The sequence below is a fragment of the Chryseobacterium pyrolae genome, from assembly GCF_025153485.1.
GTDB lineage: Bacteria > Bacteroidota > Bacteroidia > Flavobacteriales > Weeksellaceae > Chryseobacterium > Chryseobacterium antibioticum.
Genome location: NZ_JANZQH010000004.1, coordinates 1 through 115,343, shown reverse-complemented (window position 1 = coordinate 115,343; position 115,343 = coordinate 1). Strand labels below are relative to the sequence as shown.

Annotated in this window: 99 protein-coding genes and 1 riboswitch (1 of these 100 running past the window's edge); of the genes, 65 read left to right on the top strand and 34 right to left on the bottom strand. The window is 36.6% G+C overall.

Going from position 1 to position 115,343, the window contains the following annotated elements; all coding sequences use genetic code 11:
- From NZD88_RS10175 to NZD88_RS10150, 6 genes are all read right to left on the bottom strand, one after another.
- Positions 1-115, bottom strand: the 5' portion of a protein-coding gene (locus NZD88_RS10175) for a RagB/SusD family nutrient uptake outer membrane protein (protein ID WP_259829057.1). The gene continues 1,379 nt to the left of window position 1, outside the view; only the first 115 of its 1,494 coding nucleotides appear in the window; it begins with the start codon at positions 113-115; its stop codon lies off the left edge, out of view.
- A 19-nt stretch (positions 116-134) separates the two neighbouring features.
- The gene (locus NZD88_RS10170; RefSeq protein ID WP_259829056.1) at positions 135-3,068 is read right to left on the bottom strand and encodes a SusC/RagA family TonB-linked outer membrane protein; all 2,934 of its coding nucleotides are present in this window, start codon (positions 3,066-3,068) and stop codon (positions 135-137) included.
- An 83-nt stretch (positions 3,069-3,151) separates the two neighbouring features.
- Positions 3,152-3,249: riboswitch (SAM riboswitch) on the bottom strand.
- Positions 3,250-3,836: 587 nt separating this feature from the next.
- The gene (locus NZD88_RS10165) at positions 3,837-4,061 is read right to left on the bottom strand and encodes a hypothetical protein (protein ID WP_259829055.1); all 225 of its coding nucleotides are present in this window, start codon (positions 4,059-4,061) and stop codon (positions 3,837-3,839) included.
- Positions 4,058-4,492, bottom strand: a complete 435-nt coding sequence (locus tag NZD88_RS10160; protein WP_259829054.1) for a transposase — start codon at positions 4,490-4,492, stop codon at positions 4,058-4,060. Before NZD88_RS10160 ends, NZD88_RS10165 begins: the two co-directional genes overlap by 4 nt.
- Before the next feature lie 112 nt (positions 4,493-4,604).
- Positions 4,605-5,852 carry a hypothetical protein gene (locus NZD88_RS10155; protein WP_259829053.1) on the bottom strand — a complete coding sequence of 416 codons (1,248 nt, stop codon included), beginning with the start codon at positions 5,850-5,852 and terminating at the stop codon, positions 4,605-4,607.
- Between the two features lie 118 nt (positions 5,853-5,970).
- Positions 5,971-6,555 (bottom strand): hypothetical protein, encoded by a 585-nt coding sequence (locus tag NZD88_RS10150; RefSeq protein WP_259829052.1) that lies wholly within the window; start codon positions 6,553-6,555, stop codon positions 5,971-5,973.
- 417 nt (positions 6,556-6,972) lie between these two features.
- Here NZD88_RS10150 and NZD88_RS10145 point away from each other — a divergent pair, with 417 nt between their 5' ends.
- Positions 6,973-7,383 (top strand): type II 3-dehydroquinate dehydratase, encoded by a 411-nt coding sequence (locus tag NZD88_RS10145; protein ID WP_259829051.1) that lies wholly within the window; start codon positions 6,973-6,975, stop codon positions 7,381-7,383.
- 105 nt (positions 7,384-7,488) lie between these two features.
- On the opposite strand, the gene pckA is transcribed toward NZD88_RS10145, so the two are convergent.
- From pckA to rimP, 12 genes are all read right to left on the bottom strand, one after another.
- Entirely contained in the window at positions 7,489-9,105 is a 1,617-nt protein-coding gene (pckA, locus tag NZD88_RS10140; RefSeq protein WP_259829050.1) for a phosphoenolpyruvate carboxykinase (ATP), read from the bottom strand.
- 127 nt (positions 9,106-9,232) lie between these two features.
- On the bottom strand, positions 9,233-10,138 hold the full coding sequence (locus NZD88_RS10135; RefSeq protein WP_259829049.1) for a GYDIA family GHMP kinase: 906 nt from the start codon (positions 10,136-10,138) through the stop codon (positions 9,233-9,235).
- Positions 10,139-10,148: 10 nt separating this feature from the next.
- A complete protein-coding gene (gene fabD / locus NZD88_RS10130) occupies positions 10,149-11,024 on the bottom strand; it encodes an ACP S-malonyltransferase (RefSeq protein WP_259829048.1) in 876 nt (291 codons plus the stop codon).
- Between the two features lie 70 nt (positions 11,025-11,094).
- The gene (locus NZD88_RS10125; RefSeq protein WP_259829047.1) at positions 11,095-13,035 is read right to left on the bottom strand and encodes a LysM peptidoglycan-binding domain-containing protein; all 1,941 of its coding nucleotides are present in this window, start codon (positions 13,033-13,035) and stop codon (positions 11,095-11,097) included.
- A 38-nt stretch (positions 13,036-13,073) separates the two neighbouring features.
- Positions 13,074-14,660, bottom strand: a complete 1,587-nt coding sequence (gene bshC, locus NZD88_RS10120; RefSeq protein WP_259829046.1) for a bacillithiol biosynthesis cysteine-adding enzyme BshC — start codon at positions 14,658-14,660, stop codon at positions 13,074-13,076.
- Positions 14,661-14,672: 12 nt separating this feature from the next.
- Positions 14,673-16,610, bottom strand: coding sequence for a putative porin (locus tag NZD88_RS10115; protein ID WP_259829045.1), 1,938 nt, complete (start codon positions 16,608-16,610; stop codon positions 14,673-14,675).
- 128 nt (positions 16,611-16,738) lie between these two features.
- Positions 16,739-17,413 (bottom strand): hypothetical protein, encoded by a 675-nt coding sequence (locus NZD88_RS10110; protein WP_259829044.1) that lies wholly within the window; start codon positions 17,411-17,413, stop codon positions 16,739-16,741.
- Between the two features lie 84 nt (positions 17,414-17,497).
- On the bottom strand, positions 17,498-18,898 hold the full coding sequence (locus tag NZD88_RS10105) for a RagB/SusD family nutrient uptake outer membrane protein (protein ID WP_169233960.1): 1,401 nt from the start codon (positions 18,896-18,898) through the stop codon (positions 17,498-17,500).
- A gap of 12 nt (positions 18,899-18,910) precedes the next feature.
- Complete coding sequence (locus NZD88_RS10100) at positions 18,911-21,793, bottom strand: SusC/RagA family TonB-linked outer membrane protein (protein ID WP_169233959.1); 2,883 nt, start codon at positions 21,791-21,793, stop codon at positions 18,911-18,913.
- A 676-nt stretch (positions 21,794-22,469) separates the two neighbouring features.
- Positions 22,470-25,436: a translation initiation factor IF-2 gene (gene infB, locus NZD88_RS10095; protein WP_259829042.1), complete on the bottom strand. Its 2,967-nt coding sequence runs from the start codon at positions 25,434-25,436 to the stop codon at positions 22,470-22,472.
- 80 nt (positions 25,437-25,516) lie between these two features.
- Positions 25,517-26,752, bottom strand: coding sequence for a transcription termination factor NusA (gene nusA / locus NZD88_RS10090; protein ID WP_169233953.1), 1,236 nt, complete (start codon positions 26,750-26,752; stop codon positions 25,517-25,519).
- 15 nt (positions 26,753-26,767) lie between these two features.
- Positions 26,768-27,235: a ribosome assembly cofactor RimP gene (gene rimP, locus NZD88_RS10085; protein WP_259829041.1), complete on the bottom strand. Its 468-nt coding sequence runs from the start codon at positions 27,233-27,235 to the stop codon at positions 26,768-26,770.
- Between the two features lie 217 nt (positions 27,236-27,452).
- Here rimP and NZD88_RS10080 point away from each other — a divergent pair, with 217 nt between their 5' ends.
- From NZD88_RS10080 to NZD88_RS09940, 29 genes are all read left to right on the top strand, one after another.
- Positions 27,453-28,769, top strand: a complete 1,317-nt coding sequence (locus tag NZD88_RS10080) for a UDP-glucose dehydrogenase family protein (RefSeq protein WP_259829040.1) — start codon at positions 27,453-27,455, stop codon at positions 28,767-28,769.
- Positions 28,770-29,849: a dTDP-glucose 4,6-dehydratase gene (gene rfbB, locus NZD88_RS10075; RefSeq protein ID WP_259829039.1), complete on the top strand. Its 1,080-nt coding sequence runs from the start codon at positions 28,770-28,772 to the stop codon at positions 29,847-29,849.
- 7 nt (positions 29,850-29,856) lie between these two features.
- On the top strand, positions 29,857-30,309 hold the full coding sequence (locus tag NZD88_RS10070; protein ID WP_259829038.1) for a hypothetical protein: 453 nt from the start codon (positions 29,857-29,859) through the stop codon (positions 30,307-30,309).
- 3 nt (positions 30,310-30,312) lie between these two features.
- The gene (gene rfbA, locus NZD88_RS10065) at positions 30,313-31,176 is read left to right on the top strand and encodes a glucose-1-phosphate thymidylyltransferase RfbA (RefSeq protein ID WP_169233948.1); all 864 of its coding nucleotides are present in this window, start codon (positions 30,313-30,315) and stop codon (positions 31,174-31,176) included.
- Between the two features lie 198 nt (positions 31,177-31,374).
- Positions 31,375-31,791: a sugar 3,4-ketoisomerase gene (locus NZD88_RS10060; RefSeq protein WP_259829037.1), complete on the top strand. Its 417-nt coding sequence runs from the start codon at positions 31,375-31,377 to the stop codon at positions 31,789-31,791.
- Positions 31,792-31,797: 6 nt separating this feature from the next.
- Positions 31,798-32,325, top strand: a complete 528-nt coding sequence (locus NZD88_RS10055; protein WP_259829036.1) for a GNAT family N-acetyltransferase — start codon at positions 31,798-31,800, stop codon at positions 32,323-32,325.
- Between the two features lie 4 nt (positions 32,326-32,329).
- The gene (locus NZD88_RS10050) at positions 32,330-32,560 is read left to right on the top strand and encodes an acyl carrier protein (protein ID WP_259829035.1); all 231 of its coding nucleotides are present in this window, start codon (positions 32,330-32,332) and stop codon (positions 32,558-32,560) included.
- Between the two features lie 128 nt (positions 32,561-32,688).
- A complete protein-coding gene (locus tag NZD88_RS10045) occupies positions 32,689-32,919 on the top strand; it encodes an acyl carrier protein (protein ID WP_259829034.1) in 231 nt (76 codons plus the stop codon).
- A gap of 10 nt (positions 32,920-32,929) precedes the next feature.
- Positions 32,930-33,898 (top strand): ketoacyl-ACP synthase III, encoded by a 969-nt coding sequence (locus tag NZD88_RS10040; RefSeq protein WP_259829033.1) that lies wholly within the window; start codon positions 32,930-32,932, stop codon positions 33,896-33,898.
- Between the two features lie 22 nt (positions 33,899-33,920).
- Positions 33,921-35,021, top strand: a complete 1,101-nt coding sequence (locus tag NZD88_RS10035; protein ID WP_259829032.1) for a DegT/DnrJ/EryC1/StrS family aminotransferase — start codon at positions 33,921-33,923, stop codon at positions 35,019-35,021.
- 264 nt (positions 35,022-35,285) lie between these two features.
- A complete protein-coding gene (locus NZD88_RS10030; protein ID WP_259829031.1) occupies positions 35,286-36,134 on the top strand; it encodes an ABC transporter permease in 849 nt (282 codons plus the stop codon).
- Positions 36,135-36,157: 23 nt separating this feature from the next.
- The gene (locus NZD88_RS10025; protein WP_259829030.1) at positions 36,158-37,432 is read left to right on the top strand and encodes an ABC transporter ATP-binding protein; all 1,275 of its coding nucleotides are present in this window, start codon (positions 36,158-36,160) and stop codon (positions 37,430-37,432) included.
- An 18-nt stretch (positions 37,433-37,450) separates the two neighbouring features.
- Positions 37,451-38,467, top strand: a complete 1,017-nt coding sequence (locus tag NZD88_RS10020; protein ID WP_259829029.1) for an acyltransferase family protein — start codon at positions 37,451-37,453, stop codon at positions 38,465-38,467.
- Positions 38,467-40,134 (top strand): glycosyltransferase family 2 protein, encoded by a 1,668-nt coding sequence (locus NZD88_RS10015; RefSeq protein ID WP_259829028.1) that lies wholly within the window; start codon positions 38,467-38,469, stop codon positions 40,132-40,134. Before NZD88_RS10020 ends, NZD88_RS10015 begins: the two co-directional genes overlap by 1 nt.
- A 12-nt stretch (positions 40,135-40,146) precedes the next feature.
- Complete coding sequence (locus tag NZD88_RS10010) at positions 40,147-41,082, top strand: glycosyltransferase (RefSeq protein ID WP_259829027.1); 936 nt, start codon at positions 40,147-40,149, stop codon at positions 41,080-41,082.
- 7 nt (positions 41,083-41,089) lie between these two features.
- The gene (locus NZD88_RS10005) at positions 41,090-42,022 is read left to right on the top strand and encodes a glycosyltransferase family 2 protein (RefSeq protein WP_259829026.1); all 933 of its coding nucleotides are present in this window, start codon (positions 41,090-41,092) and stop codon (positions 42,020-42,022) included.
- A gap of 18 nt (positions 42,023-42,040) precedes the next feature.
- A complete protein-coding gene (locus NZD88_RS10000; protein WP_259829024.1) occupies positions 42,041-42,709 on the top strand; it encodes an NAD-dependent epimerase/dehydratase family protein in 669 nt (222 codons plus the stop codon).
- Complete coding sequence (locus NZD88_RS09995) at positions 42,710-43,630, top strand: glycosyltransferase family 2 protein (RefSeq protein ID WP_259829023.1); 921 nt, start codon at positions 42,710-42,712, stop codon at positions 43,628-43,630. It begins immediately after the preceding gene.
- An 86-nt stretch (positions 43,631-43,716) separates the two neighbouring features.
- Positions 43,717-44,634, top strand: coding sequence for a glycosyltransferase family 2 protein (locus NZD88_RS09990; RefSeq protein WP_259829022.1), 918 nt, complete (start codon positions 43,717-43,719; stop codon positions 44,632-44,634).
- A complete protein-coding gene (locus NZD88_RS09985) occupies positions 44,624-45,313 on the top strand; it encodes a GNAT family N-acetyltransferase (RefSeq protein ID WP_259829021.1) in 690 nt (229 codons plus the stop codon). The genes NZD88_RS09990 and NZD88_RS09985 overlap by 11 nt, the downstream gene beginning before the upstream one ends.
- Entirely contained in the window at positions 45,300-46,424 is a 1,125-nt protein-coding gene (rffA, locus tag NZD88_RS09980) for a dTDP-4-amino-4,6-dideoxygalactose transaminase (RefSeq protein ID WP_259829020.1), read from the top strand. The genes NZD88_RS09985 and rffA overlap by 14 nt, the downstream gene beginning before the upstream one ends.
- A 33-nt stretch (positions 46,425-46,457) precedes the next feature.
- Positions 46,458-47,243: a class I SAM-dependent methyltransferase gene (locus NZD88_RS09975; RefSeq protein WP_169233930.1), complete on the top strand. Its 786-nt coding sequence runs from the start codon at positions 46,458-46,460 to the stop codon at positions 47,241-47,243.
- A gap of 3 nt (positions 47,244-47,246) precedes the next feature.
- Positions 47,247-48,824: a hypothetical protein gene (locus tag NZD88_RS09970; protein WP_259829019.1), complete on the top strand. Its 1,578-nt coding sequence runs from the start codon at positions 47,247-47,249 to the stop codon at positions 48,822-48,824.
- 6 nt (positions 48,825-48,830) lie between these two features.
- Positions 48,831-50,627, top strand: a complete 1,797-nt coding sequence (gene asnB / locus NZD88_RS09965; RefSeq protein ID WP_259829018.1) for an asparagine synthase (glutamine-hydrolyzing) — start codon at positions 48,831-48,833, stop codon at positions 50,625-50,627.
- Entirely contained in the window at positions 50,627-51,565 is a 939-nt protein-coding gene (locus NZD88_RS09960; protein ID WP_259829017.1) for a glycosyltransferase family 2 protein, read from the top strand. The genes asnB and NZD88_RS09960 overlap by 1 nt, the downstream gene beginning before the upstream one ends.
- On the top strand, positions 51,562-52,560 hold the full coding sequence (locus NZD88_RS09955; RefSeq protein WP_259829016.1) for an acyltransferase family protein: 999 nt from the start codon (positions 51,562-51,564) through the stop codon (positions 52,558-52,560). The genes NZD88_RS09960 and NZD88_RS09955 overlap by 4 nt, the downstream gene beginning before the upstream one ends.
- A 63-nt stretch (positions 52,561-52,623) precedes the next feature.
- On the top strand, positions 52,624-53,568 hold the full coding sequence (locus NZD88_RS09950) for a glycosyltransferase family 2 protein (protein ID WP_259829015.1): 945 nt from the start codon (positions 52,624-52,626) through the stop codon (positions 53,566-53,568).
- A gap of 87 nt (positions 53,569-53,655) precedes the next feature.
- Positions 53,656-54,597 carry a glycosyltransferase family 2 protein gene (locus NZD88_RS09945; RefSeq protein ID WP_259829014.1) on the top strand — a complete coding sequence of 314 codons (942 nt, stop codon included), beginning with the start codon at positions 53,656-53,658 and terminating at the stop codon, positions 54,595-54,597.
- A complete protein-coding gene (locus NZD88_RS09940; RefSeq protein WP_259829013.1) occupies positions 54,594-55,922 on the top strand; it encodes a hypothetical protein in 1,329 nt (442 codons plus the stop codon). Before NZD88_RS09945 ends, NZD88_RS09940 begins: the two co-directional genes overlap by 4 nt.
- Before the next feature lie 46 nt (positions 55,923-55,968).
- Here NZD88_RS09940 and NZD88_RS09935 read toward each other — a convergent pair whose 3' ends face one another.
- Entirely contained in the window at positions 55,969-56,997 is a 1,029-nt protein-coding gene (locus NZD88_RS09935; protein WP_259829012.1) for an acyltransferase family protein, read from the bottom strand.
- A 47-nt stretch (positions 56,998-57,044) separates the two neighbouring features.
- The gene (locus tag NZD88_RS09930; RefSeq protein ID WP_259829011.1) at positions 57,045-57,815 is read right to left on the bottom strand and encodes a class I SAM-dependent methyltransferase; all 771 of its coding nucleotides are present in this window, start codon (positions 57,813-57,815) and stop codon (positions 57,045-57,047) included.
- 106 nt (positions 57,816-57,921) lie between these two features.
- Here NZD88_RS09930 and NZD88_RS09925 point away from each other — a divergent pair, with 106 nt between their 5' ends.
- The 3 genes from NZD88_RS09925 (at position 57,922) to NZD88_RS09915 (ending at position 60,530) form a co-directional block, all read left to right on the top strand.
- The gene (locus NZD88_RS09925) at positions 57,922-58,464 is read left to right on the top strand and encodes an acyltransferase (protein WP_259829010.1); all 543 of its coding nucleotides are present in this window, start codon (positions 57,922-57,924) and stop codon (positions 58,462-58,464) included.
- Positions 58,465-58,467: 3 nt separating this feature from the next.
- Positions 58,468-59,310, top strand: coding sequence for a glycosyltransferase family 2 protein (locus NZD88_RS09920; RefSeq protein WP_259829009.1), 843 nt, complete (start codon positions 58,468-58,470; stop codon positions 59,308-59,310).
- Positions 59,311-59,384: 74 nt separating this feature from the next.
- The gene (locus NZD88_RS09915) at positions 59,385-60,530 is read left to right on the top strand and encodes a glycosyltransferase (RefSeq protein ID WP_259829008.1); all 1,146 of its coding nucleotides are present in this window, start codon (positions 59,385-59,387) and stop codon (positions 60,528-60,530) included.
- A gap of 132 nt (positions 60,531-60,662) precedes the next feature.
- On the opposite strand, the gene NZD88_RS09910 is transcribed toward NZD88_RS09915, so the two are convergent.
- From NZD88_RS09910 to NZD88_RS09895, 4 genes are read right to left on the bottom strand one after another with little or no spacing between them, the layout of a single operon-like run.
- Positions 60,663-61,244, bottom strand: a complete 582-nt coding sequence (locus NZD88_RS09910) for an acyltransferase (protein WP_259829007.1) — start codon at positions 61,242-61,244, stop codon at positions 60,663-60,665.
- A 15-nt stretch (positions 61,245-61,259) separates the two neighbouring features.
- On the bottom strand, positions 61,260-62,591 hold the full coding sequence (locus tag NZD88_RS09905) for an ANL family adenylate-forming protein (protein WP_259829006.1): 1,332 nt from the start codon (positions 62,589-62,591) through the stop codon (positions 61,260-61,262).
- Complete coding sequence (locus tag NZD88_RS09900) at positions 62,588-63,283, bottom strand: SDR family NAD(P)-dependent oxidoreductase (RefSeq protein WP_259829005.1); 696 nt, start codon at positions 63,281-63,283, stop codon at positions 62,588-62,590. The genes NZD88_RS09905 and NZD88_RS09900 overlap by 4 nt, the downstream gene beginning before the upstream one ends.
- Positions 63,273-63,566 (bottom strand): hypothetical protein, encoded by a 294-nt coding sequence (locus NZD88_RS09895; protein WP_259829004.1) that lies wholly within the window; start codon positions 63,564-63,566, stop codon positions 63,273-63,275. The genes NZD88_RS09900 and NZD88_RS09895 overlap by 11 nt, the downstream gene beginning before the upstream one ends.
- A gap of 144 nt (positions 63,567-63,710) precedes the next feature.
- Here NZD88_RS09895 and NZD88_RS09890 point away from each other — a divergent pair, with 144 nt between their 5' ends.
- From NZD88_RS09890 to NZD88_RS09855, 8 genes are all read left to right on the top strand, one after another.
- The gene (locus NZD88_RS09890) at positions 63,711-64,853 is read left to right on the top strand and encodes a glycosyltransferase (protein ID WP_259829003.1); all 1,143 of its coding nucleotides are present in this window, start codon (positions 63,711-63,713) and stop codon (positions 64,851-64,853) included.
- Between the two features lie 88 nt (positions 64,854-64,941).
- Positions 64,942-66,093 carry a glycosyltransferase gene (locus NZD88_RS09885; RefSeq protein ID WP_259829002.1) on the top strand — a complete coding sequence of 384 codons (1,152 nt, stop codon included), beginning with the start codon at positions 64,942-64,944 and terminating at the stop codon, positions 66,091-66,093.
- Positions 66,094-66,104: 11 nt separating this feature from the next.
- Positions 66,105-66,656 carry a serine O-acetyltransferase gene (locus NZD88_RS09880; protein WP_259829001.1) on the top strand — a complete coding sequence of 184 codons (552 nt, stop codon included), beginning with the start codon at positions 66,105-66,107 and terminating at the stop codon, positions 66,654-66,656.
- Positions 66,657-67,098: 442 nt separating this feature from the next.
- On the top strand, positions 67,099-72,051 hold the full coding sequence (locus NZD88_RS09875; protein ID WP_259829000.1) for a T9SS type A sorting domain-containing protein: 4,953 nt from the start codon (positions 67,099-67,101) through the stop codon (positions 72,049-72,051).
- A 348-nt stretch (positions 72,052-72,399) separates the two neighbouring features.
- Positions 72,400-73,068, top strand: a complete 669-nt coding sequence (locus tag NZD88_RS09870; protein WP_259828999.1) for a carbonic anhydrase — start codon at positions 72,400-72,402, stop codon at positions 73,066-73,068.
- A 21-nt stretch (positions 73,069-73,089) separates the two neighbouring features.
- Entirely contained in the window at positions 73,090-73,389 is a 300-nt protein-coding gene (locus NZD88_RS09865) for a hypothetical protein (RefSeq protein ID WP_259828998.1), read from the top strand.
- 144 nt (positions 73,390-73,533) lie between these two features.
- On the top strand, positions 73,534-75,126 hold the full coding sequence (locus NZD88_RS09860) for a SulP family inorganic anion transporter (RefSeq protein WP_259828997.1): 1,593 nt from the start codon (positions 73,534-73,536) through the stop codon (positions 75,124-75,126).
- A gap of 42 nt (positions 75,127-75,168) precedes the next feature.
- Positions 75,169-75,804 (top strand): carbonic anhydrase, encoded by a 636-nt coding sequence (locus NZD88_RS09855; protein ID WP_259828996.1) that lies wholly within the window; start codon positions 75,169-75,171, stop codon positions 75,802-75,804.
- A gap of 206 nt (positions 75,805-76,010) precedes the next feature.
- Here the strand turns inward: NZD88_RS09855 and pth are convergent, their stop codons facing one another.
- The 8 genes from pth to mfd all read right to left on the bottom strand — a co-directional run bounded on the left by pth (position 76,011) and on the right by mfd (position 84,832).
- On the bottom strand, positions 76,011-76,574 hold the full coding sequence (gene pth, locus NZD88_RS09850) for an aminoacyl-tRNA hydrolase (RefSeq protein WP_259828995.1): 564 nt from the start codon (positions 76,572-76,574) through the stop codon (positions 76,011-76,013).
- An 86-nt stretch (positions 76,575-76,660) separates the two neighbouring features.
- A complete protein-coding gene (locus NZD88_RS09845; protein ID WP_259828994.1) occupies positions 76,661-77,593 on the bottom strand; it encodes a hypothetical protein in 933 nt (310 codons plus the stop codon).
- 98 nt (positions 77,594-77,691) lie between these two features.
- A complete protein-coding gene (locus tag NZD88_RS09840; protein ID WP_259828993.1) occupies positions 77,692-78,567 on the bottom strand; it encodes a hypothetical protein in 876 nt (291 codons plus the stop codon).
- Between the two features lie 151 nt (positions 78,568-78,718).
- Positions 78,719-79,462, bottom strand: a complete 744-nt coding sequence (locus NZD88_RS09835; protein WP_259828992.1) for a hypothetical protein — start codon at positions 79,460-79,462, stop codon at positions 78,719-78,721.
- A gap of 7 nt (positions 79,463-79,469) precedes the next feature.
- On the bottom strand, positions 79,470-80,285 hold the full coding sequence (locus NZD88_RS09830) for a hypothetical protein (protein ID WP_259828991.1): 816 nt from the start codon (positions 80,283-80,285) through the stop codon (positions 79,470-79,472).
- A gap of 3 nt (positions 80,286-80,288) precedes the next feature.
- Positions 80,289-81,110: a hypothetical protein gene (locus NZD88_RS09825; protein ID WP_259828990.1), complete on the bottom strand. Its 822-nt coding sequence runs from the start codon at positions 81,108-81,110 to the stop codon at positions 80,289-80,291.
- Positions 81,111-81,199: 89 nt separating this feature from the next.
- Complete coding sequence (locus tag NZD88_RS09820) at positions 81,200-81,433, bottom strand: hypothetical protein (protein ID WP_259828989.1); 234 nt, start codon at positions 81,431-81,433, stop codon at positions 81,200-81,202.
- 30 nt (positions 81,434-81,463) lie between these two features.
- Positions 81,464-84,832 carry a transcription-repair coupling factor gene (mfd, locus tag NZD88_RS09815; RefSeq protein ID WP_259829278.1) on the bottom strand — a complete coding sequence of 1,123 codons (3,369 nt, stop codon included), beginning with the start codon at positions 84,830-84,832 and terminating at the stop codon, positions 81,464-81,466.
- Between the two features lie 254 nt (positions 84,833-85,086).
- On the opposite strand from mfd, the gene NZD88_RS09810 reads away from it, so the two are divergent.
- The 18 genes from NZD88_RS09810 to NZD88_RS09725 all read left to right on the top strand — a co-directional run bounded on the left by NZD88_RS09810 (position 85,087) and on the right by NZD88_RS09725 (position 109,762).
- Positions 85,087-85,479 (top strand): hypothetical protein, encoded by a 393-nt coding sequence (locus NZD88_RS09810; RefSeq protein WP_169233897.1) that lies wholly within the window; start codon positions 85,087-85,089, stop codon positions 85,477-85,479.
- A 182-nt stretch (positions 85,480-85,661) separates the two neighbouring features.
- Positions 85,662-85,907 carry a hypothetical protein gene (locus NZD88_RS09805; RefSeq protein ID WP_259828988.1) on the top strand — a complete coding sequence of 82 codons (246 nt, stop codon included), beginning with the start codon at positions 85,662-85,664 and terminating at the stop codon, positions 85,905-85,907.
- A gap of 129 nt (positions 85,908-86,036) precedes the next feature.
- Positions 86,037-87,536 (top strand): GH3 auxin-responsive promoter family protein, encoded by a 1,500-nt coding sequence (locus NZD88_RS09800; protein WP_259828987.1) that lies wholly within the window; start codon positions 86,037-86,039, stop codon positions 87,534-87,536.
- Positions 87,537-87,605: 69 nt separating this feature from the next.
- On the top strand, positions 87,606-87,968 hold the full coding sequence (locus NZD88_RS09795; protein WP_259828986.1) for a hypothetical protein: 363 nt from the start codon (positions 87,606-87,608) through the stop codon (positions 87,966-87,968).
- A gap of 92 nt (positions 87,969-88,060) precedes the next feature.
- On the top strand, positions 88,061-89,296 hold the full coding sequence (locus NZD88_RS09790) for an MFS transporter (protein WP_259828985.1): 1,236 nt from the start codon (positions 88,061-88,063) through the stop codon (positions 89,294-89,296).
- Between the two features lie 91 nt (positions 89,297-89,387).
- Positions 89,388-91,526 (top strand): T9SS type B sorting domain-containing protein, encoded by a 2,139-nt coding sequence (locus tag NZD88_RS09785; RefSeq protein WP_259828984.1) that lies wholly within the window; start codon positions 89,388-89,390, stop codon positions 91,524-91,526.
- Positions 91,527-91,631: 105 nt separating this feature from the next.
- Positions 91,632-93,749 carry a T9SS type B sorting domain-containing protein gene (locus tag NZD88_RS09780; protein WP_259828983.1) on the top strand — a complete coding sequence of 706 codons (2,118 nt, stop codon included), beginning with the start codon at positions 91,632-91,634 and terminating at the stop codon, positions 93,747-93,749.
- 274 nt (positions 93,750-94,023) lie between these two features.
- Positions 94,024-95,613 (top strand): replicative DNA helicase, encoded by a 1,590-nt coding sequence (gene dnaB, locus NZD88_RS09775; protein WP_259828982.1) that lies wholly within the window; start codon positions 94,024-94,026, stop codon positions 95,611-95,613.
- A gap of 86 nt (positions 95,614-95,699) precedes the next feature.
- Complete coding sequence (rnhA, locus tag NZD88_RS09770) at positions 95,700-96,176, top strand: ribonuclease HI (RefSeq protein WP_259828981.1); 477 nt, start codon at positions 95,700-95,702, stop codon at positions 96,174-96,176.
- A 159-nt stretch (positions 96,177-96,335) separates the two neighbouring features.
- Positions 96,336-98,588 (top strand): T9SS type B sorting domain-containing protein, encoded by a 2,253-nt coding sequence (locus NZD88_RS09765; protein WP_259828980.1) that lies wholly within the window; start codon positions 96,336-96,338, stop codon positions 98,586-98,588.
- Between the two features lie 247 nt (positions 98,589-98,835).
- Positions 98,836-101,097, top strand: a complete 2,262-nt coding sequence (locus NZD88_RS09760; RefSeq protein ID WP_259828979.1) for a T9SS type B sorting domain-containing protein — start codon at positions 98,836-98,838, stop codon at positions 101,095-101,097.
- A 129-nt stretch (positions 101,098-101,226) separates the two neighbouring features.
- On the top strand, positions 101,227-101,853 hold the full coding sequence (locus NZD88_RS09755; protein WP_169233886.1) for an NAD(P)H-dependent oxidoreductase: 627 nt from the start codon (positions 101,227-101,229) through the stop codon (positions 101,851-101,853).
- Between the two features lie 30 nt (positions 101,854-101,883).
- Positions 101,884-103,455, top strand: coding sequence for an L-aspartate oxidase (gene nadB / locus NZD88_RS09750; protein ID WP_259828978.1), 1,572 nt, complete (start codon positions 101,884-101,886; stop codon positions 103,453-103,455).
- An 11-nt stretch (positions 103,456-103,466) separates the two neighbouring features.
- Positions 103,467-104,327 (top strand): carboxylating nicotinate-nucleotide diphosphorylase, encoded by an 861-nt coding sequence (gene nadC, locus NZD88_RS09745; protein ID WP_259828977.1) that lies wholly within the window; start codon positions 103,467-103,469, stop codon positions 104,325-104,327.
- Positions 104,328-104,535: 208 nt separating this feature from the next.
- Entirely contained in the window at positions 104,536-107,115 is a 2,580-nt protein-coding gene (locus NZD88_RS09740) for a TonB-dependent receptor (RefSeq protein WP_259828976.1), read from the top strand.
- A gap of 84 nt (positions 107,116-107,199) precedes the next feature.
- Positions 107,200-107,640 (top strand): hypothetical protein, encoded by a 441-nt coding sequence (locus NZD88_RS09735; protein ID WP_259828975.1) that lies wholly within the window; start codon positions 107,200-107,202, stop codon positions 107,638-107,640.
- 74 nt (positions 107,641-107,714) lie between these two features.
- Complete coding sequence (locus tag NZD88_RS09730) at positions 107,715-108,707, top strand: aspartate-semialdehyde dehydrogenase (protein WP_259828974.1); 993 nt, start codon at positions 107,715-107,717, stop codon at positions 108,705-108,707.
- A gap of 53 nt (positions 108,708-108,760) precedes the next feature.
- Positions 108,761-109,762 carry a cation diffusion facilitator family transporter gene (locus NZD88_RS09725; RefSeq protein WP_259828968.1) on the top strand — a complete coding sequence of 334 codons (1,002 nt, stop codon included), beginning with the start codon at positions 108,761-108,763 and terminating at the stop codon, positions 109,760-109,762.
- Positions 109,763-109,786: 24 nt separating this feature from the next.
- On the opposite strand, the gene NZD88_RS09720 is transcribed toward NZD88_RS09725, so the two are convergent.
- Together NZD88_RS09720 and xrtF are read right to left on the bottom strand one after the other, a co-directional pair.
- On the bottom strand, positions 109,787-110,215 hold the full coding sequence (locus tag NZD88_RS09720; RefSeq protein ID WP_259828966.1) for an exosortase F system-associated membrane protein: 429 nt from the start codon (positions 110,213-110,215) through the stop codon (positions 109,787-109,789).
- The gene (gene xrtF, locus NZD88_RS09715; RefSeq protein ID WP_259828965.1) at positions 110,202-110,732 is read right to left on the bottom strand and encodes an exosortase family protein XrtF; all 531 of its coding nucleotides are present in this window, start codon (positions 110,730-110,732) and stop codon (positions 110,202-110,204) included. The genes NZD88_RS09720 and xrtF overlap by 14 nt, the downstream gene beginning before the upstream one ends.
- Positions 110,733-110,981: 249 nt before the next feature.
- Here xrtF and NZD88_RS09710 point away from each other — a divergent pair, with 249 nt between their 5' ends.
- From NZD88_RS09710 to NZD88_RS09685, 6 genes are all read left to right on the top strand, one after another.
- Positions 110,982-112,001, top strand: a complete 1,020-nt coding sequence (locus tag NZD88_RS09710) for an aminoglycoside phosphotransferase family protein (protein ID WP_259828963.1) — start codon at positions 110,982-110,984, stop codon at positions 111,999-112,001.
- Positions 112,002-112,134: 133 nt separating this feature from the next.
- Positions 112,135-112,542, top strand: coding sequence for a RapZ C-terminal domain-containing protein (locus NZD88_RS09705; RefSeq protein WP_259828959.1), 408 nt, complete (start codon positions 112,135-112,137; stop codon positions 112,540-112,542).
- 90 nt (positions 112,543-112,632) lie between these two features.
- Positions 112,633-113,346 (top strand): nucleotidyltransferase family protein, encoded by a 714-nt coding sequence (locus NZD88_RS09700; protein ID WP_259828957.1) that lies wholly within the window; start codon positions 112,633-112,635, stop codon positions 113,344-113,346.
- 9 nt (positions 113,347-113,355) lie between these two features.
- Positions 113,356-114,108 carry an LOG family protein gene (locus NZD88_RS09695; RefSeq protein WP_259828956.1) on the top strand — a complete coding sequence of 251 codons (753 nt, stop codon included), beginning with the start codon at positions 113,356-113,358 and terminating at the stop codon, positions 114,106-114,108.
- Positions 114,109-114,166: 58 nt separating this feature from the next.
- Positions 114,167-114,637, top strand: a complete 471-nt coding sequence (locus tag NZD88_RS09690) for a DUF6702 family protein (protein ID WP_259828954.1) — start codon at positions 114,167-114,169, stop codon at positions 114,635-114,637.
- 107 nt (positions 114,638-114,744) lie between these two features.
- Positions 114,745-115,200 carry a hypothetical protein gene (locus NZD88_RS09685; protein WP_259828949.1) on the top strand — a complete coding sequence of 152 codons (456 nt, stop codon included), beginning with the start codon at positions 114,745-114,747 and terminating at the stop codon, positions 115,198-115,200.
- Positions 115,201-115,343 lie beyond the last annotated feature (143 nt).

The following is a 115,343-nucleotide window of genomic DNA, read 5'->3' as shown; positions in this document are numbered from 1 at the left end:
TGAAAACCTCTTCGCCATTAGCCTGATCTGTAGGAGCCGTTTCCAGCTCATTTTCACAACTTGTTAGCGACCAGAGAGCAACAAGAGCAAAAGATATATATTTTAATTTTTTCATTGTTTCAAATTTTAAAGGTTTAAAGAGTCGCCTGAAGACCGAAAGTTATCGTTCTCATCGCAGGATATCTGTAATATGTAGTTCCATCCAGTGCCTGTTCCGGATCCATTCCTTTATGTTTGTAGAACGTCAGAAGATTTTCTGCCTGAACATAAATTCTAAACTTTTTCAGGCCCAGTTTTTCAAAATAATCTGAAGGAAGCGTATAGCCCAAACTCACATTTTTAAGTCTTGCATAGGTTCCGGAATATAAAAATCTTGAAGAAGAAGAATTCCAGTTGTTCGTTGTTGTACTTAATGCAGGAACATCCGTGTTCGGGTTTTCCGGAGTCCATCTGTTCAGCATTTCTGCACTCCAGGCACGTCCACCGGAACTTCCGTTAGACATCAAGGACGTATAATCTGTATCCAGGATTTTTCCTCCGATGCTGAACGTCAGTAATCCTGATACATCAAAGTTTTTGTAAGCAATACTTGTGGTAATCCCTCCGGTCACTTTAGGCAAGGCAGATCCCTGGAAAGTTCTTGTAGCTTTTGCATATTCGGAAGTGGTTCCGTCTATTGTATTTCCATTGGCATCCTGATAGATATATCTCCACAAAGGCTTTCCGTTGGAAGGATCTACGCCTTTCCATTCCTGAAGATAAAAATCATATATAGAACCTCCCACATCCAAACGCTTGGTTCCGGTTATAACGGCTCCTTTTGGCAGCTTTGTAATCTTATTGTTTAATGTGCTCAGATTCAGATCTACATTCCATTGGAAATTATCATTTTTGATAGGAGTTGTGAACAATGAAAACTCAAAACCTGTATTCTGTATCGTTCCAACATTAAAAGGGAAATCACTGATTCCTAAAGATGGAGCCACCGGCATATTAAACAAAAGATCCTGACTTTTTCTTTTAAAATATTCGATATTACCTTTCACCCTGTTATTCAGAATGGCAAACTCAAGACCTACGTTTAAATTGAGATTGGTTTCCCACTTAACATCATTCGTCTGTATTTTTTCAAGAACGGTTCCCGGCTCACCCAGATTATTGTAGAATTTGTATAGTTCCTGATAAGCATAATAAAGCGAAGATCCGTTTGGTCTCCGTAATTTATCATTTCCCTGACCACCATAACTTGCACGTAATGTAAGCTGATTGAAGATATTTAAATCCTTGATAAAATCTTCATTCGAGACTTTCCATGAACCTCCCACAGACCAGAATTTCCCCCATCTGTTATCGGCAAAGAACCTTGAAGAACCGTCTGCCCTTCCTGAAACTGATAAAAAGTAGGTATTGTTAAAATCATATTCTGCTCTTCCTAGGAAGCTCAACAGGGAAAACTTGTCACTGTTCCCACTGAAACTCCCCAATAAGGCTGCGGCATCAGGCTCATAATAGTAAGGCAAAGAAAACTGGCTTCTGGAACCTGAAATCGTCTGAAAATCATATTTATAAAATTCCTGACCTCCTAAAATATTGATATGATGCTTCCCGAATTTCTTGTCATACGTCAGAATATTACTGGTCGTATAAGAAAGTGTTCTGCTGTTTGATCTCGTTACAGAACCCCCGATTTCACTTCCTTCACCAATAAGCGGATTCGAGTAATAATGTCCGTTGTAATTCACTAAATCGACAGAAAAACTGGTCTTAAATTTCAGTTCGGGTAGGAAGGTAAATTCTAAAAATCCTTTTCCTGAGAAATTATCTTCTTTATTTTCATTTTTATCCAAAGGCAACGTTGCTGCTGCATTCTGATTTTGCAAAGCACTGGTAGGCCTGTACTTTCCGAAATCATAGATCCTGTTCCCTTCTGCATTCAGCTTGTAGCTTCCATCATCGTTTCTTTCGTAATACGGATAGAACGATGGAACTACTCTTGCAGCCTGAATAATATTGTCCTGTCTGGAATCTGAAGATGGCGGTGCGTTCTGGATACTGTTCGTATAGCTTAAATTCACGCCTGCATTCAACCATTTTTTAACTTCTGAATTGATTTTCAATCTCGTTCCAAATTTTTGAAAACCTGACTCGATGGCAATTCCCTTATCATCTAAGTAGCCCAATGAAAAGAAATAATTGCTTTTCTCACTGCCTCCGCTGATATCAAAATCTACCTGACTTCTGGAAGCCGTTCTTTGAAGAATATCCCGCCAGTCATCATTCCATAAAGGTTTTGCACCGGGAAGAAGTTTTCCGTCCGCCCCTACAGGTTTTGGATAAGCAGCGCCGTAAGGGTTGATTCCAAGGGCATTAACCAGGTTGTCACTTGCCATCTGCCCTGCCTGCTGAGAAGATATCTGAGGAGATTTGTAACCATTCCTCAATGCTTCCCAATACAGCTGAAAATACTGATCTGTACTGACTTGCTTATAATCTTTTACCGCTCTGCTGGAAAATCCCTGGCTGATATTAAAATTAACTCTTGATTCTCCTTTTTTGCCGGATTTCGTTGTAATAATGATGATTCCATTGGCTCCTCTTGAACCGTATAATGAACTTGCCGTAGCATCTTTCAAAACACTGATGGATTCTATATCATTAGGACTGATGGAATTAATGTTTCCGTCAAAAGGAATTCCGTCTACTACGTAAAGAGGATCACTTGAAGCGCTTATGGAACCTACACCTCTTATCCTGATGGAAGCCGTAGATCCCGGTTGCCCCGAAGCACTCACAGCCTGAACCCCTGCAACCTGCCCTTCAAGTGCTTTCGTAATATTGGTAACAGGTCTGTTATTGATCTTATCGCTGGAGATGGTGGCTATTGAACCTGTGTAGCTTGTTCTTTTCGCTTTACCATAAGCTATCACTACCACTTCATCGATTTCTTTTTCTTTGATCGTATCTTTTTTGGGCTTGACTTCCTGTGCGTGTACACTGATCATCCCCAGGAAAAATACAGCGACTGGTGGAAGCCAAATTTTAGAATTAATTAAACCTTTACTAATCATAATCAATTTTATTTATCATATATTAAAAATTAACCCTTTGCAGAAAAGTCAGCAAAGGGCATCGATAAATACGATTAACCAAATGCTTATTTTTCCTTTAAAGGCTGAATGTAACACCTTGCACAGGGGCAGGTTGTCAAGACTTCACAGGGTCAGTTCCCTCCATCTTTCTTTATAAGCCGATCGAAATAGGTCTGCAAAGCTAAAAACAATTAGTCTACAAAACAAGTAGACTTTAATTTTTTTTATGATAGATTTTCAAAAATTAACTTAAATACATTGTAAAAACCACAAAAATAGAGGCTTAAAACCATTATCGATTTCCTTACACATGATAAATATCAGTAAACACAATGGAGAAACTATACCATGAGATTTGATAATAAAAAAATGACGTCAATGACGTCATTTTTCAGATTACTCTGATTATTTTTTATAATTTTCAGCTAAATATTATCTTATTGCCATTACTTTATCTCTATTTTTTTCCATTTCGCTATTGAATTTCTGCTTAATTTAAACTCCTCAGCCACCTTTGTATTACTAAGCTTGTTTTTCTTTTGATATTCTAAAATCTCCATGATCGTCACCCTATCATAAGACCTCATTTTTTGATTAAATAATGAGGTCTCCAGATTTTCACAAGTGAAAATTATTTGATTCAGTTTAATGACATCCAATGTGGATAAAACTTCTTTCTGTAAAATGGAACTACAGGATTGATATTTTTCAGGATACTTTTTAAAAATAAGGTCGGAGTATATTTTTTTATAATTTGGACCTGAGCTTTCCATACATTCTTTTTATTTCTATTTTAAAAACTATTTCATTTTCGTAAAATATAAACATGACCGTTTTTCTCCAGAAGCTTCCCGTTTCCAAAACATATGTCCAAACATTGGATGGATAGAAGTTAAACTCCTGTCCCAGCAGCTTTACAACCTGGGCTTTATCTTGATTTAATAAATAATCAAATTCATATTTCTTCTTCATTCCATCTCATTATACTTACTCATCCATTTATACAGGGTGGTTTTGGGAATTCTATACTCTTCTATGACCTGAAATTTTGTTTTCTGTCCTGTATTAATTAATTCTAAAATAAAATCTACAACCTGTCTGGTATATACATTTTTCCTAAAATTAGGAGGAAAGGTTCCGGTGTTTGATGCTATATGATGGGAGTGGTTTTCAGGAGCAAATAATATAAGATGCTGACAATAAATTCTGAAAAAATCGTATTCGAGGAGTTTACACCACCTGAGAAGAACTTCTGTATCCAGATCTTTGCGGGCATACATTGCATTAATTTCTTCCTCAGTAGCTTTATGAAAACTGCAGATACGGATCATTGAAATTTCCATTTCCTCAACTCTTTCTCTTATGCATTCTCCAATATGAATATTTTTAAAATTAAATTTCATCAGATTCTCCTTCCTGTATTTTTTTAAGATATGATCTTACTTTTAATCTATTGAAAATAGGAAAGAAGAACTTTCCACAGTTCCCCTTTCCAATATTCAATGAATCATTCAATTAATATAATCTCTGAATGGATACGAAAACCTCCAATGTATTATCTAAAGTACTGGAATCATTAGTCGTATTCCCATTCCCTGCACTTGTAAAAGATTTATTATCTATACGCAATGCATAATAGACTCTATACCATTTGTTATCTGCAGTAGTAATGTCAAAAGTAACGGTCTCGTTTCTGCCATAGGTAAGATACACTCCGTCATCAAATTGTGCGTAATTATTGGGAAAGACTAATAAATTGGCACCATGAGAATCTCCTGTGTGGGTAGATACTTCTGAAACCCATACTTTTGCATTGGCAGCTGTAATATTATAAAGACGCGGATCAAAATTGGTATTGGACCCATTCGAATCAAATGCATTAGGCGAAGTGATGAAAGCATCCACTCTGAACGTATTATTAATGATCGGAAGATCGTTAAGAAACTGGCTTAAAAGAAACGACGTGGTCTTACGTGGAATTGAAGAATGATAATATACTAATTCTCCTGGGGCAATAACAGCTCCGGCTCCTACGGTAGCACTACAGGTCTGCCCTCCAATATCTAACGGGAAAGTAGTAAGTGTAGGACTTGAAGCGGTAGGCATTCCTGACACTGTATATGTAAGAATTCCTGATCCGACATTAAAATTTCCGGCAGCCAGCGTTGCGGTAAGCCCGTTGACAGGGCCAATAGCCTGCGCAGCATAAACACCTCCATTTCCTCCTGTATATGGCACACTCATGGTTCCTGTATATGGAGTACCTGCGGTATACGTCCCCGGAGAAAGCGTTACCCCGTTACAGGTAATAGTTCCTAAGGTTCCGGGCGCAAGAGAACCATTACTAAATGTTCTCCACTCTGTACCGTTCCAGAATACATAACCTACATAGCTAAGTCCTGCAGTTCCCAGATTATACACAAGCAGACCTGCCACCGGTGAAGGAATTGTAGCCTGATCAGTCTGAGAAGTCAATGCTACTTTCGGGCCCAGAAGTCCTTTTTTGCTTCCAATAGCAAGCCCGTCTACATTGACGTCCAGAATTGCAGATGCATTAGGTGCAATAGTTCCAATCCCTACACTGCCCACTGAAGTTACCGTAAAATCATTAGATCCTTGTGGAGCGGTTGGAGCTCCTGTTGCAGGATTGTCTTTCAGGCCATCTACGTGTAGAACTCCAAGAGGATTTGCAGTATTAATCCCAACTTGGGAATGCATAAATCCAAAAGCAATAGTTGCCAGTAGTAATATTATTTTTTTCATTTTTTGAATTGTTTTTTTTAGTTAGAAGAAAAAAGGTAAAAGCTTTGTTAGAAAAACTTTTACCCGGTATCATGATTGGTTTAGTTTTTATCCAAGTATGTTTTATGTGGTTCTGATTTTAAGCAACAGATAGAGGCGGAGGCCTGATATAACAATACCGGCCTGATACAAATATTCGTTTGGCGTTGCTGAAAGAATTAATCTTTATTCTTTCCGGAGAGATTTCTAAAAAAGAAGATAGGATAAGAAAGGGATCATCATATTTATACTGCCCGTTTGCTTTTGTAGCCTGAAGTTCACCAAGAAGCAAGGACTGATATTTTCCCTCATGATCTTTGACTGATATTTCTATCTTGTTTTCCCGGATCTTTTTACCATTTGACCGCTCCTTTAAACCATTTTCTTTTTTTACTATTTCCGGTTTTTGTGAAGACTGCTGAATGACGCGTTTATAAGATGCAGTGTCTTTTTTTATAATTTTAATTTGTGAATCAGACAGCGCTTCGGCTCCTGAAATAATGGTTCCATCAAGAATATATATTTCACCATTTTTCGTTTGCTTTTCAAAACTACGGCCGTCAAGTGAGTCATTTTCTTTTCCGGCATGTAAAAATGAAAACATTATAACCATTGCTCCCAAGAAAAATTTCTTTAGTGGAAACAACAAGATTACTTGACGCTTTTTAGGATCCGGAACAAACATTTTGCAAAATTACACCTGCTAATCAATCAAAAAAGAACAGATCAAATGAAAAACAAGAAAATGACTTAAGTTTTACACTAATCTGACAACCAATATTTTAAAACAATGATTTTCCATAAAACACTTAAATAACTCACTTTCCGGAATTAGAAATAATTTTTAAATATGAAAAGAGTAGAAACCGATATAACAACAAGGATTTTAACAAAGTTTCTACACGAGCTCCTCACGAGATTGAATCAGACCTTTATGTTCTAAATTTTAGAAAAGAATAATACATTAAAGAGAGTGAAAACAGATCAATGCTTGTGGAAGTATATAAGAAAATAACCATTTTAAAATAGATTGCCCATATATCTGAGGGGTAATCATAGGCAGGATGTATAGAAATTATTTATCTTTGAATAAATTTTTCACATGAGAATCCTTATCATTAACGGTCCAAATCTTAATTTACTGGGTACAAGAGAACCGGAAGTATACGGTACTGTTTCTATGACTGATTATTTGGACAAGCTGGAAGCTGAATTCTCAGAAGATGAGATCAGCTATTATCAGTCTAATATTGAAGGGGAAATCATCAACAGGCTTCAGGAAGATAATTTTGAAGCTCTGATCATTAATCCCGGAGCATACACCCATTATTCCTATGCTATTGCAGATTGTTTAAAAAACATCCGTAAACCAAAGATTGAAGTTCACATCAGTAATATTTATAAAAGAGAAGAATTTCGCCAGAAGTCTGTAACTGCAGCTAGCACAGATGCTGTATTATCCGGTTTTGGAATGGATGGGTACAGACTTGCTTTATTAAGTTTAAAAGCTTAATTCCATTTTCCACACATCCCACCAATTGACACAGATCTTATGTAATGAGATCATCTGAAGGTATAAAAAATAAAAAGCCTCATCGTTGATGAGGCTTTTGTTGTATTAGATAGTCTGTTGCTGAAGTTGAGGTCCTGAAGAAATTAATTTCTTCCCCTCTTCAGTATCACAGTACTGTTCAAAGTTTTTGATATATCTTGCAGCAAGATCTTTTGCTTTTTCTTCCCATTCTGCAGCGTTGCTGTATGTTTCTCTAGGATCCAGGATACCTTCAGAAACATTCGGAAGCTGTGTAGGAATTTCAAGATTCATGATTGGAACCTGAGTTTTAGGAGCATTTTCGATAGAACCATCAATGATGGAATCAATAATAGCTCTTGTATCTTTCAGAGAAATTCTCTTTCCTGTTCCGTTCCATCCTGTATTCACCAAATAAGCCTTAGCTCCGTGCTCTTTCATTTTCCCGATCAATGTTTTAGAATACATTGTAGGGTGAAGCGTAAGGAACGCTTCTCCGAAAGCAGGAGAGAAAGATGGTTCCGGTTCTGTGATTCCTCTTTCCGTACCGGCTAATTTAGACGTATATCCACAAAGGAAGTGGTATTGTGCCTGGTTTTCATCTAAGATAGAAACCGGAGGCAATACTCCGAATGCATCAGCAGAAAGATAAACGATCTTCTTAGCATGTCCCGCCTTAGAAGGAAGAACGATTTTATTGATATGGTAAATTGGGTAAGATACTCTTGTATTTTCAGTGATAGATCCGTCAGTATAGTCAGCAATTCCATTGTTCACTACTACATTTTCAAGAAGTGCATCTCTTTTGATAGCTCTGAAAATATCCGGTTCTTTTTCTTCAGAAAGGTCGATTACTTTAGCATAACACCCACCTTCATAGTTGAATACACCATTGTTATCCCAACCGTGCTCATCGTCACCAATCAGGAATCTTTTAGGATCTGCAGACAAAGTTGTTTTTCCTGTTCCTGAAAGACCGAAGAAAAGAGCTACATCCCCCTCTTCACCTACGTTTGCAGAGCAGTGCATAGAAGCCATTCCTTTCAATGGAAGATAGTAGTTCATCATCGCAAACATCCCTTTCTTCATTTCACCTCCATACCAGGTACCTCCGATGATTTGTATTTTCTGGGTAAGATTGAACATAATGAAGTTCTCAGAATTCAATTCCTGAGCTTCCCAGTTCGGGTTTGTTGTTTTAGAACCATTGATCACTGTGAAATCCGGCTCTCCGAAGTTTTCAAGCTCATAGTGAGACGGACGGATAAACATATTGGTAACGAAATGCGCCTGCCACGCCACTTCAACGATGAACCTTACTTTTAGCCTAGTATCTGTATTGGTGCCACAAAAAGCATCCACTACATAAATTTTCTTAGCTTCAGAAAGCTGGTTCAGCACTAATCCTTTACAAGCATCAAATGTTTCTGCTGTGGTAGGAAGATTTACTTTTCCATCCCAGAAAATTGTATCTCTTGTAACATCATCCTGAACTATATATCTGTCTTTAGGTGAACGACCTGTGAAAACTCCAGTTTTTACTGATACTGCACCAGATTCTGTAAGTTCAGCTTCCTCAAAGCCTTGATTTTCAGGAGATACTTCAGCCTGGTATAACTCTTCGTAAGACGGGTTATAGACGAGTTCGTAATTTCCTTTAATCCCTAACTTTTCTAAATCCTGGATGATTTTAGCGTGTTTCATTTTACTTATATTTTCTATTTCTTTATTGGGTTCAACAAAATTAATATTAATTATTTGTTAAAGGTGGTTTAAATATAATGATATAAGTCAGAATGACAAATAAAAAAAAAGGATTGTAAATTATTGATTATAAATTAATTATATCAGACCATTGAAAAACGGCATTAAAACCTTTTCCCCAAAAATAGTCCTTATAGCCATCAAATTTAGCACTCATCACAAAATCTCCGCCCCAGGCTCCCAAACTTTTGACAAAAACAGGACAGTCTGTGAAAAACTTCTCTTTAACTGTGGGAATTTCAAGGAATTTTGAAATTTTCTGCTCATGAATCATCATCAGTTCAGAAAAATTTTCCAATTCGCTGCATAACAAAACTTTCTTTGTGATATCCGAAAATTCGTCAACGAGTATTTGGGACTTCGGTTTCGACTTGTAAAAATTGATTCCTTCCCTGCTGTCCTGCTTCTGATTTAAATGAATAAATATAAGCTCATTTTTGAACACAGGATTGAAATCTGTCTTTTCATAGCTGATCTCTGGTTTGCTTCGAAAAAGAATCGCAGATTTCTCTTTGGCAACGGCGATATCATAACCACTTCCCCCCAAACTGATGCTGTTGAGGTGAAAAGGATCGATGGCTGCCCATTCCGAAAGATTGTTCATTAAAGTAGAACTGCTTCCGAGTCCGTAATCAGAAGGAAACTGAAGGTTGGTCTTCAGATGATAGGTAAAATTATTTTTGAATTTAATTTGAGAAAGCTGCTGAACATTTTTTAAGGTTTTAAGAATAAATTCAGCGCCTGAAGGAATATTGGTCTCTAAGACCTGCCAGTTTTGATAGTCAATGACAGCCTCGAGCCAAAGTTTGTTCTGATGATAAGCTTTCCAAAAGATCAGGGATTTTTCGTCATCATTTTCTTCAAAGAAAAACTCTTGTCCAAGCTTGGTAGGTACCGCCAGGACAAGAGCTCCGTCTATCGCGAAATATTCTGAAGTAAGCATAAGCTTTCCCGGTGAAAATATTCCGCTCATATTTTTTTAATTAGATTGCTGAAGCTACATCTACAGAACCGTCAATTTTCTTGATCAGTCCCTGAAGCGTTTTTCCAGGACCTACTTCTACAAAGTTGGATGCTCCGTCTTTGATCATGTTCTGAACAGACTGCGTCCACTTTACAGGACCTGTAAGCTGAGCGATCAGATTTTGTTTGATCTCTTCAGGATTGGTCACTGCTGTCGTTGTGATATTCTGGTATACAGGAATCGTTGCTTTTCTGAATTTTGTTTTTTCGATGGCTGCTGCCAGTCTTTCTTGTGCCGGCTGCATCAACGGTGAATGGAACGCTCCGTTTACCGGAAGTAATAACGCTCTTTTAGCACCTGCCTCTTTAAGTTTTATACAAGCTTCTTCTACTGCAGAAGTTTCCCCTGAAATAACCAATTGACCGGGGCAGTTGTAGTTAGCTGGCACTACAATACCGCTGATCTGTGCACAGATCTCTTCAACTTTAGCGTCTTCAAGACCTAAAATTGCAGCCATAGAGCTTGGATTGGCATTGCAGGCTTCCTGCATTGCTTTTGCTCTTTCAGAAACCAATTTCAGACCGTCGTCAAAAGATAAAACACCATTGGCAACTAAAGCTGAAAATTCGCCTAAAGAATGTCCTGCAACCATTTCGGCTCCAAGACCATTAATTGCTTTTAGGGCTGCTACTGAATGTATAAAGATAGAAGGTTGGGTAACCTCTGTTTTCTTAAGGTCTTCATCTGTACCGTTGAACATCAACGTAAGAATATCGAAACCTAAAATTTCATTGGCAGATTCCATTAAGTCCTTAATGTCTTTTCTAGAATCGTACAATTCTTTTCCCATTCCTACGAACTGAGAACCCTGCCCAGGAAATACAAGTGCTTTCATGTAATGAATTAAATATTATGCAAATATAAAGATAATGTTAAAAATATTCCTTTAAAAAGGCATAAATCGATTAAGGAACTAATCTAATCACGCGGTAACCCGTATTTACATACGCTCCGTTTGCTTTAGATTTTACAAACTCAAACTTTGTAGCAAGCTGAGTCTGAACTTTATTCATCTGCTTAAAGATCTCTCCTTTTTTATTTTCTCTCGTCAGCATGTCATTAACAACGTCGAAACCAACGATTGCATATTTTGGAGGGGTCTTGCAGTACTTACTTTTATAGGCCGCCAGGATCTCTTTTTCAAAATTCCCATCTGCATTGATCTTTCTGTCCATAAGATAGACAAGGCTCGCCTGGCTCAGGTCATCTACTTTTTTCTCAAAAACAGGAGAATAGTACATGCTGAAACCTTTAACCCCCTGCACTTCTTTCGACAGAGCGATGATTTTATTTGCAAATGCTTCTCCGGCAGCATCATTATCACTGGCCAATATAGCAATAACAGGAGCAGATTGTCCTGTCATCATATTCTGGTCCAGCTGGATTTCAGCAGGTGAATTTACAATGATTATATTTGGATTTTTAACTGCTTTTTCGAGACCTCCTTTAATATAGTTGGCAATATCTTTTTTGCTGTCTGCTACTACATATATTTTCTGATCTGAATATACCGCTCTTACTTCTTCTACGATTTTATCGGCATAGGTCTGGTCATTGGTTTCAACAATAATCAGGTTGCTGTAATTGTACAGTTCCGGAGAGTTCGCAAATGGTGCCACCACCGGGATTTTCTGATTTTTTGTAAAATCAAGAACGTCAATTACGTTTGATTTGAAGAATGGGCCAATGATTAGATCTGTATTATCCGGATTGATCTGAGCCATTGAATTTTTAAATGAAGCTTCGTTTCCAGAATCTACAATTTTGATATCAAGCTTCTGTCCGCCTCTCGCGTTTCTTTCGATAGCAAGCTTAGCTCCGGTAAGGAAGTCTAATGCCATTCCTCTGTACTGAGTTTCGTTGGTACTATATCCGAAAGGAAGCATTAAAACAACGCTCAATGCATCTCCGTTTTTCTTCACATAAGCCGGATCCTGCTTTTTAATCTTCAGGACCATTCCGGTTTTCAGTCCGTTTGAAAGATCGGGATTCAAAGCGATTAATTCATCGATTGAAACTCCGAATTTATTAACAATGGAGAAGACTGTGTCTCCCTGCTGAACGGTATAGGTTACGTAATCATCAGCTGATATAGCAGTATTTGCAGCAGCGGCAGATTTTTCGCTTCCGGAATCTATTTTTGTTTTCGGATTCACCGGCTCAGAAACTGAAGCGGTATCCGTTTTTATTTTTTTTATTTTGATGGTTTCACCTGGCTTCAGCCCTTTTTCTTCCAATCCAGGATTTAAGGCATAAAGCTCCTGCTGGCTGATTCCAAATTGTTTTGTAATTCTGTAATAATTATCTTTTGCCTGGATCACATAAGATTCTCCTTCTGTTGTTACCGGCACCGATGTTTCAACCTGAGTTTCCACCTGCTTAGGAGTTACAGCTACTACAGGAGCCGTCTGCTGTTCACTCCCATATTTTTTAATGCTGTCCAGCGGCAAAGTGATTTCATCCCCTATTTTCATATGGGAATCAAGTTCAGGGTTTAGTTTTCTGAGATCTGCTTCAGAAATACGGTATTGTTTTGTAATTCCGTAAACGGTCTGTTTAGGCTGAAGAATAATTTTTCCGACCTGAGCATTTGATTTTGCTTTTTCAGCAACTGCAGGTTTGGAAACCGGAGCGGTATGCTTCTCAGCTTTCACCGTTACAACATCTCCTATTGCCAGCTTACCGTCTTTGAATTTTGGATTCAGCTTTAACAATTCATCTACAGTTATCCCGTATTTTTTTGCAATATTGTAAGGATTATCTCCTTTTACAACGGTGTGTGAGTTTTGGGCAGATACCCCCAAAACCATACATAAACTGGACAAAATAAAAAACCTCTTTATCATACTCGATAATTATAATTTACAAAAATACTTCTTTAAAATTAAATGGCAACAATTATTAATTTGGATTCTTGAACCACCATTTCTTCCCAACAATTTTCAAGCCATGAATAACCATAGTCTGAAAAGAACACACTAAAGTTATACACCCGTTCCTGCCAGGTTTTTGAAGGATGGACATCTAAAAACAGATTTTCCAGCCTTTCGAGCAGCTCGCTCTGTTTTATTTTTTCTGCATGAAGCAAACGTTTTTTCATTCTCGTGAATGATTTCAGCTGTCTTACTTCTTCTGCTTTTACCATATTCCCGAAAGAACGTTCTGTGGTTTCTGCTATAGCTTTCAATTCAGAGAAGCTTTTCTCCAAAAGTATTTCTTTTTCTTCAAGCAATGATAATACGCTGCTGTCTTTTAAAATTTTCTGGTTGGTAATGGCCGTGAAGCTTCCAAAGAAGTCTTCTATATTCAAATCAAGTTTTTCAATTTTCCCAACAGTTTTTTCTTTAATGAAAAGCATAGAATTCCTTGGGATCAAAACAGGAAAAGGGATCTGGACTGCGGTAAAATAATCTTTAAGTTCCAGCCAGTACATAATTTCCGCATTCCCTCCAATGTACGCCAAATTAGGAAGTACTTTTTCCTGATAAACGGGACGCATTAAGGCATTGGGACTGAATCTTTCGGGATAATTTTCCAGCTCCTGAAGTATTTCTTCCTTGGTAAATCTCTTATGGGTATCTACTACATTATATTTTTCACCATCAAAGTCTATTCTGTCTCTGGTTTCAGAAAGATAGAAAAGATTGATCTCCCGCGGATTCACCTGGACTTTTCCATATTTCTCCGTCAGAAAATCTACTTTTTCTTTTGAGTTCTTCTGTAAACTAAAATTCAACAATTCGTCTTTGAAGATCTCTCTGACCTGTTCTTTAAGCTCTTTGGAATCACCATCCATGATCAATAGCCCGAATTCAGAGAAAAGGCGGTTCACTAAGGTTTTAATAGCTTCCGTCAACGTATTTCCTACTTTATAAGCTTCTTTCATCATCAGAATCAGTTCTGTCCCGAATACGGAATCTTTAAATTCTTTTTCAAATTCTGAAATAAAGAAAGTATCACTGACCTCGATTCTGCCTACAGGACCCCCTGACTTTTCATTGATCTCATAATAATTATTTTCAGTCTTAAAATGATTAATCTCTGCAAAATCATGATCCTCTGAAGCCATCCAGTACACGGGAACAAAATTAAAATCCGGAAAATTCTCCTTCAGATAGGTGCAGGTTTTAATGGTCTGTAAAATTTTATAGACAAAGAAAACAGGCCCTGAGAAAAGATTCAGCTGATGTCCGGTGGTAATGGTAAATGTATTCGGCTGCTTCAGGTTTTCCAGATTTTCTTTCTGCTTTGATGAAAGCATAAGACCTGAAAGCTGCTTTTCCAGTACATCAGATAAGATCTGTCTCTGATCTGATGTAAAAGCATTTTGTTTGAGATGGATCTGATCTTTAAAGTGATCTAAAGAAAAGGTATTGTTTTCAAAGCCCTCAATTTTTTGGTTTAAAAAATCTTTTACCAATTGAGGAATGCTTTGTATATCGTTAAATGAAATTTTATTTATTGTTTTCAACTTGTTTAGCTTTTAGTTGAACAAATACCACACAATTCCTATGTTTAATCTAAAATCATACACCGGATAATGTGGAAATGCGTAGGCTTTGTTGTTGGAGATAAAGGTTCCTATCTGCTGTCCTTCTACGTAGAAGAACATTTTTTTCACCTTCATATTGATATAAAGATCGGCAATAGGCTGTCCTCCGATAGAGAAGGAATCTGCCCTAGGCAAAATATATTCGTTGAGAATCGGGAAGTAATCTCTGGATGCAAATTTTGAGAAATAGTAAATCTTTACACCCATTTGAACTTCTGCAGCGTTTTTAAAGGCCATACTTTGGAAGAAGAAATTGGCTCTTCCGATGAAACTTGGCATTGGAAGAAGTTCTTTATTCGTGAGTGCATTCTGGAAGTGAAGTCTTGTATTAAGATGGAATTTCCCGAAACTGAACGTAGCATCTCCCCCGATCTGAGAAATATTCAGCGAGCTGCTGCTCTGTTGCGGTGCTCCGTCTGCATTGAAGTAGGTATAGTTATCGATTCTGAAATAATTGGCGAAAATTTCGGTCTTGAACCATTTTAGATTAACACTTCCTCCGATCTCCGTTACCGTTTGGTTTTTAGCATCTTCCAGATAATAATTGTATTTGTTATAAACGGAAGTATTTAAAAGGTAATTAAATGATGGATAAGCACTTTGGAAGTTTACTTTTGCATTAACGAAATAATCTTTTATAGGTTCGAACTTGACATTGTTGGTGGTTCTAAGATAGCTTCCAAACTGACTTCCATTTGAAAATTCAAGGAATGATTTTAACTGAAACTTGTCCCAAAGTTTTATCTGAAGATTTCCAACGGCTCCAATTCTGTTTTCTTTAAATTCACCGGGAAGAGCCACTCCGTTAACCGTAGCGATATCTCTCACACCAAATTTCAGCATCTGATAACGTACTCCCCCATCAAGCTTGAATTTCTCATTGTTAAAGACAAGACTTACTGTATTGCTGAAGTTATCAGAATATTTTTTTGTGGTAAGTGGGAAACCATTCGTTAATTCTGAAACGTTATCATACCAGTAAGATTCCGCCCCACTCTGATTATAAAAATATTTATTCCCCTGATGAGATAGGGTATGTCTTATGCTAAAAGGAAACTTTTGTGAATTGAACGGTGTAAACTGATGGGTCAGATAATATCTTCTGTAAGAATACTGAGAACTCGATGAAGCCAGATTAACCTGGGCATTTTGCCTGTTTTTATAATTGCTGTCACCGTTCTGAAAAAGATCATCTTCTGTGATCCCTCCACTTTCCTGATTGTTTACATTCTGGTGAAGGTAGTGGGTAAAGAGTTCATAATTTCCACTCTTGGAAACATAGTGCCCTGAAAATAGAGTATTGTTATTGGATGCCAATGAATTTCTGTAGAACCCCTGGGAACGCAGTCCCATATATTCAAGGGCGAAATTGAATCTTTTCCCGATATTCTGTGTATAGGTAGATTTCAGTGCAGCCCCATTCTTCATGGCTGTATGATAGATAAAAGTGGCCGTAGGAGTTTTTACGTCATAATACTTTACATCGTCTGCAGCAATGATCATATAGGCTTTGTTGGAAGGTAATAAAGAAAGATTCTGTTCGGGATTTACTTCGTAAACCAGTGGATTGAATCCTGCCCCTATATTTGCAACCTGGGCTTTTCCAAAGTTGTCTGTATTGTTATATTGCGAAAAAATGTGAGTTTTCTCAAACGTCATCACGGTATCAAAAATCTTCTTTTCAGAAAACTGAGTCTGATACAGATAGTCATTGATAGTAGGTTTGAAAATTTTCAGGGAATCTTTTTTACCAGTATCTATGACAAGGGTATCTTCTTCTTTCTGTGTATTTTTAATGTCTGTTTTATTAACGACCTGAGCCTTCGAGACAAAACCGAAGAAGATGATTATAAAAAGGATGTACTTCATGCGTTTATTTATATTGTTCAAAAATGACAAGGAACCTAAAAGATTTCATTGTTCATTTTTGTACAGCAAAAATAAGAAATAAAAGGAAATAAAAACCCCTGCAAAAAGCAAGGGTTGATATATGGTGTTTACTTGTTTATAAATTCTACCAGTTTTATCATATCTGGTTCTCTATTAAAATTGATTTTATTGGATTTCAAAAAGCTTTCCAGTTCTTTTTTATCTATTGAAAAAAGTTCTGCTGCTTCTGATATGTTTTTTGGAAATTTGGAGAATTTTTTGTCTCTGGAAATTAAATAAATATCTTTTTCCTTTGCATAGTAATCATTAGCATCCTTTGTAAATGAATTGGTACTTTTTTCGCCTTTCAACAGTTCCATCTTTTCTCTTTTGTAAAGGGAAAACTTAGGATTATCTACCAACAATACAAGATATCCTGATTTTGTTTTACCGTCATAAGTATAGGTCAATGATTCGTAAGTTTTGTTAAGCTCCGGAAACTGGATTTTAACATTATCCGCTTTATTGGCATAAAAAAGTTCTTCTCCTTTTTTAAATTCCATTTCATCTTCATAGGCATTGTAACGAAGATCCTGGACATCTTTGCTAAACCCTTTAATAATTACTTTACTGAACTTATCTCCGGTAGTATAAGGGCTACCATCTATGACATATTCTTTAGTTGTAGGCCTGTTTGCCCGCATAAAGATATTTTCTGTAGAGTATGATACATTTTCACTACCGGCCTGAGCCTCTACTACGGAAATTGTGAAACCAAATAAAATTAAAAGCACCTTTTTCATAGCAACATTTTTAACAAAAGTAACAAAATAAAAGCCACTTCTTTATGAAGTGGCTGATATATTTAATAATTATCTAAATAATTATTAGTTGTCATACCCTGGATTTGATTTAACCGGTGTTCCTGCTAAGTCAGTTTCCTGTCTTGGGATAGGGAATGCATTAAGATCAACATTAGTACTTGCTCCAGTTGGTCTAGGAACAGCCGTACCCCATCTTCTTAAGTCCCATTGTCTGATACCTTCTCCTAGAAGCTCTTTCATTCTCTCTAACTTCAGTTTTGTCATATCAACAGATACTGCCGCTGCCAAACCTCTATTTGTAAGGATCTGATTATAATAAGTAAGAGCTTTGGCTGGATCTCCACCATTTAATTCCGCTTCAACACCATTTAATAAAATCTCCTCATAACGAAGCATTTTAATGTTATCAGCACCTACTCCCTGTGTATATTTTCCAATACCATTAGCATTAGAACTAAATGATAGGAATCTTTGTCCTCCACTTAGTGTAATAAATGTTCTTCTTATATCATTTGCATCATAAGCGGCCTGAGTACTTGCATTTACAACAAGGTTTGCATAACCATTCGGGTTAAGTCTCTGTCTGTAAGATCCTGTAGATAAAGATGAATTGATTCCTACTGCTAATTCAAAAATAGAGTTAGGAGCAGCACCGTTCATCGTAAATCTAAAAGTTTCCTGTAATAAAGCAGCAGAGGCTACAGAATATTTATTGAAAATATCATTAGTAAGTGATCTTACTTTTGCATAATCTCCTTTATAAAGGTAGAATCTTGACATTAATCCTTTTACAGAATACACTGTCAATTCGGTTTTATTAGTACTAAGAGCATTTCCATTAGCAGTCATTAGTTCGATCGCCTTTGTAAAGTCGGCATCAATCTGCGCTTCTGTCTGTGCAATAGTCGCTCTAGGCATACGAGCTGTAGGATCATATTTCAAAGGTAAAACTATACCTAAAGACTCACCTCCAGAAATATACTTTTGTCCATATAATCTTAAACCATCAAAAAAACCAATCGCTCTCAATGCATAAGCCTGACCTTGAGCATATCTTGAATTTTTTCTATCAGTGTCTGTTCCTTGTATGGTAGCCATATCAGTATTGATAACAACATTTGCTTTAGCAACCAACTCGTAAATTCTATTATATGTATTTACTGCGTATGGATCATTAGAAAGCATTGTATAGTTCATAACGTTTTGATAATAACCCCCTGAAAGATTACTGATCATCTCATCTGATCTCACTTCTCCATATGCTAAAAAGTCTGCACCATAATATTCTGTGTTACGCATCGTTGCATAACCTCCCCTTACAAATGCCTGAACTTCATTGTCAGTTTTTAGAGGAGCCTGCTGTACATCCTGATAAAACTCTCTCTCTACAAAGTCCTCGGAACAAGATATGCTGGTAACAGCAACTCCGATTGACAACAATCCTATTTTTATTATTTTATTCATTTTTTCTTTTTTTTAGAAGCTAATATTAACACCAAATAGATAAGACTTTAATATTGGTAAACTTAAGTTAGTATACCCTGAAATGTTAGTCTCTGGATCAAATTTCAATCTATCATCAAACCTGTGAGTCCAAGCATTATTAGCCATTACATAAACCTGTAAAGAATTAAGACCTGAGCCTTTTAAGAAATCACCTGTAAATGTGTAACCAAACCTTGCATTGCTCAATCTGATATAGTCTGCATCATACAAGAATCTTGTAGAAGCTCTGTTAGAAAGCTTGTTACCTCCAGCCATTGGCTTAGGATTAGATGCCCCTGTATTTTGAGGCGTCCAATAATCTCCCATAACGTCTCCGTATCCAGGATAATTTAAAGAATATTGTCCATCACTGTAGGTATAAGATGCCCAGTCATCATAGATCTTACCTCCAAATCCATAAGTAAACTGAAGATCTAAAGCAAAGCCTTTGTATGAAATACTAGTATTAGCTCCACCAAATACTTTAGCTAAGAATGACCCTTGTACAGCTTGTTGTGCTTTGTTATAATCATTGGTAGTTTCACCATCAACTCCATTAAGATACCATAATGGATCTCCGTTAGATGAATCTACACCGGCCCATTTTCTAAGGTAGAAAGTACGAGCTCCCTCTCCTACTCTAAGTGTTGTAGTTCCTGTGTTAACAGTCCCTCCGTATAACTCTGTAACCTCATTTTTAAGAGTAGACAAGTTGGCACCAATAGACCAATTCACTTGATTTCTATCTCCTTTAAAGATATCAGCATTTACATTGAATTCAAAACCTTGGTTAACAAGAGTTCCAACATTATCAAGCATTACACCGTATCTTATAGTTCCGTTATCATTAAGAATTCCACCTTGGGATGGAGATAATGGAACGTTATAAATAAGATCATTAGTTTTCTTATTATAGTATTCAGCTGTAACGGTGATTCTGTTTCTTAGGAACCCTAGATCTAATCCAACGTTGAATGGATTGACAGTTTCCCATGATAAGTTAGGATTATAGATGTTATAATATCTAGCTCCAGCATAATCATTGTAGTTGATATCATATGCATATAATGCATATGGGTTAGCTGTAACCTGGTTACCTAATTTACCGTAAGATGCTCTGAACTTTGCCATAGAAATAGAGTTCATATCTTTAACAAAATCCAATCTCGCTAAATCAAAACCAGCTCCAACAGACCAGAAATTTCCAGCCTTACTTCCAGGTGTAAATTGAGAAAGAACGTCTCTACGGTAAGAAGCATCTAATAAGATTAATTTGTCATAGTCATAATGTCCTGTCGCTGCATATCCATATCTTGATGTAACTGTTTGAGTTCCATCATAACCATAAGGAACTACAAAATTCCTTAAAGTTTCAAGCTCTGGTGTACCCACTGTAATACCTGTAGCCATTAAGAATCTTCTATTAGTCTTATAAGCTTCCTGAATTAATGATGCCCCAATATTATGTTTTCCAAATTTCTGAGAATAATCTAGGATATTTTGTACGTTAAAATTAAAATATCTGTTAGCTGAAGTTCTCTGATATCCCCCATATGTATAACCGTCACCATGTAAAGGATTCCAATAGGTGTCCTCTTCAACATTTACATATTCCGGAGAAAATACAAATCTATATGTTAAATTCTTTAAGATCTTATATTCAACATTAAGGTTAGCAAAAGCTCTAAATGTTCCAGCTTGGATATAGTTATTGTCTAACAAATATCCTGGATTAAATTGGTTATTACTTAATCTGCTATTTGCAGGATTTCCTAAATACCAAGAACCATCAGCATTTCTTGCCGGATCGGTTGGCCTGTTGAAATACTGTGCTAACATTGGATTAGAGAATGCACCTCCATCACTTAAAGTTCTTGTCTTACTATGTGAAATTTGGAAATCTGTACTAACTTTTAGTTTATCTGTTGCCTGATAACTTAATTTTGTTGTATAAGATAATCTTTTGAAGAAAGAGTTTCTAATGATACTATTCTGGTCAAACATATTAGCCGCTGCGTAATACGTAAATTTGTCATTACCACCTGACATACTGAAATCAGCATTCTGTTGGTACCCATCCTTTCTGACAATATCTAACCAGTTTGTATCATATGGAGAAGACATAATACTCATTACTTGTGCATTTGAAGAAGCTGAGATCAGTCCATTTAATGATCCACCCGCCATCTGCTCAATAGAATAATTTGAATTCAATGAATTATTATACATATCCCTTAGATAAGTTTTATACTCACCTGCGGAATAGTTTCTTGCCATATCAACAGCCTGCTGGTTAAAACCACTGTTAAATGATAAATTAAATCTTGGCTTTCCTTTCTTACCAGATTTAGTGGTAATTACAATTACCCCCGCACCTGCATCTGCACCATAAACAGCCGTAGAAACAGCGTCCTTCAATACAGTAATACTTTCAACATCATCAGGACTTAAGTTAGCAAGGATGTTTGTAAGTGAAGATGTTCCATTAGCAGTTCCTAAACTTCCGTTTGCAACTCTAACACCATCAACAATGTAAATTGGAGACGTTACTCCATTAATAGAAGATATACCTCTTACTCTTACATTGGCAAAACCTCCTGGCTGACCAGACGCGCTACCCGTCTGAACTCCCGTAACTCTACCTTGCAACATTTTATCAACAGAAGCAACAGGAAGGTCTTCAATAGACTTTGCAGTCATAGTACTTGCTGACCCTGTAATTTCCTGCACAGTCTTCTTCTGCCCGAATCCAACCATTACTACCTCTTCAATCTGCGTAGTAGATGCTGTGTCCTTTTTAGTTTTTTGCGCAAAAGCAACCTGCCCCAAAAAGAACAGTGCTCCAGCACTCAATACACGTAGTTTAACATTCATATTAACAAATTTTAATATATTTAATTGGCAAATATGTTAATAAATATTAACACTCACAAATATCAGGCGTATGTAGGCCTGGGCTTTCTTTTATATATTGTTTTTAACTATTCTGTGAAATAACTTAGATTAAACGATAATATCCAGCATTATTTGTATAAATATTTTTTTTTCACGCATGTCATTTTTTTTAACAAATTATTACTAGTGCATAAAATATTATTTAGAACCAATATAAATTATATTTAAATATTAATAATTTCAAAAACCACTCTATAAAAAAGTGGTTTTCATGCATTTAGTTAAAAACTGTTCTTTTCTCTTCTTTTTGTTATCTCGTCTTTTATAACCATCGGATTATTTAATTTGGATGGTATAATATTATTTAGAGCAAATCACATTCATTATTTAAGGGTTCTTTCCTAACATTTTCCTTTATAAATGACTTACCTTATCTTTTTTTGCATCATTTAAAAGATACCATCTTTAAAAACTATCCTTTTTAAAATTCATGGTGATTTCACATAAAAAAACAACACACCTCATAGAATTATTTCTTATAAATTATCAATATTTCAAATATTAAATAAAAAAACAAATAATTTATTAAATCTATATCAAAACAAAAAAAGCCACTTTATAAAAAGTGGCTTTCATATTTATATTTAAAAAACTATTATTTCAGTTTTTTCTTAACAGCTACTTGTTCGTAGACTTCAAGAATATCTCCGGTCTCAATATCGTTGTACCCTTTCAGGTTCAGACCACATTCGTAACCTTTGGTTACTTCTCTTACGTCGTCTTTGAAACGCTTCAAGCTTTCTAGTTCTCCGTCAAATTTAACGATACCGTCTCTAAGTACTCTTACTTTCGAGCTTCTCGTTACTTTTCCTGAAAGAACCATACATCCTGCAATTGTTCCTACTTTAGAGATTTTGAATACTTCTCTGATCTCAACATTACCCATCACCTGTTCTTTGATCTCAGGAGAAAGCATGCCTTCCATAGCTTCTTTAACCTCATCAATAGCAGCATAAATTACTGAATATGTTCTGATCTCGATCTCTTCTTTATCCGCTAATTCTTTAGCATTAGCACCCGCTCTTACGTTAAATCCAATGATAATCGCATCAGAAGCTGTAGCTAAGTTAACATCAGATTCGGTAATCTGTCCAACTCCTTTATGTAGGATATTCACATTGATCTCTGCTGTAGATAATCTCTGTAATTGATCAGATAATGCTTCTACGGAACCATCTACGTCACCTTTCAGGATAATATTCAATTCCTTGAACTCACCTAATGCGATTCTTCTTCCAAGTTCTTCAAGCGTAGTATGCTTTTTAGTTCTTATTGACAGTTCCCTCTGTAGTTGTTCTCTCTTATTAGCAATGGTTTTAGCTTCACTTTCGTCTGCATATACCTTAAACTTATCACCAGCTGTCGGTGCCCCATCTAAACCTAAGATGGTAACAGGAATTGACGGACCAGCTTCTTTAAGGTTTCTACCTCTTTCATCAAGCATTGCTTTTACTTTACCGTGGTTTTTACCAGCGACTACGTAATCACCAACCTTTAAGGTACCGGCCTGTACTAACATTGTAGCAACATATCCTCTACCTTTATCTAATGAAGCTTCAATAACAACACCTTGAGCTGCTCTATCCGGATTAGCTTTCAGATCAAGCATTTCTGCCTGAAGTAATACTTTCTCCAATAGGACGTCCATATTGTTACCAAACTTCGCAGAAATTTCCTGTGCCTGAACATTTCCTCCCCATTCTTCCACTAAGATGTTCATTCCAGAAAGCTGCTGACGGATATTATCAGGATTAGCACTTGGTCTGTCCACTTTGTTCAATGCAATGATCATTGGTACTCCTGCTGCCTGTGCGTGAGAAATTGCTTCTCTCGTTTGTGGCATCACATCATCATCAGCTGCAATTACAATAATTGCAATATCGGTGATCTGAGCACCTCTGGCTCTCATCGCGGTAAACGCTTCGTGACCCGGTGTATCTAAGAATGTAATTCTCTGTCCGTTTTCTAATTTTACGTTGTATGCTCCAATGTGTTGTGTAATACCTCCTGATTCACCAGCAATAACATTTGTTTTTCTGATGTAGTCAAGTAGAGACGTTTTACCGTGGTCAACGTGCCCCATTACCGTTACAATTGGTGCTCTAGAGGAAAGATCCTCTTCAGTATCCATATCTTCTTCAGATTCTACCTCTTCCAGATCAGCATCTGAGAATTCAATTTTAAATCCAAATTCATCGGCAACCAATAATAAGGTATCTGCTTCAAGTCTTTGGTTCATGGTTACCATTACTCCTAGTGAGAAACAAGCAGAAATAACTTCTGTAGGAGAAACGTTCATTAAACTAGCCAGTTCACCTACTGTGATGAATTCAGTTACCTTTAATGTTCTGTCCTGAGCGTCAATCTCTTGCTGACGTTCGTCCTGTTCTCTACGGTATGTTCTCTTGTCTTTTCTGTGTTTTGCAGATTTAGACTTACCTCCTTTGTTGGTAAGTTTTTCAAGGGTTTCCTTGATCTGGTTTTTAACCTGCTCGTCAGTAAGCTCAACAGGCATCGTTCTTTGTCCCGGTCTGTTGTTAGTATTGTTTCCTCCTGGACCTTTTTTGAATCCTCCTCCTTGACCCGGCGGACGATTTCCCTGGTTGTTTCCAAAACGGTTACCTCCTGGACCTCCCTGTCCTGGTGGACGGTTTCCTCCCGGACCTCCTGGACCTGGTGGACGATTACCTCCTGGGCCTCCCTGACCTTGCGGACGGTTTTGACCTCCTTGGTTATTGTTATTGTTTCCAGAGTTTTGATTATTCCCTTGGCCCGGTTGGTTTGGACCGCCTGGTTTTTCAATTCTCTTTCTTTTCTTTTTAGCGCCTGAACCAGGTTTTGGTGCAAATTGCGTTAAGTCTATCTTTTCCCCTACGATCTTAGGACCGTCAAGTTTCTGATAAACAGTTTCTATTTTCTGAGATTCAGGCTCAGCTGGTTTTTGAGGCTCTGCCTTCGTTTCAGCAACAGGTTCTGGCTGTTTTGGAGTTTCTTTCACAGGTTCTGCCGGTTTTTCCTCTTCTTTTTTCTCCTCCATTTTGGGTTTATCTTTTTTTACAGGTCTATTTCTAGATTCTATTTGGGACAGATCAATTTTGTCCAGAACTTTGAATTCCTGTTTTTCAGGAGTTGCTTTAACTTCCGGTTCAGCCACAACTTCTTCTTTCTTCTCTTCAACCGGTGCTGCTACGGGTACAGGCGCTTGTACTGGTGCCGCAGGCGCAGGTGCTTCTTCAACTTCAGGTGCTTTAGATTCAAGATCTATTTTACCTAAAATCTTAGTTTCTGGTTTATTTGCTTTAGCTCTTATTACTTCAGGGGTTTTCTTTTCTTCAATTTCCAGTTTTTCTTCCGGAACTTTTGTGATTACCACCTCATGGGAAGCTTTTCGTTGTTCACCGTCTTTGGCAAACTCAGCCTCCAATGCAGAATATGCCGCTTCTTCTAATTGAGCGTTAGGATTGTTTTCAACCTCGAAATCTTTTGACTGTAAAAACTCTACCAATCTAGACATCGAAATGTTGAATTCCTTAACCGCTTTATTTAATCTTATTTTTGGCATCTATATTATTTACTATTTTTTTTTAATTCTTAAAATTAAAGTATTTCTTTTTTACTGTTTATTAAAATTTATTAAAAATCTTAATCTTCAAATTCTTCTTTTAGAATACGCTTTACATCTTCGATAGTTTCCTCTTCAAGATCTACCATATTTAAAAGACTTTCAGTATCCTTATCCAATACTGATTTCGCAGTAGTAAGACCTACTTTCTTAAATTCATCCAAAATCCACTGCTCGATATCGTCATTAAATTCTCTCAAATCAACATCGTCATCCTCGCTAGCTTCTCTAAATACATCAATTTCATATCCTGTCAACCAAGAAGCCAGTCTGATATTCTGCCCTTGTTTTCCAATTACTTTAGAAATCTCTTCAACCGGCGTATAAACTAAAGCATAGTTTGAATCCTCGTTGATATCAATTTTGTTGATGGTAACATTTCCTAAAGCTCTCTTTACCAAAATTTCAGGGTTTTTAGACCACTGAATAACATCGATGTTTTCATTTCTCAACTCTCTTACCACACCATGAATTCTTGATCCTTTCACCCCCACACAGGCACCTACAGGATCTATTCTGTCATCGTAAGCATCTACTGCGATCTTCGCCTTCTCACCAGGAATTCTCACTACTTTTTTAAGCATAATGGTTCCGTCCTGGATCTCAGGAATTTCCAGCTCTAATAATTTCTCTAGGAATTTAGGTGCAGTTCTGGAAATAATAATTTGCGGTTTTGAACCTTTAAAATCTACTGTTTCAACAATAGCTCTGATATTTTCACCCTTTTTAAAGAAGTCGGACGGAATCTGGTTTTCTTTTGGCAAAATGAATTCGTTCTCCTCATCATCCAATAAGATCACATGTTTGTGACGGATGTGGTGAATTTCTCCAATAACAATTTCCCCGATTTTATCTCTGAACTGCTCATAAAGCATTGCATTATTATGCTCCTGAAGTTTTGTCGCCAGGATCTGCTTTAAAGTAAGGATATTTCTTCTTCCCAATTGGGCCACAGGAATTTCCATCGTAAAATCTTCACCTACTTCAAAAGTAGGGTCAATCTTCTTAGCTTCAGAAAGTTCAATTTCCAGATCATCATCTTCGGACATCTCGTCCTCTACAATCGTTTTATTTAAAAATATCTGAAAATCTCCTTTATCAGGATTCACAATTACATCAAAATGATCATCTGAATCAAATCTTTTTCTCAAAAGAGTCTTCAGTGAATCTTCAATAATCGCCATAAGATCAATCTTACTGATCCCCTTTTCGTCTTTAAAATCACCAAAGGATTCAATCAACGCTATATTATCCATCTATTCTTTTTTCTTTTAAAATTTAATTACTACTAACGCCTTTTTTATCTCAGAGTAAGGAATTTCTTTTTCCTCCTCCACATCCACTTTCCCTTTTCCGATATCTTTCGGTTTTCGGTAGCGTAAAATAAGTGTGATCTTTTCATCATCCACTTTGGCCAACTCGCCTTCAATCTTGGAAGAATCATTCAGCATTACTTCAATCTCTCTTCCGAAATTTTTCTTGAACTGTCTGGGAGCCGATAGTGGCTCGCTCAATCCTGCAGACATTACCTGAAGGCTGAAGTCATGCTCTTCACGATCCATATTAAACTCTATAGCGCGGCTTGCATCTAGGCAGTCCTGAAGAGTCACCCCATTATCACCGTCTAAAATTACCGTGATATCATCTCCTGCAGAAATCTTTAGATCAACAAGAAACAAATCCTCTCTAGTCTCAAGGAATTCGTTTAATAATTCTTCAATTCTTTTTCTAAACTCCATACATTAATTATCTTGATTTACCAGTACGAAAAAAGGCTTTCTTCCGAAGCCTTTTCATTTTTTCCTGTAAATCCTCTGCAAATATACGCATTTTTTCTAAAAAAGCAAAATCTAGTTAGTTATCAACTAAATACATTAAAATTTTCATTAAGGCAAATTAAAGAAGTATGTGAAAGTATTTTTATTATTTTTGTGCTAAAATTTAAAAACATACATTTTGAATATAACAATTGTAGGAACAGGTTATGTAGGGCTGGTTACAGGTACTACCCTGGCAGAACTTGGCAATTCAGTATACTGTGTTGATATTGATGAAAAGAAAGTAGAAGGTTTGAAAAACGGTATTGTTCCCATCTATGAGCCGAACCTTGAAGAAATGTTTTTAAGAAACATTCAATCTGAAAGATTATTTTTCACAACCGACCTTAAAGAGGCTTTGGACAAAAGCGAAGTCATTTATCTGGCACTGCCAACACCCCCGGGTGAGGATGGCTCTGCAGATCTTTCATATGTCATTCAGGTAGCCAATAACATTGGAGAAATGATGACCGAATATAAGGTCATCGTTAATAAAAGCACCGTTCCGGTAGGAACCGCAGACAGAGTGAGAGAAGTAATTGCTGCTAAAACTAATATTCCATTTGATGTAGTTTCAAACCCTGAATTCTTAAGAGAGGGTTTTGCTGTGGAAGATTCCATGAATCCTTCAAGAGTTGTGGTGGGCGCAAGCTCTGAAAAAGCCAAAAATATCATGGCTCAAATTTACCAGCCATTTACCAATACAGGAATTCCGATCATCTTTATGGATGAGAAATCATCGGAACTTACAAAATACGCTGCCAATTCGTTCTTAGCTGTAAAGATCACGTTCATGAACGAGATCGCCAATTACTGCGAAAAAGTAGGAGCAGACGTTGATAAAGTAAGACTGGGAATGGGAAGTGATGACAGAATTGGCCACAGATTTCTTTTCCCGGGAATTGGATATGGCGGAAGCTGTTTTCCTAAAGATGTTAAAGCCCTTATTAAATCCGGAATACAGGAAGATTTCAATTTCCAGATTCTTGAAGCCACAGAAAGAGTCAATACGACTCAGAAAGTAATTTTGGTTTCAGAAATTGAGAAATATTTCGGAGGAAACATCAGAGGAAAGAAAATCGCGATGTGGGGACTGGCATTTAAAGCCAACACAGACGATATCCGCGAAGCATCTTCTTTGGACAACATTGCTCTTTTATTAGAAAAGGGCGCAGAAATTGCTGCGTATGATGCGGTAGCAGAAAGTAATGTACAGAAGCTTCTTGGAGACAAAATACAGTACGCGAAAGGAATGTATGATGCACTCGAAGATGCAGATGCATTGTTCATCGCTACAGAATGGCCTGAGTTTAAAAATCCTAATTTTGAGCTTATGGCCAAGAAAATGAAAAACAAAGTCATTTTTGACGGAAGAAATATGTATCCACTGGAAATCCCTGAACAAAACGGATTCCATTATAAAAGTATAGGAAGAAAGACCATAGAAAATAAATAGATGAGAAATATAATTATTACCGGAGGAGCAGGATTTATAGGCTCTCATGTCGTTAGAGAATTCGTGAAAAATAATCCGGATGCTACGATCATTAATCTAGACGCCCTTACTTATGCAGGAAATTTAGAAAACCTGAAGGACATTGAAAATGAACCTAATTATGTTTTCGAAAAAGCCGACATTACAAAACCTGAAGAACTAAGAAAGGTTTTTGAAAAATACAATCCGGACGCAATTGTCCATCTGGCAGCAGAAAGTCACGTAGACAGAAGCATTACAGATCCCATGGCTTTCATCAATACGAATGTAAACGGAACAGCCAATCTCCTTAATTTATGTAAGGAATTCTGGACAATGAATCCTGATCATACCCATGGAAGATTTCCGGACGAAAAAAGAAAAAATCTATTTTACCACGTTTCTACAGACGAAGTTTATGGAAGTCTTGGTGAAACCGGATTCTTTTTAGAAACCACTGCTTACGACCCACAGTCTCCGTATTCCGCTTCAAAAGCAGCTTCTGACCATTTGGTAAGAGCATACGGAAATACGTACGGAATGCCATTCATTGTATCTAACTGCTCAAACAACTATGGCCCGAATCACTTTCCTGAAAAACTGATCCCTCTTTGTATCTCAAATATTATTAATGAAAGACCATTGCCTATTTATGGTGACGGAAAGTATACGAGAGACTGGCTATACGTTATAGACCATGCCAGAGCTATTCATCAGATATTCAATGAAGCAAAAACCGGAGAAACTTACAATATCGGAGGTTTCAACGAATGGCAGAATATTGATCTTGTAAAAGAATTGATCAAGCAAATGGATGCGAAACTTGGAAAACCGGAAGGCTATTCTGAAAAACTGATCACATTCGTGAAAGACAGACCCGGACATGACAAACGCTATGCTATCGATGCAGACAAACTGAACAAAAATTTAGGATGGAAGCCGTCTGTGACTTTTGAGGAAGGTTTAGGAAAAACCATTGACTGGTACCTGGAAAACAAGGAATGGCTGGAGAATGTAACCAGCGGTGACTACCAGAAATATTACGAAAATCAATATAATTAAGATGATCATGAAGCACTTTCTTCTGTTGCTTTCTATAGTATTCTTTTCTCTGGCAGGAGCTCAGACACTTCCTCCGCCTCCAGCGGCGGCTAATCTGGCTCAAAAAAGCCTCATCGATGAATTTATAGAAGTTTCCCATTATGAAGAAGCGCTCAAGAATTACGTCAAAGGGTATATTGAACTTAAGATGTTCGACTACAACGTAGACCCACCAAAGGAATTACTTACCAAAGAACAGGCCCGCTCTATTATCAGAAACTTTGATTTTGATGGTTTTAAAACTTCATTGTACAGTTCTTTTTCTTTTATTTCAGAAGAACATTTGAAAGAACTGGTTCAGTTTCACAAAAATATAGGGGGCAAGTTATCACAAAACAATTCTATTCTTTTAATGAATCCCACCATTGATCTAAATATCAGAAACCAGATCGATCACACAATACAAAACATAAAAAAATAACCGATGAAAGGAATCATATTGGCCGGAGGATCCGGAACAAGACTTTACCCTCTTACAATCGCCGTAAGCAAGCAACTGATGCCTGTTTATGACAAACCGATGATCTACTACCCTCTTTCAACGCTGCTTTTGGCAGGGATCAAAGATATACTGATCATCACAACGCCTCATGACCAGCCAGGGTTTATCAAACTTTTGGGTGATGGATCTCAGATCGGATGTAACATAGAGTATGTGGTACAGCCAAGCCCAGACGGACTGGCACAGGCTTTTATTCTGGGGGATACATTTATCGGAAATGATCCTGTTGCATTAGTATTAGGAGACAATATCTTCTACGGCTCTGAAATGGGCACATTGCTGAAAAACAAAACCAATCCGGATGGTGGGGTAGTTTTCGCCTACCACGTTTCTGACCCGGAAAGATATGGTGTTGTCGAATTTGATGATGATTTTAAAGCTGTTTCCATTGAAGAGAAGCCATTAAATCCAAAATCAAACTATGCAGTTCCCGGCTTATATTTTTACGATAATGAAGTTGTAGAAATCGCAAAAAACATTCAGCCTTCTGCAAGAGGAGAACTTGAAATCACTGATGTCAACAATGTTTATTTAAGTAAAGGAAAACTAGAAGTAGGTGTTCTGGACAGAGGTACCGCCTGGCTCGACACAGGAACTTTTGACTCTCTGAATGATGCTTCTGAATTTGTAAGCGTTATTGAAAAAAGACAGGGGTTCAAAATCGGGTGTATAGAAGAAATTGCCTTCAGAAATAAATTCATCAACGAAGAAAAATTACTTGAAACCGCTGAAAAATACGGTAAAAGCGGTTACGGTGAATATCTTAAGCAACTCGTTAGAAAATAATAGTATAGTTATATTATTATAAATCTCAGCAACTATTGGCTTTATAGCCAGTAGTTTTTTTTAGTCTAGCCCCTTCTAACACTATCTTATAGTCCGAGGTAGATTTTTATGTATAGCTATATAATAATAACAGGCTTCTTTCCGATAGTAATTTTATAATTAACTTTGGGAACTTTAAAGAACTATTTAGAAACATTAATGGAATACAATAAACCACAAATCATTACATTCGATAAAATAGGATCATCACAACTGGGCTATATTACTATAGCGGAGACACAGAAGAATGTTCCTTTTGAGATCCAACGTGTCTACTGGACTTATTATACACCTCATGATGTAACGAGAGGCGGACATGCCCATAAAGCACTGCAGCAAATGATATTTGCTGTTTCCGGAACCATTATTTTTAATACGGAAGATAAGGATGGCAACAAGGAGACTTTTACTTTAGATCATCCTACCAAAGGGCTGTATATTCCCAAACTGGTATGGAGAGATATTCAGTTTTCACATAATGCCGTACTGTTGTGTCTGGCTTCGGAAATCTATGACGAAGATGACTACTTCAGAGATTATGAAAGTTTTAAAGAGGTAGCACAAAAAAATAAATAACAGAAGATGGTAATCGAATATAAAGGAATTAAATTAAGATTTGTTGAGACTGATGACGCTGCATTTATAGTATCCATCAGGAATAATGAAAAAAAGTCAAGGTTTATTTCAAAAACTTCCCCGGATGTCAACGCTCAGAAAGAATGGATCTTAGGCTATAAAGAACGTGAGCAACAGAAAAAGGAGTTTTATTTCATCGCATTTGATGAAAACAATGAAGAGTACGCAACATACAGGGTTTACAAAATAGATTCCGGACTGCCTGAAATAGGAAGCTGGGTCTCTAAACCTGAGTATTCAAACATTAAGAATTCCATCAAAGTTGATATTGCGGTGAAAAATTACGTTCTGAATGAATTAGGATTTGACACGCTTCAGTTTGAGGTAAGAAAGCAGAACACTTCCGTGAACAGTTATCATAAACTTTTCCAACCCGAGCTGATCAGAAGCGACGATGAAAATAATTATTACCTGCTAAAAAAGGACACTTTTAATACAATACTTCCAAATATTCTCAAAAAATTCAAAATATAAAACTATGTCAATAAACGAATTTATTAAAAATTTCCAGGCGCAACTGGAAAATACAGATACAATAGTAGAACCTGAAACAGCTTACAATAAAGAAAGTTACTGGGATTCTCTTACTGCAATGGTGATAAAAGTAATGATCGAAGATGAATATGGCGTTGATATGGAGCCTGAAAAGATTACTTCGTTCAAAGACATCAACGAGCTTTATGCTTTTGTTGCTGAGAAAAAACAATAATTAATTTAAACCCAAGACACTCATCATTAAAAACTATTTCAGCTCAAACTGATCAGATAACCATTATTATATTAAAAAACTTTAATCATCTATTTACCAAATATTTTTAAAATTTAAAGTATAATCATATGTCAGTTAATGAATTTATCAGAAATTTCCAGTTGGAGTTAGAAAACCCGGATACCCCCATAGGTCTGGAAACAGAATACAATAAAGAGAGTTATTGGGATTCTCTTACGGCCATGGCAGTAAATGTAATGATTGAGGACAATTACGGCCTTGATATTGACCCTGAAAAGATTACATCGTTCAAAAATATCAATGAGCTTTACTCCTTCATTATTGAGAATAAAAAATAAACAGTAAATAATGGCTTTTATACAACATATTTCAACCTATATTCCGGAGAAAACAATTTCCAATGAGGAGATTTCAAAAAAATTTCCGAACTGGGACAGTGATAAAATCCTAGATAAGATAGGGATCAGAAACAGAAATATTACCGGTGATGATGAGTTTACTTCAGATATTGCGGTGAAAGCTCTTAATAAGCTGATTGATGAACACAAAATCGACAAGTCTTCCATAGATTATCTGATCGTATGTACACAAAGTCCAGATTACTTCCTTCCTGCAACAGCCTGTATCGTGCAGGCTCAAGCTGGTTTAAAGACCAGTTGTGGGGCTATAGATATCAATCAGGGATGCTCGGGATATATTTACGGGTTATCTCTTGCCAATGCTCTTATTGATGCTAAAATGATGAACAATGTAGTTTTGATAACGGCAGAAACCTATTCAAAACACATTCATGAGGATGACAAGGGAAATATAAGTCTTTTCGGAGATGCCGCAACGGCAACACTTATTTCCAATGATGGAGATTTTGAAATTTTAAAATTTTCTGTAGGAACAGATGGAGAAGGTGCCAAAAATTTAATCGTTAAAAACGGTGCGGTAAGAAACAAAAAAACAGAAGACGCAGAAGACAAAGACAATTATCTTCACATGAACGGTCCGAAAATTTTTGATTTCACCTCAAAAGCAATTCCAGGTCTGGTTCAGGAAAATTTAAAAATCAATGGATTTGAAAAAAGTGACATTGATACTTTTATCTTCCATCAGGCCAATACCTTTATGCTTGATTTTTTAAGAAAAAGAATTAATATTCCGCAGGAAAATTTCGTTATAGACATGCTGGATTATGGTAATACCGTATCATCTACGATTCCCATTGCGTTTAAAAATTCACTTACAACAAGAGATTTAAAAAACATCATGCTGGTAGGTTTTGGAGTAGGGTATTCATGGGGAGCAGTTTGCTTAAGAAAAAAATAAATCAGCGTTAAAATAAAGTATTATGATAAAATTTCTTGATCTTCAAAAGGTCAATTTACAACATCAGGAAGAAATTGAAAACAAACTTTTAAGTGTTTTCAGAAGCGGTTGGTACCTTTTAGGAAGCGAAGTCAAAAGCTTTGAAACCAATCTGGCATCATATATCGGTTCAGAATATGCTTTAGGCGTAGCGAACGGCCTTGATGCCCTACGCTTGATTTTCCGCGCTTATATTGAATTAGGGATAATGAAAGCCGGAGACGAAGTTCTTGTGCCAGCCAATACCTATATTGCTTCAGTTCTGGCTTTATCTGATAATGGACTGGTTCCAGTATTTGTAGAGCCTGATGCCAATACCTATAATATTGACATTTCAAAAATTGAAGAAAAAATAAGTGCAAAAACGAAAGCTATTCTTGTTGTTCACCTTCAGGGAAGAATTGTTTTTTCTGAAGAACTTAAAAATATTGCCCAAAAACATCAGCTAAAGATCGTAGAAGATAATGCACAGGCTATTGGAGCAGAATGGAACGGTATAAAATCGGGTAATCTTGGTGACGCAGCCGGTTTCAGTTTCTATCCTGGCAAAAATTTAGGGGCTTTAGGCGATGCAGGAGCAGTAACTACCAATGACAAAGAATTGTTCGACACCATCCGGGCAATAGCCAATTATGGCTCAAACCAGAAATATGTAAACATTTATAAAGGCTTAAATTCAAGACTGGATGAAATTCAGGCTGCCGTTTTAGACGTAAAGCTTAAATACATTGGGCACGAGAACGGGACCAGAAGAAAAATTGCTAAAAGATTGATCTCTGAAATCAATAATCCCAAGATCATCCTTCCTGAAAATCCGGCTGATGAAAATGAACATGTATGGCATGTTTTTGTGGTAAGAACAGAAAAAAGGGATGAGTTCCAGGCTTATTTAACAGAAAAAGGAATCCAGACTATCATCCACTATCCTATTCCACCTCATAAGCAGGAAGCCTATAAAGAATATAGTGACCTTTCATTTCCTATTACGGAAAAAATGCATGATGAGGTACTGAGTCTTCCTATTTCTTCTGTTTTGGAAGAAGAAGAAATTCAGGCGATCATTAAAGCAGTCAACGAGTTTTAGGTTAAACAAAAATTACTGTAAGCAGATTCAACACCTGCTTCAGGTAAAGAAGCAGTTACAGTGAATATTTTAAACAATTAGTGAAAAAATAAGATTCTTATTGTAAATTTCAAGAACTATTAGTTTTATGGCTAATAGTTCTTTGTTGATAATAACAAATAGTAATATATTAGTTGTTGTTTTCAGGATTATGTGAATAAATATTCACTAATTAAAAAAATTGAATAAGAATTAAATATTTTAAATTTGCAAAAACTTACACAAATGAATGAACCACAGCAGAAGTGGACAGAAACGATTGATGCCGATCATACTTTATTTGATTTAAAATTAAAGGAAGTATGGAAATATAAAGACTTGATTTATATGTTTGTAAAAAGAGATTTCATATCAAGCTTTAAACAAACTATTTTAGGTCCTATCTGGTTTTTTATTAATCCCATTTTAACAACTATTGTATATCTTGTTGTATTTAGTAAAATTGCTAAATTACCTACAGATGGCGCACCCCCCATTTTATTTTATCTTGCAGGCGTTACGCTTTGGAATTATTTTTCAGGCTCATTGTTGGGAACCTCCTATACATTCTCAGGAAATGCCTCAATTTTTGGTAAAGTTTATTTTCCGAGACTTGTAACTCCCCTTTCAGTTGTAATTTCCAATTTGATGCGTTTCGGAGTTCAGCTTCTTCTTTTTATTATTGGTTGGGGCTACTACTTATATAAAGGAGAAGTTCATCCTAACATCTGGATTCTGGCTACTCCTTTTCTCATATTTCTTATGGCTCTGTTTGCCTTAGGAGCAGGGATGATATTTTCTTCTCTTACTACAAAATATAAAGATTTAAGCATGTTGCTTGGGTTTGGGGTAAGCTTATACATGTATGCCACACCGGTTATTTTTCCGGCATCCTCACTTCCGGGAATTTTTAAAAAACTATCTTATTACAATCCCTTAACCGGTATTTTCGAATGTTTCAAATATGCATGGTTAGGTGTTGGAGATTTTTCTCCTATAATGTTAGGGATTAGTACGATCATTATTCTTATTCTTTTGGCCATAGGAGTAGTCGTCTTCAATAGGGTTGAAAAAACCTTTATGGATACTGTATAAGTTATTAAAATAAAATTTAAAATATGCTAGCTTTAAAGGCAGAAAATATATCAAAACAATACCGCTTGGGACAAGTCGGAACAGGAACTCTTTCTCACGATTTAAATAGATTGTGGTATACCATTCGAGGAAAAGAAGATCCATATCTCAAAATTGGCGAAGCTAATGACAGAACAACCAAAGGAACTTCTGAATATGTATGGTCTCTTCGTGATATTGATTTTGAAATCACACAGGGAGATGCCGTAGGAATCATTGGAAAAAACGGAGCAGGAAAATCTACTTTATTAAAATTATTAAGTAAAGTAACAAAGCCTACTACCGGAAAAATTTATACCAAAGGTAGAATTGCATCATTATTAGAAGTAGGAACAGGTTTTCATCCAGAAATGACAGGAAGAGAAAATGTATATCTAAATGGTGCTATTTTGGGAATGACCCGAAAGGAAATCACAAGAAAATTCGATGAAATTGTGGCTTTCTCAGGGGTTGAAAGGTATATTGATACGCCTGTAAAAAGATATTCATCGGGAATGTATGTCCGTCTTGCGTTTGCCGTAGCAGCCCATTTAGAATCCGAAATCCTTATTGTGGATGAAGTATTGGCTGTTGGTGATGCTGATTTCCAGAAAAAATGCTTGGGAAAGATGGGTGATGTTACAAAGGGAGAAGGAAGAACCGTATTATTTGTAAGTCATAATATGGCTGCCGTAAGAAGACTTTGTCAAAAAGGGATACTTTTAAAGCAAGGAAGTATCGTTTGTCAGGATAATATGGAAAATGTTTTAAACCGATATGATCTGGAGTTCAGAAGTGGTGAGAAAAATTTTGAAATTAATTACCCATCGGCAATTGATGCTAAAATGCAAATAAATAGAGTAAAACTGGCAAAACCAAACGACCACCACATACTTTTTACTGACGATGATCTAATATTTGAATTTGATCTCACTACTAGAACTCCTGTGGAGGATGCTTATATTACCATTGACATCAAAGATCAGCATGATGAATTAATCTATTGGACTTCCGATTATACTAGCCAAAGGTATATTAAAAGTGAGAAAGGAGAATGGAAATTACAGTGTAAATTACCAAAGGGGATGCTTACACAAGGTTATTATGTTGCAACTTTTGCCATTTATTCTCCATTGAGTAATCAGGTTATTCATTATATGCCTAATTTTTTCATCAATTTTGAATTAGAAGAAAATGAAAACTCATACCTGCAACAGTTCGGAATCATACGACCTGGTAAAATAGGATTGCAAAGTGATTGGAATGCTGAAAAGAAATAATCTTAATGTGATAATTTTATGAAATTCGGTTTTATAAATTCAGCCAGAGGGATTGCCATATTAATGGTAATTTCAGTACATATTTCACAAATATATCATTTCAAATCTGATACAATGAAACTGTTTTTCGATTACGGACAAATGGGTGTACAATTGTTTTTTATTGCTTCTGCATTTACTCTTTGCATTTCCCATGATAGTAGAAAAACTGAAAACCATGCAACTACAAATTTTTATATAAGACGTTTTTTTAGAATATTTCCAATCTATTACTTAGGAATAATATTGTATTATTTTTTAAATTCTTATTTTAAAGATAGCAATAGTTATACTCCAAAAAATATATTAGCAAATATCGTATTCCTACATGGACTTATTCCTTCTGCAAACAATTCAATTGTTCCGGGAGGGTGGTCTATAGGTACTGAAATGTTATTTTATACAGTTTTCCCGTTTTTACATAAGTTCCTATTTTCTGGTTACTTAATGATAAAATCGATTTTTATTATATTTATATGTTATTTTTTATTTCTTTTTTTTAAAATTAATATCACAAATAATTCTTTTTTATATTTTAATATTCTTGTTCAGCTTCCTGTTTTTATAATTGGGATTCTTTATTATAATTATAATAAAAAGATAAGTTTATTAAATGCCATTTTCATTTTTATAGCCTTTACAGTTATATCTTTTTATTTCTGGAAAATCAAATCATTTATCTTTGTTCCTCTTCTTTCAGGAATATCATTTTGTGGACTTATTAAGATTTTAGAAAAAACATTTATAAATAATATTATTTTTCAAAAAATAGGGATGGTATCATACTCAATATATATTATTCATTTTATTCTGGCTTTCTATTTATTAGATCCTACAGAAAAATTACAAAATATGCTTTTGTATTTGATTTTAACAATTGTTACCTGTTATCCTGTAGCATTAATTCTTGAAAGATATTTGGAAAAACCATTTATAAATCTGGGTAATAAAATAATAAAACACAGAGATAAAACACTGATTAAAGACACTTTATAATGATTTCTATCGTTACAGCATATTATAACCGTAAAGAACTTTTCAAAAGAACACTGGAAAGTATTAAACTTCAAAATTACCAGGGAAATTTTGAAGTAATCGCTGTGGATGACGGAAGTAAAGAGGAAGAACGGTTAGAAGATTTAACGCTGAAATATCCTTTTCTAAAAGTAATCCGACTTGATCCTGATAAAAAATGGTATCAAAACTCATGTATACCTTTCAATATTGGTTTTAATGCAGCAAAAGGTGATCAAATAATCCTTCAAAATCCTGAATGTTTTCATTTGGGAAATATTCTAGAATACACAGATAAAAATCTTAAAGATAATATTTATCTCAGCTTTGCTTGCTTTTCTCTTGATAAAGAAGTAACAGACAACCTGAATGAAATCATTAAAGCTCCTGAAAGAATTAAACAAAACATTCAGGAGAACGACCACATTGTAACAAAAGATGGCGACGCAGGATGGTATAATCATTCTACTCACAGACCGGAAGCCTATCACTTTTGTACTGCTATTACCAAAAAAGATTTGGATAGTTTAGGTGGCTTTAGCGAATTGCTCTCATTGGGAATTGCTTTTGATGATAATGATTTCGTTTGGAGGGTAAAAAGAAAAGGAATGAAAATTACCTTTGTTGATTCTGAAATTATTCTTCATCAAAACCATTACAGTCCGAACTCTACATCTTATCAAAACAGAGTGAATAAGGAACTTTTATTTGAAAAGAATAGAAAAATATTCAATAATATTATCCAGAAAAATGGTTATCAGGCTAATCGTTTTTTAAAAAATGTACCTTTTAATATGAAAGTTTACATTATACCAATGCTCATTTTCATTTTAAAATTAAAAAACTACTTAAAAGAAAACACAAAAGGAATCAGAAAATATATAAGTTTTATCAAAAGCTTGATGAACAATCCTGTTCTTAGATCCCAATATTTTGAACCTAAGAAAATTCCGATTATTATAATTAACTACAACCAGTTGTTTTATTTAAAACAGCAGATAGATTTTTATCTCAAAAGAGGTTTTAAAAACATTATAGTGATAGATAATCAATCTACCTATCCCCCATTATTAGAATATTATAAAGAAATAAAAGACAAAATCACAATCGAGTATCAGAAAGAAAATGCAGGACATTTAGTGTTTTTTAAAAGCCCAGTTTTACAAAAAAAATATTCAAAGGGATATTATATCGTTACAGATGCGGATATCATCCCTAATGATCAACTGCCTGAGAAATTTATGAGAATTCTTATTAATAAGCTATTTAAATATTCAGGTAGAATTACAAAAATAGGATTTGCTCTTCGGCTGGATGATATTCCTGAAAGTTATCCATTGAAAAGAAATGTTCTTAACTGGGAATCCCAGTTTTGGCAGAAAGAAGCAGAAAAAGACATGTTTTTTGCTGATATTGACACTACTTTTGCGCTTTATACTCCTAATTATATCCCTGATACGAGTAAAAGAATATTCATGAATGCCATTCGGATGGCCGCTGATTTCACATGCACACATGGTGGATGGTATCTGGATATAAATAATCTTAGTGATGAGCAAAAGTTTTACATCAATACTTCTTCCAACTCAAATTCATGGAAAGTGGATGAAAAAGGCAAATTGGACGGTAATTATAAAAACATCTATTAATTATATTAAACAATGAAAGTATCGGTTGCTTTATGTACCTATAATGGTGAAAAATACTTATCTCAACAGCTGGATTCTATTCTTACTCAGACTACGGCTCCGGATGAGATTGTTGTTTGTGATGATATGTCAACAGATTCAACTATTGAGATTCTTTCAGCTTATCAACAAAATTATCCACATATTTTTAAAGTCTTTAGAAACGAAACGAATTTAGGATTCATTAAAAATTTCGAAAAAGCAATTATCTTAACTACTCATGAAATTATTGTCATAAGTGATCAAGATGATATTTGGGAAAAAGATAAAATAGAGAAAACCATACATTTTTTTGAAGCTAATGTTCAATTTGACGGAGTATTTCATGATTTAAAACTGATGGATGAAGAAAATACTCAACCATCATACCTCAACTGGAAAAATATTTCGCATGAAACTGTTAATAAAGAAATTTCAGAAGGTGAGCTTTTTACAGCATTAGTAAATAAAGGAAGCTTCATTCTGGGGTGCGCCTTGGCAATAAAAAGAGAAGCCTTGGCAAAACATAACCTTAAGGATTTCCCGGTAGCCCACGATTATTTTATTGTTCAAAAACTGAGCATGAAAAACGCACTTGGGTTTATTTCTAAATCACTGTCTTCATACAGGCTGCATTCTAATCAAGTATATGGTTTAAGGTCTGCAGTCGAAAAAAAAGATACTGAACAACTTCCAAAAAGCAAACAATATTTTAAAGATTATGTACATCCGTATTTAAATGCTTTAAAAAGAGCTAAAGAAATATCACCAAAAGAAGATCATAATAAAACAGAGCTTTATTCAAAGTTTATTACTCATAGAAATGCCTATCTCAACACAATGGGGTTTATAGACAAAAAGATCTATATTGCAAAATGTGTTCGATACAACTATTTGGATCTAAAAATAGCTGATATATTTACAATCTGATAACGTTATGGACATAAGCATTTGTATCACTACATATAAACACGAAAAATATATTGAGGAATGCCTCAATAGCATTTTCGCGCAGGAATTCGGCGGTGATTACGAAATTATTATATGCAACGACAATTCTCCGGATAATACAGAAGCAGTGATTAATAAAATGATTAATCACCATCCTCAAGGAAATAGAATTAAGTATTTTAAAAATATTCCGAATTTAGGATATGTAAAAAACACACTATTCTCCTTTTCGAAAGCATCTGGAAAATATATTGCGATCTTAGACGGTGATGACCTTTGGATAGATTCTTCTAAACTCCAGAAACAATTTGATTTTTTAGAAAAACACCCCAATTTTTCAGCTACGGGAACCGATTCTAAAGTTGTGTATGAAGATACGCCTACTCCCAGTCACAGTTTTTCAGACCATCCGGGAGATGAATTATCAAAAGATGATTTGACAGATTTAAAAATATGTCAGACTTCTACTTTCTTTTTCAGAAAAGATATTTTAAAAGAAGATTTTCCTACCGATATTATCTCTGCAGACAGATGTCTCTATTTATTGGCCGGGTGCTATGGCAAAATCAAAATATTGCCTGAGAAGATGAGTACTTACCGACAATTCAGTGGTAGTATTTCAAAAAATGTAACGTCTGATGTCATGAAAAAAGACTTTGCAATTATTCCTTTTGTCAAAAAATATAATCCGGATTACAGCTCTTTCAAACTAAAAACTTATTTTTATTTTACATTGATGTCTTACTCTAATGTAATCTCTAAATTTGATTTTTTTAAGGCAAGTACAGGGTATTTTTTTTATAATGTTTTATCCAAATTTTCTCTTAGTCCGGTTAAATTATATTTAGCCATAAAGTGGAGCAGACATACCATTAAACAGAAATACGACATTAAAAAACAAAACAGCAGTTTTGTATAAGTTTTAAAACAAAAATAAATGATTATAGGAACTGGACTTATCGCAAATTCTTTAAAAGACATCAATTCGGAAAATAATTTATTTTTCGCATCCGGTGTTTCTAATTCCCTTGAAACCAGAAGTTCAGAATTCGAAAGAGAATTTTCTCTGCTAAGAAGCACTTTAGAAAATAATAAAAATGCCAAACTGATTTATTTTTCCACGCTTAGTGTGAATGATCAGTCAAAGCAGGAAAGCCATTATGTTTTACATAAATTAAAAATTGAAGATTATATAAAAAATAACTCTGAAAGCTACCTCATCCTAAGAATCGGTAATATTGTAGGTAACGGAGGAAATCCAAATACGTTGTTTAATTATCTGAAAAATCAGATTATGAACAATCATAAGTTTGTCATTCACAGTAAAGCCAGAAGATTGTTATTAGACATTGATGATATTGGACGTTTCCTAGTCTCAAACTGCATGAATATAAAAAATGAAACAATTAATTTCGCTTATCCTTATTATTACAATTTAAAGGAAATTACAGAAGCAATTGAAAACAAATTGCAAAAGGATGCTCAGTACGAAAAGTCTGAAGAAGGAGACTTTTACAAGGTAAATTTTGACGATACTACCAACACGTTTTTTGCAGGAGTAAAACCCGAGGAATATTTGAAGATTTTAACTGATAAATATATTTAAATGCCTAAAATTTATTTTATAATTGTCACTTATAACGCCATGAAATGGGCTGAAAGATGTTTTACAAGTTTAAGACAATCCTCAGTTCCTGTTAACTGTATTGTCATTGATAATTGCTCTACAGATGGTACACAAGAATATATAAAAACCCATTTTCCGGAGGTAGATTTTATTCAGTCTCAAGAAAATTTAGGCTTCGGAAAAGCCAATAACCTCGGCATAGAAAAAGCCTACAAAGAAGGAGCTGATTTCTTTTATCTGATGAATCAGGATGCCTGGCTGTATGAAGAAAGTCTTGAAAAATTACTGGAAGTATACCATTCTCATCCCAATACAGCTGAAATTGGGATTATGAGTCCCGTGCATATAGACGGGACAGAAAAGAAACTTGACATATTTTTAGACAAATACATTGCCTACAACTGTGAGAAAACAAGGCTGATCTCTGATCTCTATTTTCAGTCGCTGAAACCTTATTATGAACTTGATTTTGTTAATGCCGCCCATTGGCTGCTTCCAAAAAAAACAATAGAACAAGTAGGTGGTTTCAATCCTTACTTTTTTCATTATGGTGAAGATAATGAATACGTAAACCGGGTTCACTTCCACAAAATGAAAATTATTCTTGCTCCCGCCAGCAAAGTGGTACACGACGGCAAACAGTCTCTGAATAAGATAGATTACACCAAATACAAGGATTTGAGTATAGAAACAAAGATTTTAGACCCTAATCATCATGATTCTTTGCAGCGGGAAAAAAAAGCATTGCTTCAAAGTATTGTAAAAAATTCTTTAACAGGGAATCTTGACAAGGCTAAAATACATTTTAAAAGTTATAAAAGTATAAGCAAAAACACACCTGAACTCTTGAAAATTAAAGAAAAAATATTAAAAGAAAGAAACTGTTTCCTTAATCTATAAGTAAAAAAAGGATTATTTTTATAATTCAAAGAAACTAAATTGATTATTTATATATTTGAAAAAAAATTTATTATTCCCTACAATTCATGATTAGTATCGTTAGTCCGGTTTATCGTGCAGAAAAAATACTTCCCATTTTAGTTTCCGAAATTAATAAAGTCTCTGAAAAGATGGGTGTGGACTATGAAATCATTCTTGTTGATGACAGAAGTCCGGACAATTCGTGGGAAGTCATGAAAAGTCTCGCTGAAAAAAATAAACATCTTAAAATTTACAGATTAAGCCGAAACTTTGGTCAGCATCCTGCTATCATGGCTGGCTTAAGCAAAGCCAAAGGTGAATGGATAGTCGTAATGGACTGCGATTTACAGGATCAGCCCAAAGAAATCGAGAAACTGTATCATAAGGCTCTTGAAGGCTATGATACCGTTCTAGCAAGGAGAGAAATCAGAATAGATTCTTTCTTTAAAAGATGGAGCTCTAAAATGTTTTACAAGGTTTTTAATTATCTTGCCGGAATTGAAATTAATAATGAGGTCGCTAATTTTGGAATGTACCACAGAAAGGTTATTCAGTCTGTCTTAAATATTAATGACAATATCAAATTCTTTCCATTGTTCGCCAACTGGGTGGGATTTAACTCAACAAATGTTTCCGTAGAACACAGTTCCAGAGAAGACGGAAAATCTTCATACAGTCTTTCAAGGCTCATTTCACTTGCTTTCAATGTGATTATATCTTTTTCAGATAAGCCTTTGAAAATTTTTGTAGGCTTTGGTGCTGCCATTTCCTTTTTATCTGTTTTAGTTGCCGCTTTTTTTACAATCCGTTATTTTGAAGGAAAAATCACTGAACCAGGTTTCAGTTCACTCATATTATCCATTTGGTTTCTATCCGGTGTGGTCATCAGCTGTATTGGGGTCGTAGGCATTTACCTCGGAAAGACTTTTAACCAAACAAAAAACAGACCTGTCTTTATAATTGATGAAGCTTATGAAAATTAATTTTTTACAGTGGGACAGCGATTTTTTCAGAAAAAAAATTGGAGACATCACTATTGATAAAGAAGAGAATATAAACTCTGAAGATTATGACCTGATTGTCGTAAAACAACCTTCAGCGTTTGATTTCAGTTTAAAAGGATATCAATTGTATTTTACAGAGACAAAGGTTAATTTTATAAAAACATTAAACCCGCTCCATCATACGGATTTCGGGGCGATAAGAGACACCGATACCGATGAAAAAGAAGTAGATTATTTCAAGAGCCTAGCTTACGAAAGCGGAAAAAAAAGCAGATTTTTACTTGATGAAAAATTTGGCGAAGTAAAATTCAGAGAGCTCTATAATATGTGGGTGATCAATAGTCTCAACAAAAAATTTGCTTTAAAAACCTTTTATATTGAAGAAGACGGAAAGGCAATAGGCTTTGTAACCCTTCAACAATATGACAGTCTAGGGAAAATTGGATTAATTGCCACACATCCCAATTTTCAGGGGCAGGGATTCGGTAAAAAATTATTAAATAAAGTGGAAGACTTTTGCGTTAAAAATGGAATAACGCATCTGGAAATTCCTACTCAAAAAGAAAACATCCAGGCCTGTTCTTTTTATAAGAAGCAAGGCTATACCATAAAAGATGAATTAATTATAAAACACTATTGGAAAAATGATTCCCTTTAACAAACCTTATCTTACCGGAAAAGAAACAAAATATATAGAAGAAGCTGTAGCCACCGGAAAAATTTCAGGGAACGGTATATTTACACAAAAATGCCATACATTCTTTGAAGAAAAGTACGGCTTCAAAAAGGTTTTGCTCACTACTTCCTGTACAGATGCTCTGGAGATGTGTGCTATTCTGGCGGACATCCAGTCGGGAGATGAAATTATCGTTCCGAGTTATACTTTTGTATCATCAGCGCTGGCTTTTGTAAGACAGAACGCAAAGATTATTTTCGCAGACTCCTATCCTGACAATCCTAATATTGATGCTGATACAATTGAAAATTTAATCACGGATAAAACCAAAGCGATCGTTGTGGTTCATTACGCAGGAATTGCCTGTGATATGGAAAAAATCCTTGAAATCGCTAAAAAACACAATCTTATCGTCATTGAAGATGCTGCTCAGGCAATTGACAGTTATTATACCTTCAGAGACGGAACAAAAAAAGCATTAGGCAGTATCGGTCATCTGGGAGCATTCTCCTTTCATGAAACCAAAAATATTATTTCAGGAGAGGGCGGAATGTTGACAATTAATGATGAACGCTTTATTAACAGAGCAGAAATTATTTGGGAAAAAGGAACCAACCGCTCCATGTTTTTCCGCGGTGAAATTAATAAGTATGGATGGGTAGATACGGGATCATCCTTCCTTCCGAGTGAAATTATCTCCGCTTTTCTTTGGGCACAACTTGAAAATATAGATGATATACAAAAAAAAAGACGGGCAATTTGGAACCGCTATTATGAAGGACTAAAGGATAACAAAAACTTCTCACTGCCGGTCATTCCCGAATTTGCAACCAATAATGCGCACATGTTTTACATTGTTTGCAAAGATTTGAGTTCCAGGACAGAGCTTATTAAAAAACTAAAAGAAAATAGTATTCTGGCAGTATTTCACTACCTTTCTTTACACAAAAGTGAGTTCTATACTCAAAAACATAATAGCAGAGAACTTCCCAACTCTGATCATTTTGAAGAATGCCTTTTAAGGCTGCCATTCTATTTTGAACTGGCAGAAACCGAGCAGGAAAAAATAATCAATATCATTAATGAACAGTAAATAATTTCATAGTGCGAAAGCATTAACACAACGATGAAAAACATAGACAAAGAAAAATTTAAAGACGAATACCAAGTAAGAAACGGGAAATATATCTTCATTCCGGTTCAGGAAGAAGTGGTAACAGATTTTCTTGATAAAATAAAATATAAAATAAAGAAGTTTAATAAAATATACAGTGCCCTCATTGAGATCATCAGCCCTGTTTATCCTCAGCCTTTTTTTGATGCAAAACGCATAATCCGAAACGAGATCAGAGGAAAAAATGTAGTCGCGCTGAACCTCGGCAGCGGAAATTCAGATTTCGGAGATGATCTTCTGAATGTAGACCTTCTTCCTTACCAAAATGTGGATATCATCTGTGATATTGAAAATATTCCGTTTAAGGATAATTCGGTAGACTACATCATCAATATTGCAGTTTTGGAACACGTCCCGAATCCTCAAAAGGTAATTGCAGAAATTCACAGAGTTTTAAAACCTGGAGGGAAAATTTACAGTTTCATTCCGTTTATGCAACCTTTTCATGCATCACCTTATGACTTCCAGAGATTTACTTTTGAAGGGATGAAACACCAGTTCAGAGCATTTGACATTTTAAAACTGAAGCCTATCGGTCCTACATCTGGAATGCTTTGGGTAGTTCAGGAGTGGTTTGCATTGGTATTTTCTTTCGGAATCAAACCTCTTCACACCGTACTTTACTTACTTTTTATGGTTCTTACCTTTCCTATAAAATTTTTGGATGTGATATTTCAGTTCTATCCAATGAGTAAAAACGTTGCATCAGGATTCAGCATTTTGGCTCAAAAAAAATAATTCATGGAAAGATCTCAATACAACTATGAAAATATCTTAAGCTGGATTTTTGTTATAGGTTCATTGTTTATAGGGTATATTGCTTATTCAAATCTGGATAAAGGTTTCATTTTTAACGATGAAGCATTCTATCTCTTTTACTACAAAGATCATGGAAGTTTACCTACCATAGACTCTACTAATTTTTACAGAATTTTCAAATTCCTTTTTACAGAAAACATCTATCATTTTAGAATAATTACCTATGCATTATTGAATATTTCTACGTTCCTTGTTTACCTCTTTGCTGGTAAATACTATAAGCTTAAAGTCAATGCCTTTTTAATTGGTTTCCTGGGAATTACAGTAAACTTTATAAGCTGGGGAGTCAGCAATATTGTTATGCACCAATATATCAGCAATACCATCCTGATTAATCTCGCTTTAGCATTTATATTCATTTATCTTATTTACAATAAGTCCTTACCTTTAATAATCTCTGGATTCTGTCTTGGAATATTATTGTTTAATGGCATCCCACATACCATTGTTATTATTCCCATAGCAGGCTTTTTATTTTTTAATTTCTGGAAGAAAGACAGAAAAATAATTTTCTACATCATTGCCGGAGGAATAATGGGAATTATCTTTTACTTTACTTTTATTGAAGACTTTTCAAAATTCATTTCTCAGTTTGAATGGATAAAATATTACAAACAATTCCACACCAAACAGCATCCTAAGAGATTTTTTATATTTTGGATTTTAAAAGTTGCAGGGTTTATATTTCTTCCATCATTACTTCTGATTGGCTATTTATATAAATTTTCAAAGAATAAAATACAACACACCAACTATATCCTGATAGTTCTGGGTGTGATTTTTGTGATCTCCTATCTGTTTCATCCATCTATTTATATCAATTATGTGCTTCTAGCGCTTTTGATTTACAGATATTTTCTTGAAGATATCTGTCTTGAAAAGAAAACCATGCTTATTGTTTTATCACTTATTCCTTTTGGACTTTCTTTTGGATCGGGGGCTTATTTTGAGGTACGGGGAACTTTATACAATCTTTACTACTACCTTGCATTATCGATTATTATTTTATCAGTGTATAGGGTAAGGATATATGCAGCTCTTGTTGTTCTTTTTATCTACCAATATTTAGTTTTCCCAAATTTATTGAAAGAAAAAGGCTGGAAAGATTTTATTTTCACAGAACAAACTGAAAAAGTAAAAATAAACGGCTACGATTTATACTTAGATAAAGGAAGGACAAAAGATATTGAGGATCTTCGTCCCTATTTGCAAAATCAGCCTAATGTCATCTACTCCAGTAATCACTTGATAGGATACTTGTATATTTTAAACGCTTCCCCACCTATGTATTACTATTTTGCACTCAAAGATTATGTAAGATTTATTATTAAAAAAGTGGGTAAGACTCCAGATGATTTCATCTATATAGAAAGCAATGACTATCCTTTCCTATCAAGAGAAATTGTACCTTTACAATTCGTGGATCATCCGGAAAAATACAAAGTAGTAAAAACCGGAAGATTTACATTATACCTTCCCTCAAATTATCAAAAAAAATAAAAACACATGTGTGGAATAGCCGGAATTATTGCTAATAATGCTAGAAATTATCAGGAAGAAATCCAGAAAATGACGGATTCTATGATCCACCGTGGCCCAGATTCTTCGCACTATGAATTTTATGACCACGCAGCCTTAGGCCACCGCAGACTCTCTATTATAGACCTGTCTGATAACGGAAAACAGCCCATGTTCTCCAATACAAAAAACGAATGTATTGTTCTTAACGGCGAGATCTATGGATACCTGGACATTAAAAAGAACTACGCAGAATATCCCTACCACGGAGGTTCGGATACAGAAGTTATTCTGGCTATGTACCAGAGAAAACAGGAAAACCTCATCCATGACCTTCCGGGAATGTTTGCTTTTGCCATCTGGGACAATCAGAAGGAACAACTATTCTGCGCCAGAGACCGTTTTGGGGAAAAACCGTTTTTCTATGCGATAGGAAGTAACAATGAGTTTATTTTCGCTTCAGAAATCAAGGCTATTCTGGCCTCCGGACTGATCCAGCCGCAGATCAATACAGATGCCCTCTCCCATTATCTTCAATATGGATATGTAAGTACTTACCAAAGTATTTATAGTAACATTTTCACTTTACCTCCTGCTCATCAGCTGATCTGGAAAGAGGGAAAAATTACAGTCTCCAGATACTATAGCCTTCCGGCAAAAGACAGGACAATAAGTCTGTCCGATGCCAAAGAGGAATTCTTTTATCTCCTAAAAAATGCTGTAAAAAAACAGCTCATTGCAGATGTAGAGGTCGGAAGCTTTCTAAGTGGTGGACTAGATTCTTCATCTATTGTTGCGATGGTGAATGAGTTTCTGCCCAAACAGACAACGATCAGTTTTGGGTATGATCATAAAGACAGCGAACTTAAATTTGCCAAAGAAATTGCAGATCGATATAATACCAATCACCGTGAAGTTCATGAACAGAAAGGAGATGTTGCAGAATCACTGCTGAAAATATCTCCATTTTTAGATGAACCTTTTGCAGACACTTCTTATCTTCCTCATTATGAAATCTGCAAAAATGCAAGGAAAAGTCTTACAGTAGCGCTTTCCGGAGATGTAGGTGATGAGTTGTTCGGTGGATATCATTTTTATACCGTCGAAAATAAATTAAAAAACCATTTCAGTTATAAAAATATAATTGCCCAGTTTGGGTTAAAGCTGTATCAGAAAGCAAGGCAAACCTCTTTTGTTACCCAGCAAAATTTGAAGTTTTCATCAATTTTAGACTTCCACCAGAATTTTGTGAGGAATGATTTTAATAAAACAGAACGGGAAAGACTGGGACTGGTATCAGATTATAAACAGAGCTACAGCTTTACACCTAACCCCGATTCATTGAACGATATCATGAGAGTGGATCTTGAACATTATGTTCCCGGAAATATGATGGTGAAATCCGACAGAATGGCTATGGCCAATTCTTTGGAAGTAAGAACACCTTTCCTGGATATAGATTTTGCCGAATTCTGTATTCAGCTGCCGGAACAGTTGAAACTAACTCATGACAACGATAAGATCATTTTGCGTGAAGCCATGGGTTCATATTGGACAGAAACCATCAGAAAACGTCATAAACAAGGCTTTGGAATGAGCGTAAAAAGCTGGTTTGCAGAAGATAACCTGATGAAACTTTCTAATGACCTGTTAAAAAACCGGGACCAGAAAATCTTTAACTACATCGATTTTGATGCGGCCCAGAAATTTCAGACTAAAGACAATAAGCACTGGAACCTGCTACAGCTCGCTCTTTGGGCTCATAATAACCAATCTGTACTATAATGCTTGATATATCCGTCATCATTCCGGTGTATAACGCTTCAGAATTTTTAGAAAAATCTGTAGCCTCTGCCATGCAGTTTGAAGAAGTAAAAGAAATCATTTTAGCTGAAGATCAATCTACCGACAATTCACTTGAGATTTGCCGGAAATTAGCCAGTCAGTATTCTAAGATAAAACTGTTCCAGCACCCTGATCAGGGAAATCACGGGGCAGCTGCAACAAGAAATCTGGGTATTGAAAAATCATCCGGTACTTTCATCGCGTTTCTTGATGCCGATGATTATTATCTTCCTAATAGGTTTGATGCGGAAAAAAAAGCTTTTAATGATCAACAGATTGATGGCGTTTTTGGCGCCGTAGGGATTGAGTATTTAACCGAAAAAGGTAAACAGGAGTTTCAGTCTAAGTTTAATGATGTTTCGCTTACCACGGTTAATTACCCTGCAGAAGGAAAAGAAGTTTTCAAAGGACTTTTAGGTTTAACCTCTAAAAACTTCGGCACTTTTTTTCACTTGAATGCACTTACTGTCAGAAAGTCGGCTATTCAGAAAAATCACTTAAAATTTAATGAGGTTTTGCGCGTTCATCAGGACTCTGATTTTATTATTAAACTCGCGTACCATTGCTATCTAAAATCCGGAATTATAGACAAGGCGACAGGAATCAGAGGTATTCATGATGACAATAGAATTACCAAAATCATAAAATATTCTCCCCAATATAACGAAAGACAGTTTCTTTTTTGGAACTCTTTGTATGAATGGTCTCAAAAAAACATTTCAGATCCGGATGCAAAGCAACATATCTCTCTGCAGAAAAAAGCTTTTGAACTTTCTGTAAAAAAAGGATTTTCCAAAATGACAACTCTTTTTGGAGCCATTCTTAAAGATCCTAAGATTCTGAAAACAAAATATAGATTTACTTACACCCATTCATGAAACTCAATAATCTACAGATATTAAGAGGTATATCTGCATTGCTGGTCTGCTGCTTCCATTTCTCAGAATATATTAATTTTGAGAATCTGCGCCTTGGTGATATTTTGTTTAAAAGAGGAAGCATTGGGGTGAGTATTTTTTTTGTAATCAGCGGGTTTATCATGGCTTTTACAACTTTAAAAAAGGATTTCAGTATCAATACTTCGAAGGAAATTACTTTATTTTATAAGCGAAGAATCATTAGAATTGTACCTCTTTATTTTCTGCTATCCGGAGCATGGATGGTTATTGGAGGAACTCTCATGGTATATTTTCAGGATGAAGGCTTCAAAAGACTTATTCATTCTATCTTTTTTCTTCCACAAAAAAACACGTTCCCTGTATTGTATCTGGGATGGTCTCTTAATTATGAGATGTTTTTTTACCTGATCTTCGGGATGTCCCTTCTTTTCAAAAAAGGAAGATATATTTTTATTGCAACATTTTTTATTTTGACTTATATAGCCGGACTTTTATATCCACCGGAAAGTGCCTATCTGGAGATGGTTTGCAGTCCCCTGAATTTATATTTTGTGACCGGGATTGTATTTGCCATTTTGCTAGATAAGGTTTCAGTAAGTAAAAATTGGGCTATCCTATTATGTACTGTCGGTATTGTGTCTTTTTCAGCAGTATTATTCGGTCTTATTACGGTAACCAACAGTTTATTACTATTGCTGATTGTTTCTTTATTTGTTTTGTCGTTTCTGTTGTTCGATTATACATTCCAATTCAAAGGAAACCGTTTTCTTATCTTTTTAGGTGACATTTCCTATTCCTTGTATCTTTCACATCCTTTTGTCGAACTTTTTTTCAGAAGATTTAAAGTAGATGGATACCTCAATATTCCTTATTTTCTATTAAAAATTATCATTGTTATTGGCGTTGCTGCTTTTTTCTATTATTTTGTAGAGAAAAAAATAACTGAATATTTAAAACTTAAATTAAAAGCATAGAATAAAAAATTACACTATAAAAATATAAAAGTTATTTTAACTGTTCCAAAGATGAAGATGAAAATGAAAATATCAGTAATCATTCCTGTTTACAATGCAGAGAAATTTGTTACGCAGGCCATAGAATCCGCCCTTCAGTTTGATGAAGTTTATGAGGTCATCCTGATTGAGGACAAATCTCCGGATAATGCTCTGCAAATATGTCAGCAGCTTTCCGAAAAGAACGAAAGAGTAAAACTTTATCAGCATCCGGACAAGGGCAACCATGGTGCCAGCTCCAGCAGAAATTTAGGTATAGAAAAATCAACCGGTGATTTTTTAGCATTTTTAGATGCTGATGATTACTTTCTGCCGAACCGGTTTGAGGCAGAAAAGGAGCTTTTCAAGAATCCTGAAGTAGAAGGAGTTTATGGAGCTCTTGGTGTTCATTATTATTCTGAAAAAGGAAAGGAACAGTATTACCATCTCTTTGAGGACGGACTAACCACTGTGTACAAAAAACACCCTCCTAAAGATGTTTTTTTCGGACAAATGCATATGTTGGGATCGTTTGGACTCTTCAGCATTGATGCTTTAACGATCCGAAAATCGTCTTTAATTAAAAAAATGAATATACTGTTTAAGGATCACTTAAGACTTCATGAGGACACCGAATTTCTGTTCCGCCTGTCTTACTATCTTGATCTGTACCCGGGAAGCATTGACAAAGCTGTTGCCGTACGAGGTGTACATGAGCACAACAGAATAACCAAAGTGGACACCCATGAAGTGGATCCGGCGATCTCCAGAAGCCTGCTATGGAAAGAGGTCTACAGTTGGGCTCAAAAAGAGGATACGATTCCGGATGATGCTAAGATCCACATCAAAAGAATGCTCCGCAGTTATGAAATCGCTAAAGCTCCCCCATTAAAAAAATGGGGAATGGTGATAAAATATCTCGTCACCGACTACAGGAGTATCAGATCCGGTCTTTATAATATTAATTTTAAACACTCATTAATTTCTTAACATAATAAACTTTTTTTATTACAAGGCTGTTAAAATCCTTAAATTACATACTTTATTATCTTACCGTTCAAAATGTTAACAAAAAAAATGAAAATATCAGTCATTATCCCCGTTTATAATGCTGAAAAATTTATTTCTCAGGCCGTGGAATCTGCACTTCAATTTGATGAAGTGTACGAAGTGATCCTGGTAGAGGACCAGTCTCCGGACAATGCCCTGCAGGTATGCATTCAGCTTGCGGAAAAGCATGACAGAGTACAGGTCTATCAGCATGCTGACAAAGGTAACCATGGTGCAGGACCCAGCAGAAACTTGGGTATTGAAAAGTCTACCGGAGATTTTATTGCTTTTCTGGATGCAGACGACTATTTCCTTCCCAACCGCTTTGACGCTGAAAAAGAACTTTTCGAAAAACAGGAGGTAGAGGGGGTCTATGGTGCTCTGGGCGTTCATTACTACTCTGAAAAAGCAAAAGAACAGTATTATCCGCTATTTGGAGATAATCTCACTACCGTATACAAAAGACATAGCCCTAAAGATGTTTTTCCCGGACAGATTTATATGCTGGGGAGTTTTGGCCTTTTCAGCATTGATGCACTGACGATCCGTAGAGAGCCTCTTCTAAGGAAAATGGATATTCTATTCAAAACCAATTTAAGGCTTCATCAGGACAGCGAATTTCTTTTCCGTCTTTCCTTTTATCTTGACCTTTATCCTGGTATTTTAGATAAAGCCATTGCGGTGAGAGGAGTACATGAAAACAACCGTATTACTCAGGTAGATTCTAAAAAAATAAAACCGTCAAGTACCAGAGTTCTTGTCTGGAAAGAAATTGACAGCTGGGCTACCGATGAGAAAAAAATACCTGAAAATGTAAGACAACATATCAGAAGGATGCACAGAAGCTTTCAGATTGCGAATGCTCCTACACTGAAAAAATGGGCTATGATCCTGAAATATCTGGTAACAGATTACAAGAGTATAGCTTCCGGACTTTATAATATTAATTTCAGAGATTCTCTGCTATGATGACTTTCCGTCCGGCTAACAGCAAAATAACACCTTTTGATTACACCATTTTCTTTGGAACTATAATTTATTTTATATTAAAGGTGATGTATTCCTCCGGAGAGCTTACCCCGGATGGTATTACTTATTTGCAGCAGGCTCAGGATTTTTGGTACTACAAAGTGAATTTCCCTTTGGGATATCCTTTAGCTATCAAGTTACTGAGTTTTTTCACCGGAAGCTTTTTTGTGGCATCCAAACTGGTCAACATATTAGCTTATATTGGAATCGTTCTTTTTTCATACCGAAAGAATTTTTTTTTATCACAGACTATTCTAGTTTTTTCATTCTATCCATTTCTTAATTTATATCCTATAAGCTTATCGGAGCCTTTGTATTATTTTTTCAATTATCTGATTATTTATTATGTATACAATTATACACATGAGGGATTTAGTACAAAGCATACCATTTATCTTTCTACCCTATTCTTTTTGCTGATTTCTGTTCGTTTTTCGGGTATTTTTGTTCTTATTTCTGTATTGGTATATCTTGCTTACCTTGCATTTAAGAAATTTCATTCTGTAAAATCTTTTATCATTCTTTCTGGAGCTCTATCCACTGGGGCTCTAGCATACTTATTGATCAATTATATGTACTGTGGCTTTGCTCTTGGACAAAGAGATCATCTTCATATCAACCCGGCTCCGCTTGTTGATTTTATTTCAAAAACATCTGTATCTACATTAAAAGATTTCAGCTTTCTTAATGTAATTATACACAAAGGAATTCTACACAGGATATCTGTGCTCAATATCTTTGTAGGAATAGCTCTTATCTCTTTTTGCGCTTATATTTTTATTGAAAAAAGAAAAAATAAAGACTACTTCAACTTTTATCTTATCATTTCATTAATAATCGTATTATCAGGTATCCTATACAGTTATTACACTACAAAAATAGATGATACTATCCGTATTAAAAGTAACGCATACCTGTATCTGATTCTTTTTATTGCCCTGAATATTTCAAAAAAGAATATAGTCTATGCTCAAACTTTTGCTGCTTTAATCTTATCTATCAACTGCTTTTCAGTTATTAAATATTACGGAGAAATTACAAACTACGAGGTAAAATTCAGCAAACTGATCCAGGGCTGTAAAGACAGGAAAGTAGATATTCTCTATAAAAAAATCCAGGACAGTAATGAAAAAAATCATTCTGCAGTACTCCGTTTCAAAGCTTTTTTAATTGACAAGGAATACATTATTGTAGAATCCAACGGGGGCCAACAAAATGGTTCAGCCTGCCAGGTTTTGACTTCAGAAATTATCAATCAAAAATAACAGATTTTCAAACGTACCAGATCTCCTTTACTACCCAAGGGAAATTTTATCTGATATTTAGTTTTTTAAGATAATCTCTGAGTGGTTTTTCAATAAATTGGTAGAACAGCATGGAGGTGAGGATAAGAACGCCCAGATAGACCCAGAATATACTGTTGATGTCAAGTTTGTACTTTTGCCACTTCAGAACCTCCCTCAGGATATAAAGAATGGGAATATGGGTAATATAAACGGCATAACTGGCTTCGCCTAAATATTCCAGGGGTTTTAATGAGAACAATTTGGTCACGAACCCGTTATTTCGGGAAATTAAAATAATAAGCGGAATAAAAAGAATCGCCATCAGCCCGTTGTGATAAAAAAGAGGAACAAAGATCAGCGAAAGCATAATCGCTGCAAAAATCAAAATCACCGGGATATCGAAATTTTTCTGTTTGAAATTCTTCACAAAAAACAATCCGGCAAGATTTCCTACCAAAAATTCGCTTACATGCATCAGCGGAAAATAATACAGAAACTCGTAACTTTCTGTGTGCGGACCTTTATAGGATGGTGAAGCTTCATAAAGATGAGAGAATACCTGCGTAATCACCCATAGGACAATGCCTGCTACCCAAATACTTTTATTCTTTTTAGAGTAAAAATAATTGTACAACAAGGGAAAAATAAGATAAAACAGAAACTCCACAGAGATAGACCATCCCGGAAAATTTAAGATCATGGCCTTACCCGGGATCCAGCTCTGCAGCCCAAACAGGTACAGAAAGACCTTATCGATACTGAAATTTGAATATCTCGTCACCAGATAAAGCAAGAGCCCTATCACATACAGCGGATAGATCCTTGCAAATCTGTTCTTATAAAATTCAAAATATGCGATCTTTTCTTTCTTATGATAAGCCACGATCATAATAAAACCCGAAAGGATGAAAAAATAGCTCACCCCCACATTAGCTTTTAAAAAGATGTTTGAAATATAATCAGTCTTATAGACAAACATATCTTTATTAAAGTGAGAAATGACGATGGCTATAGCTGCAAGAAATCGGGTAAAGGTAATCTGGCTTATCTTCATTCATGAAAACTGTTCAACAGCCTTATATAGTTTTAGTTACAAATAAACTACTTGACAAAAACGCCAATATACTTTCCTTCATACTCTACTACCGTAGTTTCTATGTCATTTTTTTCACAGAAATCCTGGTAAGCAGAATTGTCACCGATATCATCACTGATAAAAACGCCTCCTTTTTTCAAATGTTTGTACAGCTCATCATATGCCCACATTCTTCCGTTATAACTCTTATCTGAATCATAATGAAGAACATCAAAAACTGCATTGTCAGCAAAAATTTTCGGCAACGATTCTTTATCTGCAAAGCGGAATAGTTTCCAGTTGTTTTTAAGATTTTCCGGCACGACGTAACCTACGTACTGATCACCATCCTGCGCCAGGTAAGGCATATCTGAACTATAAAGCACACCGTCTCTTTTTCTCAAAGAAAGAAGCGAAGCCAGTGATGACCATCCATATGCCACCCCTGTTTCTACGACATGCTTTGCATCGGTAAATTCACATGCATAGTACAGCAGTTCCAAAGCTCCGGGACCGCCCATTTTCACAGGGCATGCTTTTTCCTTTTGTGCGGCTGTAAGTAAAACATCTGCATAATCGGTACGGAAAGCATCTATTTCAACAGCAAACAGCTTTGAAACAGCTTCTTTTTGGGAGACCGCTCTTCCGGCAGCCCAGGAATTGGTTTTTTCCTTGCCTTTGAAAGCATTGCCTCTATTGACTGTGTTTTTGATGATTTTCCGGCCAAGCTCCGGATAAAGATCCGGTCTTTTCAGATACCCGATAAAAGTTTTGAGAACCCTTGTTATTTCACTCACTGTGTTGTATTTAATACCGCAAAAATAAATATTTTTTTCTCATTTATCTAAAAACAGATTATATTTGTGAGACTCAAATGAAAATGAAAAAAATAAAAGTCCCGATATGTTCTATAATCTTTTCGAAAAATTCCATAGAAGACAGCAGCTTTCTACCCTAAAAAAGAACCCTAACGTGTTTTTTGATCATCTCAGAATGGGCATAGGCAACCGTTTTGTTGTAGATAAAGATATAAAAAAATTAAGTATCGGAAAGTCTGTAGAATTAAGAAACTATACCTGTATTCTGGTCGTGAAAGATGCCAACTTAGAGATCGGTGATCATTTTTTCATGAATAATTTCTGCTCGATCAACTGTCTTGAACATATCTCAATCGGGAATAACACTTTATTTGGGGAAAATGTCAAACTTTATGACCATAACCATACTTATGACACTTCTCCTGTCTTCAAACTTCACCCATCGAAATTCTCAAAAGCACCTATAAAAATAGGGAACAACTGCTGGCTGGGAAGCAATGTAACAGTACTGAAAGGGGTAACAATTGGAGACAACTGCATCATTGGTGCAGGATGTACCATATATAAAGATGTTCCTGCCAATACGCAAATCATCAACAAACAGGACCTAGTGTTCAATGCTCTCTAAAAGATGAAATTCTCCATACTTATAGCCCATTATAACAATGCTGTCCTGTTCAGAGACTGCTACAGGTCATTACTTTCACAGACCTACAAAAATTGGGAAGCCGTCATTCTGGATGATGCCTCGTTTGAAGAAGAGAAAGAACAGATCAAAGCCATTATTGCAGAAGACAAGCGTTTTAAATTTTTCGAAAATGAAAAAAACTGTGGGGTTGGCGTTACCAAAAGTAAGCTCATTGAACTTGCTTCAGGAGATATTTGTGGTTTTGTAGATCCGGATGATGCTATTCTTCCTGGCGCTATTGAAAAAGCGGTCAGTGTATTCATGCAGAAAAAGAATGTAGCCTTAGCATATTCAAGATTCATGAGCTGTGATAAAGATCTACAACCGATCGCTCCTTTTAAATCTGCTATGCAGGTACAGAATAAGGATCCGTATTTTTTTAATTATCCCATTCAGATCGCTCATTTTGTAACATTCAGAAAGGATATTTATGAACAAACAGAGAAGATGAATAGTAATCTAAAAATAGCAGAGGACCAGGATTTGTATTTAAAGATGTATGAAAAAGGAAATGTACATTTCATTGATGAGACCAACTATCTTTACAGGACACACGGTGGCGGAATATCCCAGAATGACAATAAATCTAAATCCTACGACTACTTTGCTCAGGTAGTTTTTAATGCCATGAAAAGAAGAAACATCCAAAGCATTAATGGTGTAAAAGTTCCTGAAACCTATACTCATCACGAGGAAATATTTAAATTATTGGAATATCAAAATTCTATCAGCTACAGAGTTTTAAGAAAAGTAAAAATATTCACTCAAAACTTTCTTACCAGATAATACTGAATTGTTTTCCGTTACGGATCAAAACAACATTTCAGATGGATAAGATAAAATCAAATTTTAATTCACACATGAAGATATCTAAAACTAAAGTATTATTCAGATTACGGTCTATGGAAACGGGTGGTGTACAAAAGGTTTTATGTGATATTATGAAGAACATTCCTTCAGATCTGTTTGAGATCACTTTACTCCTTAATTTAAAACAGGGTGAAATGCTTCCGTTAATCCCTGAAAACGTTAAGGTTTTTCATTTGGCTGAAGGAAAAGAACAGTTTTCAAATAACCCATTGATGCACAAATTACAACTGGCTTTAAGAAGAGTCAGACTGGAAGTTTATCACAGGTTTCCTCAATTAATCCAAAAGCTAATACAGTTTCAGCCGGATGTTGAGATAGCTTTTACTTCTTCAGAATTTGATGCGTTACTGAAAAGTCCTTTTAAAAAATCAAAAAAAATAGGATGGTTCCATGCGGATATCCGGGATGCTGCAGCCACTGAGACGGATAAGCTTACTATTATCAGACAGCTTAAGCAAATGGATACGGCAGTTTTTGTCTCGCAACAAACCAGAAATATCATAAAAGAAGTGTATCATGAAGAGATCCCGAAAGGGCTTGTCATTTATAATCCGTTTGAACACAAGGTCATTAAAGAAAAGGCTCACGAATTTGAGGTAGATTTTAAGACAGATCTGCCTGTTTTTATTTCATTAGGAAGACTTATTCCAAGAAAAGGAAACAAAATTTTAGTTGAAGCCCATAAAATATTAATCAACAAAGGTTTACATCATAAAATCTGGCTTTTTGGAAATGGACAGGATAAAGAGGAATTGTTAAATTTAATCAAAGAATACAGTATTGAGGATTCTTTTATCATTAAAGATCCTGTTATCAATCCTTATCCTTATTTAAACAAGGCTGATTTTTATGTCCTGCCTTCCAAATCGGAAGCCTACCCTTTGGTAATCGGAGAAGCATTGATTTTAGAGAAGCCGGTTGTAGCGACAAACGCCGGCGGAGTAAAAGAAATGATGGACGATGGCATCAACGGGACGATTGTAGAATATGATGCAACGAAACTGGCTGAGGGGATGGAAAGATTTTTAACGGATAAGGATTGGGTAGAAACTATCAAATTCAACAATAAAACAGCTTCCCAAAGATTTGATAATCAAAAGATATACAATCAGATTATTGAGGTGTTAAAAAAATAAAAGCAATCGGCTGATCACTAAAAGTAAAAGGTGGCATTGAGAACCTCAGCCACCTTTTATTTTCCTATAGATTATTTGTATTTCTCAAAAGATCTTATCAATAATATCATCATTCCGGTAGAATATATTGTATTATTCAGATCTTTTCTTATAGGCTTTTGCCTTTTTAAATTCATAGGGCAGATTCTTTTTCAGCCATTGATTAAGCTCTGTTCTGTTTTGCTCCAACTCACGGGGATACATGGTATTCTGATCGAGCACAGATTCTGCGTATTGTTCCACAGAACAAATAAATCTCGCCGGATTACCTGTAAAAACAGTATTATCAGGGATTGAATGGGTCAGAACAGATCCAGCACCCAGGATACAGTTGTCTCCCATTTCCACATCCTGCTGAATCACACAGTTGGAACCAATGGTACAGTTCTTCCCTATTTTTATTCTGCCGAAAATTCTGACATCTGCGAAGCCTTCAAGACGTCTCAGGGTCATTGTTGTTCCGCCATGATTCACAAAACGTGTACCTCCGGCAATTTGTGTTTTATCTCCTATTTCAATAAGAAACGGCTCTGAACCAAAATAAACTCTTTCAAAAACCTTAACGCCTTCCCCAAGTTTCAACCCCTGAAGCACACATACTTTGGTGTAGATCTTCATATAAAGTCTTTCCCAAAAAGTAAAGCAGAAAAGCATTAAGCGATAAAAAATATACATATGTTTTTTTTATAATTAAATTTCTTTCTTAAATCTGGCCGTAACATCCAATGAATGGGTAATAATAAGTTTACTAGGCACTTTATATCTATCCAGTTCTTCGCGGCACTTTTGTAAAATGAGTTTTTTCATTTCTTTTTCGTCATTCCCCTCGGTAATCACAACTTTGGCGCACACCATCTGACCTGTAATGGCATTGTCTTTGGCAAAAACAGTGGTATCGATCACCTCCGGAATGAGATTAATGACATCTTCCACTTCTTTTGGAAGCACCTTTAAACCGCCTACATTAATGACTTTATTAATTCTTCCCACTATTTTCAGATAGCCGTCTTCATCCACCTCAACAAGGTCTCCTGTGGCAAACCATCCTTCTTTTGTAAACTGGCTGCTTTCCTGGTTCACATAACCTGAAACCTGATTTTTCGACTGCAAATACAACTGTTCGTCAACTACTTTGAACTGGTAATTAGGATCAACGATCTTAAAGAAAAGGCTTGTAGATGATTTGCTTTCTGTCTTTAAAATTCCGGTTTCGCTGGTTCCGAAGGTCTGCAGAAATTTAGTGGAAGGTATTTTATTTTTCAGCTTATCCAGTAAATGCTGAGGCATTCTTTCGGTACCATAAGTAATCATTTTAAGGCTGGAAAGGTCGTACTTATCAAAATCTTCCGTCATGAGCATCAGATTTAGAAAGGTAGGACTTGTAGGCAGTACCTGAATTTTTTTATCCTGGATCAGCTGCATGATATACTCAGGGTTCCTGTCGGCAGGAATGGTAATCTGCGAACCATTGTTCAGGCATCCAAGCAATGTATTGATTCCTCCGATATGATCAAAAAGCAGGAAAAGAATAAAATTCAGATTCTTTTGTTTCTTCGGCTCTTTAAATTCTGAGATAATTTCACTGAAATTATGCACCATTACTTTCGGAGCTCCTGTAGTTCCACTCGAAAACAGGACCAATCCTGATTGATTCTTATTCAGAATCTCATCATATTGTGCGACCCTGTCGAATACTTCATTAACGGGGGTAACTACCGTCTTTTTATTTTCAAAACTAATGATTTTCGTAACTTTTGCCGCCTTCTGTTTATTTTGGATCTCTGTATCCGTTGTGGGAACAATGGGAACAATAATGCAGGGAAACTGGGAAAGCGCCAGAAGCATAGAAATACTTTCAAAGCTGTAATCTGACTGGACAGAAACGACGTCATTCGCAATGATACTGTTTTTCAGTTCATCGGTAGTCTTTGAAATCTGGTCTGCCAGTTCGGGATAGGTATAGGTATTATTTTCTTCTATAATACTTAATCCGGAATAATGGTGTAATTGGTTTAGATTCATAATCCTCCTAAGTATATAATCTGTCCTGTAATAAAGTTGCTTTTGGGTGATATAAAAAAGTCTATCACGTTTTCCACATCTTCAAATTCTCCTAAACGGTGAATCGTCTGCTGGTCCAGAAGCTGCTGAAGTTTATCTTTTGGAATCACTTTTATCAGATCTGTATAAATGGGTGTAGGTCCTATAGCATTTACCGTAATCTGAAAATCGGCAAGTTCTTTAGCCAAAATCTTCGTCATTTTTTCTACGGCGGCTTTAGAGGAAGCATAGATCATTTCTCCCTCCAGATTCAGGGGAACTGCTACAGTGGAGAAGTTGACAATTCTTCCTCCTTTATTCCTCATGACTTTTGCACATTCTTTGGCAAAGAAAAAGCTACCGAAAAAATTAGTTTCAAAAACTTTTTTCACAGTAGAGCCGGGTGTCAGCAGGGAATGGTTCATAGAAGCGATACCTGCGTTATTGATAAGGACATCTATTCCGTCAAACTTCTTTTTTGCTTCTCGTACTACGCTGTTCACGCTTTTTTCATCGGTAACATCACAGATAAAATGGTGGTAATTTTCGTGAGAAAGATCGCTTTCGCTTCTGCTGCATCCCAATACATTGTACCCTTTTTCCAAATAATAGTGGGTCAGATGAAGTCCAATTCCTTTACGGTTTCCAGTAATGAAAATTGTTTTATTCTTCATCGTCCAGCTCTAGGATAAACTTGGTTAGCTCTTCAACATTGGAGAATGGGCTTGTACTTCTGGACATTGCTCTTTCGCTGGAAAGACTGAATACTCTATCATATTTTTCCTCCAACACTTCTTCAAGATCCACTAAAAAATTAACCAGACCTATAGAATCAAATATTCCACTTCTTCCGATCAGTCTTTGGGTAACCGTTATTTCTTCCGTCTCGATTCCGTTATTGTCTACGAATTCTTTAATAGTTTCAATGACAAGGTCCTGTACTTCTTTTTTTTCCATTTGAATTTTTAATTTTTACAAATTTAATAATTATTCTTTTCCTTTCAATTGTAAGTTCTTTTCTTTTTAGATCTAGACGTAATTTCTTTTTTTTACTTTTGTAAAAATCTCTCCCCTTAAGAGATTCCAATTCAAAAAAAACAAATGAACAAAAAGATCCTGTTTATATACTACCAGAATATAAAGGCCAATGGTATTTCAAAAGTTCTCGCCAACTTAACTTCAGAATTAGCAGACAGCGGATATGACGTTGAAATTCTATTCTTAATGGCTCCCCATAAAGATTTTTATCATATTAACCCAAAAGTAAAGAAGCATTACATTGATTCGTTTGCCCACTCATCCAGTAAAGGAGGAAAATACATTCTAGAAAAATTTAAATTTGTTCCCAAAGTATATAATATTTATTCCTACTTCTATGATCTGGGATCTTACAAGGTCTTAAAAAAATGGATACAAGAGAATCATCAGAACTATGAAACGATTGTTTCCTGTTGGTATAAACTTTCTTCCATGCTTTCTTTAGACAAGGAAGTTAGCAAAAAAACCATTGCCTGGGAACATATGAGCTATAAATCCGGAGGTTTATTTTGGAACAAAGGCTTAAGACGTTACTATAAAAATTTAAGAACCATTGTAAGCACCAATATCCCCGGTGAGAAACATTATAAGGAACTTAATAAAAATTCCCTCACCATTTATAACCTCATGGACAATGAAATTGACAATCAAAAGTACATTGAACCGGACCAAAAGAAGAATATTATTTCTGTAGTTGCAAGGCTTGATCCTGAAAAGAACATCAGCGAATTCATTGATATTATTTCTCAAATTAATATGCCTGAAGACTGGAAAGTTGTGATTATAGGCAGTGGCAGAGAAGAAAAACGTATCCAACAGGAAGTTATTGATAAAAATCTAACCTCTAAAATTGAACTTTTAGGTAGCAGGAGCATGGAAGAAGTCTATCAGCTTCTTGCTTCCTCAAAAATCAACTGTCTGACCTCTACCGTAGAAGCCTTGCCTACCATACTGATACAGGCCATGTTCTTTTCCAATGCCCTGGTTGCCTATGACTGTAATTATGGCCCTTCAGATATTATTAATAAAAATAATGGATTTCTCATTCCTCTCCATGACAAAAATAAATTTATACAGGATCTTCAAACGCTAACCAATAATAAGGAAGTATTAGATGCACTGATGAAATCTTCTTACGAAGAATCACGCAAGTGGAAGAAGGAAAAAATAGCACAGGAATGGAAAAAAATACTTCAGAAAAATTAAAACTATTCAATTAAATGGTTTATAATATCTGTTAGTACTTATAATTTTCTGAAATTTATAAAATAATATCGTGATTGATTAAAATTGTATGTCACAAAAAAAGAAAATACTTATCCGGATTGGCTCTCTCCGACATGGTGGTGCAGAAAAAGTTCTTATCAACTTTCTCAAAAACCTTCCTGAAGACAAATATGAAGTCGATCTGCTGATCAACCTCTATACAGGAATGTATATTAAGGAAGTACCATCATGGGTCAATCTCCATTATCTTATCAAAGGGGAAATGATCACGACCAACAGACCGCATGAAATTCCGGTGAAAGCATTCAGAGTGCTGTATCAGAAAATGTTTCTTTGGTGCCCTTCTCTTCTTTATAAGTTTGTTCTCAAAAATAAAAAATACAACGTAGAAATAGCAGCTATTCACGGGATGTACAGAGAACTTCTTTCCAGCCCTCAGAAGGATTCAAAAAAAATCATCTGGATACAGAATGACATTTTTAATCTGAAAGAATATACTCCGGATGTGATCAGACAGCTTTTCAAGTTCGACCGAATTCTGGTTATTTCCAATAAACTGAAAGGAGAAATGCAGAAGGTGGCCCGGAATGACCAGGAAAAGCAGGCGGTTATCAAAATTTACAATCCGATTGACAAAGCTGATACTTTGAATAAAGCGAATACGGCAATTGATGACTATCCTTTTTCCAACCAGCTTCCCACTTTTATAACCATTGGAACGGTTTATCCGCAGAAAGGCTATGACCGACTTCTGGATGTCCATAAAAAGCTGATGGACGAGGGATTGAAGCACCAGATCATCATTATTGGCGACGGTTTTGATTACGAAAACATTCAGGCGAAACTTAATCAATTGGGTCTTCAGGAAACGGTAAAGATGTTGGGTTTCAGAAGCAATCCGTATCCTTATCTGAAAAAAGCTGATTTTTATGTGATGTCTTCCAGGCATGAAGGCTTCCCTACCATTATTGCAGAAGCATTAATTTTGAATAAGCCGGTTGTATCCACAGATGTTTCCGGAATAAAAGATCTTCTTCAGGAAGGAAAATTAGGTGTTATCACACCCAATTCAGAGGACGGGATCTATGAGGGAATGAAAAAATTCCTTACAAATCCGGAACTTGCAGGCCGCTACGAAAAAGAAATTACTGCAGCTGATCTGCCTTTTGTCCTGCAGAAATCTGTAGCGAAACTTCAGGAAATTATTGACGAATTATAAATATTTAAAGAATGGGTTATACAGTTATACAAAAAGATTTTTACCGCGAAAGCGGAAAATGGCTCTCTTCATTTGAGATCTGGAAAAAATGTATCAATCCAAACCTGCATTTTATTTATATTTTAAGAAAAGCTCAACAGTATAACAAAAAGCCTGTTATAGGAATATTCTGGAGATTAGTTCTCAGACATTATCAAATAAAATACGGCTACCAGATTTATCCTGAAACTGAAATTGGAGAAGGTTTTTATTTGGGACACTGGGGAAGCCTGGTCATCAATCCTAAAGCAAAGATTGGAAAAAACTGTAACCTTGCCCAGGGAGTGACTATTGGCCAGCAAAACCGTGGTAAACTCCAGGGTGTTCCTACAATCGGTGATGAAGTCTGGATAGGAGCCAATGCCGTCATCGTAGGCGGAATAACAGTTGGAAACAATGTTTTAATTGCCCCCAATTCGTATGTCAATTTTGACGTTCCTTCCCATTCTGTAGTGGTTGGAAATCCTGCAACCATTCACCCAACAGAAAGAGCTACAGAAGCATACATTAACAATACCATATAAAAGCTCCTCTTATAGATTTATATCTAGAAATAATATTTTTTTCCTTAAAATTCAAGTTCTCTATTGTGGGAAAAAAATATTTTATCGATTTTTGTTAAAGAATTTTAAAAAAATTAAGTTATGCCTTAAATTTTTAATCTTCAAAAAAAACACAACTAAAAACTTTAAAACACAAAACACATGGAAAAAAATTCACTTTCTAAACATGGTGCAGCTTTCTGTACTGCCTCATTTTTCACCTCCAAAGCCTGACTTAAATCACCTATATAGCCTGATATAAGAAACAGTAAGTATTTTATTTATTGTAAAGCTCACCGGTATTGATCAAGTTGGGATAAGAAATAAAACCTGTATTCTTGACGTTTTATTGCTGCTAATTTAATGAGATCTACCACGTTATCATCTTATCTATTTCGAAAAAAACACTTTTAATTTTATACGTATGAAAAAAAAATCGACATTGAAGATTTTTGCTGCAGTCTTTTGTATTGCATCGTCTCATGCTTATTCAGGGACTTTTATCGTCCCCAAGCCTAATGAGACCAATATTGGATCTAATCATAAAACACCTTTGCCACCGAGTGTTTATGATCTGGATCCTCTTATCGTTATTTCACAAAATGTGAATGAAAAGGGGTTAGTTGTAATGAAAGGTAACTTTCAAAAGCCTAATACTTCCGGAGATGTAAAGGTTACGATCAAGTACAAAGATGCCCAAAACAATTGGGTATCGGTATGGTGTAAAACCTATGCAGGTAACTATGAGTATAATGAAGATCTTACCGCTAATTTCGAGTTACCAGAATCGACTTTGAATACCCATTCTGTAAAGATCGAACTAAGTTCAGACTCAAGCATTACCAACTGGCAGTCCATCACATGGAATAAAACAGTAAACCATTACAAAAAGGCGAATTATACGTATGGAAACTGTGATTTAGATGAAAACCAGTATACGATTCTATTTACTCCTAAAAAAGACGGAACGGTTTTATACAACTCAAATGGATCGGTTTCTGGGGTTAAAGACAGGGTAAAGTCTCAACATTTGACAAAAAAATTAGATGATATCGTTTTGTCTTTTCAAGGTAACGCATCATTGGATAATTCTAACGCCAACTCACCGATTATTAACATCACCAATCCCAATAGTCTTTCTACGATCGCCAGTTCTCAGAAATTCATCTATCAGGGAAGTGATACAAGTCCTTTTGAGTTTTCATATCATGATCCGGTGTATATGTTTGCCGGAAAATTTTCAAATGAAAGCTTTTTTATCAATTTCAGCAACTGGTTTTTACCTCCTGAAGAAGGCGGGGAACCATGGGGCAGAGGATATTTAGACTTTACCAACCCTAATGCTCTGGTAAACAGATATTACAATCTTTACAATTACATTAATGAAAAGCTGGGTGATGTTTTTGCCAATCAACAGCCTGTAGTAATTGTTATCAGTAAAGTCACAGGATTACGAGTTTATAAAGGCAACGGACAATATGTTTCTCTTACTGCTACAAGTAACTATAATACTACTGATGATTTTGGCTATCCTCCACTCTATGACAAACACAGAGGGCCTGGTTCTGAAAACTTTTCATTAAGTAACACTTCGCAGGCTTCATTATACGGTGTTGGCGCTATTAGAAATACAAAAGTGATCAATAGCTGGAACGGTCCATCAAGACCTTTAATAGACATAGAAAGTGAAATTAATAAATTTATAAAATATGTTGGCCTTTTCGGAAATCCAGTTACTGAAGATTGCCCTGTTGCCTGCTTTACGATCAATTCAGGGGCTCAATCAGATTTTGTAGACTGGACCAAAGCTCCTAATAGCTACATCTTTACAGGTAAGGATAAAAATAATGCCAGTGTAGACGGTCTTTATATCCCTGTAAAAAAAGCTTACGAAATGTGGGCGAAAGGGGGTGAATTTATGAAAGATGAGCAAGGCACTTACACGCCTATCCCAACAGGAACTGCCACTACAGGATTATATTGGGAGGACGAAATGGGCTTGATCAAATCTGTTATGTTAGAAGGTACGGGAGAAAATGCCAAAATTAAAGTTTTAGTCAATAAACTTAAAGAAGGCAATGCTATTGTTTCTTATAAAGTAAATGACAAGATATACTGGACATGGCATGTATGGGTTACAGATGATCCTACTGATGGAAGTACTTATCATCAAGGTTTTGAAAAAGACAAAGATGGAAATCTGGTAACCGATTGGAAATGGATGGACAGAAATCTGGGCGCTACTAACGCTAAGCTTACAGGTAACGATTGGGATAAAACTAAAGGTCTTCAATATCAATGGGGAAGAAAAGATCCTTTTCCTGTATTCAAAGTAGAAGGTGAAGCTGGAAAATTCAGTCCGGGAATTGCTCAGCAAAATCCGCTTCCGGTAAAGTTCAGAGGAAATCTTCAACCGAATGATGCAAGCGGAAACAACAATAATACAGGATTTGATTCGCCAAATGGAAATATAAGATATTCTATTAACAATCCTATCAACTATATTGTCCCTCCGGTTTACATCTATAAAATAGGAGAAACTCCGGTTGAAAATGGTGAAAACTATGCAGTACAGGGTCCAAATCCTACAGACTGGGTTAGAAAGGAAAATACAACATGGTTTTCTAAAAGTAAGTTTAAAACTTTTGATTCTTCCAATTATTACAATAATGTCGCCTGGGATTTATGGGGTGATATCAGAGAAGGAAGATGGACCAGTACTAATACAGACAACAGTGATGTTTTAGAAAAAAGTACGTATTACAACATGAAATCACCTTATGACCCATGTCCTTGCGGATGGAGAGTTCCTTCTTTTTACTCAAGTGTCGCCGGAGATGCAAATGCAAGTCCTTGGGGGAAAAAGTTCAGAAATACAACGACAAATATTATTCCCGATGCACAAAGCACCGATTACCCGGGGATAAAAGTTTTCCCAAGCTATGGTTTCGATTTCAACGGAGTTTCTGAGAGAAACCTAGGAGTCATTCCAATCAATGGTAACTATGAGTATTATCCTCAGCCAATGACTTTAAAAGACGGATCAGGCATTAACAGGAACAGCAGTAAAATATTCCTGGGAATGGGTTCTGCAAACAAAGGCCCTGAAGCTGTTCTTCAAGATCAGATTACAGATGGAGCATTACATAGTTCTACATTTTTCACCCATGGCGCACCAAGCGAAATAGGAGCAAGAGGATTGGTTTATGTATCTGATGCAGGAAACGTTCCTAATCACTCGAATTTAGGATGGCATTTTCTGGCGCACAACCGTATCATTGACGGAAACACTTATGAATCAAGAGGGGTACGATGTATAAAAGACCCTAATAACAGCTATATGCCAAGTGCATTCGAGGCAGAATACGTTTATTCACCTGCTAGTCAATACACATTGGAACAATTGCGAAGCTGGGCAAAAGAGCCGAATAGCTACATTGAGTATACAAACTCAACATTAAATACTACAAATGCAGCAGATAAAGACAGAGTAATTGATATTCCGTTGAGAAAAGCCTATGCAATGCAAAAACTTTACCTATCAGAGAATAATGAAATGCCTACAGGAAGTGTAAAATCTACCTCGGTAGTCTGGACAACAGATCAAACTCTTATTTCAAGTGTAGAAATTATTGATGATGGTATTCTGGAAAATGCAAAATTAAGAGTTATACTTAAAGAAGGTAAGACCGGTAATGCTGTCGTGGCATTCCATTTAGGAAGCAACGGAACATGGTCCAATGGAAATAATACAGACCCCATCCTTTGGAGCTGGCATATCTGGGCGCCACAAACTATTGTTCAGGAATATTCTCCTGCATTTAAAACAGAAAGTGTTGCCAATAACGGGATCAAAAGTGATCCAAGCGGACAGTTTGTAAACCCTGTTAAAAGCTATTACGGTGTTCCACTGACGACCACTTTCATGGACAGAGATTTAGGAGCACAAGGTCCATTTCTTGACCAGCATTTTGTGGCAGAAGGTTTAGCAAATTTCCAGTATAACCCTAATTATCCTGCTTCTGAATCTAGTTTAAGAGCAATGGCTATTAGAAATAGTGGCGGATTGCATTATCAGTGGGGAAGAAAAGATCCGATTCCTGTATTCTATTATCCGGGAGGGTTCTATGAACATAGTTCAGGAGGTAGTACGCGTGATAACTTCAGAAAATATTCAGTTTTCAGACAAACAGGATTGAATGCGGGAACTATTGTCTACGGAACTGTGAATGAAGCAACTTATCTTGCTAATTATTCAAAAGAATATTCAACCTATTCCAACAGTATAACTGCAGCTGACAGCAAGTATAATAAAATTAAAAAGATTTTAAAATATTCAGTTTCCAACCCTTCAACCTATTTGTACCAAAATGCATCATCCAATTCAAAAGACTGGATTTCCGATGAAAACGGACTTTCTACAGACAGATGGGGCCATGCTACAGAGAAATCTCCTTACGATCCCTGTCCTCAAGGATGGAGAATTCCGGATATGATGATGAATATAATCGATGGTGTAAATCTATATGATGGCTATCATTCTTACACAAAGGGAAATACACCATGGTTCTATAATGCCCGTTTTATGCAGAGTAACAAACCTGTTTATGGAATAGATCCGTCAAACTATAATATATTTGTAAATAACGAAGCTTATGATATTAACAAAATGAATTATATAGGTGGTTATGTGAGAGCTACCGGATCAGGAAGAACACAAACCAGATATGGATTTATTCTTAACAGACCAGAATATAACATAGGAAACTTTCCTAATAATGGGATCAGAGGGTTCACAGGAGGAAATACACTTACGGCCTCTCAAGCTGCTGCAGCTCCTGGTGTGGATGATAATTTTAAACGTTCCGGAATATGGACTTCTGCAATTGCAAGCGATCAAGCTATCGGAATGTTATTTAATACAGAAATTACACAGTCTTCTCCACTACAAAATGATAAACTTTACTTCCTTACACCCACTAATCTTTTCCGTCCACAGGCTGCGATGTCTTGCCGTTGTGTAAAAATAGAATATGATGGCAACGGAAATGAAATCGGAAGATATGAGCCTTTCGCCATTCCAGTACCTCAGAATGCTTTAGCTAAAGCAACCAACATTCTTGCAAAAACTGTAATCGAGGAAAAAGTAGCTCAAAACAAGCTTGAGTTCTTCCCGAATCCAGTGAAGAGTCTGTTGTATATCAAAGGAAACGACAAAGCGAAAGATTACTATTACCAGATTTATAATATTTCCGGTCAATTGGTAAAGTCAGGAAAGTTTGAAAATGAACAGACTGATCTTTCTTCTTTACTGTCAGGCGTTTACTTAGTAAGAATCAATAATTCTGAAACGATAGTGAAGATTATTAAACAATAAAATAATAACCTTTTGTAAAGATGAACCGCCTCAATGCAGATTGAGGCGGTTTTTTATGAATTAATAATATTTTAATCTCCAATTTTAATTTTATCATTTATAGTTTGTAATTTTATCTTAGCTTTTTTGAGTCTGGATTATTAATTTTTCAGGCAAATTCATTCGAAAACTGCGTGTATCAGTCGCTTTAAACATGATTTTAAGCATATTTTAATATTAAATATTGTTAAAACTGATTGGCTTTTCAGCAAAAATTATATTTTTGCATGATTATTGATTTAATCTATTGAATTCGAAAATAATTTAAACGAAATAAATAATCATAACCCTTTGTAAATTTTTAAAATTATGTCACAATCGTACGAGGTTATTTTTGAAAACAACAGAAAGTGGGTAGAATCTAAAATTTCACAAGATCCGGAATTCTTCCATGAGCTTGCCAAAACTCAAAATCCTGACTATTTGTACATCGGATGTTCAGACAGCAGGGCTACAGCGGAAGAGATCATGGGTGCAAAACCGGGAGAAGTTTTTGTCCATAGAAACATCGCTAATGTTATCAATACTTTAGACATGAGCTCCACAGCGGTCATTCAATATGCTGTAGAACATCTTAAAGTAAAACACATTATCGTATGCGGACACTACAACTGCGGCGGCGTAAAAGCAGCGATGACCCCTCAGGACCTGGGATTATTAAATCCATGGTTAAGAAACATCCGCGACGTTTACAGATTGCATCAGACTGAATTAGATTCTATCGAAGATGAAGGAAAGCGTTATGACAAACTTGTAGAACTCAATGTTCAGGAGCAGTGCATCAACGTGATCAAAATGGCTTGTGTACAGGAAAGATACATCATTGATGAATATCCTATTGTGCATGGCTGGGTATTTGACCTTAGAACGGGTAAGATCATTGATTTGGAGATCGATTTCGAGAAAATCCTGAAAGACATCCAAAAAATCTATAACCTTACAAGTTCTGATTGGGTAATGAACAGAAAAACAGACTAGTTTTTCTAAAATAAATGTAAGATGAAATTCTGGAGTATTATTGTATTAACCTTTTTCCTAAACTTCACAGCACTGCCAGGCATTGCTGCGGTTGCTGGCTGGGAGCTGGTTAGGACCAATGTTATACTCAATGAAGAGGAGCCTCATTCTCACCCATCATCTTTTATTGTTTACGAAAAGACCCTTCCGAAACCTTTGGACGTATTCGATTACGTGAAGTTTTCCGAACCTGATCTTCAGGGCGTGTCTTTTGAGTTAATAGATGATTCCTTTCATCTGTCCCCCCTACTCACCATATTTTCTCCGCCTCCGGAAGCTTAGTTTTTAAGTATAATTAGATTTTTTTAATAGTATTCATATCAAAAACTGATATCGGATACGTGTGCTTTTAAACTTAAATTTCCAATCTTTTATAATTGATTATCTGAGTATAGATCAATTAGTTATAGTATTTTTCAAAACATTATGAAAAAAACATCATTCATAGGAGGAATCAAGGAGAATTTCCCTTCAGGACTCGTTGTATTCTTAGTAGCGCTTCCATTATGTCTCGGAATCGCTTTAGCATCAGGAGCACCACCATTATCAGGTGTCATCGCCGGTATTGTAGGAGGACTAGTCGTAGGGTTTTTAAGTAATTCAAATATATCAGTATCTGGTCCTGCGGCCGGGCTTACCGCTATTGTTTTAACAGCGATCACAGATTTGGGAGCTTTTGAGCTTTTCCTTTGTGCAGGAATCATTGCCGGGATCATCCAGTTAATTTTAGGATTCATCAGAGCCGGAAGTATATCCAATTATTTCCCGAATAATGTCATCGAGGGAATGCTTGCTGCTATCGGTATTATTATTATTTTAAAACAAATTCCTCATGCCATGGGATTCGATAAAGATTACGAAGGGCATGAATCTATATTTGACAACGGTCTTAATTTCGGATATTTCACAGAATTATTCGGGGCAGTACATATTGGAGCTATTGTAGTCACTCTGTTTTCGGTAGGTATTCTTATTGCATGGGATAAAATTCCGGCTTTAAAAAGAATGAAAATGCTGCCGGGAGCATTGGTAGCAGTAGCGGCAGGAATACTTCTTAACGAATTATTTAAACTGTCCGGAAGCTCTTTGGCAATCGGTACACAACATCTGGTCTCACTACCTGTTCCTAAGTCTTTGGATGATTTCAAAAATCTTGTTACGATGCCTGATTTTAACGGATTCACCAATCCTAAGGTTTGGATAGTAGGGGCAACCATTGCCATTGTAGCTTCTATTGAAACGTTGCTTTGTATTGAAGCTTCGGACAGATTGGATAAACAGAGAAGAATTACCGATACCAACCTTGAGCTTAAAGCACAGGGAATCGGAAATCTGATCAGCTCATTTATCGGAGGATTGCCCATGACATCTGTAGTCGTAAGAAGTTCTGCCAATGCTAATGCAGGGGCCACTTCAAAAATGTCTGCGATGATTCACGGTGTACTCCTATTGGTATGCGTACTTACCATTCCATTTATATTAAACCTTATACCGCTTGCTACCCTTGCTGCAGTATTGATCCTTGTTGGATACAAACTGGCAAAACCTGCCACATTCAAACATTTCTGGCATTTGGGTAAATTCCAGTTCATTCCTTTTGTAGCCACAGTGGTAGCGGTAGTCGCAACCGACCTTCTTAAAGGAGTAGGTATCGGTCTGGCTATTTCCGTATTCTACATTCTTCAGGGGAATATGAAGCGTGCTTATTACCTTAGCAGAGAAAAACTGAATGATGCAGACGAAATCACTATTAAGCTTGCCGAGGAAGTTTCTTTCTTGAATAAGGCAGCCATCAAAAAGACCTTGAAAAATGTGAAGTCCAATTCTACCGTGACCATTGATGCAAGAGGAACTTCATATATTGCCACAGATGTACTGGAGATGATCCAGGACTTTGCCAATATAAGAGCAAAAGAAGAAGACATTAATGTGGAGCTTTTAGGCTTCAAAACTTCATACAAAGATTATGAAACAGATGAAGATTCTCACATCCTGATCACACACCGAAGAGCAATGTAAGCTCATTACACTAATTTTTTAATTTTAAAAAGAACAAATCATATGAAAGCACATACACACGAAACTCAATCTACTATTACTCCTGAAAAAGCATTAGACTTTTTAAAAGACGGAAACCAGAGATTTGTCAATAATCTAAAGGCAAACAGGGATCTTTTAGGACAAGTGAACGCAACACGGGAAGGACAATGGCCTTTTGCAGTTATTTTAAGCTGTATAGATAGCCGTACTTCTGCAGAACTTATCTTTGATCAGGGATTGGGAGACGTTTTCAGTATTAGAATTGCAGGTAATTTTGTCAATCAAGATATTTTAGGTTCAATGGAATTTGGCTGTAACGTTGCGGGTTCCAAACTTGTTGTCGTTTTAGGACACACTAAATGTGGTGCATTAAAGGGAGGCCTGGACGCAGCACAAATTCAGGGAATGGGAATGGATAATCTAAACCATTTGATTAATCATTTCGACCCAATTATTAATGAAATCATCGAAGAAGGCGAAGAACGTTCATCAAAAAACGGTTCGCTTTTGGAAAGATTGAATCAGCAAAACGTGAAAAGTGCAATCGAAGACATTCGTACACAAAGTTCAACCCTTAAAAACCTTGAAGATGAAGGTAAAATTAAAATAGTTGGGGCTAACTATGATGTTGAAACCGGAGTTGTCACTTGGTTATAAGTCATAAAAATTCGCACATTTCTATTAAACATATATAAAAAAGTCAGATTGGAAATTGACTTTTAAAGCATAAACAAATGCCACCGAAATTTCGGTGGCATTTTATATTTTTAATAGATGAAAAACGTACTGGTTAAGTTCTAATAAAACAGGAAATTATTTAGGATATGCTAACCGGAGATTTTTATTGTATTCTGAATCTTTAATTACTTCCCGTTAAATGCTGACATCGTATTGTTGATCCCGGCAAAAACAAAAGACAAGCTGGCTTTAGCAAACTTTTCAATTCGTTCACCTAATTTTTCATTTTCTTCTGCATTCCATGTTCCCAGTACATAATCTACCTGGCGGCCTTCCGAAAAGTCGGCAGAGATCCCAAAGCGGAGTCTTGCATAATTTTGGGTCTGTAGCATTTCATTAATGCTTTTCAGACCGTTGTGTCCGGCATCGGAACCTTTCATTTTCATTCTCAATGTCCCAAACGGAAGTACAAGATCATCTGTAATGATCAGTACATGCTCCAATGGAATATTTTCTTTCTGCATCCAGAACTTTACGGCATTTCCGGAAAGATTCATATAAGTATCAGGCTTCAGGACGAAAACTTTTCTTCCTTTGTACTTCCCTTCTGCCATCCAGCCGAAATTGGTTGTATTAAATGGAACTTCCAATGTTTCGGCTATTTTTTCAGCTACTTTGAATCCTATATTGTGACGTGTATTTTCGTATTCCGGACCTTTGTTTCCAAGGCCTACTATTAAATATTTCATTTAGAAATTTTTTGCAAAATTAAGAGATAAAAAATAAAAAAGCCCAACCTTTATAAGATTGGGCCTGTATATTTTAAAGTTTCTTTTTAGAAAGGCTTATAAATGTAGTTAACACCAAATCCTTTTGTCATATACGTTTGTGGATCGTAGCTATAGTTAGTTGTTCTGCTAACAGGAGATGGAATAGGTGGTATAAGATCTGTTACAGACAATTTCTTAGGATTGTTCGGAGATAAAATATGACTTTCTCTGTCGTTAATCTCAGTAGATAAAAGTCTTGAGATTTTATATACCGTAGGAAGCAATGTAAACGGACTGATCTCTGTGTCATAGTTTACGAAATCATAAGCTAATCTGGTGGTAGGTCTTCCGAATGCTCCGCCAGCCATAGGTCCGTAATTTCTTACGACTCTGGATACATTATCTCCTAAATAAGCATATCCTGTTTTAGAATAGCTGATAAACGCAAACGGTGTTCCTGAAACATCCGGACCATTCTTCATAATGATAGAGTCCAGTTTAGCAGTAGAACCGTTATATTTTAGATCGTAAAGCGTTTTTGTTTTTCTTAAAAGCGTCTGAGGTCCTGGATTAGTTGCAGGTGGAACAGGTGGAGGTCTTCTGAAAACAGAACGGTTTTCAGAAATTGTTACTAACTTATCGTTTGGTCCATAAGTAAATAACTGGCTGTAAGAAACACTATCCTTATCCAGCTTACCATTCCCATCCAGATCCAAAAATCCGTTAAATGAAATCTGGCTTACTTTGTTACCACTGTAAGCGATATCTGTAATTGAAGCACTGTCTGTGATTACTTTCGTTACCAAAAGCCCACTGTAGTGATATTCTGCTAATGTATCTTTGTTGGTGATTTCTCTGTATAATGCTCTCGGACCGTTTAGGCCTCCCGTGTCATTCAGATCCAATAATGGATCCCCGTCTTCGTCTAGCATGTCTTTGCAGGAATGTATTGAAGAGAACCCTGCTATTAATAAAATAAAGTAGAAAAGATGTTTCATTTCCAGGTAATTGTTTATTTTTTGACAAATATAACTTTTTTTTGAATAAAAGTTATGTTTTTATTTATATTCCGATAAAACCGATAATCAATTGAGTTTTATAAAGTTCTGTAAACATATTTAAGCGCCTGATCCTTATCGGAAACAGGATAATTAAATGCATCGTACACATACGTCATAGGTGTATTTACTCCAGGTGCAGGACTTGGCGGCATTACATAGACTGATGTAGGATTATTCGGAGATATTCTGTAGAAGTTCTCAGGACGGATCAGGCTCCAGGCTGTGAAAAAGGATTTTGGAAGCGTAGAGAAAGGATTGACTTTAGAGTCATAGTTCTGATAGCTGTAAACAGTCATCTTAGCCGTAGCCATATTAGGATCTCCTGTTCCTGTAAGTGTTCCCTTGGCACATTCTGCCTTGAAAATATTGTCTCCATTATAGGTAAAAGTGCTTTCAGTAAATAAGCTGTATGCGGTATTGCCGGACACTTTTCTTTTTTCCATGATTTTCACAAGCTTCTTACCGGTAGCATCATAAGTAAAGGTATAATCACTTACGAACGAATCTAGCGGAGCAGCGGCCGTAGCAGTACATGTTGCACTGTACACATTCCCCTTGCTGTCCTCACTTACGCTAAAATCATAGGCCGTACTTCCGGTTAAACTTCCGATAAATTTTATTTTACCAATTTTATTATTGATATACGTTACAGTACCCGTATAATAATTATTGGTGCCTCCATCTCTCAACATTCCTTTCTGAAAAACACTTCCATTAACTGTGTATTCTTCCTGAACGGTACTGTTTAATGTGATTTTTTCCAGTACTCTGGCCGGAGGAGGAGTTGTATTCCCATTATTTCCGCCATTATTGGCACTGGGTTCAAATTGATCTGAAGAAGAATTGTCACATGAAACCAGAAGTCCGAAAAACACTCCGGTAATGACTTTAAAAAGATAGTTTTTTCCCATGAAAAAATATTTTAGTGAGTTTACAAATATAATTCATTTTTTTGACGAAAACATTCACTTATTCAACAAATCGATGACAATTTTTATCTTTTCACAAAAAAAACCTAAAAACATAATGCTTTTAGGTCTTTAATTATGATGGATTGCAATATTAATAAGGCTGAAGTACAGATGTTGTCAAAACAGACTGAGACATCTCGTTATTCAGAAAGTCCGTATTCACCGCTCTTCCTATTCCCAAAGTCCCTGAATTCAGGTTTCTCTTGGTACATGCCACAGCTACATTATAATTGTTCTTAGGGGTAAGATCCGCAAGTGTCGCATTAAGGTTAAAGATTTTATAACTTCCTTCCGAACCTATTAAAACATCAGTTCTCACTGCTCTCAGAGTATTATCTACAAAGATTCCACATGCAAAACCTGAAGAAGAATTCCCATTTCCTGTTTTCTGAGCTGTCGTCTGAAAAGTAAAAACAACTTTATTTACAGCATTGGTAATGGAAAAAGTATCCACCGTCCCGGGAAGAATCGTCCATGCATTGGTAATGGTCGTCCCTTCCGTATAGGGAGTTGTAACTCCATTAGGAGAAGAAAAGGATGCGCCTGTTTGATCGGCAACTGTATTCAATGAAAAAACAGACATACTACCCTGCCCATCAGCGATTTTTATACTCTTCCAGTCATTCACATTCATCTCCGAATTGTTATGAAGAATAGTTCCGGCTGATCCGGCTGATCCTCTCAACAGATTCGTCCCTCCAGTTCTTATTTCTCTTCTTACGTTGATATCCCCGTTTACATCCAGCATATTAACAGGATTGGGAGTATTCACACCTACCTGTGCGTTGGCCAACATAGCAAATAGCAAAGATTTTATAATAATAATTTTTTTCATGCCTGGATTAGTTTATAATGGGGTTAAATGCCTGAGGAATCTCATATACATCAACTTTCAGAGAAGATTGAGCAATAAAGTTGTTAATGTTTGTATCTGCATTGATCCCTACAGCCAGTACAACATCGGTTCCCGTTCTGTAAGACCCCAGTCTTGAACAGGCAACACTTACCGTATGCTGTCCTTTAGAAAGATTGGTTACCACACCGATCTGATTATGGGTAATGAATGTACTGCTTGCACTACTCGCCTTCAGGTTTCTCTGTCTGAGATTAACCAGCTTGTCATCCACAAAAATACCACATGCGTAATCTATAGAAATATCCGGTGTCCCGTTCGCAGGTAGGTTAGCCTGCACCACGGTCTCAAACTGAAAATAGGTTTTACTCTCTGTACTGAAGACACTGATGGGTTGGGACAGACCCGCAATTTTTTTAAATCCGGGAAGACTGGAAATATCCGCTCCTTTAGAAAAAGCTGTACTTTTGGCCGCAATACTTGACTGTTCGGTACTGGTAAACTTCACTCCGGTTCTGTCTGAAAAGGAGTTATTGAATATTAAATAAAATTTGTTCGGTTCATATTCAGGAATACGCAGGGACTTCCAGATTGGAGGATAACCTTCTCCCTGAGAGACAAGGATCTGATCATTATTTCCTTGAGAAAGTGTATTGTCTGTAACATTCAAAACAACGATCTTATTTCTTAAATTGATATCACCGTTGACGTCCAGTTTTGCTTTCGGTGAATTCGTATTGATTCCCACCTGGGCAGAAAGAGACAGTCCTGCTACAAAAAACAGGATTGATATAATATTTTTCATCAATTAATTGCTTTTATAAGTTACATATTCAATAACATCGATCTTCATGATAGATTCCAGTGTAAATGCATTGGAAATCGTATTGGTGTCCGAGACATTACGCCCTACTGCAAACTGCGAGGTTACATTTGATGTATTGATTTTTCGGCACGCCACCTCAAGCTTATGTCCACCAATAGGAACATTTTGCTCTGTATAATTAAGCGTGAAAATATAATCCTGAATACCAGACTTCTCGGTATTATTGTTTGAAACCACCTTATCCGGACGTACCGCCACCAATTTGCCGTTTCGGAAAACGCCGCAGGTAAAGGTGATAGACTGGGAAACGGTTGCATCCGGAGCCTTCATTTCTATACCTGTCTGAAACTGGTAAGTAAGCCTGTTTTTTCCGTTTTTGATGATAAAATTATTTTCAAGTCCGGTTATTTTCGACCATTTCCCTTTCGAAGTATCGGTGATATCATCTCCAACATTGTTCTTATAAACATTATCTGCAGCCACACCATTAGAAAGATCCGTAATACCTGCCTGATCTGACGACAGATATGAATTGATCAGTTTGTATTGCCCTTCCTCCATAAAGGAAACATTCAATGATTTCCAGACAGGAGGCAAACCTTCTCCCTGTGAAACCAAAACCTGGCCGTTCAATCCGGCACTTCCAATCTGGGCAGATGTACCGCCTACTCTAAGTTCTTTTCTTAATGTGGTTTTCCCGCTGACATCGAGATTAGATTTGGGAGAAGTAGTCCCAATTCCCACTTGCGCGTTGACAGAAAGCGACAAAAAGCCCGCTGCGCAACAGTAAATAATTCTTTTCATAATATGGGCTGCAAAGATATGAATTTAAATCACAAAAAATCCTTTACAACCCGTTAATCATGTAGAAATAAAGCAATTACGTTATAGAATTAATTGTATGAAAAAGTAGAATTATTACTACAAAGCTTTCCTTTTTTATGCATCTCCAAAGAAGAATACCCTTCAAAACCAATCACAGCGATAGATACAGCATTTTCTTTTCTCATTAAATAGTGATTTCCAAGCCCTTTTAAGCTTAATTCCCAGTATTCTATTGGCCCACAACACTGATAATAATCATGAAAAAAAAGACCCAAAAAGTAAACTTTCCGGGTCTTTTCCATTGTTTTGATCAAAAAACAAAGCTATCTATTTTAATGATGTCCAATAATGGTCTTCAACAGCATATTTACCTCATCTACATTTTTCACTTTTTCTTTTCTCATCATCAGAAGGTTTCCTTCTTTACCCACCTTCTCTTTAAGCTGGGCTTCCGAAGGATTTTGTGTTAAATAACTGATGATATGTTTGAATCTGTCGGTCTGATAAAATTTATCCTGAGGATTAGCAGGGAAATAGCCTAAAAACACGCCATTCTTCATGACAATCTTCTCAAATCCTATGTCTGCAGCAAGCCATTTCAGGGCAACGCTCTTCAGTAAATTAACAGCTTCTTTTGGGAGATCACCAAAACGGTCAATCAGCTCCAATTCAAACTGATAGAGGTCTTTTTCATTGTTGATCTCAGCAATTTTCTGATACAGAAGCAGTCTTTCTTCCGTATTGGAGATGTAAAAATCAGGCAGCATCAGCTCCAGATCAGTATCAATATTGACATCTTTTACCGACTTGAAAAGCTTCTGTCTGTCCTCTTCATTATCAAATAAGTTCTCAAACTCTGCATCATCTTTCAATTCCTCTAAAGCTTCCTGCATTAGTTTCTGATACGTTTCAAAGCCCATTTCATTAATGAATCCACTCTGTTCCGCCCCCAGAAGATCTCCGGCACCACGGATCTCCAGATCTTTCATAGCAATCTGAAAACCACTTCCAAGATCCGAAAACTGCTCAATAGCTTCCAATCGTTTTCTGGCATCGGAAGTCATCATATCATAAGGAGGTGTAATCAGGAAACAGAATGCTTTTCTGTTGCTTCGCCCTACTCTTCCTCTCATCTGATGGAGATCTGCCATCCCGAACCTATGAGCATCATTAATAAAGATGGTATTCGCATTAGGAACATCTACCCCACTTTCAACGATAGTAGTCGCAACAAGTACATCGTACTTTCCTTCCATAAAATCAAGCACATTCTTTTCGAGCTGCTTACCTTCCATCTGGCCATGTCCTGTAATCACTCTTGCATCGGGAACCAGTCTCTGGATAAGCCCCGCAATATCTTTAAGGTTCTCCACCCTGTTATTGATAAAATAAACCTGCCCGTCCCGCTGAAGTTCATAAGAAACAGCATCCCTGAGAATTTCTTCACTGAATCCTATCAACTGCGTATCAACAGGCTGTCTGTTCGGTGGTGGCGTCTTGATCACCGACAGGTCTCTTGCCGCCATCAACGAGAACTGCAGTGTCCTCGGGATTGGGGTAGCAGTCAATGTAAGCGTATCTACATTACTTTTCAGTGTTTTCAGTTTATCCTTTACTGAAACTCCGAATTTATGTTCTTCATCGATGATCAGCAGTCCTAAATCTTTAAACTTAACAGAACTGCTCACCAGCTGGTGTGTCCCAATAATAATATCTACTTTTCCACTTTTAAGACCATCTAAAGCCTCTGCCTTTTGCTTAGCCGTTCTGAATCTATTGACGTAAGAAACATTCACCGGAAAATCTTTCAGCCTTTCTCTGAAACTTCTGAAATGCTGAAAAGCCAAAATTGTTGTAGGAACCAGCACTGCAACTTGCTTTCCATCTGTAGCAGCCTTAAACGCTGCACGGATGGCCACTTCGGTCTTACCGAAACCTACATCTCCGCAGACCAGCCTGTCCATCACCGTATCTGCTTCCATATCTCTCTTTACATCGATGGTTGCTTTTTCCTGATCCGGAGTATCTTCATAAATAAAACTGGCTTCCAGTTCATTCTGCAGATAAGAATCCGGAGTAAAAGAAAATCCTCTTGCTGTCTTTCTTTCGGCATACAGCCTTATAAGGTCAAAAGCAATCTGTTTTACTTTTGCTTTTGTTTTCTGTTTCAATGATTTCCACGCCGGGGAACCTAATTTGCTAAGCACAACTTCTTTGCCGTCCGGTCCGTTGAATTTCGAAATTTTATGAAGGGAGTGGATACTTACATATAATAAGTCTCCGTTTTTATAGGTAAGTTTAAAACATTCCTGAATCTTCCCGTCATTATTCACTTTCACCAGTCCCATGAATTTCCCTATTCCATGATCGATATGAGCAATATAATCTCCGATTTTAAGGGACATCAGATCTTTCAGGGTAAGCTGCTCAGATTTTGCAAAAGTATTTTTCGCTTTGTATCTCTGGTATCGGTCGAAAATCTGGTGATCTGTATATACTAAAAGCTTATGCACGTTATCCACAAAACCTTCATGCAGTTCGGATTTGAAGCTTTTAAACGGAAGTTCATGCTCCAGTTCTTCAAATATAGACTCTAATCTTTCTCTCTGCTTTTCTGTTGAAAAAGAGATCCAGGTATCAAAACCTTCATTCTGTTTTTCTTCCAGGTCCTCAATCAACAATTCAAAATTCTTATGAAAAGAAGGTTGGGGAAGTTGCTCTACTTTTATTTCAGTAATTTCCTTGAGTCCGTCAATAGGAGTACCTGCAAAATCAATGGTTTTAAACTTTTTAAAATCAAACAGAAACTCCTGGTCTGAAATAAAGAGTTCCTGTGGCTTCCTGTGGGCAATATCTTTACTTAAAGTCTCATATTTTTCCAGTGATTTTTCATAAAAAGTTTTGATCCTGTGCATTCCTACAGAACCATTCCTTGAAACGATAAAACTTTCGGCAGGCAGTAATTGCAATAGCGAAACCCTGGTTGCAGTTACTGAAAAATTCATATTGGAAACCAGTTGAAAATCTTTCACTTTATCTATTGAAAGCTGGGTTTCAATGTCAAAAGTCTTGATGCTTTCCACTTCATTACCAAAGAATGTAATCCGGTAAGGTTTTTCGTAGGAATAGGAAAATACATCCACGATTCCTCCTCTGACAGAAAATTCTCCCGGTTCAGAAACAAAATCCGTCTGCTGAAAGTTATAATGCGTCAACAACTCATCCACAAAATCAAAATCCAGCTGATCTCCTACTTTTATATGATGAGAGATCGCTTTAAAATCTTCCTTCTTTAAAACTTTTTCAGACAAAGCTCCCGCATAGGCTACAATAACTTTTGGAGATCTTCCGGAATTGATCTTATTTAAAACCTCCGTTCTCAGAACAAGATTGGCATTCTGTGTTTTCTCTACCTGATAAGGCTCAAGGTGTGTTGCCGGAAAATACAGAACTTTATCTTTTCCAATAAGATCTTCCATTTCCGTATTGGCATATAATGCATCTTCTTTATCATCTACCAGATAAAGGACGGTTTTTTTCCGGGTCAAAAAAAGTTCGGCAACAAAAATAGAGACCGAAGAACCGGCATTTCCCTTTACGGAAATATGCTGGCTGTTTTCTAACTGGGTAAAGATTTCTTTTCCAAATTCTTTCTGAAGAAGGTCGGGAAGAAACTTTTCGTGAATGGGTTTTAGCTGCATAAATAGTAATGGCATAAACGACAAAAGCGATTTCGGGAGTGATCCGAAACCGTTTATGCAAGACAAAGGTAAGGATATTTTTTTCTTTGGATGAAAATGAAGTATCTTCTAAAAATTAACTAAAATCTCATAATAGATACCCAAATCTTAATTTTTTACAATTTTATCTAATTAAAAGTTAAAAAAAAGCCTATTTTATTGCATGGCATAGTGTTTGGGAATTTCATCTTATCGAAATTTAAATAAATAATGTTATGAAAAAAGTAATTAGAATCTTAGGCGTATTGATGCTGGTAGTTGTTGCCACATTATCTTTTGCATCATGTAGTAATGATGATGATCCGGTAAACAATGATTTCTTCGCAGGAACCTACAAAGGGAAGATCTCTTATAATGATGGATCTACAAACAACAGTACAGATAACGGAAGTGTATTTGTAACAAAGATTGCCAGCGGTACGAAATACAATTTCGCATTCTCGAACGGTATTCCTGATCTTAATGGAGTTGAATTTCAGCAGTCGGGAGATCACACACTAGTAATGGTGGGTTCCAGTGCTACCTCTTATATAAGAATTGACAATAATGAATTGAAAATCTTATACATGAAGGATGGTAAAACGTGGACCGCCAACTGTACACGTTAAAATCAATTATTCCTATTTATATCAAGCCTGTTTTCGTCATGAAAGCAGGCTTCTTTTATTTTCAACGCCCCAGTTTAAGTTTTTTTTAAGCAGTAATAAACTTTAGTTAAGGTTGTAAATCCCAGTTTTTCAGCCCGCTTTTTGTATATCTTTACTCAAGAAAAAATAAACAATACACGCTCATGAAAAAATTATTAACAGCGATGTCTCTAGCTTTAGGACTAGGCTTTGCAACCGCACAACAGACTGCTCCGGCAACGACTGCAGCCCCTCACGCAACAACAAAAACGGTAAAAGCTCCGGCCGCTAAAACTGCCCAACCGGCAGCCAAAATGAAAAAGGACGGAACGCCTGATAAAAGGTATAAAGAAAACAAAAACCTTAAAAAAGACGGCACTCCGGACAAGAGGTACAAAGCCAACAAGTAAACTTTAACATATAGTTGTTATTTTCATAATCAAATTTCGAAGAACCGGTGAATCTCATTCGCCGGTTTTTTTGTGGCATATCTGAATGAAAATGATTCCATATTCTCTACTTATTTATAAATTTGAGGCATGTTAAATTTCTTCAAGAAAAATGCGGCACTGATCTGGGCAAAAAAACATGTTCAGAAAACCGGGGAATTCAAAAAAAATTCAGAAAAAAATCAGGAAGCTCTTTTGCTGTCTCTTATAAAGACGGCTCAGAAAACACTGTTTGGAAGGGAACATGATTTTGAGAACATTCATTCTATTAAAGAATTCCAGGAAAAAGTTCCTGTTGCCGACTATGAAGATTTGAAACCCTACATCGAAAGGGTAAAAAAAGGACAGGCCAATATTCTGTGGACGGATATTCCGGAATATTTTGCAAAAACTTCAGGCACAACTTCAGGATCGAAATACATTCCTATTTCCAGAGAAGGAATGCCGTTTCAGATTGCCGGGGCACAGAGCGCACTATTCCATTATATTACTCAGAAAAATAATGCAGACTTTGTGAATGGAAAAATGATTTTCCTACAGGGAAGCCCTGAAATGGAAGAAGTTTTCGGAATAAAAACAGGAAGGCTTTCAGGAATTGTCGCCCATCACATCCCTACTTATCTTCAGAAAAACCGCCTTCCAAGCTGGAATACGAACATTATGGAAGACTGGGAGGCCAAGGTAGACAAGATCATTGAAGAAACGGAACATGAAAATATGACCCTGATCTCAGGCATTCCGCCATGGCTTATCATGTATTTTGAGAAGCTTACCGAAAAACACGGTAAAAAGATCAAACAGCTTTTCCCTAATCTCCAGCTTCTTGTAACGGGAGGCGTTAATTATGAACCATACCGGGATAAAATGGAAGATCTTCTGGGTGGAAAAGTAGATATTATTCAGACATTTCCGGCATCTGAAGGTTTTTTTGCTTTTCAGGATGACTATACCAAAGAGGGACTGCTCCTGTTAACTAACCATGGCATTTTTTACGAATTCATTCCATTAGAAGAATATGGGAAACCCGGAGCACGAAGATTAACTTTAAAAGATATAGAACTCAATAAAGATTATGCATTGATCCTTACTACCAATTCAGGCTTGTGGGCCTATTCTATAGGGGATGTTGTAAGATTTATCACTAAAGATCCGTACAGAATTCTGGTGAGCGGAAGGACAAAACACTTCACGTCTGCTTTTGGAGAGCATGTCATTGCATTCGAAGTTGAGGAGGCAATGAAAGCCACGCTAGAAAAATACCCTGCACAGATCATAGAATTCCATCTTGCCCCGCAAGTTAATCCTGCTGAAGGGCTTCCCTATCATGAATGGCTGGTAGAGTTTGAAAAAGAGCCTGAAAACATGGAGTTATTCAAAAATGAACTGGATAAGCAGCTTCAGAAGAGAAATACTTATTATGAGGATCTTATTACGGGAAATATTCTCCAGCCCCTTCATATAACGACGCTGAAAAAGAACGCATTCCATGAGTATGCAAAATCGCAGGGCAAGCTGGGAGGACAAAATAAAACGCCAAGACTTGCGAATGACAGAAAAATTGCAGATCTATTAGAAATTTACAAACTTTAAAGATATTTTTTCAATTCTAAAAACATATATTCGAAAAAAATTATAAATTTGAAAAAATAAAAAATAATAATGAGAGCATCTGTACTTTTAAAATCATCTTTAGTAACTTCTTTATTTGTGATTTCATCCTGCGCTACCACAAAGTACAGCGATGACGTTTCAAAAAACAATTATTCTAATCTTCAAGCTGGAAAAACTTATGTTGTTACCATGAAAGATGGTTCTCCAAAACAGAAAATACTGTTCCGTAACATTGATGGCGATAAACTTATCGGAACTGCCGGTAAGAAGGACAGTACAGAGGTGATCATTCCAAAAGCCAATGTTGCTGCGGTAAAAGACAGATCCAAAGCAAGAGTGACCGCAGGTGCTACCGTAATTGGGGCAGCGGGTGTTGCAGCCATTGTGATCAGTTCTCTGAGAGCAGACTAAATAGATTTTATCTTTCAGAACCTATTTGATTTATCATTTAAAAATCGACATATAAAACAGCCTTAAATAAATATTTAGGGCTATTTTTGTGCATGATTTCCTTTACACCGTTAAAAACATTGCAAAATGTTGAATTCAGGAATCTTCTTACGGGAAGATTTTTTATTGTTTTAGCCTTCAGAATGCTTGCTACTTTATTGGGATGGTGGGTATATCAATTAACAAAAGATCCTTTTTCAATAGGCCTCATCGGACTTTCAGAGGTTATTCCCGCCGTAAGCTGCGCTTTATATGCCGGACACGTCATTGATATGAATGAAAAGAAGCGACTTCTGCTGATTTGTAATTATGCCTATGTTTTTCTGATTGGCCTTCTGCTGATTCCTGCATTTTTCAATGTAGAGATGCACTTCAACGGACACGAAATCACCTATTTTATATACGGGGTTATATTTTTCACAGGAATAGCCAGGGCTTTTATCGGGCCTATTGCTCCCTCCATGATTCCTAAAATTGTAAAGAAAGAAAACCTCCCGAATGCCGTAACCCTGAACCAGGCTACATTCCTGATATCTTCTGTATGTGGACATGCCGCCGGAGGACTTCTTATCGGTTATTTTGGGGTAAAATACACATTGATTGTCATTATTTCATTAATATTTATTGCTTCATTATTCTTCTGGCAGCTGAAGGAACAGCATTCGGAATATAAAAAGGAAGAAGTGAATGTTGTGGAGAGTATGCGTGAAGGTATTTCCTATATCTTTAAGACAAAAGAAATTTTAGGGGCGTTATGTCTTGATATGTTTGCTGTTCTTTTTGGAGGGGCCGTAGCCATGATTCCGGTATTTGCCACTGACATTTTAGATGCAGGAGCGGAAGGTTTCGGACTCCTGAATGCGGCATCCGATATAGGTTCTATGTGTATCATCACCCTTTTAGCAGTGGTTCCGTTAAGAAAGAATCAAGGGAAAATCCTACTGGTTGTTGTTGCCGGATTCGGGCTCTGCATCATTGGTTTCGGTCTGTCCAAGCTATACTGGCTTTCGTTTATATTTCTTGTCATGAGCGGAATGCTGGATGGAATCTCTGTTGTCATCAGAGGAACTATTGTACAGCTGAAAACTCCGGATCACATCAGAGGCCGTGTATTGAGTGTGAATTCTATCTTTATTATGTCCAGCAATGAAATGGGCCAGTTTGAAAGTGGTTTAATGGCAAAGTTACTAGGCGTAGTACGCTCTGTAGTGTTTGGGGGAACCATGACTGTCTTGGTCGCACTCCTGGTAGCAAGCACCAATCCCAAGCTGAGAAAAATGAATTATTAGGCAATAATATGCTGATTCTATTAAATATATCACAAAATCTTTAAATTAACTTTAATAATTTTTTATATTTGTCTTTTTTAAATCCCCCTTTATGAAAAAAGCATTACTCGTTTTTCTAATCATCTGCTCACGCATCTTATATGCCCAGTCAGATTGTATTAGTGCAATATCTATCTGCGGAAACTCAGATATTTCTTATACTCCTTCCGGACCAGGAAATATACTGGAAGGTATTGGTGTAAATTCCTGTCTGAGTGACACTGAAAACGAACACTTTTCGGTGTGGTATTCTTTTACGGCAGCGACTTCCGGAACACTGGCATTTGTTATTAACCCGGTTATTGATACCGATGACTATGACTTTGCAGTCTACGGGCCTACTACAAACGGCTGTACTTCTTTGAATAATAGTAACATTTTTGTAACGCCTGTAAGATGTAATTTCAATGGTACAGGTGCATCTCTGGGAAATACAGGATTACTCTTAACTATACCACCACCGCCACCGCCAAATACGAATGGAAGTGCAGGAAACCAGTCAGAATGGAGTCCTCATATGGTAGTGCAAGCTGGTGAGACTTATTATCTTGTTGTAGATAACTATAGAAGTTCTCCGGATGGATTCTCACTAACCTGGACAGGTACTGCAAGTTTAAGTTCTGCATTCAACGATCCAGCACTTGCTCCGTTTCCATTTATTACTCCGGGACTTCCGGCAGCTAACCCTAATGATCCGAACGAGGTAACGGTTTGTTCTCTTGCTACGCCATTCAACTTTACTTCATTGAGCACAGCAATTATCAATGGAAACAGCCCCAATTTCAAGGTAACTTACCATAAAAATACCAATGATGCCATTACAGGAGGAAATCCTGTGACTTCAGAGGTCGTAAACCTTGCACTGGTTTACTATTATAGAATTGTGTATCAGGATCCTGCGAACCCAACCAATCCTATGAATGGCTGTTTTATTACAGGAAAATTCAAATTCAGAGATGGCGGCTTTACTTTAACAAACGCAACACTTACGAGCTGTAGCAATAATAACTCCGGGACAGCCATGTTTGATCTTACTACTGCTACTATAGGAGCCGGGCCTAACCACGTGTTGAAATATTATCCTACAATGTTCGATCTGAACGCAGGAACGAACGAAATCACAAGCCCAGCTATATACCAGTTTGTATCAGCTCAAGGAAAAATATTTGTAAAAGCAACAAACGAATTCGGATGTACAGCAACTGCGGAAATCACTCTGAAGTTTCATCCACTGGTAGCCGTAAATGATGCTTCTTTAAGAACATGTTTCCTTGAGACTAACCATTCTTTGGGAACTTTCAACCTGAGCAGTGCTATAGTAACAACGCAACTTGGAACGACTAAAAAATACTATCCATCTTTAACCGATGCAGTAAACGGAACCAATGAAATTCTAAGCTTCCTGGCTTATACAGCTCCAACAGGAGTAATCTATGTAAAAGTAATCAATGCACAGGGCTGTTATAATATCGCCAAGGTAACACTCACCGTTCTTTCTCCTGTTTACTCGAACGTTCTACAGGATAAAATCATCTGTATAGAGGACAAAACAACTCTGGATGCCGGACCTGGATTCAATGGGTATGAATGGAGCACCGGAGCAACTACACAAGTTATCAACAATGTATCTGTAGGAACTTACTGGGTTAAATTGAAGACAGGCGACTGTATCTCATTACAGACGGTAAAAGTATATGCTTCTGAGCAGCCTGTTGTTTCAAGCATTGATATTTCAAACACGACAATCACGGTGAATGTAATTGCAGGAGCTCCTGAATACAAATATTCTATGGATAATATCAACTGGCAGGATTCCAATGTATTTACCAATGTTTCAAGAGGAGACCACAAAATCTATGTAAAGGATGCGTATGACTGTGAGCCTATTGATATAACAGTGGTAGTACCCAATCTTATCAATGTTATTACTCCAAATGGGGATGGTGTAAATGACGTCATAGACTATTCAGCCTTATCTGGTAAAAATGGTCTTATATTCAGTATCTTTGATAGATATGGGACTAAGATCCACCAGGCCGATAAATCTAACGGATATAAGTGGGACGGAACAGTAGCCGGTAAAAAGATTCCTACAGGAACATACTGGTATTCTGTAACGTGGAATGAAAATGATAAAAAGAATACACCATTCAAATTCTCAGGATGGGTAATGGTAAAAAACAGAGAATAATTTCTTGTTAAAAATACAAAACCGCTCTACGGGGCGGTTTTTTTCAACATAAATGCTGATAACTTTATTTTACTCAAATCTTGTTTCACAAAAATCATTTTAAACATGAAAAAAACATTACTTCTTTTAATTTTCTTCATATCGCAGGTGTTTTATGCACAGTCTGACTGTGTTACAGCCATTCCTCTCTGCGGGAACTCTGACATCTCCTACACCCCAACAGGACATGGAAATATTCAAGAGGAGCTGTCAACAAGTGGATGCTTGGGCAGAGATGAAAATTACTCAGTATGGTATACTTTTACCATAGCAACATCAGGAACCCTATCATTTACTATTGACCCTAATGTTAATACGGATGATTACGATTTTGCAGTATACGGCCCTACGACCAACGGGTGTACATCCCTGAACACCAACAACACCTTTGTTACACCAATCAGATGTAATTACGCTGGAAGAGTACCCAATGGAGATACAGGACTCAGCTTAACCATACCACCTCCGGCAACTCCAAATGGCACCGGAACTGCTGGAAACCAGATAGAATGGAGCCCTTACATGCAGGTGCTGGCTGGAGAAACTTACTATCTTATTGTAGATAATTTTGAGAGTTCCGATGACGGATTCAAGTTGATCTGGGGTGGTACAGCTACCCTAAGTTCTGCGTTCAATAATCCGGTTCTTGCTCCTAATCCTTTTATTCCGCCGGGTATCCCAGGAGCTGCCCCAACCGACCCTACAACGATTATGGTATGCGGACTTCCTTCTCAGTTTAATTTTAACACACTTACTGCCGGTATTATTAATGGCAACAATCCCAACTTCCAGGTTACTTACCATGACAATACCAACGATGTCGTTACAGGAGATGATCCTCTTAACATTGCAACAGTAAATGGAACAACCACATATTATTACAGAATCCGCTATCTCGATCCAGACAACCCGAACAACGTTATCAACAAATGCTTTATAAGCGGTAAATTCAAATTTGTAGATGCAAGCATCACAGCAAAAAATGCGACTATTTTCGCATGTAATAATAATGGTGAAGGAACTGGAAAATTTGACCTGACGACAGCAGATGTATTTACGGGCGGTACCAAAAAATATTATCCGACCCTTGCTGATTTAAATGCTGACACTAATGAGATTACGAATCCAACCAGCTATATTTCAGCTCAAAAAATAGTATATGCAAAAGTAATTTCTGCATTTGGATGTACTGCTATAGGAAATATTACATTATCATTCCATCCGGTAGTTACTTTAAAAGATGCATTGATGGAAGAGTGCTATATCGAAAACGATATCATGCAGGCTAAATTTGATCTGACACTAGCCGATATAGGAGCTATTGCAGGACAGACTAAAAAATTCTATAAGACATTAAATGACGCAACAGCTGAAACCAACCCAATTGCTGCACCTAATACTTATCTTACTACAAGCACCGAAGTCTATGTAAGGGTTACAAACGCTAATCAGTGTTATGATATCGCTAAGATTACGTTAAAAGTACTTCCTCCTGTAAAATCTGCAGTATTGAAAGACAAAACGATCTGTGCTGAAGCGAAAACAACATTGGATGCAGGACCTGGATTTGATGGATATGAATGGAGCACAGGTGCTACTACACAATCCATCAGCAATGCAGGAATAGGTATTTACTGGGTAAAACTGAAAACAGGAAAATGCTTTACGCTTCAGACTGTAACCATTTTTGCTTCGACGCAACCTGTAATATCCAGTGTAGAAATCACCAACAATACGATTACAGTAAATGCTTCAGGCGGAACACCTCCTTACATGTACTCAACAGATGGAGTGACATGGCAGGCAACTAATTCGTTCAGCGGACTTCCTAGAGGAGAAAATAAAATATTCTTAAAGGATTCTTTCAACTGTACTCCTATACAGATCACAGTTACAGTGCCAAACCTGATCAATGCAATCACTCCGAACGGAGACAAAGTGAATGACGAGATTGATTACTCTGCTCTTTCTTACAAGAAAAACCTTGTGTTTATAGTATATGACAGATATGGAAACAAGCTTTATGAAGCGAACAAAATGAGAGATTACAAATGGGACGGAACAGCTTCCGGCAAGAAAATCCCTACAGGTACTTACTGGTATTCTATCTCATGGAACGAAAACGATAAGAACAGTACCGAAACGAAATATTCAGGATGGATACTGGTAAAGAATAAAGAATAAATCTATTCTTATATCACACAAAAAAAGGCTGTCTTTTGCGACAGTCTTTTTTTTGTGCCTTATTTTCATTTAACTCAAAAAATGATATTGGGTCATGTAAATAGTCAAAAAAATATTAATCATTTTCATCTGAATGAATATTACTTATTGAAAATTTTCTATTTTTGATCCCCAAATTTTTATCAACATCTTTTTGGTTCTGTTCATGATACATCAGGAGGATTGCTGATAACTTGTTAGTTATTATTTTTTTTAAATAAACTATCTTTGCATCATGGCGCAGAAAGAAACATTATCATCCCTAACGCATGGAAACTTTGCAAGAGAGCTATCTATTGCGGATGGAAAAATGCCTCCCAATGCTGTAGATTTTGAAAGACTGGTTATAGGAACTTTTTTGATTGACAAAAAGGGACTTGACCACTCTATTGACCTTCTTACTCCGGAAGTATTTTATGACCCAAGACATCAGGTCATTTTCTCCACGATCTTAAAGCTTTACGAAGCTAACCATCCGGTAGACCTTATGACGATTATCCAGGAATTAAAAAAAGAAGATAAATTAAGTCAGGCCGGTGGAGATCATTATCTCATTGATCTTACCATGGGTGTGAGTTCATCTGCCCATATTGAATACCACGTACGTGTTATTCTTGAAAAATACATCTTAAGAAGTCTGATCAATGTTTCTGCCAATGTCATTGATTCTTCCTATAAAGAATCTACGGATGTTTTCGAACTTTTAGACAAGGCGGAACAGTCGTTCTTTGAGATCACCAACGGAACGATCAAAAAAGGATTCGACACTGCCAATTCATTGGTAAAACAGGCTATTGAAACGATTAAATCTCTGAAAGATAAAGAGGGCCTTTCGGGAGTTCCTTCAGGATTTAGAGATATTGATAAAGAAACAGGAGGCTGGCAAAATTCCGACCTCATCATTATCGCAGCCCGTCCGGCGATGGGTAAAACAGCGTTCCTTCTGTCTATGGCAAGAAATATTGCCGTAGACCACAAAATTCCTATGGTGCTTTTCTCTCTCGAGATGGCATCGGTACAGCTAATCACCAGGATGATTGCTTCTGAAACGAAAATTTCTTCTGAGAAACTGAGAAAAGGAACTTTGGATGACGAAGAATGGCAGAGACTTTTTTCCAATGTATCGGAACTGGAAAACGCACCCCTTTTTATTGACGAAACCCCTTCTCTTTCTATATTCGACTTTCGTGCAAAATGCCGAAGACTGGTTATGCAGCACGGAGTAAGACTAATCATGGTCGATTATCTCCAGCTGATGACTGCAGGAGGCGGAGGAAAAGGAGTTGGAAACCGTGAACAGGAAATTTCCATGATCTCGCGTTCATTAAAAGCTATTGCAAAAGAACTTAACGTCCCTGTTATTGCACTTTCACAGCTGTCAAGAAGTGTGGAAGCCCGCCCGGGAAAAAGACCTCAGCTTTCTGACCTTAGGGAATCCGGAGCGATTGAGCAGGATGCCGATATTGTATCCTTTATCTTCAGACCGGAATACTATAAAATTGCAGTATGGGATAATGACGAAGAAGGTGCGGAAACGCCAACGGAAAACCAGGCCGAGCTGATCATTGCAAAACACAGGAATGGTGCCACAGCTGACGTGAGATTATCATTCTTAAAACATTTCGCAAGATTCGGTGATATTGAAGCAGCTTTTGATGGTGGATTAGGAGGTCATCCTTCCAATTTCAGTTCTAATGAACCTAGTGGTTTCGATAAAATCAAGACAACTATTCAGCCCGGGGCAGCATTTGATCTGCCGGACAGCTCAAAGCTTTCAGGATCTTCAATGAATGATTTCGATGACGATGATGATTTCCCGTTCTAGAATTTACAGCATTTTAAATTAAATAACAGTTTAGTTTTCCTTAAATTTATTTTAAATGGACTACTAATTTATATATCCCTACACTTTTGAGAATAGAAATATATACCGACGGTGCATGCAGCGGAAATCCCGGAAAAGGAGGTTATGGAATTCTCATGCGTGTTCCCGAAAAAAACTATCAGAAAACATTTTCCAAAGGTTTCAGAAAAACCACCAACAACAGAATGGAACTTCTGGCTGTTATTTCCGCCATGGAAAAACTAAAATCTTCGGAGAACGATATTCACATTTATACAGACAGCAAATACGTCGCTGATGCCGTGAACCAAAACTGGATCGCAGGATGGATCAAGAGAGGATGGAAAAATGTAAAAAATCCTGACCTTTGGAAGAGATTCATTGAGATGTATAATAAGCACACCCCAAAAATGCATTGGATAAAAGGCCATGCTGGACATTTTGAAAATGAGCTTTGCGATAAACTCGCTGTAGCTGCCGCAGCCTCCACCGATCTGGAGATCGACGCCTATTTTGAAGGCCTGGAGAGCAACTCTCTTTTTTAATGAATCTAAATTCATATTCACAACATTAAACATTCACCTGTTTATTATGTTATTTATTGAAAAATAACTATCATTTTCAGTAAAATTAACATTAAACACACATTAATTAATTGGGATTTAATATATTTACAGTATCTAATTAAAAGTAATCCCAATTCAATGAATAAACTTTTACTGTCTTATATTTCTCTTCTTCTGCTCTTTCTGTCAGGAGGACTACTTTCCCAAACATATCAACTCACCGGAAATCCGGTCAATACCACAGGATGGACAATGGTTTCCCCCACACAGGTAAGCGGTGATTTTATTCAGCTCACTCCGGACGCCAATGATAAATCAGGATCTATAAGACTGAACGATCCCATCAACTTAAAATACTGTGATAAGTGGAGAGTGGAGTTTGATTTCAGAATGGATTCTAACCAAACTTCCAATGGGGACGGAATTGCATTTTGGTACTTAGCCAATCCACCAGTGGCAAGTGTATTGGGTTCCGGTCTCGGAGTTTCCCAAAATGCCGTTGGCTTTATTGTAGGATTTGATACTTATAACAATACTACCACAGCTACAATGAGTAAGGTACATGTAGCTTACGGACAGGTTGTCAATACCACAGACACCAACAATGTAGAGTTCTTCAACACTGCCGGAAGTTCTTTTCACTCACCGGACCTTAACACAACAATCCCTTTTCAGGGAACCACCTATAAACATGTTGAAGTAACTGCTCAGGTAGATCCTGCCATTCCAGCCAACTGGATTGTAAAAATAACAATTGATGGCACACTAATTTGTAATCAATCTTTTGCTCCTGCGGGAACTGCAGCCGCTATGACAGTGGGGTACTTCGGATTTTCTGCTTCTACAGGAGGAGCAAGATCAAGACATTCTATTAAAAACGTAAAGATCTATACCGATAAAGTTCCTATTTTACAAACTACGGCTACACAGTCTTTTTGCCCAAACCCTACCACCGGATTCGGATCTGTAAACTTAACGTCTTTTAATTCTCAATTTGTAAACAATCCCTCCAACTATACATTCACCTATTTACAGGGCTCAACTCCCATTGCAAATCCTACGAACTACCAATTCAATGCGAACACTACAGTTACGGTGGTTGTAAAGGACAATGCAGGAATATTATGTGATAACCCGGATGGAAAGATCCTATTGGTTCTTGCTCCTCTTACCCTTACTGATAAAACTTTAACAGTATGTAATAATAATAAAGCAGGGACCGGATTATTCAACCTCAACTCGGCAGATGTAGCAGGCGGACTTACCGTGGTCAAAAAATATTACAAAACCCTGAATGACCTGAATGCCGGAACAAATGAAATTCAAAATCCAGGTACTTATACTTCTGCAGCAGGGATTGTTTATGTAAAAGTAACGACACCGCTGGGATGTACCGGTACTGCAAAAATTACACTGACATTTTACCCGGACACTCCGGTAAAAGAGGCTACACTACGTTCATGTTTTCTACAGAACAATATTACCAGTGCAGTATTTGACCTGACTTCCGCTGATGTAACAACATTGACAAGCGGTTTCACTAAAAAATATTACACCTCTGTAGCCAATGCCCTGGCCGGAACCAACGAGATCGTAAACCCTACACAGTATATGTCTGTAAGCACTGCAGTATATGTAAAAGTAACAGATGCTACCGGATGTTTCGCTGTGGCAAAAGTGAATCTTGTTGTATTGCCACCTGTAACATCTACCGTTTTAAAAGACAAAATAATCTGTATTGACGGAAGAACTGACCTGGACGCAGGACCTGGCTTTAACAGTTATGAATGGAGCACCGGAGCAACTACTCCATCTATCCAGGGAGTTGGCGTAGGGCTTTATTGGGTAAGATTAAAAACAGGAGATTGTATTACGACACAGATTGTAAAGGTTATTGCTTCTGCCAACCCTGTTGTTACAAGCATCGACATCAATAATACAACTATAACCGTCAATGTATCAGGAGGTACACCACCTTATAGGTATTCTTTAAATGGCATCGACTGGCAAGATTCAAATATTTTTACGGGACTTCACAGAGGCGAAGCTAAAATTTTCGTGAAAGACTTTTACAACTGTACACCTGTTGAAGTACAGATCACCGTTCCGAACCTGATCAACGCCATCACACCGAATGGGGACAACGTCAATGACTTTATTGATTATTCTGCACTGGCCTACAAGAAAAACCTGGTGTTTATAGTGTATGACAGATATGGTAATAAACTGTACGAAGCCGGAAAAACAAGAAATTTCAAATGGGACGGAACTGCTTTCGGTAAAAAGATTCTTACAGGAACTTACTGGTACTCTATCTCATGGAACGAGAATGACAAAAACAACACAGAGACCAAATACTCAGGCTGGGTTTTAGTCAAAAACAGGGAATAATCCTCAGTTAGTAAAAAATCACTCTTTTTCTGGAGTGATTTTTTAATGACCATAAACCGTAAGAAGAATATGAGTTTATTTTTTCACCCCAAACAATAAAAAGAGAATATCATTTTAATTATTTTATCAATTAATCAAAATTAACTTGAAATTGACAATTTAAACCAAACAATTGACAATTATTCATTATATAATACCACACAAAATAAATATATTTATACCAATAACCTCAAACCAATAGCTTCACATGAAAAGAAAACTACTCATTTATTATTTAACCATTTTATTAGGCTTTTCAGGACAAGTATTTTCCCAGACGTACCAGCTCGCAGGAAATCCGGTCAACACTACAGGTTGGGACCTTGTTTCGAATGCAGCCGTTGACACAGATTTTATCCGCCTTACTACAGACAATACCAGTTTATACGGAGCTATAAAGCTGGCCACTCCTATCACATTAAGTTATTGTGATAAATGGAAAGTGGAATTTGACTTTAGAATAGATGGAAATGGCACCACTCAGTTCGGAAGAGGAGACGGATTTACATTCTGGTACCTGGTCAATCCCCCTACAGGATTTGTATCAGGTGGAGGACTTGGAATCCCAGGGAACGCATCAGGACTCATGGTAGGATTTGATATTTTCAACAATACCACAGAAGGTCAGATGAGCAAAATACATTTGCTTTACGGAACCAATGACACAGCCGGAAATAATATTGAATACAACAATACTCCGGGCAGTACATTCCATTCTCCTGATCTAATCGCCACGCAACCCTTTGTAGGACCAGTCTACAAACATGTGGAAGTAAATGGAGAAACAGACCTTACCAATCCGACAAACTGGATTATTAAAATTAAACTGGACGGCGTACTTATTGTAGACCAATCATTTGCCCCTTCCGGAGGAGCAATAGGAATGTCACAGGGATATTTCGGTTTTTCAGCAGCTACTGGAGGTGCGAGTGCGAGACATTCGATCAAGAATGTAAAAGTTTTTGTAGATAAAGTTCCTATCCTGAATGCAACTGTTACTCCGTTTGTATGTACCAACCCTGCAACCGGAACCGGAACAGTGGATCTAACTTCTTTCAATTCACAGTTTGTCAATAATCCTGGAAACTATGTATTCACTTATTATGTATTAGGAAGTTCAACACCGATTACCAACCCTACAAACTTCCCGTATTCAGGAACCACGACCATTAAAGTCGTCATCAAAGATCCAAGCTCAACGCTCTGCGACAATGGAGATGGAGTTATACAGCTTAACCCTACACCATTTGCAGCAACGGATGCTACACTTACAGGATGTAACAACAATAATGCGGGTACAGCCACATTTGACCTTACCACAGCAGCATTAACAACGGTTCCGGGATGCACTATGCAATTCTACAATACGATGTACGACCTGAATGCAGGGATCAACCAGATTCCCAACCCTACAGCTTATGCATCACCAGCGGCCATATTATTTGCAAAAGTAACCACTCCTCAGGGATGTGTAAGCACCGCAAAAGTTACCCTGAATCTTAATCCGGTCGTGGTTGTTACTGATGCTTCTTTAAGATCTTGTTTCCTTGAAACCAACCCTTCATTGGGAACATTCAATCTAAGCAATGCTCCCGTAACAACATTAACAGGAGCAACGAAAAAATACTATCCGTCTCTGGCAGATGCTCAAAACGGAACCAATGAAATTTTAAATTTCTTAACCTATACGGCACCATCCGGAGTGATTTATATCAAGGTATTCAATGCACAGGGATGTTATTCTATTGCTAAGGTAACACTGACCGTTTTGGCACCGGTTCTGTCCAGCGTATTAAAAGACAAGATCATCTGTATTGAAGACAAAACCACATTGGATGCAGGACCTGGATTCACTTCATATCTTTGGAGCACTGGTGCAACGACACAGTCTATTACCAATGTAGGCGTAGGAACCTACTGGGTAAAACTGAAAACCGGAGACTGTACTGTACTTCAGACAGTAAAAGTATATGCTTCTGAGCAGCCCGTAGTTACCCATATTGACATCTCAGGAAATACAGTGACTGTTTTTGCCAATGGAGGAACTCCTCCTTACCAATATTCAATGGACAATATAAATTGGCAGGATTCTAATGTATTCCCCAATGTTGCCAGAGGGGAAACTAAGATCTTCTTAAAGGACAGCTATGATTGTGAACCTATTGAGATCAATATTACTGTTCCGAATCTGATTAATGTGATTACTCCGAACGGAGACGGTGTGAATGACGCCATCGATTATTCAGCACTTTCCAATAAGAAAAACCTGGAAATCGGAATCTTCGACAGATATGGCTACAAGCTTTTCCAGGCTGATAAATCAAACAGATACATCTGGGACGGAACGACCAATGGAAGCAAGAAAGTCCCTACCGGAAACTACTGGTATTCTATCACATGGAATGAGAACAACAGCAAGAATACTCCAATCAAATTCTCAGGTTGGATTATGGTAAAAAACAGAGAATAAATTTAAATTGATTATTTTTATATACCCCGGGATCGCTCCAAATTTGGAGTGATCCTTTTTTTATTCTTATCAAGGTATATATTTCATTTTAAAGCTACTTTATTCGTATTCAATTCTTAAATTTGTCCTATGAATTATTTGGAAGCTTTGAGCAGAAGATATTCTGTGAAAAAATTTAATCATGAGATCATTCCTCAAGACACCCTGCACAATATTCTTGAGTCAGGGAAGCTGTCTGCAAGTTCGCTTGGACTTCAACCGTACAAAGTACTGGTGGTTGAAAGTGAGGAAATGAAACAGAAATTGATTCCGGCTTTCTATAATCCTTCACAAATTTCGACATGCTCGCACCTCATCGTCATCATTTCAAAGAAAATGATTGAGGAAAGCTATATTCACGGCTATTTTAATCATATTTCCGAGGTAAGGGAAACTCCTGTGGAGAAACTTGACCTGTTCAGAAAAAGCATTAATCAACATATCACCCAAAAAACACAGGATGAAATTTTCAACTGGGCAGAAAAGCAGTCTTATATAGTACTGGCCAATCTGATGTACGCCGCTGCTATTGAAAATATAGATTCGTGCCCTATGGAAGGCTTCCGGCAGGACCTTATAGAAGAGATCCTCAACATCAATCCAGAGACAGAAAAAGTAACCGTGACCCTCGCTTTAGGCTACCGTTCTGAAGAAGATCATTTCCAGCACATGAAAAAAGTAAGAAAACCAAACGAAAAATTGTTTAAATTTATTTAATATTTAAACGATTGTACCTAAAGCAAGCATATGATAAAAGCGGATGTATTAGTAATTGGTTCCGGCATCTCGGGACTTTCCTATGCCATTAAAGTTTCTGAACAGTTCCCTGATGCGAAGATCATCATCGTTACAAAATCTGATGAAGACGAAAGCAACACCAAATATGCACAGGGCGGATTGGCCGTGGTCACCGACTTTAAAAATGATAATTTCGAAAAACATATCGAAGATACCATGCGTGCCGGAGACGGAGAAAACAAACGCGATGTCGTAGAAATGGTCGTAAAGGAAGCCCCGGCAAGATTCAACGAAATTGTAGAATGGGGTGCGAATTTCGACATGAAAAATGGCGAATTTGCCTTAGGAAGAGAAGGCGGCCACACAGAAAACAGGATCGTCCATCATAAAGACATTACAGGATTTGAGATCGAAAGAGCTTTATTGGAAACAGCCAACAGCAGCCCCAATATCGAGATTCTTGATCACCATTATGTCATTGATATCATTACCCAGCATCATGTTCCGGGAAAAGAGGTGAGCCAAGGCGACATCAACTGTTATGGAGCCTACATCCTTGATGAAAAATCAAAAAAGATTAAAAAAATCACTTCAAAAATAACACTGGCAGCTACCGGAGGGGCAGGACATGTTTATAAGAACACCACCAATCCTACCATTGCTACCGGAGACGGAATAGCTTTCGTAGCACGGGCAAAGGGTAAGGTTTCCAATATGCAGTACTATCAGTTTCATCCGACTGCATTGTACAGCAAAATCAATGGGATGCTTTTCCTTATTTCTGAAGCAGTAAGAGGAGATGGCGCCAAATTAAGAACCAAAAAGGGCGAAAAATTCATGCACAAATATGATGAGCGTGAAGAATTAGCCTCCAGGGATATTGTGGCCAGAGCTATTGATAACGAAATGAAAATTTCCGGAGACGAATATGCCGGCCTCGACTGCCGCGAGATGGATCACGAAAGATTCCTGGAACATTTCCCGAATATTTATAAAAAGTGCAGAGAAGAAGGCATTGATCCTTTTACCCAACTGATTCCTATAGTACCCGCATGCCATTATCTGATGGGCGGTATTGAAGTAGACCGTGACGGGCAGTCGTCTATCAGAAATCTTTTTGCTGTGGGAGAATGTACCAATTCAGGACTCCATGGCGCTAACAGACTTGCTTCCAATTCTTTACTTGAAGGATTAGTTTTTGGTCATAATGCCGCTATTAAAACTATCGCTTTACTCAAGGAAAACAATTTCAATTTTGAAGACCTGAAAGCCGTTCCGGAATGGAATGAAGAAGGAATGAAGATCATGGATGAAATGGTTATCGTAAGCTACCTCAGAAAACAATTACAGGAAATGATGAGTGATCTGGTGGGTATCGTAAGAAGTAACAAACGTTTGAATATGGCTCTGCAAAAACATCAGGAGATCGCAGCAGCCGTTGATGAAATTTACCACTACTCTATTCTCTCACCACAATTATCTGAATTAAGAAATTTGACAACCGTTGCTCATCTTATCATTACCCAGTCTATGGAAATGACAGAAAATAAAGGAGCATTTTATAATAAAGATTTAGCCTAAAAGCATTAATAATGAAAAGACCAAGCTACGCTACAGATAAAACATTAAAAACGTTTATCAAAAACGCCTTAGAAGAAGACATCCAGGATGGTGACCACTCTACCCTTTCCACCATTCCAAAAGATTTGGAGCAGAGTGCAAAACTTCTGGTAAAGCAAGACTGTATTTTGGCAGGTGTTGAGCTGGCGGAAATTATTTTTAAGACTTTTGACAAAGATTTAAAAGTGGAGATCTTCATTAAAGACGGAGATTCTGCTAAGGTACGAGATGTTGCTTTAATTGTAACCGGAAGTGCAAGATCTATTCTTTCTACAGAAAGGCTTGTCCTGAACTGTATGCAGAGAATGAGCGGAATTGCCACTCTTACCCACGACTGGGATTCCCGATTGGTAGGAACAAAAACAAAGCTTTTAGACACAAGAAAAACAACACCGAATTTCAGAGTATGTGAAAAATGGGCTGTCGCGATAGGTGGCGGAACCAATCACAGATATGGCCTATATGATATGATCATGCTGAAAGACAACCACATCGACTATAACGGAAGTATTACCAACGCTGTAAAAATGGCCAAAGACTACGTTAAAAAGAATAAGAAAAAGTTAAAGATTGAGGTCGAAACAAGAAATCTGGAAGAAGTAAAAGAAGCCATTAAGGCAAAAGTAGACAGAATCATGCTTGACAATATGAATGTAAATATGATGAAGCAGGCTGTAGACATGATCAACGGTTCGTGTGAGTCTGAAGCCTCAGGTGGAATTACCCGTGATATGTTAAAAGAAATTGCATCAACTGGCGTAACGTATATCTCTGCGGGAGCCCTTACCCACTCAGCTGAAAATATTGATTTGAGTCTCAAAGCCGTGAAATAGCGTTATATTTTTAATAAAAACAGCCCCTGTTTATTAAAAACTCAATAATATGATTTTTTTCATATTAAAATTCAAATTTTATACACCGCACTGATTATCAACAATATACCATTATTAAGATTGAGTAAAAATTAACATACAGTTAATATTAGTTAAATTTTATTTCGCGAATTTTGCAGAAAATTAAATCTAACTATTACTAACGATTATGAAATTAATCAACAAATCGATGCTATCTGCGGTTATTACCTTATCTACAGCTAGCGTTTATTATGCTCAACAGGTTCAGGATACAGTGAAAACTAAGTCCAATGACATTGAACAAGTTGTATTAACTGGTGTTGCCGATATCGCCAAAGATAGAAAAACACCGGTAGCAGTTTCAACAATTAAAGAAGCACAGATTGTTGAAAGATTAGGAAATCAAGAATTTCCTGAGATCTTAAATACGACTCCGTCTGTTTATGCTACTAAAGGCGGTGGAGGTTTTGGAGACTCTAAATTGAATATTAGAGGATTCAGCCAAAATAACATTGCTGTAATGGTAAATGGTATGCCTGTCAATGATATGGAAGGAGGATCTGTTTATTGGTCTAACTGGGCTGGGCTATCTGATGTTACTTCTGCAATGCAGGTTCAGAGAGGTCTTGGTTCTTCTAAATTAGCTATTGCTTCTGTAGGAGGTACAGTAAATATCATAACCAGAGCTGCTGATAAAAAGCAAGGTGGTATAGTTTCTTTAGGTTTAGGAAACGATGATTATTTAAAGACTCTTTTCGCTTATAATACAGGAAAATCTGCTAAAGGATGGTCTTCTTCATTCTTGATGAGTAGAACTGCAGGTTCTATGTACGCAGATGGAACTAAGTTTGAAGGATACAACTATTATTTTGCTGTAGGATATAAAAAGCCAGGAGGCAATCATGATTTCCAGTTTACAATCACAGGCGCTCCACAATGGCACAACCAAAGATCATTTGCTATTCCAATTGCCAATTATATCACATATAATCCCGATAATGACGGAACACCAAACAGAAGATATAATTCTGATTGGGGATACCTTAAAGGTGAAGAGTATTCTGCAAGAGTAAACTATTACCACAAACCAGTAATGTCATTGAACTGGGATTGGGCCATGAGCGAAAACTCAAAACTTAATACAGTATTGTATGGTTCTTTTGGTAGAGGTGGAGGAACAAACACCACTGGTAGTGCCAACGGAAAAAGTTTATCAACTTTCAGAGATCCTGTAACTGGACTATATAATTTTGATGCAGTGTATGCAGCTAACCAGGCATCAACACCTGACAAAGGGGTATTGATCAGAAATGCTTCAATCAATTCACATAACTGGTTTGGATTAATTTCTAGCTTCAATCACAAGATCAATGATAACATGAAGTTCACTACTGGGATTGATGCAAGATACTATTATGGATACCACTATCAGGTAGTGACTGATCTATTAGGAGGCAGCGGATACCTTGATAAAGCCAATAAAAACATCCCACCTAATTTAGTGACAGCTGTTTCTAAGCCAGAAGCTTCATGGAATCCATTTGGAGGAAAAATTGACGATTTAAATAATAGAATCGGTTATAGCAATGATGGTGAAGTACTTTGGTATGGTGCATTCGGACAATTTGAATATACAAACGATAAAATTTCAGCATTCCTTCAAGGTTCCGTTTCTAACCAAGGTTTCCAAAGAATCGATAACTTTATCATAGATGGAGTAACTACTTCTAAGAGAGGTGAAATCATGAATACCAAAACTGGATTCAAAAACCTATTTGGATACAATGTTAAAGCTGGTATTAACTATAACATCGATGAAAAACACAATATTTTCGGAAATGTGGGGTACTACGAAAAACAACCGTTCTTCAATGCGGTATATAGAAGTAATGAAAATGTTGTTTCTCCAGACCTTACCAATGAAAAAATATTTGGTGCAGAACTAGGATACGGATTCAGAACAGCACAGTTCAATGCTAATGTTAACTTATACAGAACAACTTGGGACGATAGATACCTGAGAAGATCAAGCTTAAGAGATGTTTCTACAAACAAAACTTTCTATGCTGAGATCACTGGGTTGAATGAAGTACACATGGGAGTTGAAGTAGATGCTAACTATACCTTAAATAAATTCTTCTCAGCCTTCGGTATGTTCTCTTATGGAGATTGGTACTACAGAGGAAATGCTACAGCAACTTTATTTGAAGATACAACCAATTTACCATTCAACTTCCCAGGAACGTCAAGCAATGAAACTCAATTGTATCTAGATAAAGCTAAAGTAGGAGAAGCAGCTCAAATGACTGCAGCATTAGGATTTACTGTAAGACCAGTTACAAATCTTAGTTTCGATACTACTTGGAGAAGTACTAGCAACCTTTATGCGAGCTTAGATGCTTATAACTTCAGTGTGAAGTCTACCGCAGAAAGAGGAACTTTAAAACTTCCAAACTATAACTTATTTGACCTTGGTATTTCTTACAGAATTAATCTAAATAATAAGCAACAGTATTTTACTATTAGAGGTAACGTTTATAACTTGTTCGACACAACTTATATCGCAGAATCTAACACAAGTACTCAGATTAAGCAATTATCTGATTTTGCAACAAGTACTACAGGTGGGGTAACTACAACTGCACAACAGAAGTATGATGCCTATATCAACAATCCAAAAAATTTCTACAAAGGATTAGATGCATCTAACCAGGTATTCTTCGGATTCGGAAGAACATGGGCAGCAACATTGTCATTCAACTTCTAATAAGATCACTATATTAGATTTTATAAATATCTATCCCGGCTTTTCGCCGGGATTTTTGTTATATTTGTGTACAAAAAATTGAATATGGATTTTTACAAGATTTTTCTTAGTGCACACAAAGGATTCGGTTATCTTGAACTTCTTTTGGTGTCGTTATTTATTATTGCCCTTCTAGCCACAATGTTTGGTTTCAGTGGTAAAGTGAACAAATTTTTAAAGAAGACGACCCTCTTCACCATGATTTTCTTTCATGTTCAGTTTCTGATAGGAATATGTTTATTATTCATATTTTCTCCAGGTTTCAAAGCGGCATTGGACGCTGGAACATTAATGAAAGATCCTTATAGCAGACAGACATTTGTAGAACATCCATTTTCTATGTTGGTCGCTGCCGTATTGATGACCATCATCAATAAAAAAGTAAAGTCTAATGACACTATTTCTTTAGGAATCGTGATTATGGGTCTTATCGCAGCAGGTTTATTTGCATTCGCGTTCCCTTGGATGAGAGTCTTTGGGGCTTAAAAATAAAATAATAAGTGATCAATCACGAGTTGATAACTTTGTAATCGTTTAACCTTAAATTTTTAATTAAATCAATGAAAGTAGCTGTAGTCGGTTCAACAGGAATGGTTGGACAAGTTATGCTTAAAGTTTTGGAGGAGAGAAACTTCCCTGTAACAGAATTAATTCCGGTGGCATCCGAAAGGTCTGTAGGTAAGAAGGTGAAGTATAAACAGAAAGAATTTACCATTGTAAGCATGAAAGACGCTATAGCTGCCAAACCGGATATTGCTATTTTTTCTGCCGGAGGAGATACTTCTCTTGAATTTGCCCCTCTTTTTGCAGAAGCAGGCACCACCGTGATTGATAATTCTTCGGCATGGAGAATGGATCCTACCAAAAAACTGGTTGTTCCGGAGATCAATGCCCATGTTTTAACTAAAGAAGATAAGATCATTGCCAATCCGAACTGCTCTACCATTCAGTTAGTAATGGTTTTGGGGCCATTGAATAAAAAATATGACCTGAAAAGAGTGGTCGTTTCTACGTACCAGTCTGTAACAGGAACAGGAAAAGCTGCCGTGGATCAGCTCAATGCTGAAATAAGCGGAGATGACAGCGTTGCCAAAGTATATCCTTATCAGATCTTCAAAAATGCTCTTCCTCACTGTGATGTATTCAGTGATGATGACTATACTAAAGAAGAGATCAAATTAATGAAAGAACCTAAGAAAATTTTAGGGGATGATACATTCAATCTTACCGCAACTGCAGTGAGAGTTCCCGTTCAGGGAGGACACTCAGAAAGTGTGAATATTGAATTTGAAAATGAGTTTGACCTTGATGAAGTAAGAAGGATCTTATCTGAAACACCAGGTGTAGTGGTTATGGACAATGTGAAAAACAACGAATATCCAATGCCGCTGTACTCCGAAGGTAAAGACGACGTTTTTGTCGGCAGAATAAGACGGGATCTCTCACAGCCCAAAACGCTGAATCTCTGGATCGTAGCAGATAACCTGCGAAAAGGAGCAGCAACGAACGCTGTACAGATTGCAGAATACTTAGCAGCCAACAACTTAGTTTAAACTAACAAAATAAAAAAGAGTCTCAAAATTGAGATTCTTTTTTTTATCAAACTATGGAAAATAAAAAAACCATCACCAGCAAAGACAAAATAGGATTCCAAAAGCTTATTGCCGTTTTCGGAGTCATTTTATTCATAGGAAAAATTATCGCATGGAAGCTTACCAATTCCGATGCTGTATTCTCCGATGCCATGGAAAGTGTCGTAAATGTCATCAGTGCATTTATGGGATTGTACTCCCTTCATCTTGCTTCAAAACCTAAAGACGAAGACCATCCTTACGGCCACGGAAAAGTAGAATTTGTAACATCCGGTATTGAAGGAGCCTTAATCGCCATTGCGGGCATCATGATCATCTATGAAGGCATCAACAGCCTGGTCGTAGGAAAAACACTGGCCAAGCTTGACCTGGGAATATGGATCATTGCGGCAACCGCGATCGTCAATTATCTTTTAGGATATATCTCCATTAAAAAAGGTCAGTCTGAAAACTCCCTGGTTCTGGTTTCATCCGGAAAACATCTTCAGTCCGATACCATCACAACGTTAGGCGTGGTGATCAGTTTGGTGGTCGTTTACTTTACAAAAATCTATTGGCTGGATTCTGTTGTAGCCCTTATTTTTGGGTTCTATATCATCTATGTTGGGTATAAGATTGTTAGAAAATCTTTAAGTGGAATTATGGATGAGCAGGATCCGGACCTTCTTAATCAAATCATCAAAGTGCTGGAAGAAAACAGAAGAATAGAATGGATAGACGTTCACAATATGAAAATCCAGCAGTTCGGAGCCAATCTCCATATTGACGCCCATATTACCTTACCTTGGTACTACAGCCTTCGTGAAGCGCACAATGAAATGGAAAAAATGATTATTCTTTTAGCTAAAAACACGAAAAGAAGCGTAGAATTCAACTTCCATATGGACGATTGCAAAACAGTTTCATGCCCTGTCTGCCAGATCAAAGACTGCCCTGTCCGTGAAAAAGATTTTGTTAAAAGAGTACAGTGGACCCCTGAAAATGTAACAAGCGTAGATAAACATACTATAGATTAATCAACAGATCAATCGCCAGTTCGATTATTTGCCTTTTTGCTTTCTATAATAAAACATCGGGACAATCAGAAGGAGTGCTAGCGGCTGGATCACAAACCTTCTCATATAAAAGGAAAAAAGATATCCTATATCAAACCGGTCATAGATGCAGTAAAGATAAATCGGGAAAGTAATCACAAAGATAATCGTGATCAGTAATGCTCCCTGTATCGTCCACTGTTTGTTTTTAAAAAGAGATTGAATGATCAGGCACGAAAATAAAAGATTAAGAATAAATCTGAAAAAATGTCCAATAATTAATTTTCCCCATTCAAACTGGGGGAATTCAATATTTTTATTGGCTTCGTGAAAATACCCCAAAAAAGGATCATAGAAAATTTTGTCCTCAAGCACACGTATACTTATAAGACCGCAAATTCCTGCTATGACCAGAAGCCAGTTAAGAATTTTCATTTTTTAAAGCAAAGAATTTGATCCATACCAACCAAAGAACCACTACAGTTCCGTAAATAACTGCCGGAAAAATAAAATCATGGAATATTTTTCCGTAATCCTTATAATCCGACATCACAATATTCAGCCCCACGATTCGGAGAAGATTCATTATGTAAAGCAAAACAAGCCCAGCCAAAGCAAAAATATACGTTTTGGTTCCTTTATAGAATGCAAATACAAATGCTACGAACAGGATCATAACGGAAATGGCATTGCAGCCTTCCACCATTCTTGTCACATAGTTTTTCTTTACATAGAACCAGATCTGTTCATTTTTTACATCATCATAAAGCAACGTAGGAAATCCCGAAACCTTCTGAATGGAGGCAACCTGATCAGCAATTATTCGTGAAAAGGGATCCAGCCCTCCCGCTTTACTGGCATTCAAATAAAACTGGTACCCAAAAAGCAGCACCAGATAGATGACGATGAACCTCAGCAAAATGTTTAAAACTGGTTTAAAATCCTTTAGCATGATGCAAAGATAAAAATTAGACTGAAACTTAGGTTAATAAATATTTGATTTCAGATTTCAGACGTCAGATTTCAGATTTTAGATTTTAGATTTAAAATTATACATTATAAAAATTTATTCTGCATCAACTTTCAACCAGCACAACTTCTAAACCATACCACCCTCTTATCTCTAAAACTCTAATACCCTCAAACCTTCCTACCCCAACACTCGAAACTCCCATTAAATTAGTATATTTGTTTCCATATTATGACTTCCGAAAACACAAAATATTTTTTTGAAAAGTATCTGGGCAAACCATCTTCCGAGTTCGTTACACTGGCTCAAAGCGGTTCTGCGAGGGTAAATTTCCTGGCTCAATCAGGTACCCAAAAATACATTGTCACCCGCAATGAAAATATTCCGGAAAACGAAAGTTTCATCTATTATTCTGAAATCTTTTCTAAACTGGGACTCAACACTCCTGCTATTTTTGCCATTTCAGATGACAGGAAAATCTATGTACAGGAATTTCTTGGCGAGCAGACCCTTTCCGACATCATTACAAAGGAAGGACTTTCTCCTCACGTAAAAGCATTGGTAAAACAAATCCTGGAAAAGCTTTTCCAGCTTCAGATCAGCACTCAGGGAAAAATTGATTTCTCAAAAACTTTTGAATATGAAAGGTATGATGAACTTCCCGTAATCCACGATCTGTACTACTTTAAAAACTTTGTAGCAGACGTTCTTGAACTGGAATACCGTAAATCTACACTGCTAAAAGAATTTAAACAGATTGCTACCCATATTGAAAGCCTGGGTCCAAAAGGAATCATGATCCGTGATTTTCAGGCCAGAAATATGATGGTCAACGAAGAAAGTAAAGTTTCGTTTATCGACTACCAGTCTGCTATGGAAGGACCACTGATGTATGATGTGATCTCTTTTCTATTTCAGGCTAAAGCTGACTTTCCTGAAGATTTCAAAAATGAAATGCTCGGCTATTACATCGGACAGTTTGAAAATGAAGAAGTTAAAATTCAACTAGAAAACTCGGTAAAACCAATCCAAATGATGAGATTCCTGCAGGTATTGGGAGCTTATGGTTTTAGAGGATTGATCCAAAGGAAACATCATTTTATGGAAAGTCTGGAAAAAGGTATTCAAAATATTACACAGTTTGCAGCATTCTGGGAACAGATGAAAGATTACCCTGAGCTGAAAAAAGTAATTGAGCAGCTAACTTCGGAAGAAGTAAAATTAAAAATTAATACCATTTTAAACAGCTAACTCCAGATTCCATTTGGAGCCTGTGATACATATAAACAGATAGTATTAGAAATGTCAGCCTGAGCGAAGTCGAAGGCTTTGATATCAATAAAAAAATAAAAAAACCTTAATGGTTCAAATAAAATAAAGAAGAATGCTACACATCGACATACACAGTTTTTCGTACAAAAAAGGAGGAATCCCTAAGGATAACTCAGGAAACGGCGGAGGTTTTACCTTCGACTGCAGAGGAATTTTAAATCCCGGAAGAATTGAAGAATATAAAATCCAGACAGGAAATGACATCGGAGTTCAGGAATATCTTGAAACAAAAACAGAAATGCCTAAGTTCCTGGAACTGGTAAAATCTATCATTTCTATCAATATAGACAACTATCTGGAAAGAGGTTTTGAAGACCTGCAGATCAGTTTCGGATGTACAGGAGGACAACACAGGTCTGTATATTCTGCCATAAAGATCGCTGAATTCATCAAGGAAAAATATCCTGAGGGCATAGAAATAAGCCTTCACCACGACGAGCAGCACCAATTGAATGCATAAATGATTACCCTATTTAAACATCAGTTATCACCTATCACTTGCTCGTTTTTGATCATTCATCAATTATCATTCATCCATTATAAATAAAAAATGAAAGCTTTAATTTTCGCTGCCGGAAAAGGCACAAGGCTAAAACCTTTTACGGATCATCATCCAAAAGCACTGGCCAAGGTAAACGGCGTGCCCCTTTTGGAAAGAAATATCAATTATCTTAAAAGCTTTGGAATAAAAGATTTTGTGATCAATATCCATCATTTTGGAAATCAGATTGTTGAATTTTTGAATAAAAACAGTAATTTCGGATGCAACATTGAAATCTCAGATGAGACCAATGAACTGCTGGAAACCGGTGGCGGCTTGATTTTTGCAAGAAGATTCCTCGATCACGGGGAAGATTTTCTGATCATGAACGCTGATATTTTAACAGAGATCAATATCAATGCTTTCGTTGAATACCACAAAAAGATAAAAGATTTTGCTACTTTAGCGGTTTCCGATAGAGATAGTTCAAGAAAATTGCTTTTCAACGACGATATGGTTTTGAGAGGTTGGCTTAATGTACAGTCGGGGGAACAGAGGCTTGCAGAATTTAATAAAGGCTTTAAGGCTCTTGCTTTCAGTGGCGTTCACTGTATCAACCCTGCTATCTTTGAAAAAATAAAGAGAACCGGCAAGTTTTCTGTTATGGAGGAATATCTGGACCTGATGCAGACAGAACATATCCACGGATTTGTACATGACAGCATCCTGATCGATGTTGGAAGACCAGAATCCGTAATAGAAGCCGAAAAACATTTTAAATAATTTTTTGCAATGGAAATGGATGGAACAAGGGATGAAAGTTTAGTAAATCCGACACTTGATATTAACGAAACAAAACTTCACAATAGTCTCAGACAGAAAACCTGGGACGAAACCATTACCAAGGACAGCTGGATGGTTTTCAAAGTTATGGCTGAATTTGTAGATGGCTACGAAAAGCTGGCTAAAATCGGCCCATGTGTGTCTATATTCGGCTCTGCAAGGCTAAAACCTGAAAGCAAATATTATGAAATGGCCGTGGAAATTGCTGAAAAGATCACTAAACTTGGCTTTGGAATCATTACCGGAGGCGGGCCAGGGATCATGGAAGCAGGAAATAAGGGTGCTTTTAATGCCCAGGGAAGATCCATCGGACTTAATATTGATTTGCCGTTTGAACAGCATTTTAATCCGTATATTAATAAATCTTATTCTATGAACTTCGATTACTTTTTTGTAAGAAAAGTAATGTTTGTAAAATATTCTCAGGGTTTCGTCGTTATGCCGGGAGGTTTCGGTACTTTAGACGAGCTTACAGAAGCAATGACCCTCATCCAGACCAATAAAATCGGTAAATTTCCGATCGTTCTTGTAGGAAGTGAATTCTGGGGAGGATTGCTGGATTGGTTCAAGGCAACCCTGCTAAAAGAAGGGATGATTGCTGAAGATGATCTGGATTTATACAGAGTGGTAGACACGGCTGATGAGGCGGTAGCCCACATCAAAGCATTTTACGATAAGTATTCTGTGAATGTAAATTTTTAATTGGCATATTATTTGTGACCTATAATTAGCAAGTATGATTGTAAATCTATTAATTAAGATGAAAAAACTTTTATATATATCAGGAATTTTAACATTTTTTGTGTTAATGAGTTTTATGTATGTAGACTTTTTCTCTTCAATGACAAAAGTGGATTATATAGATGGAAGTAAAACATTGAAGTTTACCACAAAAATGAATACAGAACATATTTCTGATGCTATTAAAATCAATCCTAATACAGCAGGATTTGAAGCAGAGGTTAAAAAATATGTGAACAATAATTTTGATGTGTATATCAATGGTTCTCCGAAAACTATAACATTCACCGGAAGTCAGGTAAGCGGAGAAACGGTATGGGTATATTTTGAGACCGGCGGCGTGCCGGACATTAGTACCATGAAGGTTAAAAATACGATCCTTTTAAGTGCTTTTCCTAAGCAACTCAATATTGTCAGTGTTTCTTACAAAGGAAGCCAGAAAGTAATGAATTTCCAGCGGGGAAAGGAAGTGAATGAGGTCTCTTTCTAATCAGAATAATTTAAAAAATATAAACCACTGCAGATGCGGTGGTTTTTTTATACAAAATTTCTAAATAAATTATTTACTTTATCACCAGCTAATAAAATAATCATGTAATGAACGGAAAAATAGTAATGTCAATAATAATGATTGGCTCTATAAGCTGGATCATCTATTTTTTAAAGTATAAAGCTATAAGTCCACCGACTGCAATACTACTTAAAAATGCCAAATATACCATAGGAGAAATCACTTCTGATTATTATGGGGATAGAGCACGTAAAAAGGGAAATGATTTTAGATTCAAGTATGAGAAAGGATTCATTAGAGATGCCCATCAGGACGGAGAGTTTATCAATGGACGAAAGTATCTTGTCGTATATGACTCTGTTAATATTAGAAATGGGTATTTGATATTAGATAAATTTGATATTACAGATTCTTTGAATAAATATCACATCTATAAAAATTATGACTATTATGATGTTGGATGGTCATTATCTAAAATACCTTTTAAATACGATAAAAGTGATATTGAACATGAAGTGAAAATGAATCTCAGAAGTGAATAGCTTTATATTCAGAAAACCAATTTGTTAATCTGAATTAGGTGGTTGCAAGCTGAAAAAAGACAGAACTTATCCTTGTCAAGGTTTTGAACCTTGACATTCTATGTTAATTAGCAAATTTTATAAGTTAAAATATTTATATTTTT

What these genes read in the sequence shown, in the direction of transcription:
- NZD88_RS09870 (WP_259828999.1), top strand. Translation starts at nt 72,400, where the DNA reads ATGTCACAATCGTACGAGGTTATTTTTGAAAACAACAGAAAGTGGGTA.
- NZD88_RS10070 (WP_259829038.1), top strand. Translation starts at nt 29,857, where the DNA reads ATGAAGCACTTTCTTCTGTTGCTTTCTATAGTATTCTTTTCTCTGGCA.
- NZD88_RS09945 (WP_259829014.1), top strand. Translation starts at nt 53,656, where the DNA reads ATGAAAATATCAGTCATTATCCCCGTTTATAATGCTGAAAAATTTATT.
- NZD88_RS10040 (WP_259829033.1), top strand. Translation starts at nt 32,930, where the DNA reads ATGGCTTTTATACAACATATTTCAACCTATATTCCGGAGAAAACAATT.
- NZD88_RS10030 (WP_259829031.1), top strand. Translation starts at nt 35,286, where the DNA reads ATGAATGAACCACAGCAGAAGTGGACAGAAACGATTGATGCCGATCAT.
- NZD88_RS09735 (WP_259828975.1), top strand. Translation starts at nt 107,200, where the DNA reads ATGGATTTTTACAAGATTTTTCTTAGTGCACACAAAGGATTCGGTTAT.
- NZD88_RS10110 (WP_259829044.1), bottom strand. Translation starts at nt 17,413, where the DNA reads ATGAAAAAGGTGCTTTTAATTTTATTTGGTTTCACAATTTCCGTAGTA.
- NZD88_RS09765 (WP_259828980.1), top strand. Translation starts at nt 96,336, where the DNA reads ATGAATAAACTTTTACTGTCTTATATTTCTCTTCTTCTGCTCTTTCTG.
- NZD88_RS09695 (WP_259828956.1), top strand. Translation starts at nt 113,356, where the DNA reads ATGGAAATGGATGGAACAAGGGATGAAAGTTTAGTAAATCCGACACTT.
- NZD88_RS09755 (WP_169233886.1), top strand. Translation starts at nt 101,227, where the DNA reads ATGAATTATTTGGAAGCTTTGAGCAGAAGATATTCTGTGAAAAAATTT.
- NZD88_RS09920 (WP_259829009.1), top strand. Translation starts at nt 58,468, where the DNA reads ATGAAATTCTCCATACTTATAGCCCATTATAACAATGCTGTCCTGTTC.
- NZD88_RS10150 (WP_259829052.1), bottom strand. Translation starts at nt 6,555, where the DNA reads ATGTTTGTTCCGGATCCTAAAAAGCGTCAAGTAATCTTGTTGTTTCCA.
- NZD88_RS10050 (WP_259829035.1), top strand. Translation starts at nt 32,330, where the DNA reads ATGTCAATAAACGAATTTATTAAAAATTTCCAGGCGCAACTGGAAAAT.
- NZD88_RS09875 (WP_259829000.1), top strand. Translation starts at nt 67,099, where the DNA reads ATGAAAAAAAAATCGACATTGAAGATTTTTGCTGCAGTCTTTTGTATT.
- NZD88_RS09795 (WP_259828986.1), top strand. Translation starts at nt 87,606, where the DNA reads ATGAGAGCATCTGTACTTTTAAAATCATCTTTAGTAACTTCTTTATTT.
- NZD88_RS10155 (WP_259829053.1), bottom strand. Translation starts at nt 5,852, where the DNA reads ATGAAAAAAATAATATTACTACTGGCAACTATTGCTTTTGGATTTATG.
- NZD88_RS09925 (WP_259829010.1), top strand. Translation starts at nt 57,922, where the DNA reads ATGTTCTATAATCTTTTCGAAAAATTCCATAGAAGACAGCAGCTTTCT.
- NZD88_RS09790 (WP_259828985.1), top strand. Translation starts at nt 88,061, where the DNA reads ATGATTTCCTTTACACCGTTAAAAACATTGCAAAATGTTGAATTCAGG.
- NZD88_RS09860 (WP_259828997.1), top strand. Translation starts at nt 73,534, where the DNA reads ATGAAAAAAACATCATTCATAGGAGGAATCAAGGAGAATTTCCCTTCA.
- NZD88_RS10015 (WP_259829028.1), top strand. Translation starts at nt 38,467, where the DNA reads ATGATTTCTATCGTTACAGCATATTATAACCGTAAAGAACTTTTCAAA.
- NZD88_RS09985 (WP_259829021.1), top strand. Translation starts at nt 44,624, where the DNA reads ATGAAAATTAATTTTTTACAGTGGGACAGCGATTTTTTCAGAAAAAAA.
- NZD88_RS10045 (WP_259829034.1), top strand. Translation starts at nt 32,689, where the DNA reads ATGTCAGTTAATGAATTTATCAGAAATTTCCAGTTGGAGTTAGAAAAC.
- nusA (WP_169233953.1), bottom strand. Translation starts at nt 26,752, where the DNA reads ATGGATAATATAGCGTTGATTGAATCCTTTGGTGATTTTAAAGACGAA.
- nadC (WP_259828977.1), top strand. Translation starts at nt 103,467, where the DNA reads ATGAAAAGACCAAGCTACGCTACAGATAAAACATTAAAAACGTTTATC.
- NZD88_RS10165 (WP_259829055.1), bottom strand. Translation starts at nt 4,061, where the DNA reads ATGAAGAAGAAATATGAATTTGATTATTTATTAAATCAAGATAAAGCC.
- NZD88_RS09995 (WP_259829023.1), top strand. Translation starts at nt 42,710, where the DNA reads ATGCCTAAAATTTATTTTATAATTGTCACTTATAACGCCATGAAATGG.
- NZD88_RS09685 (WP_259828949.1), top strand. Translation starts at nt 114,745, where the DNA reads ATGAACGGAAAAATAGTAATGTCAATAATAATGATTGGCTCTATAAGC.
- dnaB (WP_259828982.1), top strand. Translation starts at nt 94,024, where the DNA reads ATGGCGCAGAAAGAAACATTATCATCCCTAACGCATGGAAACTTTGCA.
- xrtF (WP_259828965.1), bottom strand. Translation starts at nt 110,732, where the DNA reads ATGCTAAAGGATTTTAAACCAGTTTTAAACATTTTGCTGAGGTTCATC.
- fabD (WP_259829048.1), bottom strand. Translation starts at nt 11,024, where the DNA reads ATGAAAGCACTTGTATTTCCTGGGCAGGGTTCTCAGTTCGTAGGAATG.
- NZD88_RS10060 (WP_259829037.1), top strand. Translation starts at nt 31,375, where the DNA reads ATGGAATACAATAAACCACAAATCATTACATTCGATAAAATAGGATCA.
- NZD88_RS09840 (WP_259828993.1), bottom strand. Translation starts at nt 78,567, where the DNA reads ATGGGAAAAAACTATCTTTTTAAAGTCATTACCGGAGTGTTTTTCGGA.
- NZD88_RS09970 (WP_259829019.1), top strand. Translation starts at nt 47,247, where the DNA reads ATGGAAAGATCTCAATACAACTATGAAAATATCTTAAGCTGGATTTTT.
- NZD88_RS09910 (WP_259829007.1), bottom strand. Translation starts at nt 61,244, where the DNA reads ATGTATATTTTTTATCGCTTAATGCTTTTCTGCTTTACTTTTTGGGAA.
- NZD88_RS09700 (WP_259828957.1), top strand. Translation starts at nt 112,633, where the DNA reads ATGAAAGCTTTAATTTTCGCTGCCGGAAAAGGCACAAGGCTAAAACCT.
- NZD88_RS10135 (WP_259829049.1), bottom strand. Translation starts at nt 10,138, where the DNA reads ATGAGCGGAATATTTTCACCGGGAAAGCTTATGCTTACTTCAGAATAT.
- NZD88_RS09895 (WP_259829004.1), bottom strand. Translation starts at nt 63,566, where the DNA reads ATGGAAAAAAAAGAAGTACAGGACCTTGTCATTGAAACTATTAAAGAA.
- NZD88_RS09690 (WP_259828954.1), top strand. Translation starts at nt 114,167, where the DNA reads ATGAAAAAACTTTTATATATATCAGGAATTTTAACATTTTTTGTGTTA.
- NZD88_RS10105 (WP_169233960.1), bottom strand. Translation starts at nt 18,898, where the DNA reads ATGAATAAAATAATAAAAATAGGATTGTTGTCAATCGGAGTTGCTGTT.
- rfbA (WP_169233948.1), top strand. Translation starts at nt 30,313, where the DNA reads ATGAAAGGAATCATATTGGCCGGAGGATCCGGAACAAGACTTTACCCT.
- asnB (WP_259829018.1), top strand. Translation starts at nt 48,831, where the DNA reads ATGTGTGGAATAGCCGGAATTATTGCTAATAATGCTAGAAATTATCAG.
- nadB (WP_259828978.1), top strand. Translation starts at nt 101,884, where the DNA reads ATGATAAAAGCGGATGTATTAGTAATTGGTTCCGGCATCTCGGGACTT.
- NZD88_RS09785 (WP_259828984.1), top strand. Translation starts at nt 89,388, where the DNA reads ATGAAAAAAGCATTACTCGTTTTTCTAATCATCTGCTCACGCATCTTA.
- NZD88_RS09990 (WP_259829022.1), top strand. Translation starts at nt 43,717, where the DNA reads ATGATTAGTATCGTTAGTCCGGTTTATCGTGCAGAAAAAATACTTCCC.
- NZD88_RS09760 (WP_259828979.1), top strand. Translation starts at nt 98,836, where the DNA reads ATGAAAAGAAAACTACTCATTTATTATTTAACCATTTTATTAGGCTTT.
- NZD88_RS10010 (WP_259829027.1), top strand. Translation starts at nt 40,147, where the DNA reads ATGAAAGTATCGGTTGCTTTATGTACCTATAATGGTGAAAAATACTTA.
- rimP (WP_259829041.1), bottom strand. Translation starts at nt 27,235, where the DNA reads ATGGAGTTTAGAAAAAGAATTGAAGAATTATTAAACGAATTCCTTGAG.
- pth (WP_259828995.1), bottom strand. Translation starts at nt 76,574, where the DNA reads ATGAAATATTTAATAGTAGGCCTTGGAAACAAAGGTCCGGAATACGAA.
- NZD88_RS09805 (WP_259828988.1), top strand. Translation starts at nt 85,662, where the DNA reads ATGAAAAAATTATTAACAGCGATGTCTCTAGCTTTAGGACTAGGCTTT.
- NZD88_RS10145 (WP_259829051.1), top strand. Translation starts at nt 6,973, where the DNA reads ATGAGAATCCTTATCATTAACGGTCCAAATCTTAATTTACTGGGTACA.
- NZD88_RS09780 (WP_259828983.1), top strand. Translation starts at nt 91,632, where the DNA reads ATGAAAAAAACATTACTTCTTTTAATTTTCTTCATATCGCAGGTGTTT.
- rffA (WP_259829020.1), top strand. Translation starts at nt 45,300, where the DNA reads ATGATTCCCTTTAACAAACCTTATCTTACCGGAAAAGAAACAAAATAT.
- NZD88_RS09955 (WP_259829016.1), top strand. Translation starts at nt 51,562, where the DNA reads ATGAAACTCAATAATCTACAGATATTAAGAGGTATATCTGCATTGCTG.
- NZD88_RS10005 (WP_259829026.1), top strand. Translation starts at nt 41,090, where the DNA reads ATGGACATAAGCATTTGTATCACTACATATAAACACGAAAAATATATT.
- NZD88_RS10125 (WP_259829047.1), bottom strand. Translation starts at nt 13,035, where the DNA reads ATGATAAAGAGGTTTTTTATTTTGTCCAGTTTATGTATGGTTTTGGGG.
- NZD88_RS09880 (WP_259829001.1), top strand. Translation starts at nt 66,105, where the DNA reads ATGGGTTATACAGTTATACAAAAAGATTTTTACCGCGAAAGCGGAAAA.
- infB (WP_259829042.1), bottom strand. Translation starts at nt 25,436, where the DNA reads ATGCCAAAAATAAGATTAAATAAAGCGGTTAAGGAATTCAACATTTCG.
- NZD88_RS09960 (WP_259829017.1), top strand. Translation starts at nt 50,627, where the DNA reads ATGCTTGATATATCCGTCATCATTCCGGTGTATAACGCTTCAGAATTT.
- NZD88_RS09975 (WP_169233930.1), top strand. Translation starts at nt 46,458, where the DNA reads ATGAAAAACATAGACAAAGAAAAATTTAAAGACGAATACCAAGTAAGA.
- NZD88_RS09885 (WP_259829002.1), top strand. Translation starts at nt 64,942, where the DNA reads ATGTCACAAAAAAAGAAAATACTTATCCGGATTGGCTCTCTCCGACAT.
- NZD88_RS10160 (WP_259829054.1), bottom strand. Translation starts at nt 4,492, where the DNA reads ATGAAATTTAATTTTAAAAATATTCATATTGGAGAATGCATAAGAGAA.
- NZD88_RS09915 (WP_259829008.1), top strand. Translation starts at nt 59,385, where the DNA reads ATGAAGATATCTAAAACTAAAGTATTATTCAGATTACGGTCTATGGAA.
- NZD88_RS10035 (WP_259829032.1), top strand. Translation starts at nt 33,921, where the DNA reads ATGATAAAATTTCTTGATCTTCAAAAGGTCAATTTACAACATCAGGAA.
- NZD88_RS09935 (WP_259829012.1), bottom strand. Translation starts at nt 56,997, where the DNA reads ATGAAGATAAGCCAGATTACCTTTACCCGATTTCTTGCAGCTATAGCC.
- NZD88_RS09725 (WP_259828968.1), top strand. Translation starts at nt 108,761, where the DNA reads ATGGAAAATAAAAAAACCATCACCAGCAAAGACAAAATAGGATTCCAA.
- rfbB (WP_259829039.1), top strand. Translation starts at nt 28,770, where the DNA reads ATGAGAAATATAATTATTACCGGAGGAGCAGGATTTATAGGCTCTCAT.
- NZD88_RS09845 (WP_259828994.1), bottom strand. Translation starts at nt 77,593, where the DNA reads ATGAAACATCTTTTCTACTTTATTTTATTAATAGCAGGGTTCTCTTCA.
- NZD88_RS10000 (WP_259829024.1), top strand. Translation starts at nt 42,041, where the DNA reads ATGATTATAGGAACTGGACTTATCGCAAATTCTTTAAAAGACATCAAT.
- NZD88_RS09905 (WP_259829006.1), bottom strand. Translation starts at nt 62,591, where the DNA reads ATGAATCTAAACCAATTACACCATTATTCCGGATTAAGTATTATAGAA.
- NZD88_RS09820 (WP_259828989.1), bottom strand. Translation starts at nt 81,433, where the DNA reads ATGGAAAAGACCCGGAAAGTTTACTTTTTGGGTCTTTTTTTTCATGAT.
- pckA (WP_259829050.1), bottom strand. Translation starts at nt 9,105, where the DNA reads ATGAAACACGCTAAAATCATCCAGGATTTAGAAAAGTTAGGGATTAAA.
- NZD88_RS10170 (WP_259829056.1), bottom strand. Translation starts at nt 3,068, where the DNA reads ATGATTAGTAAAGGTTTAATTAATTCTAAAATTTGGCTTCCACCAGTC.
- NZD88_RS09835 (WP_259828992.1), bottom strand. Translation starts at nt 79,462, where the DNA reads ATGAAAAAAATTATTATTATAAAATCTTTGCTATTTGCTATGTTGGCC.
- NZD88_RS10055 (WP_259829036.1), top strand. Translation starts at nt 31,798, where the DNA reads ATGGTAATCGAATATAAAGGAATTAAATTAAGATTTGTTGAGACTGAT.
- NZD88_RS09855 (WP_259828996.1), top strand. Translation starts at nt 75,169, where the DNA reads ATGAAAGCACATACACACGAAACTCAATCTACTATTACTCCTGAAAAA.
- NZD88_RS09720 (WP_259828966.1), bottom strand. Translation starts at nt 110,215, where the DNA reads ATGAAAATTCTTAACTGGCTTCTGGTCATAGCAGGAATTTGCGGTCTT.
- NZD88_RS09705 (WP_259828959.1), top strand. Translation starts at nt 112,135, where the DNA reads ATGCTACACATCGACATACACAGTTTTTCGTACAAAAAAGGAGGAATC.
- NZD88_RS09950 (WP_259829015.1), top strand. Translation starts at nt 52,624, where the DNA reads ATGAAAATATCAGTAATCATTCCTGTTTACAATGCAGAGAAATTTGTT.
- NZD88_RS09740 (WP_259828976.1), top strand. Translation starts at nt 104,536, where the DNA reads ATGAAATTAATCAACAAATCGATGCTATCTGCGGTTATTACCTTATCT.
- NZD88_RS09830 (WP_259828991.1), bottom strand. Translation starts at nt 80,285, where the DNA reads ATGAAAAATATTATATCAATCCTGTTTTTTGTAGCAGGACTGTCTCTT.
- NZD88_RS09890 (WP_259829003.1), top strand. Translation starts at nt 63,711, where the DNA reads ATGAACAAAAAGATCCTGTTTATATACTACCAGAATATAAAGGCCAAT.
- NZD88_RS09865 (WP_259828998.1), top strand. Translation starts at nt 73,090, where the DNA reads ATGAAATTCTGGAGTATTATTGTATTAACCTTTTTCCTAAACTTCACA.
- NZD88_RS09825 (WP_259828990.1), bottom strand. Translation starts at nt 81,110, where the DNA reads ATGAAAAGAATTATTTACTGTTGCGCAGCGGGCTTTTTGTCGCTTTCT.
- mfd (WP_259829278.1), bottom strand. Translation starts at nt 84,832, where the DNA reads ATGCAGCTAAAACCCATTCACGAAAAGTTTCTTCCCGACCTTCTTCAG.
- NZD88_RS09710 (WP_259828963.1), top strand. Translation starts at nt 110,982, where the DNA reads ATGACTTCCGAAAACACAAAATATTTTTTTGAAAAGTATCTGGGCAAA.
- NZD88_RS09730 (WP_259828974.1), top strand. Translation starts at nt 107,715, where the DNA reads ATGAAAGTAGCTGTAGTCGGTTCAACAGGAATGGTTGGACAAGTTATG.
- NZD88_RS09940 (WP_259829013.1), top strand. Translation starts at nt 54,594, where the DNA reads ATGATGACTTTCCGTCCGGCTAACAGCAAAATAACACCTTTTGATTAC.
- NZD88_RS10020 (WP_259829029.1), top strand. Translation starts at nt 37,451, where the DNA reads ATGAAATTCGGTTTTATAAATTCAGCCAGAGGGATTGCCATATTAATG.
- NZD88_RS09800 (WP_259828987.1), top strand. Translation starts at nt 86,037, where the DNA reads ATGTTAAATTTCTTCAAGAAAAATGCGGCACTGATCTGGGCAAAAAAA.
- NZD88_RS10100 (WP_169233959.1), bottom strand. Translation starts at nt 21,793, where the DNA reads ATGAATGTTAAACTACGTGTATTGAGTGCTGGAGCACTGTTCTTTTTG.
- NZD88_RS10115 (WP_259829045.1), bottom strand. Translation starts at nt 16,610, where the DNA reads ATGAAGTACATCCTTTTTATAATCATCTTCTTCGGTTTTGTCTCGAAG.
- NZD88_RS10025 (WP_259829030.1), top strand. Translation starts at nt 36,158, where the DNA reads ATGCTAGCTTTAAAGGCAGAAAATATATCAAAACAATACCGCTTGGGA.
- NZD88_RS09900 (WP_259829005.1), bottom strand. Translation starts at nt 63,283, where the DNA reads ATGAAGAATAAAACAATTTTCATTACTGGAAACCGTAAAGGAATTGGA.
- NZD88_RS09810 (WP_169233897.1), top strand. Translation starts at nt 85,087, where the DNA reads ATGAAAAAAGTAATTAGAATCTTAGGCGTATTGATGCTGGTAGTTGTT.